Raw genomic sequence first — 109,727 nt, 5'->3', positions numbered from 1 at the left:
GCGCGGCCCGCGAGAGCCGGAAGGCGGCGGTCAGGTTGACGTTGAGCACCGCCTCCCATTCCTCATCCTTCATCCGCATGAAGAGGTTGTCGCGGGTGATGCCCGCGTTGTTGATCAGGATGTCGAGGCCGCCGAGCGCTGATTCGGCGGCCGGAAGCAGCGCTTCCACCGCCTCCTTGTCGGCGAGGTTGGCCTCGACCACCGCGACGCGCTCGCCGCCGAGTTCCGCCGCCAGCTCGTCGAGCACCGCGCGGCGGGTGCCGGACAGCGCGACATGGGCGCCCTGCGCGTGCAGCGCCCGGGCGATCGCCCCGCCGAGTCCGCCGGTCGCGCCGGTGACGAGGGCCTTGCGGCCGGTGAGGTCGAACATGGTGTCGGCTCTTCTGGTCGTCGTGGAAATTCGGAGTGCCTCATAAAACGCCCGGTCACCGATCGTCTGCCCGTGGGCACGACGGCAAGGGGCGTTTCGTGAGAGACGCTCAGGCGTAGGCGGCGACGTCGTCGGGCGTGCCGACCGCGCTCGCGGTCGCGCTCGGCGCAATCCGCTTGACGAGGCCGGTCAGCACCTTGCCGGCGCCGAGTTCGAAGAAGCGGTCGACGCCCGCCTCGGCCATGGCGGCGACGCTCTCGCTCCAGCGCACGGTGCCGGTGACCTGGGTGATCAGCGCGTTGCGGATCGCGTCCGGCTCGGTGAGCGGGCCGGCGGTGACGTTGGCATAGACCGGAACGGCGGGGGCGTGCATCGGCACCTCGGCCAGCGCCCGGCGCATCGCTTCGGCGGCGGGCGCCATCAGCGCGCAATGGAACGGGGCGGAGACGTTGAGGAGCACCGCGCGGCGCACGCCGCGGCTCTGTGCCAGCGCCATCGCCCGTTCCACCGCCTCCCGGTGGCCGGAGAGCACGACCTGCCCCCCACCGTTGTCGTTGGCGACATCGCAGACCAGACCCTCCGCCGCCTCGCCGGCGATGTCGCGGGCGGTGGCGAGATCGGGCCCGATCAGCGCGGCCATGGCGCCGATGCCCGGCGCGACGGCCCGCTGCATCGCCTCGCCGCGAATCCGCAGCAGGCGGGCGGTATCGGAAATCGAGAAGGTGCCGGCCGCTGCGAGCGCCGAATATTCACCGAGGGAATGGCCGGCGACGAAGGCCGCATCGCGCGCGAGATCCAGGCCGCGCTCGGCTTCCAGCGTGCGCAAAACGGCGAGGCTCGCTGCCATCAGCGCCGGCTGGGCGTTGGCCGTCAGCGTCAGCTCGTCGGACGGGCCCTCGAACATCAGGCGTGAGAGGTTCTGGCCGAGCGCCGCATCGACCTCCTCGAACACTTGCCGGGCTGCCGGAAACGCTTCGCTCAGCGCCTTGCCCATGCCGACGGCCTGGCTGCCCTGACCCGGAAAAATGAACGCTCGCGTCATGTCGTCCCGTCGCCTCGGCGCCGGAACGGATGCACCGGCGGGTCGGTGTCCCGTCCGATGTCACGCGGTACCGTCGCCGTCACGAGAGGGACTGGCGGTACCCGGATCGTCGGGAACTCCGTTTAAGGTGCGGCGCAGTCGCATCACGTGCGGCGAGTGTCAACAATGCGCTGCACAAGATCAGAGCAGCGGAAAAGCCAAGCTCGATAACGGAATCAGGTGCCCGATCACGGTCGAGCTTGGCCTGCGCCCTCGAACATTATCGATGTCACGATCAGAACCAGGTGCATTTCCGCGCATTGATCGAGAGGCCCTCGCGTGGATGGGCCCTGCGAGACACACCCCATGTTCCGCACGATGTATCCCCAGGAGGCGGTCGGGCACGCCCATGCTCTGATCGGTGCCTACGAGACCGCCCATGCCGGGCTGGCCCGGATCTCGCACGAGTTCCGCCGCGACTTGTGCCTGGCCCTGGACAGACTCGGTCCCAGCGCGGCGCCCTATCTGCGGGTCGTCCGCAGTGATCTCGAAGATCGCACCTCGGCGGCGCGTGCGACGTGGCCGCTCTGGATCGACCGGCTCACCGATCCGATGATCGATCGCCGTCTGATCGCATCCCGTGCGCTGCTCGATGCCGTCGAGAGCGAGGCCGACGCCCGTGGGATGATTCTCTGACGATTCTGTTCCGAAGCCACGATCACCGGCTTCGTACAAACGGCGTTCCCGGCGCCGTGACTAGGCGGCGACGAGCAGGTTGGGCCGGCGCGATCGCTCGGCCAGATCGGCACGCGCCCGGTCCAGCGCCTCGGCGACGCCGAGGGCGGCGCGTGCGATCTCCGCGTCGGAATGCTCGGCGGTGACGTGCATCCGCAGACGGCTGGCCTCGCCTGACGCGGTGAGATCGACCAGCAGGCCGAGTTCGATCAGGCGCGGCGCGGCAAGGCGGGCGAGTTCGCCGGAGCCGATCGCGACGGAGACGCTGGTGCAGGGCTCGCCGCAGACGGTCAGCGCCCGCTCCCGCAGCGCCGTGCGCAGGTTCAGCACGTTGCGCATCAGCCGGGCGCGGCGTTCACACCCGTCGGCCGCGTCGATGAGGGTGAAGGCCTTGAGCAGCACCGCGATCTGAATCGGCGAGAGCGCCTGCGCGTCGGCCTCGGCGGCCCGCAGACAGGCCGTGACCGCGCGGGTGCGGGCGGCGACGAAGCCGCCGTTCGAGGCGAAGCTCTTCGTGAAGCTGCCGGTGACCAAGTCGGCCTTGCCCAGCATGTCCTGAAGGCCGAGATGGCCGCGTCCGTCCTCGCCGAGACAGCCCAGATCCTGGGTGACGTCCACGAGGAGGGTTGCGCCGTACTCGTCACAGAGCGTGCGAAGGGCGGCGAGGTCCGGCGTTCCGGAATCGAGCGGCGACAGGCTCTCGGTCACGACGAGGATGCCGTTCTCGGCGTCGCGCGCCCGGATGGCCCGGAGCCGGGCGCGGCAATGCTCGGCATCGAGATGGCGGAACGGGTGGAGGTGTGCGGTGGCCGCCTCGGCACTCTCCCGGAGGCCGCTCCGGATGGCGGCATCGATCACCACGTGGTCGGTCGATCGCACGAGGCCGCGGATCACGGTGCGGGCCGCGGCACGACCGGTCGCGCAGAGCAGGGCCTCCTCCATCTGAAGGAAGTCGGCGATCCGGCGCTCCAACGCCACCGAGAGACCGGGATCGCCGGCCTCGGCTGCGGCACAGACGCTGCGCACGCCGAAGCGGCGGAGGGTGTCGGCGGCGGTGGCCACGATCTCCGGGTGGGTCGAGAGGCCGAGGCAATCCTGCGAGGCGAAGTCGAGCCCGCGGAGGGGGCGGTCGCCGAACGAGGCGGCCTTCGGCAGAAGGTGGACGCCGTCCGTGCGATCCCGGTCCGTCGCGTCGGTCTGTTCACGATGTCTCATGCCATCCCGTCCGATGCCGCGCCAATCTCGAGATCCGACTTTCGGTGGTGGCGGCTTGCCATCGGGTTAAACGGCAACGGTCCAGAGAAAATGCATCGGCGCGTATTTAACGAAATGCTTCTTTCGCCCGTTCGAACTGATCGCCAATTTCGCGCTTCAGTGTCGAGATGATGGGCGCGCCGGCCCGGCTAAACTTATCGAAACGTGAATCGAGGCTGCCGGAAATCTTTCGCAAACCATTTTGGCGCGGCCGGGATGGGCTGCTGCCTCCCGGCAATGATGAATGCAGCTGCCCTTTGAACGGTTTGGGGGCGCCGCCTTGTCCAGGCGGCGCCCCCGAGCGTCGTGCACAACCGGGTTCCGCGTCGGATCAGATCACCGGAAGCCCCGCCATGCTCGCGCCGATCCTGTAGCCGTCGCCGAAGAGGGCTTCGTGCGCGAAGTAGTAGACACCGAGGAACAGCATCAGCGCGCTGGCATAATAGACCGGCGCCAGAACCACGTCCCGGCGGGTGGCGGGGACCCGGACGTCGTCGGCGGCGATGGCGATCAGGACCGCGATGATGCCGGAGTGGCCGATGGCGTCGACCTTGCCGAATTCGAAGATGGCCGAGATGAAGACCGCCGTCAGGATGATCGCCGAGGCGCGGCGCACCAGGGGCGTCCAGATCAGAGCGAAGGCCAGCGTGAACTCGATGATGCCGGCGGCCTGCATGAAGAGTTCCGGCGAGGCGCCCATCGTCATGGCCGGCTTGGCGGCGATCAGCGGATCGGTCCAGTGCGGGTAGGCCCACTTCTCGACCGAGGCCCACATCAGGGTGATCGCGGCGGCGATGCGCACCACGTCGATCGGGCGCTGGCCGAACAGGTCGCGATCGAGGGCGGTCAGAGCGAGGAAGGCGGCCACGCCGAGGAACACCGGATAATCGGCGAGATGGAAGACGCCGTAGTTCCAGACAGCGAAGCCGAACAAGAACACGATGCCGGCGGCGGTAAAGGGAAGGGTGCGCTTCCAGAGCAGACCGGCGGCCATGGCGAGCTGGAGCCACGGGATCCAGGTGGCATCGGTCTTCAATTCCGGCGTCAGGATGATGCCGCCGAGGTTCCAGAGCGAGACCAGGAAGAAGCCGACCACCGCCCGCACGATGAGGCCGCTATGGACCCGAGCAGACGCGGTGACGCGGTCCAGCGCGTTGAGGAGCGCGGTGCCGAGCGGCGTGCCCTCCATCAGACAGCCGAACATCAGGCAGACGAGCGCCAATCCGGTGAGAAGCTCGAAGTCGGCGCAGAGGACCTGTTCGAGGCCGCGGGGCTGCCCGGCGACGTCGAAGGCACAAAACCATTTGACGTGGGCGCTGGCCGCCCCGGTCCCGAAAATTAGAAAGCCTGCTGCGCCTGCAAGCATGAGAGGAGAGCGCACCCAGAAGCTGGACACGTGAGACATGGAGCCGCCGAAACGGGAGGGAAGTTCGTTGTGCAGGAGAAACTTAGCGCAATCCAATGGGCCTCGCTAAGGCTTTGTTTACCCACTTGAACGATTGGTTAACGGGGATTGTGTAACAAAGGTTATGCAACTTCGGGGCGTTCGACACGCCCGGTCGATGCGTCGTCTTCCCAGGGTGATCGGCGAAGCTGTGGAGAACGGGGGTAGCGGGGATGCCCAGCAGCGCGGCGGGCGCGTTAACGCTTCGGAAGGCCGTGTTGATGACGGCTGGACCGGCGTCGCGCGGGTCGCTCGATCGGGACAATGAATGATTGCACTGCTCAGCCTCGTCAGCCTGACCTGCGGCCTCGCTCTCGCCGGACAGGCGCCGCGCTTTCCCGGCTGGACGGCCCGCATGGAGATGGCCGGCGGTCTCTCGCTCGTGACGGGTCTCGCCACGGTGGGGGCCGGACTGAAGGCCTACTGCATCTGAGCCGCATGTTTTGAGTCCGGCCCGCGAACGGACCGGATCACAGGATCACACGTGCGGGCTCAGTCGCGCCGCCGCAGAAGGCTCGCGAAGAACCCATCGAGGCCACCCGCCCGCCCGATGCCGCCCACGACGTGAGAGGGCAGGGTGCGCAGGTCGCCCGAGGCGTCGATCAGCTCGGCATGACCGGACAACCGGTCGGGCGTGATCGCGATCCGCTCGAAATCCGGATTCCGAGCTAGGAACGCCGCGACTTGCGCGCTGCCTTCCTCGGGCTCCAGGGAGCAGGTGCAATAGACCAAGCGCCCGCCGGGCCGCGTCAGCCGCGCGGCCTTGTCGAGCAGGCGCCGCTGTAGGCCGGCCAAGCGGACCACGTCCGCCTCGCTCTTCGTCCAGACGACATCGGGATGGCGACGGATCGTGCCGGTCGCCGAGCAGGGCGCATCGAGCAGCACCGCGTCGAAGGGCGCGTCCTCCGGCAACGCGAGGGCATCGGCGGTGACCACTTCGGCGGAGAGGCCGAGGCGTTCGAGGTTCCGCCCGAGGCGTTCCAGCCGCACGGCCGAACGGTCCACCGCGGTGACCGCGGCGCCGGCGGCGGCCATCTGGGCCGTCTTGCCGCCGGGCGCCGCGCAGAGATCGACGACGCGCTCGCCCGGGACAGGCGCGAGCAGCCGCACCGGCAGGGCGGCGGCGGCATCCTGCACCCACCATGCGCCCTCCGCGTAGCCGGGAAGTTCGGCCACCGCCTGCCGCACCTCCGCGAGCCGCACCGATCCGAGATCGAGCCGGATGCCCCCGAGCCGTTCGGCCCAGATCTCGGGATCGTGGGGAATCGTGAGATCGACGGCCGCGCCTTCGAGATGTGCGACGGCTATGCGGCGCGCCGCCTCCTCACCGTAGGCGGCCTGCCAGCGCCGGGCGAGCCAGTCCGGGGTGTTGTGGGCGAGCGGATCGCTCTCCTGCTCCCGGATCGCGTCACGCTCGCGCGCGATCCGGCGCAGAACGGCGTTGACGAGGGGCACGAGGTGCTGGAGCTGCGGATCGGCTTTGGCGAGGCGCACCGAGAGATCGACGGCGGCGTGGTCGGCGACCGCCAGATCGAGGATCTGCGCCGCGCCCGTCACCAGCAGGGCGAGGAGGTGGGGCCGGTCTTCCGGCAAGCCGTCCCGCAGGCGGGCGGCGAGCGCCGCCTTGATGAAGCCGAGGCGGCGGAAGCTCGCCGTGGCGATCGCCCGAGCCAGCGCGGCTTCTCCCGCATCCAACCCCGCGCCGCGGGCGGCCTGGGCGAGCGCGTCCTCGAGCGCCAGGCCGCGGGCGGGCCCGAGCAGGGTCGCCACCGCTTCCCGCGCAGCATGGCGTGCCGCAAGGCCGGGGACCGACGGGTCGAAGGGGGGCGGCGGGCGGCGGTTGGGGGTCGGTGCCACGCGTAAAGGGCCGTTCTGGGCTAAAAGGGATCGGCGGGGTCTCGCCCCGGAGCCGACGCAGTCACATCTGTCGGCGAGGGATGCAAGTTATGAAGGAGATCGGCATGATGCAGGCGGATGCCAAGGAGAAGGACGCAGACTCGCGCGCCCTTTCCCCGGCGGCTCAGCGCGCGCTGGCGGAAGCGGCCGAGCGGCGGGCGGCGATCGACGCCCGCGCGGCCAAGATCGCCGAGCGGCCCGAAACGCTCGGACGCGGCGGCCTGGAGCCTGTCCGCTATGAGGACTGGGAGGTGAAGGGCCTCGCCAGCGACTTCTGACCGGACGCTGACGCTGACCACTCGCCCGGACCCCTCGAAGGGCGTCCGGCGTCGGCCGCCGGAGCGAATCAGCCGAATTGCTCGCGTAGAATGCGCTCTTCCAGGCTGTGGCCGGGGTCGTGCAGCAGCACGAGATCGGTGGCGTGGTCGAGCCAGGTCTCCACCGTGCAGACGCGACGGAACTCGGTATGGTCGGCCACCGCCGCGACGGGGCGGTGTTCGGCGTCGATCACGTCGATGCGGATGCGCGCGTGGTTCGGCAGCAACGCGCCGCGCCAGCGCCGCGGCCGGAAGGCCGAGATCGGCGTCAGCGCCAGGAGATGCGCGTTGAGCGGCAGGATCGGCCCGCCGACCGAGAGGTTGTAGGCGGTCGAGCCGGCGGGCGTCGCGGCGAGGATGCCGTCGGCGATGAGTTCCGGCAGGCGGACATGGTCGTCCACCGAGACCCGCAGCTTCGCGGTCTGATGGGTCTGCCGCAGCATGTAGACTTCGTTGATCGCCCGCGCCGTGTGGCTGTTCCCCTCGGTGTCGGTGGCGATCATCGTCATCGGATGGATCGTCGAACGCTTGGTCGCCTCCAGCCGTTCGAGCAGGCCTTCTTCCCGGAACTCGTTCATCAGGAAGCCGACCGTGCCGCGGTTCATGCCGTAGATCGGCTTGGGCGCGTCCATGAAGCGGTGCAGCACCTGAAGCATCAGGCCGTCGCCGCCGAGCGCGACGACGACATCCGCCTCCTCGGGCGAGACATGGTCGTAGCGGCGCATCAGCAGGTCCGCCGCCTCCCGCGCATCGGCCGTGGGGCTCGCCACGAAGGCAATCCGTGAAAAGCGACGCGGCATCCGTGCTGTCAGCCCTGTTGACGGGAAGAGGCCGAGCCGGTCTCACTCGGGGTTCGCGCCGACCACCCGCGAACGGGCGCCGGCCTGCCGAGGGAGAGCCATAGCATGGAGCGACCGCTCCTCGTCTACACGACCTTTCCCGATGCCCCGACCGCGCTCGAAATCGGGGAGGCTCTCGTGCGCGCCCGGCTCGCGGCCTGCGTGAACGTGATTCCGGGGATGCAGTCGGTCTATGCCTGGAAAGGCGTGGTCGAGCGCGGCACCGAGGTCGTCGCGATCCTCAAGACCCGGGAGGGTCTGGCCGACGCGCTGGCGGCGGAGCTGAAGCGGCGTCACCCTTACGAAACCCCGATCATCCTGCATCTGCCGGTCTCGGGGGCCGACCCGGACACCGCGGCCTGGATCGCATCGGAAACCGGCCTCGGCTGATTGAGCCGGCATGACCCGACATGCGAAGGGCGCGGACCCCGTCACCGGAGCCGCGCCCTCGAAACGTCGTTTGAACGCTTCAGGCGCCGACGAGGGGTGAGAACGAGCGCTGCTGGTGAGCGATGCTCGCCTCGTAGCGCTCGGCTTGCAGCCTCGTCAGGCCCGCGACCAGGGCCATCGACCCGCGATAGACGGTGTAGGTGCCGTCCTGGGTCGGTTTCACGCGAATGAGCTCGGACACGGGACCTCTCCCTGCCAGGGGTCAAACTTTGAACGCGTTACGATGAGGGCAGGTTAATCGGTTGTTCATGTCTTGCAAGCGGCTTTGAGCTTCGCATCACGCAATATTTTTGCTGCATTGCAAGACGAGCCAGCTTGTTTCGCAGTGCGGCTGTAATCACGGAAGATAAAATTCACTTTTCTGCGAATACCTTCGCAGACTTGGCTGCACATGCGGGCATCGGCAGCGTCCATTGTGCGTGTGGCGTGAGACGCGGTGCGTCTTCGATGGATGCCCGGTTGTGGTGCAACGAAAAGGCACGCTGCGGGTGGACGTTTGTCGCGGTGCAAATGTTGCATCAACACTTTGCTTGTATCGTCCGTTTCAAGAAGCCTTATGCCACGGGCCCCCATGCCGGATTCCCAGCCCCCGTTTGCCGATTTCCCCTTCGACCTGACGGCCGACGAGACCGCGGCACAGGTCGAAGCGGCGCTTGTCGCGCGGCGAGAGGAACGGACATCCACGAACTGGATCGCGCTGATCCGGCTTTTCGACGGCACCGAGATCCCCTGCAACGTCAAGGATATCTCCAAATCCGGTGCCAAACTCGGCGTGCCCGCGACCTATGAATTGCCGTCCGCCTTCATGATCAGAATCATCGGCCGGGACTTCGTGCTGCGGGTCAATCTCGCTTGGCGGCGGGGCAATTATGCGGGCGTCCGCATCGAACGCATCGCCAAGCTGCCGGTCGTCGAAGAGAAGAAGGCACCGGCCGATGGGCCGGCCTCGAAGCCGACCCCGAACTACAGCTCCATCGGCACGCGCCGCAGCCGCATCTCGCCCGACTGAGACGATGGAGCCGCGGGCGGGCGATGGGGTCGCGCTTCCGCAGACCTTGAAGGACTCGCCATGGCGGTGACCGTCCGTTTCAAGCGTCTCGGCTTGTTTGTTCGGCAGCGCACTTGCAAGGCGTCGCCGTGAACCGATAACCCAGCGTGCCGGGGGCTTTTCGAGCTTCGGCAACCTCTCGGGTGTGAGCCGCGGGGCCGCAGGAGCCGTTTCTGCCGACGACCGGCACCTCGAATCCCGCGCGAAACCATCCTGCGCGAAACATGGGAGCCGCGCTTGGCCACCATCATCCCCGTCTCGCCCTTCGATTACGTCGTGTTCGGCGCAACCGGCGACCTGACGCAGCGCAAGCTCCTGCCGGCCCTCTACCAGCGCTATCGCGACGCCCAGATCCCCGAAACGAGCCGCATCATCGGCGCGTCGCGCAGCCACATGAGCGTGGAGGAGTTCCGGGAGCACGCCCGCGATGCCCTGAAGAGCTTCGTGCCGCCGGCCGAGATCGACGACGCGCGCCTCGCCGGCTTCCTCGATCACCTGTTCTACGTCGCGATCGATGCCCTGGGCGACGAGGGCTGGGACGACCTCAAGCGCCTGCTCGACGAGCGCCCCGACCGGATCCGGCCCTACTATCTCGCCACCTCGCCCGATCTCTACGGCGCGATCTGCCGCAACCTCGACCGCTACGGGCTGATCGGTGAGAACAGCCGCGTCGTGCTCGAAAAGCCGATCGGCAAGGACCTGAAATCGGCCCGCGCCATCAACGATGCCGTCGGCGCGGTGTTTCCCGAGAGCCAGATCTTCCGCATCGACCACTATCTCGGCAAGGAGACGGTGCAGAACCTGCTGGCCCTGCGCTTTGCCAACACGATCTTCGAGCGGCTTTGGAACGCCGACGTGATCGACCACGTGCAGATCACGGTGGGCGAGACGGTCGGCGTCGAGGGGCGCGGCGGCTACTACGACACCTCCGGCGCCCTGCGCGACATGGTGCAGAACCATATCCTCCAGCTCCTCTGCCTCACGGCGATGGAGAGCCCGATCTCGCTCGACGCGAACTCCGTGCGCGACGAGAAGCTGAAGGTGCTGCGCGCCCTCAAACCCATCACCGCCGCCGACGTGCAGAGCGTGACCGTGCGGGGGCAGTACGTGGCCGGGGCGGTCAGCGGCCGGCCGGTTGAGAGCTATCACACCGACCTCGGCAGCAATGCCGCGAGCCGCACCGAGACCTTCGTCGCCCTCAAGCTCGAAGTACGCAGCGGGCGCTGGGCGGGGGTGCCGTTCTACGTGCGCACCGGCAAGCGCCTGCCGAAGAAGCTGTCGGAGATCGTGGTGCAGTTCCGCGCCTCGCCGTTCTCGATCTTCCCGAACGACGCCTTCGGGCGCGAGCCGAACCGCCTCGTCATCCGGCTCCAGCCGGAGGAGGGGATGAAGCTCGAAGTGATGACCAAGGATCCGGGGCCCGGCGGCATGCGCCTGCGCCCGACCAATCTCGACATCTCGTTCGAGGAGACGTTCAAGCAGCGCTATCCCGACGCCTACGAGCGGCTTCTGATGGACGTGGTGCGCGGCAACGCCACCCTGTTCATGCGCCGTGACGAGGTGGAGGTGGCCTGGGCCTGGGCCGACACCCTGCTCAAGGCCTGGGCCGACCGCCCGGACCCGCCGCGCCCCTACGCCGCCGGAAGCTGGGGACCGACCGCCTCGATCGCCCTGATCGAGCGCGACGGCCGCACGTGGCATGAAGAAATCGGCTGACGCCTCACTGGCATGAGGAAATCGGCTGACACCTCATTCGCATGACACGTTCGGCTAACGCCTCGGGGCACGAGGACATCGGCCGAAGTCGGTCACGCCTCCAGCGGCGGCTCGGTCGGCCGGTCGATGATGCGGCGGCCGAACAGGCTCGCCACCAGCTCGACGAGTGCCCGGGCGCTGCGCCCGCGCTCGTCGAGGAAGGGGTTCAGCTCCACCACGTCGAGGGAGCCGACCAGCCCTGAATCGCACAGCATCTCCATGATGAGATGCGCCTCGCGGAACGTTGCCCCGCCCGGCACCGTCGTGCCGACGCCCGGCGCGATGGCGGGGTCGAGGAAATCCACGTCGAAGCTGACATGCAGGTGGCCGTTCGCGGCCGCGACCCGGTCGAGAATGCGGCGCAGCGGCGCGACCACGCCGAATTCGTCGATGGTCCGCATATCGATGACGTTCACCTGCCGCTGCGTGACGATGGCCCGCTCGCCTGCATCGATCGAGCGCAGGCCGAACAAGTGGATGCGCCGCGGATCGAGCAGCGGGCGTTCGCCACCGTCGAACAGGTCGTCGAAACCGGGCTCGCCGCAGAGGGCGGCCAGCGGCATGCCGTGGACGTTGCCGGAGGGCGATGTCTCTAGGGTGTTGAAGTCGGCATGGGCGTCGAGCCACAGCACGAAGACCGGCCGCCCGGTGCGGCCGCAATGGCGCAGCGCCCCGTCGATCGAGCCGAGCGACAGGCTGTGGTCGCCGCCCGCCACGAGCGGCATGCTTCCGCCGTCCAGGGCCGTTTCCACTGCCCGCGAGATCTCGGTCATCCAAGCCCGGATCGCCGGGAGATCGCGCTGGCCCGGCGTGCAGTCGGGGGCGAGATCACCCTGGTCGCGGACCGTGAAGCCCAGATCCCGAAGCACCCGCAGCAATCCGGCGGTGCGCAGGGCCGCCGGCCCCATCACGGCTCCGGGCTCGCTCGTTCCGATCTCGATCGGTGCGCCGATGAGGTCGATCGTGGTCGGTGCGGGCATCGAGGTTTCCGTTTGAGAAGGGCGGGTCGGACTCTTCGCCGGCCGGGCGTGACGGCACGGCTGCGCCACGACCTATTGTCTTACGAGCGGGGAAAGGATGCCAAGGACGGGCCAATCCTCTGAAAGCCGATCCTCCATCATGACGATGACAACCGGACGATCACGGTCCGGCGTAGAGCTGACCGATCTGCGGACAGGCGAGCAATCGCACTGGCGTCCTCCGCTCGACCCAGCTTCCCGGTCTCAACTCGACCGTCGTCTCGCTCCCGACCGGCCAACTTGCAGATGAGTGCGACCAGCCGAACGGCGCCCGCGTAGGCTTCCAGCGCCTGCGGCGGATCTTTTCGCCGCGCGGAGTACCAGCGTTCGGGGTGACGCGCCGCATCGCCATCGCCCAACGGGATCGCGACGTGCCCGCCGGGCCGATCCTCAAAGGGCCGCGATTCTGTCGCCCTCAGTCCGGGCCACGCCGGTCATCTCGCCGATCGCCTGGAGCGTGTCCCGCTCGGCCTCCCGTGCGACCTCGGCGAGGCGCTCGGGCGTCGGCATCGGCAGGCGCACCAGCACCAGGGTGCCGATTCCTTCCTCGGAGCGGATGCGCAGCGATCCGCCATGCAACTCCGCGGTGGAGCGGGCGATGGCGAGGCCGAGCCCGGAGCCCTTGTAGCTGCGGGTCAGGTTGGTCTCGACCTGCTCGAACGGCCGGCCGAGCTTGGAGATCGCCGTCTTCGGGATGCCGATTCCGGTATCGCCGATGAACAGGTGGACGAAGCCATTGCAGGAGCGGCCGCGCAGGGCGACGCGGCCCCGCTCCGGTGTGAACTTCACCGCGTTCTGGATGATGTTGAGCAGGATCTGCTGGAGCGCCCGCTCGTCGGCCAGCACGTGCAGGGTGCCGGCCAGTTCGAGATCGATGGTGACGGATTTGCTCGCCGCCTCCTTGGCCACCAACGTCAATGCGGAGGTCAGGGCCGTGCCGAGGTCAATGTCGCGGCGCACGAGCTTCACCCGCTTCGCCTCGATGCGCGACATGTGAAGGATGTCGTCGATGACCGAGAGAAGGTAGGTGCCGCTCTGCTGGATGTCGCGGCAATAATCGGCGTAGCGGGGTGAGCCGAGCGATCCGTAGACCTCGCTCTCCATCAGCTCGGCAAAGCCCATGATGGCGTTGAGCGGCGTGCGCAGCTCGTGGCTCATATTGGCCAGGAACTCGGACTTGGCCTGATTGGCGATCTCGGCGCGGGCCTTCTGGTCGAGATGACGCTCGGCGAGGTCGGCGAGCTGCTGCGTCTGGGTTTCCAGGGTGCGACGGGACCGCTTGAGATCCTTGACCGTCTCGATCAGCTCGCGTTCCGACGTGACGAGCTGCTCCTGGTGGCGCTTGAGGCTGGTGATGTCCGTGCCGACCGAAACGTAACCGCCGTCCTTGGTCCGCCGCTCGCTGACCTGGAGCCAGCGTCCGTCCGTCAGCTCCACCTCGAAGGTCCGCGACGGGCCGCGTTCCGAACCGGGAATGCCACGGCGCACCGGGGGGAGGGCGCCCCGTCCCATGATCTCGTCGTAGCGGCGGCCGGGCACCGCATCCTCGCTGGCCAGGGCGTGCAGGTCGCGGAATTTCGAGTTGCACAGCACCAGCCGGTTGCTGGCGTCCCAGAGCACGAAGGCTTCGGAGACCGCCTCCACCGCGTCGCGCAGGCGCATATCGGCGGTGGCGGTGAACTCGGCGAGACGGCGTTGTTCGGTCACGTCCATGGCGATGCCGACGAGATGGCGGCTGCCGTCGACCGCATCCTCGACGATCTCCGCGCGGGTGCGCAGCCAGATCCATTCGCCGGACGCGTCACGGATGCGGAACTCGTGATCGACGGTCGCGTGGCTCGCGGCGAGGTGGCGGGCGAGGCTGTAGAGGTCGCCGTCCTCGGCGTGCAGCAGCGCGTTCACGTCGCCGAAGGAGAGGAGATCCTTTTCCGGCGTGTAGCCGAGCAGGGCGTACATCGAGTCCGACCAGAAGATCGTGCCGCGCGCGATGTCCCAGTCCCAGAGGCCGCAGCGGCCGCGGCCGAGCGCCGTGTCAAGGCGCTGCTTGACGAGATCGCAGACCTCGTCCGCCGCCTGCGCCCGCTGCGTCTGCAGGATGTAGGCGGTGGCCATACCCGCCAGCACCAGGGCGATGGCCGAGAGGGAGACCGCGTGGTGGCCGAACATCCGCCACCAATTGTCGGCCAGCGGCTCGAACCTCTGGACGACTGCGACTTCGCCCATCCCGTCGGACAGGCGGCGTGCCGCAACGACCGCCTGACCGCCGGCCTGGAGGTTCACCGTCATCGCCCCGGCGCTCTCGCCGAGGATGGCGATGGGCTCACCGTCGGCGAGATACCCGGCGAAGGTTTCGGCCGGGGCGGGCGCGGGATAGGCGGCGCGAATCCGGCCGCCGGGGCCGATCACCAGAACTTCGCGGCCGGCCGGCAGAAGATGGACCGGTAGCACGCGCTCGAGCCGCGTCTCGGAGGCCGACGACGCGTTCGAGAGGGCGAGGGCGGCGAGGCGTGCGAAGGCCTCCACCTCGCGGGTGGCCACGCGCATCGCCTCGTCGTGGCGCCCGCGCATCTGCAGGGCCGCCACGCCCAGCAGCGTGAGCATGAAGACGACGAGCAGAGCCGGAAGCGCGTAGCGAAGCCACGTCTCCGCCCGGATGAGGCGGGCCTGGGCAGTGCCGGTCGTACGTTGGATCCCGAGGATCGTGTCCGCGCGTGCGCGCGCGGACAGGGACGCGGACACCGCCCCCGACATATCGACACCTCTGCACTGTTTGGAAACGGCGCCTTGGCCTGAGCCGCGTCGGCTGCTTCGAATCGTATTCACAATGGACATCGCGGGCCGGCGTTTGTCCACGCCGTTTTTGGGGTGGAGAATTGACACCGCGCGGCCGCTGACGGCCGCAGGGTGCTGAAACGCGTTCCTCAACAGACCCTTAACTAGCCGGCCAAGCTTCGCGTCCCGATATCGGTCACATCACGAGAAAGTCCGGGCGTGGCCGCGATGCGACGCAGGGCCGTCTCGGCCGCGGCCCGGCGCACCGGTTCGAGGCGCCGCCAGGGGCCGAAGGCGGTCATCAGGCGCGCGGCGACCTGCGGGTTGGTGCCGTCGAGCGCCAGAACGGTCTCGGCCACGAGGGCGTAGCCGGCCCCGTCCGCGCGGTTGAACTGAGTCGGGTTGGCGAGGCTGAAGCTGCCGACGAGGGAGCGCACCCGATTCGGGTTCGTATTGGCGAAGGCCGGGTGGCCCTGAAGGCGGCGGATGCGCGCCACCGTCCCGTCCTCGGGGATCATCGCCTGGATCGCGAACCACTTGTCGAGCACCAGCGGCTCGTTCGCGTAGCGCTCGGCGAAGGCGGACAAAGCCGCCTCTCGCGCCTCGCCCGGCAAGAGGGCGAGGGCGGCAAGCCCGGCGAGACGGTCGGTCATGTTGGTCGCCTGCGCGATCTGCGCCTGCGCCAGAGCCGAGCCGGCCTCCGGGTCGGCGGCAGCGATCAGGTCGAGTGCGGCGTTGCGCAGGGCCCGCCGTCCGGCTGCGGCCGCGTCGGGCGAGAACGGAGTACCCTCCGGCTCCGCCAGAGCCTCGCGGAGGCTCAGGAGCCGCTCCCGCAGGCCCGTGCCGAGGCGGCGGCGCAGATCGCGGCGCGCGGCAAAGATCGCGTCCGGATCGATCTCGGTTCCGATCTCGTCGGCGAGGTCGCCCTCGCTCGGCAGGGCCAGAACTTGTGCGGCGAAGGCTGGATCGCGCAGGGCCTCCGCATCGAGGAACGCGCCGAGCGCGACGACGAAATCGTCGGCGCCCGCATTCCCGGCCGTCTCGCCGCGCACCTGCGCCGTCATGAGCCCGAGGGCGATGCGCTGGGCCGCCTCCCAGCGATTGAAGCTGTCAGGGTCGTGGCGCAGCAGGGTCAGGCGCGCGGCGTCGTCGAGGGGGCTCTCGACGCGGACCGGCGCGGAGAACGCGCGAAACAGCGACGGCACGGGTTCCACGGCGACATTCTCGAAGGTGACGGCATCCTCGGCGGTCTCGAGCACGAACACGCCGTCCTCGACCCGCTCTGCGTGGGGGCTGTCGAGGGGGCCATCCGGGCCGACGAGGCCGAGGCCGATTGGGATGACGAGGGGCGGCGCATCCGCCCCGGCGCCGGGGCGCGTCTGGCGGAAGGCGAGGCGGTAGGTCCGAGCCGCGGGGTCGTAGCTGCTGGAGACGGCGACCCGCGGCGTGCCCGGCCGTTCGTACCATTCGGCGAAGCGCGAGAGGTCGCGGCCGGTCACGGCCTCGAACGCCTTCAAAAAGTCCTCGACGGTGGCGGCCGTGCCGTCGTTGTCGGCGAAATAGCGGTCCATGCCGGCGCGGAACGCGGTCTCGCCGATCAGCGTGCGCAGCATCCGGACGATTTCGGCGCCCTTCTCGTAGACGGTCGCCGTGTAGAAGTTGTTGATCTCGGCATATTGCTTAGGCCGCACAGGGTGGGCCAGCGGCCCGGCATCCTCGGGAAACTGGCGGGCGCGCAGGTTGCGCACCTCGGCGATCCGGTGCACGGCGCGCGAGCGCATGTCGGAGGAGAATTCCTGGTCGCGGAAGACGGTCAGGCCCTCCTTGAGGCAGAGCTGGAACCAGTCGCGGCAGGTGACGCGGTTGCCCGACCAGTTGTGGAAGTATTCGTGGGCGATGATGGCTTCGATCGCCGCGTAATCGCCGTCGGTCGCGGTCTCGGGGCTGGCGAGAACGTATTTGTCGTTGAAGATGTTGAGGCCCTTGTTCTCCATCGCCCCCATGTTGAAGTCGGAGACGGCCACGACGTTGAATAGGTCGAGGTCGTAGGCACGGCCGAACGCCGTCTCGTCCCAGGCCATGGAACGTTCCACCGCGTCCAGCGCGTAGGCGGCCCGGTCCGCTTTTCCCGGCTCGACATAGACCGCGATCTCGACCGCGCGGCCCTCCATGGTGGTGAAGGGCTTGGCCACCCGGTCGAGCCGGCCGCCCACCAGGGCGAACAGGTAGGCGGGCTTGGGCAGCGGGTCGTGCCAGACCGCGTAATGCCGGTCCGTCCCCGGCACCGTGCCGGCCTCGACCGGATTGCCGTTGCCGAGCAGCACCGGTGCGGCCTCCCGCTCCGCCTCGATGCGGGTGGTGTAGACCGACAGCACGTCCGGCCGGTCGAGGAAGTAGGTGATCCGCCGGAAGCCGTCGGCCTCGCACTGGGTGCAGTAGACGCCGTTGGAGCGGTAGAGACCCATCAGCCGGGTGTTGGCGGTGGGGTCGAGCCGGGTCTCGATCCGCAGGGTGAACGGACGCTGCGGCGGCCTGTGCAGCGTCAGGCCTGAGGCATCGGCCCGGACGGCGTCCGACGCCGGCGCCTGCCCGTCGAGTTCGAGCGCCAGCAGCGTGAGGTCGTCGCCATCGAGAACAAGAGGCGCGCCCGCACGGCCCGCCGGGTTCGGGCGCAGCGCCAGGGTTGCGGTCACGCGGGTGTCGTGCGGGTCGAGGCGCACGTCGAGCTCGACCCGATCGATGAGGTGGTCGCTCGGGCGGTAGTCTTCGAGGCGAACGGTCGGGGGCGTCTCGGTGCGCATCGGTTTGGGCTCGCCGTCGGGAAAAGCGTCCCGTCTTCTAGAGGCGATCCCTGCCGAGCGGAATCCGTTGCCGATCGATCAGGCCGTGGAGACAGCTTGTTTCGCCTGATGCCGAAGGGCGAGCCGGTAGGTCAGGTCGCTCTGCGCCAGGCTGCCCGCGATGAAGCGGTCGAACGCGGCGACCCAGTGGGGGGTGAGGTGGATGTAGGCGTTGCGCGGCCCCGAGCGGACGAGGAAATTCCGCTCCTGCGCAACGGCCAGAATGTTGCGCACATGGCTCAGGGAGACGGCGAAGCGCGGCGCGAGATGGACGAGATCCGATCCGCGGATGCGGCTCTCCGGGCCGCTGCCGCCCATCTCCGAGAGGGTCAGCAGGATGATCAGCGCGCTCGTGCTACTGAGAAAGACGATGATCTCGAGGTTGCTCCACATCATGGCGATGATCGCGTCGAAGGCTACGACGGCGGATCGGGCGTGGGCCGCCTGGAAGTCCAAGTCGCGCCGCCGCGCCGGTTCGAAACCCGGATCGGGGTAGAGAATGTCGAGCGGTGCGTAGTGGGCGGCCTTCCACTCGCGATCCCAGGCCAGGAGGCGCTCGGTCGGAAACAGGAGGCGCACGCGGCTGTCCCCCGGTTGCTGCCGGAGTTCGAGATAGTTGGTCTGCACGAGGCGCGCGACGAAGCTGTCGATCAGCCTCGGACTGGCGAAGCCGAAACGGGCAACCGTCTCCTTGAGCAGGCTCAGCGTCGGCCAGGTCGCCCGGTCCGCCGGATCGTAATTGGCATGCTGACAGACGATGATGGCGAGGGTGGTCACCCGCCCCGCATCGGCGCCGAACTGGGCGGGAAACACGCCGGATTCGTAGACCTTGGCATATTCCGAGATGAAGACGCGGCGCGCTGCGGCAAAGTCGGGATGGGCCAGGATCTGCTCGGGGGTCGCGTGTTCGACCTCACCGACGCCCCGGATGACCGAGCCGGCAATCATGCGCCGTCTCCCGGTCGCGGCATGCCCGGCTCGACCATCATCGCAGGCAGAGACGAGGCGAATCTTGGCTGTTGCCATTTCGGGAAACAAAAGCTCTTGAATGCTATAATATGCAGCGACGCCAAGTCAGTTGCGAAGGAATGCCTTCTATTTTTCAATGCCATGTCACTATAATTTAACGGAAAGCTTGCGAGACGCGATAGTGATCGTAATTGGATCAAGCAGTTGCCACAAGAGAAGCTTTTTTCAAATGGATGTTATTCACCGGCAGTCCGGTCGAATCCGGCGGGCGCCGCCGGTCGAACGGCCGTTTCGCCGCCGCTAGCCGACAGGTCGCGCGAGAGACTGGTCGGTCGCACCGTTGACGGGTATGCGCACCGGGCCAGATAGGCGGCCATCCCTGTCATCATCCGGTGTGGCCATGGAATACTTGCACACGATGGTTCGCGTGGCGGACCTCGACCGCGCGCTCGCCTTCTACGTCGATGCCTTCGGGCTCAAGGAGGTCCGGCGCGTCGAGAACGAGAAGGGCCGCTTCACCCTCGTCTTCCTCGCCGCTCCGGGGGATGTCGAGCGGGCCGAGGCGACGAAATCGCCGCTGATCGAGCTGACCTACAATTGGGATCCGGAGACCTATTCCGGCGGGCGCAACTTCGGGCACCTCGCCTATCAGGTCGACGACATCTACGCCTTCTGCCAGCGGCTGAAGGATGCGGGCGTGACCATCAACCGGCCGCCGCGCGACGGGTACATGGCCTTCGTGCGCTCGCCCGACGGCATTTCTATCGAGATCCTGCAGAAGGGCGGGGCGAAGCCGCCGCAGGAGCCGTGGGCCTCCATGGAGAACACCGGAACCTGGTAGGTCCGGCGGGTGGGCGCCCGGGCGCGATGCCCCGGCGCCCGTCCGGTCAGAGCTCGAGCTTGGGCGTGATGCCGAGTTCGGCGAGCTTGGCGCAGACCGCATCGACCGGCCGCTTGAGCCGCAGGCTGATGACGGAGAGGGGTATGCCCTCGCGGGCCATGCTGCGCAGGCTCTGGACGGCGTCGAGGCTCCAGTTGGTATCGACCGACATGGCTTCCTCCTGTTTCTCAGGCGGCAAGTTCCTCAGGCGGCAAGGCGATCCGGGGAGACATCCTGCGGATCGCTTCGCTCGAATGAGGTGGATCGCCGAGGCAGACGCGGCAAGCTCACGCCGAACATCTGTGCATGCTCGCAAGTTGGGCGGCCCGAAGCGTCGGCCGGCCCTGGAGCGCCCCGCGGAGCGGAACGCGTAGGCTCGAACGCTCGACGGCGAGGAGGATGTTGCATCCCCCCACCACGGCGCCCGTCCCGTCGCGCAATGCCGTCGGGTAAGGCAGGAACGCCATCCGGCTCCCGTCCGGCCGTTCGAGGCCGATCTGGACGCCGCGCACTGGGCGCGCGCCTTTGAGGGTGAGCGCCATCGGCGACAGGTCGTGCGGCAGCGGCGCCCCGTCCGCCTCGAACAGCCGCCAAGCCCCGCACCAGCGCGCCTTGCCGATCACGGGGCGGAACCCCCAAAGCTGTGCGGCGGCTTCGTTGTAGTAGGTCAGCCAGCCGTTGGAATCGGTGGTATATAGGGGCGCGTCGATCTGCCGGAACAGATCGGCCCGCGACGGCTCGTAGTTCCAGTCCGAATCGGGCGCGTCGAAATCGTAGGCGAAATCGTCCGTGTTCATCAGGCTCCCCACGACGTCCGGGCATTCGAAATGCCCGCTGCCAGCACTTCGTGCCCCCCTCTGTCATGGGTTCCTGGGGACCTCCCGGCGCCTCGGCCGGTTTGGAAGGTCCTTCGGAGCGGTGCCGAAGCGCCACCCTCCAGATCGTCCAACCCTTGCGGGATTGTGCCTCGAAGCTTCCGGGGGCGGTCGCTCCTCGACGCCATGAACGGCATGTTGGGCCGAACTGGGCTCTCTCGCCGGGTCTGATACGGACGAGGGGTAGAATGCACGTCTCGCCGCATGAGGCAAGCACTTCGACGACATTTCATGAGCCGAACGGCTGATTACGATCGTTCGAACTTATTGCAATGCAAAAAAGGACTAGGTTTCGTGGGTGATGATGCAGGTTCCGTTTTCGGCGACGCAGCGAATACCACATTTGTTGTGTGTCATGTCCGTCATGTCGGAATCGTCTGCCCGATGCCCGTGTCCGATCGAAGACTCACAAAGCGTGTTTCGGCGGGTTCCGCATTGATCCGCCGCAAGGATCGGATGCACAGCCCTCACCAGCCTTCTCGGATACAACCTGTCGCAAGGGAGGTATCTGCGAAGAAGCCTTCTCTGTCCCATCGGTCCGCAGCCGCCGTGCCCGCCCCCGGTTCAGATCGCGTTCAAGGCCGGCGGAAGGTCGTTCGATGACCGGAATGCGCAACGGCGAGGGCGTGCCGGCGTCCCTGCGCTTCCTTGAGGAGGGCGGGCAGACGGGCCGGGAGATCCTCGCGTATCCCTGGTCGGACACACCGCTCGGTCCGCTGGAGGATTGGCCGGTCTCTCTCCGCACGACGCTGGCGACGATGCTGGCCTGCCCGGCCGCGATGTTCCTCGCCTGGGGACCCGAGGGGATTTCCTTCTTCAACGATGCCTACCGGCCGGTCTTCGGCGACCGCTTGCCCCGGGCCCTCGGTGCGCGCTTTCGCGAGATCTGGGCCGACCTGTGGGAGGATATCGGCCCGCTGGTCGATGCCGCCCTGCGCGGCGAAAGCGTGGCCCAGCGCAACCTGCCGCTCCTCATGGACCGCTATGGGGTGCCCGAGGAGAGCTGGTGGAGCTTCACCTATTCACCGGTGCGCGACGATGCGGGCCGCATCAACGGCATGATCTGCGTCACGGCGGAAACGACCGCCGAGGTGCTGGCCGAGCGCGCGCGCCGCCGCAGCGACGAGCGCCTGGAGATGGCACTCTCGGCCGGAGGCAGCATCGGCATCTGGGATTGGGACGTCGCGGCCGATCGCGTCACCGCCGATCCGCGCTTTGCCGCGCTCTATGGCGTCGATCCGGAGATGGCGGCGGCCGGGGCACCCATCGCCGCATTCTTTTCCGGGGTGCACCCCGACGACCTGCCAAGCCTGAAAGCGAGCATCGGGGCGGTGTTCGGCACGGGCGGGCAGTTCGATGCGGAGTACCGCCTCGTTCAGGGCGATGGCAGCATCCGCTGGGTTGCCGCGCAGGGTCGCTGCACCCTCGGCGAGGATGGGACGCCGCGCCACTTCCCCGGCGTCAGCTTCGACATCACCGAGCGCAAGCGCATCGAGCAGGCGCTCCGCGACAGCCAGGACCGTTTCCGCGGGATCATCAACTCGGTCGATCAGATGATCTGGTCGACGCGGCCCGACGGCTACCACGACTTCTATAACGAGCGCTGGTACGCGTTCACCGGCGTCCCCGCCGGCACGACCGACGGCGAGGCCTGGAACGGGATGTTCCATCCCGATGACCGTGAGCGGGCCTGGGCGGCATGGCAGCACGCCCTCGCCACGGGTGAAAACTACCAGATCGAGTATCGCCTGCGGCACCGCTCCGGCCTCTACCGCTGGGTGCTCGGCCGGGCACAGCCGGTGCGCGATGCGGAGGGGCGGATCGTGCGCTGGTTCGGCACCTGCACCGATATCCACGACCGCAAGCTCGCCGAAGAACGCCAAGCCTTCCTGCTCAGCCTCAACGACCGGCTGCGGGAGGCGGACGAGCCGCAGGCGGTGACGCTGGCCGCGGCCGCGACGCTCGGCGCCCATATCGGCGTGGCGCGGGCCGGCTACGGCGAGATCGACGAGACCGGCGAGATCGTGCGGGTCGAGCGCGACTGGACCCGCGACCCGTCGGTGCCGAGCCTCGCAGGCGCGTCGCGCATCCTCGACGGGTTCGGCCCGGCGGTGATCGCGGAATTGCGGGCCGGGCTCACCCTCGTGGTGGAGGATTGCTACGCCGACCCGCGGGCTGGGCACGATTACGCGGCGACGTGGGATTCGATCGGCTGCCGCTCTCTCGTCGTCGTGCCGCTGATCCGCGAGGGGCGGTTGCGGGCGATCCTCTACCTGCACGAGCCGAAGCCGCGGGTCTGGCGTGCCGAGGAGATCGGGCTGGTCGAGGATGTCGCCCAGCGCGTCGGCCATGCCGCCGAGCGCGCCCGCGCGGAGCAGGCCGAGCGCGCCAACGCCCGCGAACTGCGTCTGATCGCCGATTCGCTGCCAGTCCTCATCGCCCTGTTCGATGCGGACGGCGTGTGCCGCTTCGCCAATGCCGCCAGCGCCGACTGGTTCGGCGTCGCCCCGGCGGAGTCGGTGGGGCAGACGCTCGCCGCGCTGATCGGGCCGGCGGATTTCGCCGAGGCGCGGCCACGCTTCGAGAGCGCCCGTGCCGGCCGCGACGTACGCGCCGAGCGGGCCTGGCCGCGCCGGGACGGCAGCCCGCGTATCGCCGACATCCGCTACCTGCCGCGACCGATGCCGGACGGCTCGACCGACGGGGCCTACCTGTTCGTCACCGACATCTCGGATGCCAAGCGCATCGAGGCGATGCTGGAGCGCGAGGTGGGCGAGCGCACGCGCGAGCGCGACCGCCTCTGGCAGACCACCAATGACCTAATGGGGACGGCCGGCCTCGACGGCCATCTCCGCAGCGTCAATCCGGCCTGGGGGCGCCTGCTCGGCTGGAGCGAGCAGGAGCTGCTCGAACGCCCGTTCCTTGATTTCATCGACCCCGAGGACCATGCCGGTACCGGCGCCGTGCTGGCCCGGCTCGCCGGGAGCGACCAGATCACCGATTTCGTCGATCGCATCCTCAGCAAGGACGGGCGCCGCCGCACGGTCATGTGGACCGCGGTGCCCGAGAGCGGCTGCTTCCACATCGTCGGCCGCGACATCACCGACCAGCGCCTCGCCGAGGAGCAATTGCGGCAGGCGCAGAAGATGGAGGCGGTCGGCCAGTTGACCGGCGGCATCGCCCACGACTTCAACAACCTCCTGACGGGCATCATCGGTTCGCTCGACCTGATGCAGACCCGCATCGCCCAGGGCCGCATCGACACCCTGGAGCGCTATGCCGGGGCGGCCCTCACCTCGGCACACCGTGCCGCGTCGCTGACCCATCGCCTGCTCGCCTTCGCCCGGCGCCAGCCGCTCGAACAGAAGCCCGTCGATGTGAATGTGCTGCTGGCCGGCATGGAGGAGATGCTGCGGCGCGCGCTCCCCGAGCAGGTCCATCTCGATATCGTCGCGACGGAGGGCGTTTGGCCCACCCTCTGCGATCCGCACCAGCTCGAGAACGCGGTGCTCAACCTCGCCATCAACGCGCGCGACGCCATGCCGGAGGGCGGCCGGCTCTTGGTCGAGACCAGCAATGCTCATCTTGGGCCCGCCGATCTCCGCCTGCATTCGGGCGCCCGCGAAGGTGCCTATGTCTGCATCCGCGTCACCGATACGGGCCACGGCATGCCGCCGGAGGTCGCGGCCCGGGCCTTCGAGCCGTTCTTCACGACGAAGCCCCTCGGCATGGGGACCGGTCTCGGCCTGTCGATGATCTACGGTTTCGCCCGTCAGTCGGAGGGACATGCCCGGATCGTATCCGAGCCCGGCCGGGGGACGGCGGTGACGATCTGCCTGCCCCGCTACCGTGGTGCGCTGTCGTCCGAGCGCGCGTCGGCCTTGCCGCCTGAGCCGGCGCGTTCGGAGCGGAACGAGACGGTCCTCGTGGTCGAAGACGAGCTGGTGGTGCGCGACCTCGTCGTGGAAGTGCTGCGCGAGCTCGGCTACCGCGCGATCGAGGCACCGGACGGGCCGTCCGGCCTGGAGATCGTGCGATCCTCCGCCCGGATCGATCTTCTCGTCACCGATGTCGGCCTGCCCGGCCTCAACGGGCGCCAACTCGCAGACCACGCCCGCACCCTGCGGCCCGAACTGAGGGTGCTGTTCATGACGGGGTACGCTGAGAACGCGACGTTCGGTGGGGGCCCGCTCGATCCGGACATGCAGATGATCACCAAGCCGTTTCCGGTCGAACGGCTCGCCGCGCGCATCCGCGAGATGATGGAGCTTTCGTGAAACTTGGTCTCACCGTGGCTTGTAACGAAGGCTTTTCCGGACGACAGGACGCATCGACTTGTGGAAGGCCCGGAACGGCCCAACACCGCGCACGTTGACCGGCGCGAAGAGAACGTCGTTTCCAGGCTGCGATAAGCGAACAGACGAGCGGTATGGGTGCTGACACGCCACAGGGCGGACTTTCGGGGAATCATGGGGCGGACACCCCGTTCGACCTCGGCGACGGCTTTCGCCGGTTCGCCGACCACGTACCGCTGATGATGTGGCGCACGGATGAGAGCGGGCGTTCGACCTATCACAACGAGTGCTGGCTCCAGTTCACCGGCCGCCCGCTCGCCGAGGAGATCGCCGACGGCTGGCGCGGCGGCGTGCACCCGGACGATTTCAAGCGGCACGCCGAGATCGTCGAGAAGGCCGTCGAGTCGCGCCTTCCCTTCACCGTGGAGTTCCGGCTGCGCCGTCACGACGGGGCCTATCGTTGGCTTCTCGATACCGGCCGTCCGCTCGAGGAGAACGGCGTCTTCCACGGCTATCTCGGCTCGTGCTTCGACATCACCGACCGGAAGAATGCCGAGGAGCATGCCGAGCACGCCTTGGTCGAAAAGGAGACGCTGCTCGCAGAAATCTATCACCGGGTGCGCAACAACCTTCAGGTGATGGTGAGCCTGATCGGCCTCTACGGCCGCGCCGCGCCCGAGGCCTGCCGTGGCAGCTTCGATGCCCTGGGTCAGCGGGTGCGGGCGATCGCCCTGGTGCAGCAGCATCTGCACGAGGCGCCGCACATCGCCTCGATCGATCTGCGCGACTATCTGCACCGGCTCGCGTCCGGGCTCGGACAGTTGCGCCGGGCCGGGCGGATCGGCGTGACGGTCGAGGGGGACGGGACGAGCCTGGTCGAGCCGCGCACCGCCAACGCGCTCGGCATGATCGTAGCCGAGGTCGTCGCGGAATGTCTCGATGCCACGACGGAGACGGTGACCTGCGGCATCTCCATCCGCATCGATGCCCCGGCCGGCGCGCCGGTGCGCCTCTCGGTGATCTCCGGGGCCGGCGAGGCTGCGGCCGCGGGACGTGAGGGGGTGCCGAAGCTCGGCCCCCGTCTCATCGCGGCCTACGCGGCGCAGGCCGAGATCGCGGTTTGCGGCACCGCGACCGAGGCTGATCCGCTCCATCTGCAGTTGCCCGAGGTTCGCGCCGACGTGGCTCCGACGATCTCGCCTTCCTTAAGCTGATACAATCGGCGCAGGCGGGTGCCTCGCGGCCTCGGCCTGCGATCGCTATATCGGGTTCGATTCCCAGACACGCCTGAACGCGAGTGCCATGCTTCCCGACCTCGACACCATCATCGAGAACTTCGAGATCCTCGACGATCCGATGGATCGCTACGAGTATGTCATCGAACTCGGTAAGCTGATGCCGAAAATGCCCGAAGCGGCGAAGGTCGAGGACAACCGCGTCTCCGGCTGCGAAAGCCAGGTGTGGATCGACGTGTCGCTGAAGAAGGACGCGGGCCACCCAGCGCTGAAGCTCGAAGGGGACAGCGATTCCCATATCGTGAAGGGCTTCGTGGCGCTGATGGTGGCGCTCTACGAGGGGAAGACGCCGGACGAGGCGATCAAGGCCGACGGCTTCGACTTGCTCAAGCGTCTCGATTTCGGCTCGCACATCACGTCGAAGCGCTCGAACGGCGTGCGCGCGATGGTGGACCGCATCCGGAAGGATGCGGGCCGCCTTCAGACGCTGAACTGACCCGCCGCGAGACCTGACGACGGCGGGCGGAAGGGTCTCAGGACGAGGCCGGCGGCTGGTCCGTCTTGAGGCGCCAAGCGCGGGTGCGGGCCCGCTCCGGCCCGGTCGCTTCGCGTGCGAGGCCGTAATGCTCGGCGAGTCGTCCGAGAGCGATCCGGGCCACCACCTTGGCGGAACGGGCCGGCCAGCGCCGCTCCGCCTCGATCCGCTCGAGGCCTTTGAGAAAGCCGCACAGGTCGATCAGAAGCCCCGACAGATCCGAGCCCACCGCCGCCAGCGCGAGGTCTACCCGCTGGCGCGCGGCGATGACCCGGTCGGACCCTGAACTCGGATCGCGCGGGCCGCCGCCATCGACGCGTGGGGCGGTCCAGTCGGTCGAGAGTTGCGGCATCATCTGCGCCGAGGCGAGGTCGTGGCGTAGCCGCTCCCCCGCCGCGAAGGCGGCGGCATCGATCAGCGGCTCGCCGTCGCGCCCGCGCCGCCGCGCCATCCAGGTTAGCGGGCTCTCCGCCGTATCCCGCACACGTTCCCCATCGCCCGTGCCTTCCCGGACCACGGCGAGATGCTGCATCCGGAAGCTGTCCGGTCCGCCGATTTCCGCCCGCCGCAAGCGGGCGCGCCCGGCCGCCCCGATAACCAGTCGGTTGCGCCGCCCGTCGTCACGCGACGCGAGTTCCGCCGCCACCAGCGCTTCGCCGGCCCGTACCGGGAAACGCCCGGCACCCAGCGACACCCCGCGTCCGCCGCTGCGCACGATCAGCGTTTCCGGCGCACTCGGATCGGGGAAGGCGTAGGCGCCTTCGGGCGCCAGCGCCGCCAGCAGGCGTTCAGCCTCGCGTCCGAGACCACCCGCTTTGTTCATGTTTTGTCCTTTTGACATCGTACCACCCGAACCGGAACCGCTACGGGAGGCTAAGGGAAAATCGTCCTAATACAAGTCTTGACAGACTTTGATGCCGCCTCTGGTTGCACCGTCACGCTGCCGGTTTCCGGCGGTTTCAGGCCTGAGACGGCTTCGTCGGCGGCTTCTTGAGGATCTCGGCGATCTCGTCCTCGGACTTGCCGCGCACCGCGTATCCCATCTGCTCGAAGCGATCGATCAGACGGTCACTGTCGCAGGCAGAGCGGGCCGCCCACTCTGCGAGCGCTTCATTGGTCTTGGCAAGTTGTTCGGAGGGGCTGTCGTCGCTCATGTGGGGGCAATGCAGCAGAAGTTGTGCCGTTCCACGACTTTGTTGTTGATAACCCGATTCGTCAATCTCCGCCCACATGAGCCGCCGCTGCGCCGGCCCTGAACAGGGCGGCGCAGCGGGCTTCGCGTGAGGGCCGGGCCGGGAGAAACCTCAGGCGGCCGCGTCGTAGCCGGGGCGCACCTGGCCGAGGCCGATCGCCTTGGCAAGGTCGGAGCGGGCCTTGGCATAGTTCGGCGCCACCATCGGGTAGTCGGGCGAGAGGCCCCACTTGGCGCGATACTGCTCGGGGGAGAGGTTGTATTTGGCGCGCAGGTGCCGCTTCAGCGACTTGAAGGTCCGCCCGTCTTCCAGGCAGACGAGATAGTCCGGCTGGATCGACTTCTTGATCGGCACGGCCGGCTGAAGAGCCTCCTGGGCCACGGGCTGCGGCGCGGCGGCCCGGCCCGTTCCGACCTGGATCAGGGCGCCGTGGATGTTGCCGATCAGACCCGCAAGTTCGGCGGCCGGCACCGGATTGTTGCTCACATAGGCGGCGACGATGTCGGCCGTGAGAGCGACGTAATCGACCGGCGTCTCGGTTTCGTTCATGTTCGTGGTTGTCCCTTGGCGGTGCATCGCGCGCAATCGATCCGGCCCATCATCCTGTGCGAAGACGGAAACGGACAGGTACCTATCGGCCTGTGCAATGGTGCCGCTTGATTTCGGTTTGGCGTGACGCCCCCGCAGTCACGGGTTCTACCTAGAACATCCAAATTAGACCTGCAAGACGGGGCCGGTATGCACAACTGAACGGATTCCTCGCGATCTGGGACGTGCGCAATTTGTCGTGAATGCTCGACATCGCTTCCGGGGCGGTGGCCCGCCCGCCCTCATCGCTCTCGCGTCGCGGCGAGGGTGCGACGAAGGGGCGGCTCGTTTGCCAGCCTTGCGGCCACGGCCGTCGCACGGCACACCGCCTGATATCGGACGCGTCTATCCAAGCGTTGCCAGCCAAGCGTTTCCACCGGAGTCCGGCGATGACCTTCGAGCCACCCCCCTTCGCCCTACCGCCCGAGGCGCCCGTTGCCGAGACGCGCCCGCACGCCTTCGAGCTTTTCGGACGGCGCGTCGAAGACCCGTTCGCTTGGCTAAAGGCCGAGAACTGGCGCGCGGTGCTGAAGGACCCGTCGGCCCTGGCCCCCGATATCCGTGCCTATCTCGAGGCCGAGAATGCCTATGCCGAGGCGGCGCTGAGCGGCTCCGCCGACCTGCGCAAAACCCTGGTCGCCGAGATGCGCGGGCGCATCCGCGAGGACGATGCCTCGGTGCCCGAGCCCGACGGACCCTTTGCCTATTACTCCCGCCACCGCGAGGGCGGGCAGCATCCACTGATCTGCCGCCGTCCGCGCACCGTCCACCGCATCGCCGAGGAGCCGGAGGACGGCGAGATCGGCGAGATCGGCGAGCAGATCCTGCTCGATGGCGACCGGGAAGGGGAGGGCCTCGCCTTCTTCGAGATCGCGGGTGCTGCCCATTCCGACGACCACCGCCTGCTCGCCTGGGGCGTCGACACCAAGGGCTCGGAACTCCACTCCATCCGCGTGCGCGATCTCGACACCGGCGAGGACCGCCCGGAGCAGGTCGAATCGACCGCGGGCGAGGCCGTCTGGAACGCGGCCGGTACCGCCTTCTTCTACGTGGCGCTGGACGAGAACCACCGTCCGGCCCGCGTCATGCGCCACCGCCTCGGCACCGATCAGGCGCAGGACACGACCGTCTACGAGGAGCCCGATCCGGGCTTCTTCGTGAATATCGGCCGCACCCAATCGGGCACCTACCTCACCGTCACCGCGAGCGACCACGAAACGGCGGAAGTCCACCTGCTCGACCGGGCGGACGACGAGGGCGCGCTGGCCTGCGTCGCGCCCCGCGAGGAGCGGCTGATCTACTCGGTCGAGAACTGGGGCTCGTATCTCGTCATCCTGACGAATGCCGACGGGGCGGTGGACTTCAAGATCGTCACCTGCCCCCTCGACGCGACGGCGCGGGAGAACTGGCAGGACGCGGTGCCCTATCGGCCCGGCGTGATGATCCGGCACCTGCACGTGCTCGGCAACCACCTCGTGCGGCTCGAACTGGAGAACGCCCTGCCGCGCATCGTCGTGCGCGACATGAAGGGCGAGGAGCACACCGTCTCCTTCGCCGAGGAAGCCTATTCGCTCGGGCTTCTGCCGGGCTACGAGTTCGAGACGGCGCGCATCCGCTTCAGCTACTCGTCGATGACGACGCCGGCCGAGACCTACGACTACGATTGCGTCACCCGCGCCCGCATCCTGCGCAAGCGCCAGAGCGTGCCGAGCGGCCACGAGCCCGCCGACTACGTTACCCGGCGTCTGTTCGCGACCGCGCCCGACGGCGAGAGCGTGCCGATCTCGCTGCTGCACCGCCGCGGGCTCAGCCTCGACGGCTCGGCGCCGCTGCTGCTCTACGGCTACGGCTCCTACGGTACGCTGATGCCGGCGGGTTTCCGCACCAACTTGCTCAGCCTCGTCGATCGCGGCTTCGTCTACGCCATCGCCCATGTCCGCGGCGGCACCGAGAAGGGGTGGAACTGGTATCTCGAAGGCAAGCGCGAGAAGAAGCCCAACACCTTCACCGATTTCGTCGCCTGCGGCCGGGCGCTGATCGAGGCGGGCTACACCACGCAGGGGCGGATCGTCGCCCATGGCGGCAGCGCGGGCGGCATGCTGATGGGGGCGGCCGCCAACCTCGCGCCGGAGCTGTTCGCCGGCATCGTCGCCGACGTGCCCTTCGTCGATGTCCTCAACACCATGCTCGACGCGGACCTGCCGCTGACGCCGCCGGAATGGCCCGAATGGGGCAACCCGGCCGAGAGCGAAGAGGCCTTCAAGACGATCCTGGCCTACTCGCCCTACGACAACGTCGCCGCCAAGGCCTATCCCGCGATCTTCGCGCTCGGCGGCCTCACCGACCCGCGCGTGACCTATTGGGAGCCCGCCAAATGGGTGGCGCGGCTGCGCGCCACCATGACCGGCGGTGGCCCGGTCCTCATGAAGATCAACATGGAGGCCGGGCATGGCGGCGCCGCCGGGCGGTTCGACCGCCTGGAAGAGGTCGGCCTGATCTACGCCTTCGCGCTTATGGCGGCGGCACGCGCGGCTAAGCGGGTCTGATTTTGATCGGCGCCGGCCGCGACATGCTGCGCGGCCGGCACTTCGACAAAGCTTCGCGAAGCGGGCAGAACAAAGCCCCCACCTTCGCTATGCTGGTTCGACGAAAAATAAGTTCAAAATAATAATCAAGCACGACGCCCAGGGAGAAACACGATGAAGCATCTCGCGATCGCCGCCGCGATTCTGTTCGCATGGCCGCTCGCCGCTGGGGCCGAGGTGCCAGCGCCGGCCGCGCCCGACACCGTCAAGACCAGCCCTGAGGCTGCCAACCCCGCCCCGGATGCTGCCCCGAAGGCGCCGCAGACGGCGCAGGAGCGCCAGGAGGCGAATGCCGCCAAGCTCGCCGGGCTCGTCCGCTTCGTCGGCGAATCCTGCAAGGAGGCGCAGCCCGATTACGAGCGGTTCAAGGCAGTGGTCTCCGCCATGGGCGTCGATCTCGACGCGATCTCGAAGGGCGAGTTGCTCATGCGCAGCATGGGCTACACCGAAGCCTACCGGAAGAACGTCGATGAGAGCTGCCGCAAGGCGGAGGAGATGTTCGGCGAGAAGGGCAAGGCAATCCCCGGCCTCGTCCTGCGCAAAGCCTCGTAACGAAGGTTCGTCCTTAAGCGCCCGTTCACTGCGCTGGGCGAGAGTGCCGGCACGAGTGGCGTTCGGCGCCCGGCCTCCGAAGGCCGGCCGCCGGTGAGGGCGGGCGTTTCGGGCGATGGGGGGACGGGCCGGTCAGGCAAAGCGGCGTCCGGGCAGGGCTCTCCTGCGCGCCGGCTTCGCCGTCGGCCTCTGCGCCGCGGCCTCGGCGGCGGAGGCGGCCCGACTCGTCTCGGCCAAGGGCGCGCAGCCGCCGGAGGGCTTCGGCCGCATCGTCCTGACCTTCGACGAGCCGGTCTCCGTCAAGGCTCGGCTGTCGGGCGCGATCCTCGTGCTCAATTTTGGCGGCGCGGTGGGGCCCGGCCCCGAGCGGATCGCGGCGGGGATGCCGGACTACGTCACCGTGGTGCGGCGCGACCCCGACGGCTCGGCCCTGCGCCTCGCCCTGCAGCGGCCCTACCGCGTCAACGTGCAGGATGCCGGCGAGCAGGTCTTCATCGATCTCCTGCCGGAAAGCTGGAACGGCTTCCTGCCGCCGCTTCCCACCGAGGTCGTCGCCGACCTCGCCCGCCGGGCCGCCGCCGCCGAGGCCAGCCTGAAGGCGCGCAACCCGGCCCCGGTGCCGCGTCCGCTCACCCTCGAACTCGCCCGCACCGATGCCCGCACCCGGCTCTCCCTGCGCCTGCCGGCGGGCTCCGAGGCCGCCTTCGCCCCGGACGGCACCGGCACGCTGCTGACGCTGCCGGGGGCGTGGCGCATCGACGACCACGCCCTCCGCGGCCGGCTCGACCCGAATCTCGGCCGTGTCACGGTCGAGACGGAATCCGGCGAGGCCCGGATCGTCGCGAGCCCGGCCGAGGGCGTGATGCTCGCCACCTTGCGCGACGAAGATGTCGTGGCGATCGATTTCGTCACCAAGCCGAAGACACCCGAGACTGCGACGTCATCCGCTTCGCCTGCCGGAGCCTCGGCCGAAGTTGCGAAGGAGGCGCCGAAAGAGGCCGCGCGTCCTGCTACATCGAGCGCCGACGCATCGCCGCGGGCCGCCGCGCCGCCCGTGCTGTCGCGCAAGGCGGGCTCGGGCCTCGTCTTCCCCTTCGCCAAGCGTGTGCCGGCGGCGTTGTTCGAGCGCGGCGGCATCGTCACCCTCGTCTTCGCCACGACCGAGCCGGTTGCCGTGCCGCCGCCCGGTGCCACCGGCCTCGTCGCCCTCGCGCCGCCGCTGCGGAGCGGCGGCTTCACCATCCTTCGCTTCACCGCGCCCGCGGGACGGCTCGTCGATCTTTTGCCCGTCACCGAGCCCGCCGGATGGGAGCTGGCGACCGGCGAGGGTCTCGCCCCGAGCGAGAGCCTGACCGCGCAGCGCGCCCCGACGGCCCAGGGCCGGCTCGGCGTCACCGTGCGGCTACCTCAGGCCGGCCCGGCCGGCTGGCTCGATCTCGACGGCGAGCGCATTGCCGTCGTCACCACCGACGGCAGCCGCCCTGCCGGCGTGGTCAAGGCGCAGCGCTTCGTCGAGTTCGAGCTGATTCCGAGCCGGCTCGGCCTCGCCGTTCTCGCCAACGCCGACGACCTCATCGTGCGGCCGGACCTCGACGGCGTGACGATCGGCCGTGAGGGCGCGAGAGAGGGGGCAAGGGAAGGCCGCGATGGCGGGCTCTCCGTGTCGGGCATCTCCCGCCCCGCCGATCCGCCCGTGGGGGCGGTCACGGAGCTGGCGGTCGATCGCGACGCCTGGGAGAAAGCGCAGCGCGGCGACGTGCGCGCGACGCTGCGGGAGGGACTCGCCGCCGCTGTCGAGGCCCATCGCCGTGACCGAGGCGGCGCCCGTCTCGGTCTCGCCCGGGCGATGATGGCCAACGACCTCGACGTGGAGGCGCTCGGTGCGCTGAGCGCCGCCGCTGCCGAGGATGTGGTGATCGACGGTGACCGGCAGACGGCGCTGATGCGCGGCATCCTGCTCGCCCGGATCGGGCGGGCCGAAGAGGCGCGTAAACTCCTCTCCGACGAGCGGCTCGCCACCAATCCGGAAGCCCGGCTCTGGCGCGGCTACGCCGATGCCCTGGTCGGCCGGTGGAACGAGGCGGCTGTTGCGCTGCGTGCCGGCGAATCGGTCTTGGAGCGCTACCCCGAACCCCTCGCATCGCTGTTCCACGCCGCCGCCGCCGAGGCCGCGGTCGAGACCGGCGACTGGGAAGCGGTCACGCGCGAATCGATCGCCGCCACCCGTGCTGCCACCGATTACACCCGCGATCGGCTGACCTTGCTGCGGGCGAAGATGGACGAGGCGACCGGCCGCGGCGCGGCGGCGCTGGCGGCCTACGAAACGCTGCGGAACCAAGCGCCTTGGCCGCTGGCGGCGGAAGCGACCCTGCGCGCGGCCGCCCTCGGCCACACCCTGGGTAAGACGCCCCTGCCCGAAGCAATCGATCAGTTGGAGGTTCTGGCCCTGACCTGGCACGGCGGCCCGACCGAGATCGGGACGCTCGGTGCGCTCGGCGGCCTCTACGAGGAGGCCGGGCGCTGGCGCAAGATCTTCACCACCGCCCGCCGCGCCAACGCGCTCAGCCCCGAGGCGCCGATCGCGCGCGCGCTGCACGAGCGGGCCCTGGCGGTGTTCGAGGATCTGTTCCTGGGCGCGCGTGGCGAGCGGCTCGGCGGTGTCGAGGCGCTGGCGCTGTATTTCGACTTCAAGGATTTCGCGCCCGCCGGCCGGCGCGCCGACGAGATCGTGCGGCGCCTCGCCGACCGCCTCGTGGCCCTCGATCTGCTCGAGTCCGCGGACGAGTTGCTGCAGTACCAGATCGATCACCGGCTGGAGGGTGCGGCCCGCTCCTCGGTCTCGGCGCGGCTTGCCACGATCCGGCTGATGGAGGGCAAGCCGCTCCAGGCGCTCCAGACGCTCGACGCGACGCACCTGCCCGAACTGCCCGAGGATGTGCGCCGCGCCCGCGCGATGCTGCGCGCCCGCGCCCTGTCGGATCTCTCCCGCACCGATCTCGCTCTGGAGACCGTCGAGGGCGAGACCGGCGCCGACGCCGAGCGGCTGCGAGCGGACATCCTGTGGGCAGCCCGGCGCTGGCGCGAGGCGGGCGAGGCGCACGAGATGATCCTCGGGCCGGCATGGCGCTCCGGAAAGCCCCTCGACGACACGGCGCGGGCCGACGTGATCCGCGCCGGCATCGCCTACGGACTCGCGGGCGAATCCCTCGGGCTCGAACGGCTGAAGGCAAAGTTCGCGGGGCCGATGGCCGAGAGCGCGGATGCCCGCACCTTCGCCATGCTGACGCGGCCGGATGCGCCCCGCTCCGCTGCTTTCCGCGATGCGGCGCTGCGGGCGACCAAGGCGGAGACGCTTGCCGCCTTCCTCTCGGAGTACCGCAAGCGCTACCCCGACAGCGCCGTGCCGGAACCCGGCAGCGCCGCGACGGGCAACCGCGCCGAGGCGCCGTCCCCGCCGCCGGGCTAAGGGTCAGACGCGACCGCGGCCGCGCTGCGCATCGATGCTCCACGGGCCGGGGCCGGCGAAGGCGATGTAGAGGAAGACGAAGCAGAAGAGGATCGCCGCGTCACCGCCGTTCAGGGCTGGGAAGAAGCTCTTGGGCGCGTGGGCGATGAAGTAGGCGAAGGCCATCTGGCCGGAGAGGATGAAGGCCACCGGCCGGCTGAACAGCCCGACCACCAGCAGTGCGCCGCCGACGAGTTCGAGCAGGCCGGCGATGCCCGGCAGCGATAGCAGCGGCGGGTTCATCGAGCTGGCCGGAAAGCCGAGGATCTTCTGCGTCCCGTGGGCCATGAAGATCAGCGCCGAGACGATTCGCAGGATGCTCAGCATCCGCGGGGCCCAGTGCGTGGTGGTGGTCGTCAGATCCATGCGTCGGCGTCCTCGTTACGCGGCCGCCACAACCTCGAATCGTATCGTGACGGGCCTCAGCTTCCGTAGCTCTGAATCAGGGAGCCCGCCACCAGCGTCCAACCGTCGACCAGGACGAAGAAGATCAGCTTGAACGGCAGCGCGACCGTGGCCGGCGGCAGCATCATCATGCCCATCGCCATCAGCACCGAGGCGACCACGAGGTCGATGATGAGGAAGGGGATGAACAAGAGAAAGCCGATCTCGAAGGCGCGCCGCAGCTCGGAGATCATGAAGGCGGGGGTGACGATCTCCAGGCCGATCGCCTCCGGACCCGCCGGGGCCGGCTGGCGCGCCATGTCGAGGAACAGCTTGAGGTCCTTCTCGCGCACGTTGCGCAACATGAAGGTCTTGAACGGCGCCGAGGCCCGCTCGAACGCCTGGGACTGACTGATCTGGCCCGCCATCAGCGGCTCGACGCCGGTCCGGTAGGCCTCCCGCGCTGTCGGCGCCATCACGAAGGCGGTCAGGAACAGGGCCAGGCTCACCATCACCGTGTTGGGCGGCGCGGTCTGCGTGCCGAGCGCCGAGCGCAGGATCGACAGCACCACGACAATCCGGGTGAACGAGGTCGCCATCACCAGCACGGACGGCGCGAGCGCCAGGACCGTGATCAGCGCGACGAGCTGCAGCGCCCGTTCCGTGGTGCCGCCCGCACCGAGATCGAGGGTGACGCTCTGCGCCCACGCCGCGCCCGCGCCAGCCGCCAGCAGCAGCGCGGCCAGGAGAAACGTCAGGGGGAGGGATCGCGGCACGGGCCGGCTGGGGGAGGGGGTCATTGCGGGCCGCACCCTGCGGCGTGACGCCGACGCGCACAAGCGACGCGACGACACGCTGCCGGTGGGATCACAGGTCGCCGACGACGCCCGCCTCGTCCTGGGCCTGAAGCACCGCCGGGCGGGGCATCGAGATGATGTTGTAGCCCGAATCGACGAAGTGGATCTCGCCGGTCACGCCGCCCGAAAGATCGGAAAGCAGGTAGAGCGCGGAGTTGCCGACATCGTCCAGCGTCACCGTGCGCCGGAGCGGGGCGTGCGCCTTCTGGTGATTGTACATCAGCCGCGCATCGGCGATGCCGGCGCCGGCCAGGGTGCGCATCGGGCCGGCCGAGAGGGCGTTGACGCGGATACCGTCGGGGCCGAGGTCGCTGGCGAGATAGCGGACGGACGCTTCGAGCGCGGCCTTGGCCACGCCCATCACGTTGTAGTTCGGCATCACGCGGGTCGAGCCGGCATAGGTCAGCGTCAGCAGCGCGCCGCCCCGCGGCATCCGGGCGGCGGCGCGTTGGGCGATCTCGGTGAAGGAGAAGCAGGAGATCGTCATGGTCCGCGAGAAGTTCGCGCGGGTCGTGACGTCGACGTAGCGGCCCTTGAGCTGCGCTTTGTCGGAAAAGCCGATGGCATGGACGATGAAGTCGATCCCGTCGGGGAAGCGCTCGTCGAGGGTGGCGAAGGCGGCATCGACGGTCGCGAGATCCTCGACGTCGCAGGGCAGCACGATATCGGAGCCGACCGAGGCCGCGAGCGGGGTGACGCGGCGCCCGAGCGCCTCGCCCTGATAGGTGAAGGCGAGTTCGGCGCCGTGTCGGTGCAGGGTCTTGGCGATGCCCCACGCGATCGAATGATCGTTGGCGACCCCCATGATGAGGCCGCGCTTGCCCGCCATCAAACCCGTCATTCTCAAATCCGTACGCGTATCGGCCCGGCGCCGCAGCGCCCTCATCCCGGCTTAGCCCGCCGGGCGAGCGCCTGTCCACGCGCGGGGCCGCCTTGCACCCTGGGCGATGGGAAATGGCATGAGGAAGCCGGCATGAAAAAGCCCCGGAGCGGATGCGACGGGGCTGGACGGGGGCTCAGATGGGGCGGGCAGCCGGCGCTCAGAAGTAGCCGCGGGTGCCGGTCTGCGCGTCCTCGATCAAGGTCTGCTTGGCGCGCACCGCCACGCCGGCCGCAATGGCCAAGCTGGAGACGGTGAACAGAGCGAGGAGGACGATCATGGTGTTACCTGCCTATCGAAGCAGGAACGCGAAGACAACTGGTCGGTTCCCCCAATTCATCAGCCTATAGCCAGGCTTATGCTTGGTCCGTCTTCTCGCAGATGCGAGAAAATCTACGCTGCACGGCAAGGCGCCGCGCAGCGGTTCCGTCCCTTATGCGTCGGGGTGCTTGAGCACGAGCGTCGCGTTGGTGCCGCCGAAACCGAAGGAGTTCGACATCACGTGGCCGAGCTGCGCCCCGTCCCGGCGCTGACGCAGGATCGGCATGTCGGCGAAGGCGGGATCGAGTTCTTCGATATGCGCGCTCTCGCAGATGAAACCGTTGTTCATCATCAGCAGCGCGTAGATCGCTTCCTGCACCCCAGTCGCACCGAGCGAATGCCCGGTCAGCGACTTGGTGGCCGAGATCGGCGGGCAGGCGTCGCCGGCGCCGAACACCGTGCGGATCGCTTCGATCTCCTTGTCGTCGCCGACCGGCGTCGAGGTGGCGTGCGGGTTGATGTAGTCAATCTTGACGCCCTTCAGGTCTTCCATGGCCTGGCGCATGCACCGCACCGCACCCTCGCCGGAGGGGGCGACCATGTCGTGCCCATCGGAGGTGGCGCCGTAGCCTGCGACCTCGCCGTAGATCCGCGCGCCGCGGGCCTTGGCGTGCTCGTACTCCTCCAGCACCAGCACACCGGCGCCGCCGGCGATGACGAAGCCGTCGCGGTTCACGTCATATGCGCGGGAGGCGCGGGCAGGGGTCTCGTTATAGCGCGAGGACATTGCGCCCATGGCGTCGAACAGGACGGAGAGCGTCCAATCCAACTCCTCGCAACCGCCCGCGAAGATGATGTCCTGCCGGCCGCCGCGAATGATCTCGGCGGCATTGCCGATGCAGTGATTCGAGGTCGCGCAGGCCGAGGAGATCGAATAGTTCACGCCGCGGATCTTGAACCAGGTCGCCAGCGTGGCCGACGCGGTCGAAGACATCGCTTTGGGCACCGCGAACGGGCCGACGCGCTTCGGCCCCTTCTCGCGGGCGATGGCGGCGGATTCGACGATGGTCCGGGTCGAGGGACCGCCCGAGCCCATGATGATGCCGGTGCGGTCGTTGGAGATCTCCCGCTCTTCGAGGCCGGCATCGCGGATCGCCTGATCCATGGCGATATGGTTCCAGGCGGTGCCGCCGCCGTGGAAGCGCATGGCGCGGCGATCGACGACGCCCTCGGGATCGATCGTCGGGGCACCCGCCACCTGGCTGCGGAAGCCATGCGCGGCCTGCGCCTCGGAGCGGGCGATCCCGGAACGGGCCTCGCGCAGGGAGTCCAGGACCTCCCCGGTATTGTTGCCGATGGACGAGACGATGCCCATCCCGCTGATGACGACACGCCGCATGATGGCTCGTGCTGCTGACGCCGCGGCTGGTGCGGCGTTTCCTCGGGGGGTCAGTTAGGATGATGCGCGGCCAATCTCAACCGCGCTTCGCGCACTCGGCGGCGAACCGGAGGGCGGTTCGGCGCGAAAAACCCTCAGAACCGAGCGCGTTGAGCCGGTCTCAGGCCCGGAAGAGCGCCACGCGCAGGTCGTTCGCCTCGTAGATGCGCCGGCCATCGGCCTCGAGCCACCCGTCGGCGATCCCGAGCACGAGCTTGCCCTGACGCACGCGCTTGATGTCGATGCCGTAGACGACCTGCTTGACGGTCGGCAGCACCTGATCGGTGAACTTCACCTCGCCAACGCCGAGCGCCCGGCCGCGACCCAGTGCGCCGAGCCAGCCAAGATGGAAGCCGACGAGCTGCCACAGGGCGTCGAGCCCGAGGCAGCCGGGCATCACCGGATCGTCCTTGAAGTGGCAGGGGAAGAACCAGAGGTCTGGCCGGATGTCGAACTCGGCCAGCACGTGGCCCTTGCCGTGGGCGCCGCCCTCGGTCCCGATCGAGGTGATCCGGTCGAACATCAGCATCGGCGGAAGCGGAAGCTGAGCGTTGCCCGCTCCGAACAGCTCACCGCGCCCGCAGGCCAGGAGATCCTCGTAGGAGAAGCTCGAAGCGCGCTGCGGAGAAGCACCGTCGGATTGCTGGTCGAGAGAGGCCATGGATGACGTACGGGTCCTCGGTGACGGACGGGTCCGATGCGAGCGAACGGACGAGGCGTGATGGAATGGGCGCCTCGTTAGCACAGCCTCCGCGCGCCCACAAAGCGGCGCCTGCGCAGTACCTATGCTCGGTCGACGCTCGGCGAATCGACCAGAGCCATGCACCATCCACGTATCAACCCGGTGTCGACATCGGCATGGGTTGCCGCAGGGCTCCATGATCCGTATAATTTCTACGCTATACTCATTCTAAATAACTGGGAATCGTTCCCGACGATGTCCGACTTGATGCCTCTCCAGGCCGTGCTGAACGCACGGTCCGCCTCGCCGGGCGACGCTAGCGGCCGTCGGGGCTGTCCCCTCTCCGACCTGCGCGATCGCTTGCGCCGGGCCGGCCTGCGCCCGACCCGTCAGCGCCTCTCGCTGGGCTGGCTCCTGTTCGGCCGCGGCGACCGCCACCTGACGGCGGAAATGCTCTACGACGAGGCGATGCGCGCCAAGGTGCCGGTCTCGCTGGCGACCGTCTACAACACGCTGCATCAGTTCACTGAGGCGGGCCTGCTGCGCCAGCTCGCGCTCGATGGCTCGAAGGCCTATTTCGACACGAACCCGACCGAGCATCACCACTTCTTCTTCGAGGAAGAAGGCGAGGTTCTCGATATGCCGGAATGCGGCATCTCGGTCGATTCGCTGCCCGACGCGCCCGAGGGCATGGAGATTGCCGGCGTCGAAGTGATCGTGCGCCTGCGCCGCCGCAAGGTGTCCGGACGCGCCTGATCCGGCGCCGCCCGACTTCGAGACGAAAAAAGGCCCGGATGTCCGGGCCTTTTTCATGTCGATTCGCGGCGCGGCGGCTCGGCCTACTCCACCCGCTCGTCGGGGTAGACGCCCCATAACCGGCTCTGGCGGATGTAGCCGTCGACGTCGCCGCGCTTGTCCGGAAGCGGCACCACGAGGCGGCACCATGAGCCGGTGCATCCCTTCACGCTGCCGATGACGCCGGGCTGCAGCCGCGCCTGCTCGGCCGATTGCTCGTCGGCACGGGCGGTCAGCGGAACCGTCGCCTTGGCGGAATCGGCCCGTTCGCCCGACGGGGGAATCACCACGGCGGTCCGGCGGCCCGAGAGCAGCGAGTGCAAGACCCAACCCTCCGTCCCTTCCGAATCGCGGATGCGCCGCCAGGTCTCGAACTCGGCGACGATCTCGACCGGCAGGCCCTCGCGCTGGAAGACCCACAGGGTTCTGTGATCCTTCGACGGCCCCTCGCGCAGGTTGACGCGGTTGGTCTTCAGGCTGGCGTAGCGCGGCAGGGGCAGCTTGGTCACGGGCCCCTTGCCGACCTCCGGCGCGGGAGCCGGCGCGGCCTCGGCCGTCAGAGGTATCAACAGGGCGAACAGGGCCGCGAGCAGCGCGAGGCGCGCGGGGTTCATCGGGGGAAGCTCAGGCGGGCGCATCGTGCCTCGTCTCCGATCCGTGTCTCCAAAGTCGTTCCGGCGGTGGCGTTTCGGCGCGTGCGGGGGCACAGGCCGGAAACGTCCATGGGCCGGCGCAGGATCGGCCGGCCCTCCGGCACTGATCCATCCGGGTCAGGGCCGCATTGTGTTCGCCGACCTCTCTGATAGAGAGGCCGAACGTCCTGCAGCGGACCGGGGAACCGGTCCGCCTTCCGCTCCATCTGGCCGCGCCATGGTTAAGGGAGCGTAAGCCGACCCCTCCCGGCATAGCGGGGTGGCGTCCGGCGCAGGCACAGGAATGCGGGCCGCCTCGTCGGGGAGGGAACATGTCGTCGTTGAAGCGCAAGCCGCTGGTGGTCGTCACGCGGCGTCTGCCGGACGCCGTCGAGACGCGCATGCGCGAATTGTTCGATACCCGCCTCAACCACGATGATGCGCCGCTCTCGCAGGAGGCGCTGTCGGCCGCGATTCGCGAAGCCGACGTGCTCGTGCCCACCGTGACCGACGAGATCGGGGCCGGATTGCTCGCGCAGGCGGGGCCGAACCTGCGGCTCATCGCCAATTTCGGCAACGGCGTCGATCATATCGACGTCGCCGGGGCGCTGGAGCGCGGTATCACGGTCACCAACACGCCCGGCGTGCTGACCGAGGACACCGCCGACATGACCATGGCGCTGATCCTGGCGGTCGCCCGCCGGCTCGCCGAAGGTGCGCGCATCATCCCCGACGACGATTGGACCACGGGATGGTCGCCGACCTGGATGCTCGGCCGCCGCATCACGGGGAAGCGCCTCGGCATCGTCGGCATGGGCCGCATCGGCCAGGCGCTCGCCCGCCGCGCCAAGGCATTCGGCCTGTCGATCCACTACCACAACCGCCGCCGGGTGCCCTCGCATATCGAGGAATCGCTCGATGCGACCTACTGGGAATCCCTCGACCAGATGCTGGCCCGGGTCGATATCGTATCGGTCAACTGCCCGCACACGCCCGCGACCTATCACCTGCTCTCGGCCCGCCGCCTGAAGCTGCTCAAGCCCGAGGCGATCGTCGTCAACACCGCCCGCGGCGAGGTGATCGACGAGAACGCGCTGGCGCGGCTGATCGAGGGGGGCGAGATCTCGGCCGCCGGCCTCGACGTGTTCGAGCAGGAGCCGGCGGTGAGCCCGCGCCTCGTGCGGCTCGCCCGCACCGGCAAGGTCGTGCTGCTGCCGCATATGGGTTCGGCGACGCATGAGAGCCGCACCGACATGGGCGAGAAGGTCATCATCAACATCAAGACCTTCATGGACGGCCACCGTCCGCCGGACCGGATCCTTCCGAGCATGCTCTGAGGGCAGGCCTGAACTCGGTCGCTGCGGCGATGGAGGCCTGCTTCGGCTCCGCCCCGCAGCGATGGGGCGGAGAACGCGTAACGCCATCGCGAGCTGTCGGGCGCATCCGTTCAGAAGCTCGGTGAGGCCGATTGTGCCTAGCCTCGAAGACCGCGGGCAATTCGTCTGACGGCCGAGCCGAAGGCTCTCCTCAGCCCAGCATCGACGGCACGCGATCCGTGCGGATGGCCGCCTTGGCCCGAGCCGAGTCGACATCCATCTGCGCGATCAGCGCCTCGGCGCTCGAAAACTTCTCCTCGCCGCGCAGATAGGCCAGCAACTCGACGGCGACCTCCTGCCCGTAGAGATCGCCCTTGAAGTCGAACAGGTGCACCTCGAGGAGTGGCGCGCCGTCGTCGAAGGTCGGTCGGCGGCCGTAGCTCGCCACGCCGTCGTGCAGGCTGCCGTCGGCCAAGCGCACCCGCACCGCGTAGATGCCGTGGGCGAGCCCGCAGGATTCGAGGGCGAGGTTGGCGGTGGGGTAACCCAGGGTGCGTCCGCGCTTGTCGCCGTGGCGCACCTGGGCCAGCACGAACCAGCGATAGCCGAGAAGGTCGTTGGCCCGCGCCACGTCGCCGGATGCGAGGGCAGCGCGGATCGCGCTCGACGAGATCGGCGCATCGCCGGGATCGGCCGAGACCGCGGGGACGATGCGGCAGGACAGGCCGGCCTCGGCGCAGAGTTCGGCGAGCGTCCCCGGCGAACCCTCACGTCCGCGGCCGAAATGGAAATCGTGGCCGATCACCACGCCGGACAGGCCGAGCCCGTCACGCAGCCAGCCCTCCACGAAATCCCGGGCGCTGGTGCCGGCAAGCCGTTCATCGAACCGGCGCACGATCAGGCCGTCGAGACCGAGGCGCGCGAACACGATCTCCTTGGCGCTGGGGCCGGTGAGACGGAACATCGGCTGATCGGGTGCGAAGAAGGCCCGCGGATGCGGCTCGAAGGTCAGCACGGCGGCGGGGTGTGACCCGGCCTCTGCGCGCACCGCCTCGATCAGCGTGCGGTGGCCGCGATGGACGCCATCGAAGTTCCCGAGCGCGGCGACGGCACCCGCCAGCGCCGGAGGCACCGGGTCGTCCTCGCGGCAGACCGTGAAGGGTCTCGAAGAGGGGCGGAGGCCGGTCCCGGCGGGCGGCACGGCGTTCTCATCGCCTGAGGGCATCGGCTCCTGCGATCGAATGTCTGCGAGTCTCAAGGGATTGTCGGCAGGGAGCATCGACGGGAAGCGTCGGCGCGGCCGGGCTCGTCCGCCTCGTCCCCGCGCGGCGGGAGAGCGGCGGGAGACTTGGCGAAATCAGTCTCTCGGGTCAAGCGAGGGAGAAGGGCGCGGGATTAACTGCTTCGCAATCCGCGCCACCTATTGTCTGGGAACGGAAGGCAGCTCCGCTCGCACGCGTCGATGCGACGTAGATCGCTCGAGAGAGCCGCGCCGCCAGTATCGATCAGGGACAAACGGAGCAATCGTCATATGGCCCTCGACCTCAGCATGCCTATCCTGGTGGTCGACGACTACCAGACCATGGTGCGTATCATCCGCAACCTCCTCAAGCAGCTTGGCTTCGAGGACGTGGATGATGCCTCCGACGGCACCGCCGCACTGGCGCGCCTGAAGGGCCGCAAGTATGGCCTCGTCATCTCGGATTGGAACATGGAGCCGATGACCGGCTACGAGCTTCTGCGCCATGTCCGCGCCGACGAGGGCCTGCGCACGACGCCGTTCATCATGGTCACCGCCGAGTCGAAGACCGAGAACGTCATCGCCGCCAAGAAGGCCGGCGTGAACAACTACATCGTCAAGCCCTTCAACGCCGCCACCCTCAAGTCGAAGATCGAGGCGGTCTGCGGCGCCTGATCGCACGATCCGCCGGTGGACCGTCGCGCTGAACCGAGGCGTGCCGAGCGAAAGCGAGCGGACTGAAACGGTCACGAGAGCCGATCCCGGCCGTCATGCCGTCGGGGTCGGAGCAGGAGGAGCGGCCGTCCCTGCGGGTGGCCGTCAACGGATCGAACACGAGAACGTCGCGAGAGATCGCCCATGAAAATGATGGCAACGGCACGCGACGGCCGGTCGCAGAATTCCCACCCGTCGGCGATGGTGAAGGAACTTCTCGACATCGCGGACTACATCGCCAGTCTGCGGGACGCGATCGCGATCCTGCGGGCCAACGAGCTGACGCGTGACCGTCTGCCGATGGTCCACGAGGAGCTGAGCGAGGTGGTGGCGGCCACGGCCGGCGCGACCAATTCGATCATGAGTACCGCAGAAGCCGTGCTCGCCCTGCGCGATGGACCGGGCTACCGGGACGCAGTCGAGGCCAAGATCTACGACATCTTCGAGGCTTGCACCTTCCAGGACATCACCGGCCAGCGCATCGCCAAGGTGGCGGAGGCGATGAGCCAGCTCGAAGGACGGCTCGCCCGCTTCACCGCCGCGGTGAAAGCCCGCGACGCGGCCGGCATCGACGAGACCGAAGCTGACCGGCGCAAGCGCAACGAGTCGCTCCTGCTCAACGGGCCGCAGATGGGCGGTCCCGCGACCGCGCAGGATGCCATCGACGCCCTGTTCGCCTGACCCACGGGACAGGCGGACGCTGGATCGACGCGGCCTCGGACGGGGCTGAGATCCGACGGCTGTTACGGCCAAGCTGCCTTGTTCCGAACATCGCCGTTGCGAAAAGCCGTCAAGGTCATCCCTGAAAAAGGGTGCGGGATCCGAGCTGGGGATTCCGCAGGGGCTGGACCATGGCGAACTCCGATCTGCTGCCCGATCGCGCATCCGGCGATGCCCTCGACCGCGCCCGCGCGCAGGGGCAGATGCACCATTCCATCGCGACGACGCTTCTTGTGATCGCGGCCGCCCGCGCCGAACGCGCGGCGCCTCCGGTCCATGCGGCGCGCCAGCGTCTGGCGAAAATCTACGGAGCCTCCCGGCTGCGCAAGCGGATGGAGCGCGACGCCGCGCGGGGCTGAACCCCTTCCACCGACGACGCGCCCGCTGCCGGGTTCACCCGGCTCTGCGCAGAAAATCCCGGAACGGGCGACGCTGCGGCGGCGGGCTCGGCGGTGGATCGGGGGAGGGCGGTGGCGGCGGCGCCGCCTCGGGCGAGGCCGAGAGCACCTCCGAACGCACGGCACGCGGGGCGGCGAACACCCCGCCTTGCGCCAGCGGCACGTCGAGATCGATCAGGTCGGGCACCTCCGTCTCGGCCTCAACGCCGGTCGCGACGAGCCGGATTCCGGCCCGCGCCAGGGAGGTCACCAGATCCTCCAGGGCGATATCCGGCCGCGCCTCCCGGTCGAGCGGTCGCAGCAGCAGCGCGGCCGCGACCTTGACCTGCGTGATGCCGCGCTCGGCCAGAGCGGTCGGGTCGAACCGCAGGTCGATCGGGCGATCCATCACGAAGCCGATCCGCCCGCGTAACCCCGCCAGCAGGGCGGCCTGCTCCGCATCGAGGCTGCGCCAGCTCGATTGCGGCAGGGCGATCACGACACGGCCCGCGAGTTCCGGCCCCTCGCTGACGAGGCGGCCGAGGGAGCGCAGGAAGCCCGGCTCGAACAGCGAATGCGGCGTCAGGCTGTAGCTGACCGAGGCTGGGCTGCCACGGCCCTGGAGATGGCGCGCGATCGTCGCGACGCGCTGGAGCATGCGCCGGTCGAGCGCCGTGGTGCGGCCGTGCCGCTCCAGGACGGGCAGGAACGTCTCCGGCGCGTAGACCGCGTCGCCGACCTTGAGCCGCGCCAGCGCTTCGTAGGCGACGACCTTGCGCTGCGGCAGGGTGACGACCGGCTGCAGGAACACTTCCAGTCCCTCGCCGTCGAAGGCCTCGATCAGCAATGCCGCGTCGGCGTCGGTGGCGAAATGATCGGAGGGTCGGGCCGCCGGCAGGGTTGTGCGGGGCACGAGCCGCATCGGCGGGGCCGCCGGTTCCGTCTCGGGGGGAGGGGGCGCGGCCGGCACCGGGCGCGGCCGGACCGGCTCCGGCGCCGCCTGCGGAACCGGCTTCGGCTGGGGAGTCTGCGCCTGGACCCTCAGACGGGCGATGTCGCCGTCCTGCGACGCCACCACCGCGGCGAGCTCCCGGACGATGCCGCTGAGGATGCCGATCTCGGCAGTCACCTCCTCGATCCCGGCATCGAACCGTGCGTCGAGCGCCTTGTCCGCTTCATCCGGCGGTCGCGCCGACGGGTCCGCCGTCGCCGAATCCTGCATCCGCGACTGGATCAGGGCGGCCGTGACGGCTTCCAGCTTCACGAGGCGCTGGGACAGGACGCCGATCTCCTTCGAGACGACCTCCTGTGCGACGGCGAAGGTGGAAAGCCGCCGCCACAGCAGCGCTCCGCCCACGATCGCGAGGCCGGACACGGCGGCGACGGCGGCGAGCGGGAGGATGAGCGCCAGCGGAACGAGGACCAGGACGCCGATGAGGCCGAGGATCCAGGGGGTGCCGCGCGGGCGGATCGTTCGGGCTTTCGGCGTTTTCACCGTCGATCGACGCGTTTCTGTCTGGCGGCCGCGGCCGGGCTTCTCATTCACGCTGCGACGCGAGCGCCCGCAGAACGTGTGGGTGAAACGCGCCGGATCGCGTGCGAGGACGCATCCGGATCGTCGTAACCCTAATGTCGCCGACGCCGCTCGCCGCCGCAAGGCGGCATCATAGGTTTCTCCCGTTCATTCGGCCCGAACGCGCCGTGTGCTTGCCGCGCGCGATCCCGAAGCCACATCTGCGGGGGCGCGTCGGCAGCCGGCGGGCAGCCAGGAGACGATGGCGATGGACCAGAGCCCGATCGAACTGACGATGCGCGTGGACGGAATGACCTGCGAGGGATGCGCCGAGGCGGTGCGCCGCACGATCTGTCGCCTCGACCCGCAGGCGGATGTCTCGGTCGATGTCGGCCTGGGCCGGGTCTCCGCGACGACCGTCGCGCAGAGTCTCGACGTGGCTCAAGCGCTGACCCAGGCCGGTTACACCGCCACCGCGATGACTGGTTGAAACCATCCGGCCTCACGCGCCGGCCGGAGGCGGATCACCGGTCCGAAACCACCTGTCCCATGAGAAAACTTAACGGTCGGGTTAAAAAAAATCCGAGACGCTTTTCGTCGTCGTTTCGCTCACACTGCCACGATCGGTTTATCGTGGCCGTTCCGTTCGCTACCACGGAAGCATAGGGACGGACCGGGCGACGGCTCGGCACGCCGCGAGCCCGCGTGAACAAGAAACGACGGTGAGAGAAATGCCCTCAGATATCGAGATCGCCCGCGCGGCGACCCTGAAGCCGATCGCCCAGGTCGCCGAAAAGCTCGGCATCCCGGACGAGGCGCTTCACAACTACGGCAAGCACATCGCCAAGATCGACCACGACTTCATCGCCTCGCTCGAGGGTAAGCCCGAGGGCAAGCTGGTGCTCGTCACCGCGATCTCGCCGACGCCCGCGGGCGAGGGCAAGACCACCACGACCGTGGGGCTCGGCGACGCGCTCAACCGCATCGGCAAGCGGGCGGTGATGTGCCTGCGCGAGCCCTCGCTCGGCCCCTGCTTCGGCATGAAGGGCGGCGCGGCCGGCGGCGGCAAGGCGCAGGTCGTGCCGATGGAGCAGATCAACCTGCACTTCACCGGCGATTTCCATGCCATCACCTCGGCGCACTCGCTCGCCGCGGCGCTGATCGACAACCACATCTACTGGGCCAACGAGCTCAATATCGACGTGCGCCGCATCCACTGGCGCCGCGTGGTCGACATGAACGACCGGGCGCTGCGCGCGATCAACCAGTCGCTCGGCGGCGTCGCCAACGGCTTTCCGCGCGAGGACGGGTTCGACATCACCGTCGCCTCCGAGGTGATGGCGGTGTTCTGCCTCGCCAAGAATCTGGCCGACCTCGAAGAGCGGCTCGGCCGCATCGTCATCGCCGAGACCCGCGACCGCAAGCCGGTGACGCTGGCCGACGTGAAGGCGACCGGCGCGATGACCGTTCTCCTCAAGGACGCGCTTCAGCCGAACCTCGTGCAGACGCTGGAGGGCAACCCGGCCCTGATCCATGGTGGCCCGTTCGCCAACATCGCCCACGGCTGCAACTCGGTGATCGCCACCCGCACCGGCCTGCGGCTGGCCGACTACACCGTCACCGAGGCCGGCTTCGGCGCGGATCTCGGCGCGGAGAAGTTCATCGACATCAAGTGCCGCCAGACCGGCCTCAAGCCCTCGGCGGTGGTGATCGTCGCCACGATCCGCGCCCTCAAAATGCATGGCGGCGTCAACAAGAAGGATCTCCAGGCTGAGAACCTCGACGCGCTGGAGAAGGGTTTCGCCAATCTCGAGCGCCACGTGAACAACGTGCGGAGCTTCGGCCTGCCGGTGGTGGTGGGCGTGAACCACTTCTTCCAGGACACCGACGCCGAGCATGCCCGGTTGAAGGAACTCTGCCGCGACCGTCTTCAGGTCGAGGCGATCACCTGCAAGCACTGGGCGGAGGGCGGCGCGGGCGCCGAGGCGCTGGCGCAGGCCGTGGTGAAGCTCGCCGAGGGCGAGCAGAAGCCGCTGACTTTCGCCTACGAGACCGAGACGAAGATCACCGACAAGATCAAGGCGATCGCGACCAAGCTCTACGGTGCGGCCGACATCCAGATCGAGTCGAAGGCCGCCACCAAGCTCGCCGGCTTCGAGAAGGACGGCTACGGCAAATTGCCGGTCTGCATGGCCAAGACGCAGTACTCGTTCTCGACCGACCCGACCCTGATGGGCGCGCCCTCGGGCCACCTCGTCTCGGTGCGCGACGTGCGCCTCTCGGCGGGCGCCGGCTTCGTCGTGGTGATCTGCGGTGAGATCATGACCATGCCGGGCCTGCCCAAGGTGCCGGCGGCGGACAGCATCCGCCTCGACGCCAACGGTCAGATCGACGGGCTGTTCTAGCCGCCGCTCTCAGCCCTCCCCCCTACCCAAGTCTGGCTTGCCCGACTTGGGCGGATCGTTGCGGATCTCGGGCAGGCCCGAGGTCCGTCGGGGGAGGGTTCTTGTTTTATGCGCTACGCCGCCAGCCCGCGCTTCTTCAGCAACGGCTCGATGCTCGGCAGCCGGCCCCGGAACGCCGTATAGGCCTCGCGCGCGTCGCGCAGGTTGCCCGCGCCGTAGATCATGCGGCGCAGCCGCTGCGCCGTCTCCGGATGGAAGATGTCGCCCGTCTCGCGGAAGGCATCGAAGGCGTCGGCATCAAGCACCTCCGACCAGAGATAACTGTAATAGCCGGCCGCATAGCCGTCGCCGGAGAAGATGTGCGCGAAGTGCGGCGCCCGGTGCCGCGCCGCGATCTCCGCCGGCATGGCGATGCGGCGCAGGGCGTCCGCCTCGAACGCGACGACGTCGAGCCCGTCCTCTCCGGCCGCGGAGAGATGCAGCGTCATGTCGACGATGGCCGAGGCCGCATATTCGATCGTCGCGAAGCCCTGGTTGAAATTGGCCGCCGCGAGCAGGCGTTCGAGCAGCGCGTCCGGCATCGGCTCGCCGGTGGTCACATGGCGGGCATGGGCGCGCAGCACCTCCGGCTGCTGCAGCCAGTGCTCGTAAAGCTGCGAGGGCAGTTCGACGAAGTCGCGCGAGACCGCGGTGCCGGATAGCAGCGGATAGGTGACGTCGGACAGAAGCCCGTGCAGGGCGTGGCCGAATTCGTGGAACAGCGTGCGGGCGTCGTCGAAGGAGAGCAGCGTCGGCTCGCCCCGCGGGGCGCGGGCGAAGTTCATCACGTTGACGATGATCGGACGGATGTCGCCGTTCAGCCGCTCCTGAGACCGGAAGGCGCTCATCCAGGCACCGGAGCGCTTCGAGGGGCGGGCGAAGTAGTCGCCGAGGAACAGGCCGACCTCGGAGCCGTCGGCGTCGCGCACGAGCCAGGTGCGCACGTCCGGGTGATAGCGCGGCACGTCGCGCAACTCCTCGAAGGCGAGCCCGAACAGCCTCGACGCGGTGTCGAAGGCTGCCCGGATCATGCCTTCCAGCGGCAGGTACGGCTTGATCTCGGACTCGTCGAGGTCGTGCTCGGCCCGCCGCAGCTTTTCGGAATAGTGCCGCCAGTCATGCGCTTCGAGAGCGAAGTCGTGCCCCTCCGCCCGAACCAGGGCCTGGAGCCCTTCGCGTTCCGCCGCCGCGCGCTGGAGCGCCGGCTTCCAGACGTTGCGCAGAAGCTCCATCGCCGCGTCGGGGGAACCCGCCATAGTGTCGTCGAGCTTGAGATGGGCGAAGCTGTCGAAGCCGAGCAGCCGGGCCCGTTCGGCGCGCAGGCGCACGATCTCGGCGATGATGGCGCGGTTGTCGGTCTCGCCGCCATTCTCGCCGCGGCGGGTCCAGGCCGCGTAGGCCAGCGCCCGTAGATCGCGGCGGGTGGAGAAGACGAGGAAGGGCTCGATCAGCGAGCGCGAGAGGGTGATGGCATGGCTCTGCCCGCCGCCGCGCTCCTTGGCCGCCTCCGCGGCGGCATCGCGCAGGAACGGCGGCAGGCCGGCGAGATCCGCCTCGCCGTTCAGCGGCAGGACGAAGTCGCGCTCGTCGGCGAGCACGTTCTGAGAGAACTGCGTCCCGAGTTCGGCCAGCCGGACCGCGATCTCGGCGATGCGGGTCTTGGCCTCCGGGGCGAGGCCGGCGCCGGCCCGGCGGAACCGGCTGCGGTAGCGGTCGAGCACGCGGCGCTCCTCCGCGCCCAACTCTTCCGCATCGGCATCGATGGCCGAGAGCCGGGCCCAGAGCTCCGGATTCAGGGTGATGGCGCTCGAATGCCGCGCGAGCTGCGGCGCGACCGCCCGCTCGATCGCCTGAAGCTCGGGGCTGGTGTTGCTGCCGGTCAGGTTGAAGAACACGTTGGCCACGCGGTCGAGCGCGGCGCCCGCGCGCTCCATCGCCGCGACCGTGTTGGCAAAGGTCGGCGCCGCCTCGTTCCCGGCAATCGCCGCGATCTCGGCCTCATGCGCCTTCAGGGCGTGCGCGAAGGCCGGCACGTAATGCTCGGGCCGGATCGCCTCGAAATCCGGCAGACCGAACGGCGTCGCCCAGTCCGGTGCGTCGAACGGGTTGGCTTGCACGCCGCCACGGCCGGGCTCCGTACCCTCGGGGAGGTCGCGTGCGGTGTCGGCGGTCATGGGCAAAACCTTCGGGGCGCGTCGGACAGTGAAGCGTCGAGCATAGGTTTGTGGGCCGAGCGGCGCAAAGCGACAGCTGCCCGCGCCCGGTTCTTTCACGTTTTCGCCGGGCGTGGCCGCCGCGTCCTTGCCGGGAACGGCTGCGCGGCGGATGAGGGGGCGACGGTGCGCGGCCGGGCGAGCGGGACACACACGGCATGAAGCCTTCCACCCTCGCTTCCCTTCTCGCTTGCCTCCTCGCCGCCGGGCTCGCCCTTCCGCCGGACCCGGCATGGTCCGATCCGGCCAAGCCGCCGCCCGCGACGGTGCCGCTGCCGCCGCCTCAGCCGCCGGCGCGCCCGGATGACCTCGTGCCGCCCGCGCCTCAGGTGACGCCGCTGCCGCCGGCGCGCCCGCCGGAACTGGCTACCGGCCCGGACAAGGGCGCCGTGGCCAAGCCTGACGAGCCGCCCAAGGAGACGAAGAACCCGAACGACACCAAGGACGCACCCGCTGCCCTGCCGGAGGCGCCGCTGCCGCCCGCTCGGCCGCCGGAGCTGTCGGGCGAGTCGGCGCTCGCCCTCAAGGTTTCGGCGCCCGACGACACCGCATGCCTGCGCCGGCTGGAGCGGCTCGGCGCGCGCTTCGAGGCGGCGTCGCCGCTCGGCAACGGCCAATGCAGCGCGCCGCATCCTCTCATCGTCACAGCACTTGCCGACGGCGTCGCGCTGGAGCCGGCGGCCACCCTGAACTGCCGGGCCGCGGAGGCGCTGGCGCGCTGGACGACGGAGGTGCAGGTCGCGGCGCAAAAGGAGTTCGGCGAGAGCCTGAAGAGCCTTGCGCTCGGCGGCACCTATGTCTGCCGCGGGCAGAACCACGACACCGACGCCAAGCTCAGCGAGCACAGCTTCGCCAACGCCATCGACGTGATGGCCTACGGTTTCAGCAAGCGCGCGAGCCTCAAGGTGACGGCGGCGCCCGACGGCACATCGGAGGCGGCGTTCCTGGCCTCGGCGCGCACGAGCGCCTGCACCTTTTTCCGCACGGTGCTGGGGCCGGGCAGCGACGCCGCGCACGGCAACCACCTGCATCTCGACCTGCGCGAGCGCAATGCCGGACACCGCCTCTGCCAGTAGGCGGCTTTCCGGGACCGGACGCTTGACGAAGCGCCATTCGCCGCGGGAACGGTAGCGCTTGGCCAAAGCTTCCTCTTCGTCGTGAGTCGAGGAGCGCGAGCGGGCTATGGAACGGGCGTGGATGCGAGGAGCGCTGGCGGCGCTCAGTGTATGGTCGGCAGCCGCGCAGGCCGCCGAGTCCGGGGCGCCCGACTTGACCCGCGAGGCCATCGAGAACGCGGCGTTCCGAGAGTCGCCGGAAGAGGCCAAGCCCGACAAGGCATCCAAGCCGGGAAAGAAATCCAAAAAGGAGGCTGAGGCCAAGAAGGAAGCCGAAGCGAAGAAGGACGCGGAGAAGAAGCCCGACCCTCTGCTGGTGAAGGTGCAGGTGCTGCTCGATCGGGCCCGGTTCTCCCCCGGCGCCATCGATGGGCGCGACGGCGAGAATCTGCGCGGCGCGCTCAAAGCCTTCGCCGCGGCGCAAGGGCTACCCGAGGGCGACCGCCTCACCCGCGAGGTCTTCGACCGGCTTCAGGCCACCGGCAAGGAACCGGTCGTGACCCAGTACACGATCACGGAGGAGGACGTGAAAGGCCCCTTCGTCGAGAAGATGCCGGCCAAGATGGAGGAGCAGGCCGAGGTCGGGCCGATGCGCTACACCAACGCCCGCGAGATGCTGGCCGAGCGCTTCCACATGCAGCGTGACCTGTTCTCCGCCCTCAACCCGAACGTGCCCCTCGACAAGGCCGGCGGCACGCTGGTCGTCGCGGCCGTGCCGCCGCTCGGCGAGGGCAAGGTCGAGGGTGCGCCGGTCGCTCCAAAAGTCACCCGCATCGAGGTCGACAAGCGCACGAAGCGGGTGCGCGCCTTTGCGGAGGACGGCAAGCTGACGGCGGATTATCCGGCCTCGATCGGCAGTTCGGAGAAGCCGGCGCCGGACGGGTCGGCGAAGGTGAAGGCCGTCGCCTTCGACCCCTGGTACACCTACAACCCGAAGTACCAGTTCAAGGGTGTGAAGGCGACGAAGAAGTTCTCGATCCATCCGGGGCCGAACAGCCCGGTCGGCGTCGTCTGGATCGACCTGTCGATTCCCTCCTACGGCATTCACGGCACACCGGAGCCGGAGAAGGTCGGCAAGACCGAGTCGCACGGCTGCATCCGCCTCACGAACTGGGACGCGCGCGACCTCGCGAGTCATACGAAGAAGGGCGCGAAGGTCGAGTTCCTGGACAAGTAGCCTCGATCAGCCGGCCGTCCGTCCCTCGGGCGGACGTAGCCTGGCGCCGATCGCAAGCAGCAGCGCATCGCCGAGGAAGGCGAGCGCCGCGGTCGCAAGCGCGCCCTGGAGCATCGCCGCGATGTTCTGGTTCTGGAGCCCGGCGACGATCGGCGTGCCCAGCGTCGAGGCCCCTGCAAGCGCTCCGACGGCGGTGACGGAGACGGCGAGGATCAGGGCGGTGCGCAACGTATCCACGAGGCCCGCGGCGGCCAGCGGCAATTCGATGTGGATGAGGATCTGGGCCGGCGCCAGGCCGATGGCCTGGGCCGATTCGCGGGCTTCGGCGGTCACGGCGTCGAGCGCGCCGACGGTGCCGCGCAGCGTCGGCATGATGCCGTAGGCGGTCAGCGCCAGCAGGGTCGGCGGCCCGCCGAAGCCGAGCACCGGCAGAGCCAGGGCCACGACGACCACCGGCGGCACCGCCTGGGCGAAGGCGGCGAGCGTGTCGATGCTGCCCCGAAACCCCGCGAAGCGCGCCCGCGTGGCGATCAGGCCGAGCCCGATTCCCAGTGCGGCGACCAGAGCGAGTCCGGTCGCGGCCAGGGTGAGGTGGTTCAGCGCCAGTTCCGCGATGTGGCGGACGGTCAGGGGCCGGCCGTTTGCGCCGATCAGGCCGGCAAAGGCCGGATGGCTCGCGGCGGCCAGCGCCAAGCCGAGTGCGAGCGGTCCGAGGGCCTCAGAGACGCGATTCATCGCGGCCACCGTCTGCGCAGGGCCGCTTCCAGCCTGCCGAGCGCCCCCTCGGCGGCGAGCGAGAGCGCGATGATCGGCAGGGCGCCGAGCAGGATCAGGTCCGGCGCGAACTGCGCCATCCCGTCGAAGACGAGCGTACCGAGCCCGCCCGCCCCGACGAGTGCGCCAAGGGTCGCGAGACCGAGCGCCTGGACCGTGGCGACCCGCAGGCCGCCGATGAGGGCCGGGGCACCGAGCGGCAGGCGTAGGGTCGTCAGGATCTGGCCCGACGTGAGCCCGAGGGCCCGCGCCGCGGCGATGTTGTCGGGGCCGGTGGCGCGGCGTGCCGCCTGAAGGCCGCGCCAGAGCGGCAGGAGCAGGTAGGCCGCGACGCCGATCAGGGCCGGCCCGATGCCGAGCGCGGAGATCCCGTAGCCGCGCAGTGCCGGGGCTGCTGTGAGCAACGCGGAGAGACCGGCGACGAGGCCGCCGAGCAGGGCGACCGCCGGCACGACCTGCAAGCCGCTGACCGTGAGGTCGACCGCTCCGCGCCCACGACGCCACAGTGCGAGCCCACCCGTGACGCCTGCGGCCAGCACCAGGGCGCCGAGGGCGAGGACGAGGTGATCGCGGATGGCGCCGCCGAGGGCATCGGACCGGGCGCGCGCCTCGACGACGAGCGAGAGCGCATCGAGGCGCCCGGCACGCCACAGGCCCCCGATCAGCGCCAGGACGGCGGCCGCCGCGATGAAGCCGCCGCTGGGCAGGCGGGCGCGCCGCGCGGCGAAGGCCAGGGCACAGGCCAGCACGACCACCCCGGTCCAGGCGCCGGTGGCGAGGCGCGCCCGCGTCGCGAACGGCTGGCCGGCGGTCAGGTCCGCGGCGCCGGCGCCGAGCCCCGCTAGCAGGAGAGCGAGAGCGCCGAGGCAGGCGAGCCCGGCGAAACCGGCAGCCATCCGTCCCCGGCCCGCCGCGAGCAGGCCGAGTCCCCCGGCGGCCAGGGCGGCGATGGGCCAGAGTCCGGTACCGAGCGCCTCCGAAGCGGCGATGGGTGCGCCCGTCACCAGCCGGTTCGGTGCGAGGTGCAGCAGGGGCAGCCCAGCGAACACCGCCGGGAGCAGAGCCGCCGCGGCGAGGCCGGCGAGGAGGCGTGCCGTCACGGGCGGCTTGCTGCTTCAGCCAGCCATGCCTTGGCCACCGCCTCGGCAGTGCGCCCCTCCACGGTGATGGCCGCGTTGAGCCGCCGCAGCGTGTCGGCGTCGAGGCGCGCGAAGATCGGGTCGAGGGCCTCGCGGATCCGCGGGTGGCGTTCCAGCGTCGCGGCACGGATCACGGGGGCGGGTTCGTAGACGATCTGCGCCCCCTTGGGATCGCTCATCACAGCGAGGTCGAGGGCGGCCAGCGCCCCATCGGTGCCGTAGACCATACCGGCATTGATTCCGCTGATGCCTTCCGCCGCAGCACGGGCGGTCACCGCCGTGTCGCCGCCGGGCAGGCTGACGATGCGCGAGAGCGGCAGGGAGAAACCGTAGGCGGATTCGAAGGAGGGCAGGGCGGCGGGACTTTCCACGAACTCCGTCGAGGCGGCGAGGCGGATCACACCATCCCGCACCGCGCCGGCGAAATCCGCCATGGTGGCGAGCCTCCGCTCACGGGCGATACGGCCCTGCACCGCGATCAGCCACGTGTTGTTGGCCGGCGCCCGACCGAGCCAGACCAGGCCATGCGCGGCGTCGAGCCGCAGGGCGAGGCCGTAAGCTGCCGCGCCGGTCTTCCAGGCGGGATCGGTCTCGGTGCCCGAGAAGAAGGCCACGTTGCCGGTATATTCGGGATACAGGTCGATCTCTCCGGCGAGCAGGGCCGAGCGGACGATCAGGGTCGGCCCGAGGCCGAGGCGGCGCTCCACGCGCAAGCCAAGATCCTCAAGGACGAGAGAAATCAGGTTTCCAAGCAGCGCGCCTTCGGTATCGCTCTTCGAGCCAATCACGATCGGACGCCCCGGTTCGGCACGGGCGCGGATCGGAAGCATTGCGGCGGCGGCCGCGGCGAGGAGGCCCCGCCGACTCATAGTTGAGCGGGCTTCGCCTCGTGCCGGGGCTGTCGCCATGTTGCGACAATCAGCGTGAAATGTTTTGCGGAATAACATTGGGCCGATCAGCATAGCACGGGCGGGGCTTTGCGGCGCTTGACACGCCCAGCTTTACGGGCGACGGCTCGCGGTGCCGGGCAGCGTTTTCCGGGTCGCTCATCCGCTCTCGAAGCGTATCGGAGGGGTCTCCTCCGGAACAATCCAGGCGCGACTGACAGACTCGAGACGGCGTTCCGGATCGGGAACGAATCGATAGGGAAGACGACCCGGCGTGAGTGTGGATTCGAACGAGGATCGTCTGTCCGGCGCGCGGGTGCTGGTTGTCGAGGACGAAGCGGCCATCTCGATGCTTCTCGAGGATATGCTGCTCGATTTCGGCTGCGAGATCGTCGGGCCGGCGGCCCGGCTTGCGACCGCCCTGGAGATGGCCCGCAGCGAGAGCTTCACGGTCGCCATCCTCGACGTGAACGTGGCGGGTGAGCCGATCTACCCGGTGGCCGAGGCCATCGCCGAGCGCAACCTGCCCATCGTGTTCTCGACCGGTTATGGCGGCGCGGGCATCCGCGAGCCGTTCCGCGACCGGCTTGTGGTGCAGAAGCCGTTCAGCCAAGCCGACCTCAAGCGCACCCTCGCCGCGGCTATCGCCGCCGCCGCCGAGGGCTGACGCGGCCCGTCCGGCTCTGGGCCGGACGCTCATAAGCCTTCGATCTCGAACGCGTTGGGCAGATGGCGCGGCCAGCGGCGCGGCGCCACGAAGACGGCATCCGCCCGCAGGGTCGCGTCGGCGGCAAGCGGGTGACGCGCGAGCCAAGCCCGCGCGGCCCGCGACAGGCGTGCCCGCTTGCGCGCGTCGATGGCGGTCGCGGCGGCGTCGAGCGTCGCGCGGGCCTTGACCTCGACGAAGGCGATGGTGCGCCCGCGCCGGACGATCAGGTCGATCTCCCCGCCCGCGGCCGCGAAGCGCCGGGCGAGCGGCCGATAACCCTTCAGCATCAGCGCCAGCAGCGCCAACCCTTCGGCCGACAAGCCGCGTCCGTGGGTGGCGCGGCGCCGCGCCTGCGGATCAGCCGGAGGTCTCATCGTCCGCCCGGCGGGCGAGCACCAGGGCGCGGGCATAGACGACGCGCTTGGGCTGGCCGGTCTCGTCGGCGACGAGTGCCGCCGCATCCTTGATCGAGTGCCGGGCGAGCGCCGCCTCGATCCGGGCGTCGAGCCCGGTATCGGCTTCGCGCGGGGCGGCGTCCTCGGGTGCCGTGCCGATGACCACGACGACCTCGCCCTTCGGCGGACCCTCCTGGGCGAAGGCTTCGGCCAGCGCACCGAGGCTGTCGCGGCGGATCGTCTCAAACAGCTTGGTCAATTCGCGGGCCACCGCCGCGGGCCGCTCCGGCCCGAGGGTGGCGGCGGCATCGGCCAGCATTTCGGGCAAGCGATGGGGGGATTCGAACACCACCAGCGTGCCGGGGATCGTGGCCAACGCCTCCAGACGGTTGCGCCGGGCACCCGATTTCTGCGGCAGGAACCCTTCGAAGAAGAACCGGTCGGTCGGCAGGCCGGCGGCGACGATGGCGGTCATCACCGCGGACGGGCCAGGAATAGGCGTCACCGGGATGCCGGCGGCAATGGCCGCCTGAACCAGCTTGAAGCCGGGATCCGAGACCAGCGGCGTGCCGGCATCGGAGACCAGCGCCAGGGTCTCGCCGGCCTTCAACCGCATCACCATCCGCTCACGCACCGCCTCGTTGGAATGCTCGTGGTAGGAGAGCAGCGGCGTCGTAATCCCGTAGTGCATCAGCAGGGTTCGGGTGACGCGGGTGTCCTCGGCCAGCACGGCATCCGCGGCGGCAAGCGTCGCCAGGGCGCGGAACGAGACGTCGCGCAGGTTACCGATCGGGGTTGCCACCACGTAGAGTCCCGGCGCCAGGGACTCGGCCTCGGCGGCGAGGCCGAAGGCCGTGAAGGTGGCGGGGCTGCGGGGGGGCCCTTCGGGGCGCTTGTCGAGTCGCTGTGTCATCGCCGCGACAATGCCACGCCCGCGCGCCTTTGAAGACCGGGGAAAGGCAGGGCCTCACATTTACTTTTCGCAAGCCCCTCCGCATCGTGATCGCGAATTGGGCTCGGACAGGGGGTCGCGATGGCGCGACGCGGCGGACGGTGGACGGCCCGCGCGGGTGCCGCGCTTCTCGGCCTCGGGCTCACGATCGGGCTCGCGGGCTGCCTCGGCGTTCCGGATGCGCCGCGGCCGGCGGCCCGGGCGGTGCCCGAGGGCGAGCCCAGCGCCACCGTGACCGCCGGCAACGTCATCGGCGCGGGCACGGTGAAAGTCGCGCTGATCGTCCCGCTGAGCGGGCAGGGGGCGGCGGTCGGCGCCGCCCTGCGCAACGCCGCCGAACTCGCCTACGACGATTTCCAGAAGCCGAACCTCCAGATCCTCGTAAAGGACGACCGCGGCACGCCGGAGGGCGCACGCGAGGCGACGCAGGCGGCCTTCGCCGAGGGGGCCGAAATGGTGCTCGGCCCGCTCTTTGCCGCCAATGTGCAGGCGGCCGGGGGTGTCGCCCGCGGGGCGGGCAAGCCGGTCATCGCCTTCTCGACCGACGCGGCGGTGGCCGCGCGCGGCGTCTATCTCATCAGCTTCCTGCCGCAATCGGAGGTGGACCGGATCGTCGATGAGGCGAGCGCGGGCGGTCGCCGCTCCTTCGCCGCGCTGATCCCCGAGACGGTCTACGGCAATGCCGTCGAGGCGCAGTTTCGTGAGGCGGTGGCCCGGCGCGGCGCCCGGCTCGTCGGTATCGAGCGCTACCCGGCCGGCAATCCCGGCCCGGCGGTCGACCGGTTGCGCGGCGTGATCGCGGGCGCCGGCGCCCAGGCCGACGCGCTGTTCGTGCCCGACACCGCCGAAGGCCTGATGGCCGTCGCGCCCGCGCTGATCAAGATCGGGTTCTCGCCCGCGCGGGTTCGTCCTCTCGGGCTCGCCCTGTGGAACGACCCGCGGGTGCTGTCGCAGGCGGCTTTCCAGGGCGGCCGCTTCGCCGCGCCCGACGCCGCCGGCTTTGCCAGTTTCGCCCAGCGCTATCAGACCCGCTTCGGGACGATGCCGCCGCGCACCGCCTCGCTCGGCTACGATGCGGTCTCGCTTATAGCCGCACTGGTGCGCCAATACGGCTCGCAGCGCTTCGCCGACGCGACGCTGACCAACCCGGCGGGCTTCTCCGGCCTCGACGGCACCTTCCGCTTCCTGCCTGACGGGGTCAGCGAGCGGACCTTGGCGGTCTACGAGATCCGCAACAACGCGGCGAACCTGGTGAGCCCGGCCCCGAAGGTGCTCGCACCGTCGGGGATTTGACGGATCAGCCCGCCAACTCCGCCACCACAGCGTTGAGCACCGGAGCGCCGCGGGCGGTCGCGGCGATGCGGCCATCGGGGCGCCGCGCGACGAGGCCGTCTCTCACCAGCGCGTCGAGGCGGCCGGCATGGAGCGGGCGCCCTTTCAGGGTCGCGTAACGGGCGGGGTCGATGCCTTCAGTCAGCCGCAGCCCCATCATCAGGAACTCGTCGCCCTGATCCTCGGCGGACAGCGTCTCCGTCTCGACGATGCCGTGGCCGTCGCGCTCGACGCGGGCGAGCCAGTCTTCGGGCGCCTTCTCGGTGAGCGTGCCGGTTCGGCCCTGCGGCAGGACGAGGCGACCATGGGCGCCGGGGCCGATGCCGGCATATTCGCCGTAGCGCCAATAGAGCAGGTTATGGCGCGACTGCGCGCCGGGTCGGGCGTGGTTCGAGATCTCGTAGGCCGGCAGGCCCGCAAGCCCGCAGATCTCCTGCGTCACGTCGTAGAGCGCGCGTGAGGCGTCGTCGTCGGGCGGCACGAGGCGGCCGGCCTGGGCGAGGCCGAAGAAGGGCGTGCCGGGCTCGATGGTGAGCTGATAGAGCGAGAGATGCTCGGCGGCATAATCGATCGCCCGCCGCAGCTCGGCGGCCCAGGCCTCCGGTGTCTGCTCCGGTCGGGCGTAGATCAGGTCGAAGGAGAAGCGCTCGAAATGCGCCGATGCGGTGCGCACGGCGTCGAGCGCTTCCGCCACGCTGTGCAGACGCCCGAGCCGCTTGAGGTCGCCGTCATCGAGCGCCTGCACGCCGAGCGAAACACGGTTGACCCCGGCGGTGCGATAGCCGCGAAAGCGGGTCGCCTCGACGCTGGTGGGGTTGGCCTCCAGCGTCACCTCCGCATCCGGCGCCACGCTCCAGGCTGCGGCGACGGCATCGAGCAGGCCCGCCACAGTGTCCGGCGCCATCAGCGAGGGCGTACCGCCGCCAAGGAAGATGCTGGTGACCGTCCGCCCCGGTGCGAGTGCTGCGGCGTGGGCGATCTCTCGCCGAAAGGCGGCGAGAAAGCGCGGCTGGTCCACGCCCGCATGGCGGACATGGCTGTTGAAGTCGCAATAGGGGCACTTCGCGGCGCAGAACGGCCAGTGCAGGTAGATGCCGAATCCCGCGTCACGGGTCGGATGGTCGGGCGGTGTCGCGGGGGGCATCGGCCTGTCTTGTGTCATCGAGCCGCTTGAACCGCGCACTCGTCCAACCCGCCGCCCTCATCCTGAGGTGCGGAGCGGAAGCGAAGCCTCGAAGGATCCTCCAGGGTCGCGCGGGAACTGAAGATCCTTCGAGGCCCGCTGACGCGGGCACCTCAGGATGAGGACTGCGGATGGGATGTCAGCATTCGATCGGAGCGCCTTCCATCCTTCACGCGTGATGTAAGCACGCCCAACGCCGCGCGAAAGCTCAACCCGGCCGACGCAGGCACGCCTTCGCAAGCTCAACGAAGGCCCGCGCCCGGTGCGAGAGCGCGTTGCCGCTCTGCCAATCGACGCCGTGCTTCTCCTCCGAGGAGATCTCGCCGAAGGTGCGGTCCATGCCCTCGGGGCGGAACATCGGATCGTAGCCGAAGCCGAGGCTGCCACGCGGCTGCACCAAGTCACCGAAGACGCGGCCTTCGAACAGCTCGGTATGGCCATCGGGCCATGCCAGAACCAGGGCAGAGACGAAGTGGGCGCGCCGGTCCGTGGCGCCACGTTTGTCGAGTTCGGCAGCGATCCGGGCCATCGCCCCCGAAAAATCCTTGTCCGGTCCGGCCCAGCGGGCGGAAAATAGGCCCGGCGCGCCATCGAGCGCATCGACGCAGAGGCCGGAATCGTCCGCAAAAGCCGGCAGGCCGGAGGCCTTCGCGGCGGCGTGCGCCTTGATCGCCGCGTTCTCCGAGAACATCGTGCCGGTCTCGTCGGGCTCGGCCAGGCCGAGCTCGCCGGCCGAGACCGCCTCGACGCCGAACGGGGCCAGCAGCTCGCGCATCTCCACGAGCTTGCCGGCATTGTGGGTCGCGATGACGACCTTGCCCGAGAGGATGCGATGCGCGCTCACGCGATGGCCTTCCGCTGCAGCTCGACGAGCCCTGCCACGCCGCCCTTGGCGAGTCGCAGCAGTTCGAGGAATTGTTCGTCCGTGAACGGCTCCATCTCGGCGGTGCCTTGCACCTCGACGATGCCGCCCTTGCCGGTGACGACGAAGTTCGCGTCCGTCTCGGCCGCCGAATCCTCGGCGTAGTCGAGGTCGAGCACCGGCTGGCCCTTGTAGATGCCGCAGGAGACGGCCGCGACATGGTCCTTCAGGGGATCGACGGAGATGATCGAGCGGGCGCGCATCCAGGCGAAGCAATCATGCAGGGCCACCCAGGCCCCGGTGATCGAGGCGGTGCGGGTGCCCCCATCGGCCTGGATCACGTCGCAATCGACGGTGATCTGGCGCTCGCCCAAGGCCGGCAGGTTGGTGACGGCGCGCAGGGAGCGGCCGATCAGCCGCTGAATCTCCTGCGTGCGGCCCGACGGCTTGCCGGAATTGACCTCGCGGCGGGTGCGCTCGTGGGTGGCGCGGGGCAGCATCGCGTATTCGGCGGTGACCCAGCCCTTGCCGGAGCCGCGCAGCCACGGCGGGCCGCGCTCTTCCAGCGAGGCGGTGCAGAGCACGCGGGTGTTGCCGAAGGTGACGAGGCAGGAGCCTTCCGCGTAGCGGGCGACAGCCCGCTCCAGCGTAACGTCGCGCATCGCGTCCGCCGCGCGCTTCGAGGGCCGCATGCTTGGTAAGCTCCCGTGTCGAAAATCGAAGCCCGGGCTCTTAGGCGCTGCCAGCCCCCGCGGCAACCGCCGCAACGTGTGCGGCTTTCCGCGAAAGACCCGCCTCCGGCACGAAAAAGGCCGCCGTCTCGCGACAGCGGCCCTTCAGATAAGCTGCTAGCCGATCACCAGCGGCGGTGGTTCCAGTGACGGCGGTGATGGTGATGGCGCGGGCCGCCGAAGCGGTGATGGCGGTGCCAATGGCCACGGTGACGCATGTGGCCGCGGTAGTGACGGCGATGGCCGCGGTACTGCGCCTGCTCGATCATGTCACCGGCCGGCGCGGTCGCCTCGGTTTGGATCGGGAGCGGGGCAGCCTGCGCAGCGCGGGGCGCCGAAGCGAGGCTCAAGCCGGTGACCGCGATCGCCAGGGCGGCGACCTTGACCATGGTCTTTCGTGCGCCAGTCAGCACTATCGGAAGCTCCATCTTTACTCGAGTTACGGGGCGGCGGATCGCGGCTCGAAACGCTGCCCTGCTTATCAAACGACTCGGGGCCGCAGAATGATCCCTATGATTCCTCGGCTGAAGCCCGCAGGGTGCCGTTCGCCGGGTCGGCACGGCTCGGACATCGTCTGTAACCTCACCGCACGACAGGATTGATCGGCGGCGCCCAAGCGCTCACAATCGTTTGTCAGGATCCTGCATTCGTCAGGTGCTCATCTCCTTGATCGAGGCCGTTCAGCCCATCGTGAATCCGCAACCCCAAGCGCTCGCTGCCCTCAACGAGCGCTCCCGAGAGATCTTCCGGCAGATCGTTGAGAGCTACGTCACCACCGGCGAGCCGGTGGGGTCGCGCAATCTCGCGCGCATCCTGCCGATGAGCCTGTCCCCGGCCTCGATCCGCAACGTGATGGCGGATCTGGAGCATTCCGGGCTGATCTTCGCGCCCCACACCTCGTCCGGGCGCCTGCCGACGGAGCTGGGCCTGCGCTTCTTCGTCGATGCGATGATGGAGATCGGTGATGTCGATCTCGCCGAGAAGGCGCGCATCGAGGCGCAGATGCAGGCGGCAGCCTCGCGCCACACCTTCGATTCGGCCCTGGCCGAAGCGTCCTCGCTGCTCTCGGGCATTTCCCGCGGGGCGGGCGTGGTGCTGACCACCAAGGTCGATGCCGGACTCAAGCATGTCGAGTTCGTGCGGCTCGATCCCGAGCGCGCGCTTGTGGTCCTGGTCTCGATCGACGGTACGGTGGAGAACCGGCTTGTCGATTTGCCGCCGGGCCTGCCGGCAGGGGCGCTGCAGGAGGCCTCGAACTTCCTCAACGCCCGCTTGCGCGGCCGAACCCTCGATACCCTGCGCGCCGATATCGAGAACGGCCGCAAGGAGATGAAGCGGGAACTCGACGCCCTGACCGAGCGGCTGGTCGATGCCGGGCTCGCCACCACGGTCGGCCCATCCGAGGCGCGCCAGCTCATCGTGCGGGGACAGGCCAACCTTCTGGACGACTTGCGCGCGGCCGAAGACTTGGAGCGCATCCGCCTGCTGTTCAACGACCTCGAGACGCAGAAGGACGTGATCGAACTTCTGGCGCGGGCCGAGCAGGGCGACGGCGTGCGCATCTTCATCGGCTCGGAGAACAAGCTTTTCTCGCTCTCCGGTTCCTCGATGATCGCCGCCCCCTTCCGCGACAGCGCGCAGAAGATCGTCGGCGTCGTCGGCGTGATCGGCCCGACGCGGCTCAACTATTCCCGCATCGTGCCGATGGTGGACTACACCGCCCGCGTGGTCTCGGGGTTGCTCGACCGGTCACGGTAGGGCGTCGCTTCGGCCGGTCCGGAGTATTGCCCCAGTCTTGGCGCAGGGGGGATTCGAAAGCAGGAAGCGGGATGCGCGGCCTCCGGATGGGGCCGTAGGCACGGGCTCGGACTTGCCGGAGCCTGCTCATGCCAACCGTCGTCAACCGCACCATGTCGCCGTTCGAATGGGCGATGCTGCTCGGACTGTCCGTGCTCTGGGGCGGATCGTTCTTCTTCGCGGGTGTAGCCCTATCTGCGCTGCCGCCCCTGACGCTCGTCGTCCTGCGTGTCGGATTGGCTGCGCTGATCCTCAATGCCGCCCTGCCTCTGGCCGGTCTCCGCCTCCCCCGTGGCCGGAACGTCTGGGTTGCCTTTTTCGGGATGGGGCTCCTCAACAACGTCGTGCCCTTCTGTCTCATCGTCTGGGGGCAGACGCAGATCGCCTCGGGGCTCGCGGCCATCCTCAACGCTACGACACCGCTCTTCACCGTCGTCGTCGCCCACCTGCTGACGGCCGACGAGCGGATGACCGGGAACAGGCTGGCGGGGGCGCTGACCGGCCTCCTGGGTGTGGCCGTCATGATCGGCACGGCGGCGTTCGCCGACAACGGGAACCCTCTCCTGGCGCAGATCGCGGTGCTCGGCGCTGCCCTGTCCTACGCCCTGGCCGGCGTCTTCGGACGGCGCTTCCAGCGCATGGGCGTCCCGCCGCTCGCCACGGCGACCGGCCAGGTGACGGCGTCCACGCTCCTGCTTCTGCCCGTTGCGCTGCTCACGGACCGGCCGTGGACGCTGCCGATGCCGGGCGCACCGGTCTGGGGTGCGGTGCTCGGGATCGCGGCGCTCTCCACCGCGCTCGCCTACCTGCTCTACTTTCGCCTGCTGGCGACGGCTGGGGCGACCAATCTCCTGCTCGTCACCTTCCTGATCCCGGTGACGGCCATCCTCCTCGGCACGGGGGTGCTGGGCGAGTCCCTGGAGGTTCGTCACATCGTCGGCATGGCCCTCATTGGGGTCGGTCTCGCGGCCATCGACGGACGGCTTCTCAGGCGCGTGAGGAGGCGGCGCATTGAAGAGCCCGGATTCTATCAGGGCCGGGATATCTGAGCGGGCGGAGACGAACCCGAGGCGCTCCAGCGCCGGTGGCGGGGCATCCGACGGGGTGCGCGAAACGAGATCGCAGCGTGGCCGTCTGCCCGCCCTGCCTCTCTCGCACCGGCCATCGAACGGGCCGATGCGGGGAGGGGGTCAGCCGTGATGGGCGGCCGGGGCGGGTGCATCCTCGGCCTCGTCGCGCGGGCCCACGAAGCGGCCGAGCCCGCGGCCGATCAACCCGCCGAGGCTGTCCATCAGCAGGAACACCGCGGGGACGAAGACCAGCGAAAGCAGGGTCGAGACGATGAGTCCGGCGATCACCGCGACCGCCATCGGCGCGCGGAACTCACCGCCGATGCCGAGCGCCATCGCTGAGGGGACCATGCCGGCGGCCATGGCGATGGTGGTCATCACGATCGGCCGCGCGCGCTTGCGGCCGGCATCGACGATGGCGGTGACTCGATCGACGCCGCGGGCCATCTCCTCGACGGCGAAATCTACGAGCATGATCGCGTTCTTCGTCACCAGCCCCATCAGCATCAGCAGGCCGATGACCACCGGCATGGAGATCGGCATGTGGCAGATCAGCAGCCCGAGGATGGCGCCGCCGATGGAGAGCGGCAGCGAGAACAGAATGGTGAGCGGCTGGAGGAACGAGCCGAACAGCAGCACCAGCACCGCGTAGACCATCATGATGCCGGCACCCATCGCCATGAGGAAGCCGGAGAAAACCTCCTGCATGATCTCAGCGTCACCGGTCTGGCGGATGGTCACGCCCGGCGGCAGGCTTTTCGCCGTCGGGGTCGCCAGCGCCTGCTCGATCAGCGAACCGAGCGCGTCCGAGCCCTCCATGTTGGCCTCCACCGCCACGCGCACCGCGCGGTCGTAGCGCTCGATCGCGCCGGGGCCCTGGTCGAGTTCGATGTCGGCCACGGCGGCGAGCGGCACCGCCGTGCCGTTCTTGGCCGGCACCTTCAGGTTCTCGAGCCGCGCGATCGCGCCGCGGGCGCTCTCGGGCAGCTGCACCCGGATCGGCACTTGGCGGTCCGCCGCGTTGAACTTGGCGAGGTTGATGCCGATGTCGCCGATGGTGCCGACGCGCACCGTTTCCGCGATCACGTCGGTCGCGACGCCGAGATCGGCCGCCGCGCCGGGCTTCGGGCGGATGCGCACCTCGGTGCGGTTGAGCGGCGCCGTGGACATCACCGAGACGAGGTGCGGGATCGCCGCCATGTCGCGCTGGAGCCGCGCGGCGACCTCCGTCACCACATCGACGTCGGGGCCGCTGACGACGAGGGCGAGGTCGCGCTGGCCGCTGTCACGCAGGGTCCAGGAGCGGATGTCGGGCTCCTGCGCCAGAAGCCCGGCGATCTCGGACTCGATGGTCCATTGGCGCTTCACGCGCTCGCTCTTCGGGCTCAGGTTCACGATCAGCGTGGCGAGCCGCGTCTCCTTCTTGCCGCCGGCCTGACGACCGCCATCGACGAAGACCGAGGTGACCTCCGGCAGGGCGCGGATGCGCTCGACCACGCGGTCGGCCACCGCGATGGTGTCGGGGAGCCGTGCGCCCGGCGCCAGCTCGATCATGAACAGGGTGCGGGCGTTGTCCTGCTTCGGGATGAAGCCTGAGGGCAGGAGCTTGGTCGAGACGATGGAGCCGGCAAACAGCGCCAGCCCCACCATCAGGGTGATCCACTTGTGGCGCACCGACCAGCCGACGAGGCGGGTATAGGCGCGCATCACCGGGCCTTCGCGCTCCTCGGCATGGCCGTGATCGCGCAGGAAGTAGGCCGCGAGCAGCGGCGTGATCAGGCGCGCCACCAGCAGCGACATGAACACCGAGACGGCGATGGTGAGGCCGAACTGGATGAAGTAGCGCCCGGCGATGCCGCCCATGAAGGAGACGGGGGCGAAGACCGCGATCAGCGTCGCCGTAATGGCGATGACGGCGAGCCCGATCTCGTCGGCGCCCTCGATCGAGGCGCGGTAGGGCGATTTGCCCATCCGCATGTGGCGCACGACGTTCTCGATCTCGACGATGGCGTCGTCGACGAGGATGCCGGTAACCAGCGTGATCGCGAGCAGGCTGATGCCGTTGAGGGTGAAGCCCAGCGCGTCCATCGCCCAGAAGGTCGGCAAGACCGAGAGCGGCAGGGCGACGGCGGCGATCAGCGTGGCGCGCCAATCCCGCAGGAACAGGAACACCACGATGACGGCGAGCGCCGCACCTTCCATCAGGGTGTGCATCGCCGAGGCGTAGCTGCCCCGCGTCGCCGCAACCGAGGAATCGATCTCCTGGAACTGGATATCGGGGTAGCCCTGGGCGAACTCCGCGATCTTCTTCTCGACGCCCGCCGCAACCTCGGCATCGCTCGCGCCCGAGCCACGGGAGACCGAGAAGGCAACGACGGATTCGCCGTTGAAGCGGGCGAAGGTGCGCGGCTCCTCGATCGAATCCTCGACCGTGGCGAGGTCGTCGAGGCGGACCTTGCGCCCGCCCGGCAGGACGATGGAGGTCGCCTTCAGGTCGCGGATCGTGCGCGAGGCCGCCAATGTCCGGATCGACTGCTCGCGTCCGCCGACCTCGCCGCGCCCGCCGGCCAGGTCGGCGGAGGTGACGCGGACCTGCTTGTTGACGTCCGCCGCGGTGATGCCGAGCGCGAGCAGCCGGTCGGGTAGGGGAGTGATGCGGATCTCACGGGCGACGCCGCCGACGCGCTCGACGCCGCCGACGCCCTTCACGCCCTGCAGCGTGCGGGCAACCTTATCCTCGACGAACCATGACAGGTCGGCCGGCGTCATCGCGGGTGATGTCACGCCGTAGATGAGGATCGGCAGGCCGGTGATCTCGACGCGCTGGATCACCGGCTCATCGATAGTGCGCGGCAGGTTGATGCGGATTTTCGAGACCGCATCCTTCACGTCGTTGACGGCCCGGTCGGTGTTCACCTCCAGCCGAAACTCGACCGTGGTGACGGAAGCCCCTTCCGTGATCGCCGATGTGATGTGCTTGACGCCGCGCACGCCCGCGATCGAATCCTCGACCCATTTCGTGACCTGGGTCTGCAACTCGGACGGGGCGGCGCCGCCCTGCGTAATTGTCACCGAGACGATCGGCACGTCCACGTTCGGCATGCGGGTGACCGCGAGCCCCCGGAAGCTGACGAGGCCAAGCACCACCAGCACGAGGAACAGGACGAGGGGCGCGATCGGATTGCGGATCGCCCAGGCGGAGATGTTCAGGCGCATCGGGGCAAACCGTCAGAAGGAATGTCGAGGGGCCGAGGCGGAAACGCCTCAGCGCGAGCCGGCGTCGGCGGTAGCCTGCGGCGAGGGGGCGGCCGAGACCGCGGCCGGTGTCTGGCCCTGCCGCGCGAGCGAAACCGGGCGGACGCGGTCGCCGTCGCGCAGGAAGCTGCCGGCGCGGGCCACGACCCGCTCGCCTTCCGCGAGGCCGGAGCGGATCTCGATGTCGTCGTCGTCGGACAGGCCGGTGCGGACTTCGCGGGACTCGACCTTGTCCTCCGCGACGACGAGCACGGAGCTTCGTTTTCCGCCGCCGTAGAGGACGGAGGCCTGGGGCACCGTGACGCCGCGCGTGCGGGCGAGTTCGACGGCGCCGCGGGCGAAGGTGCCGATGCGCAGGCGCGGATCGGGATCGAGGCGGACGCGGACCTTGCCGAGCCGGCTCGCCTTGTCGACCTCTGGGTAGACCGCGCGGACGCTGCCCGTGACGCGCTCGCCCTCGCCGATCTCGATGAAGGCGGGAGCGCCCTCGCGCAGCAGCGGCAGCTTGGTCTCGATGACCTCCGCCTCCAGCTCGATCTCGCCGCGGGCGATCAGCCGGAACAGCGGTTCTGCGGAGGACGACGTCGCCATGCCGACCCGCGCCGTGCGGCGGCTGACGATGCCGGCTTCCGGCGCGCGGATCTCGGTGCGGGCGAGGCGCAGTTCGAGTTCGTCGCGCACGGCCTTGGCCTGCGCCAACTCGGCCTTCGCCATCGCCAGACCGTTGCGGGCGAAGGCGAGCTTGCCCTCTGCCTGCCGCAGAGCGGCGGTGCGGTTTTCCATCACGGCCGCGGTGGTGATGCCGGTCTGAATCAGTTGCTTGGCGCGATCATGGGCCAGCCGCGCTTCGAGTTCGGCGGCCTCCGCCTGCCCGATGTTGCTCTGCGCCTGGAGAACGGCGGCGCTCACCTTGTCGATCAGCGCGTTCTGCTGGGTGAGCTGACGGTCGATCAGGTCGCGGTTGAGGCGGGCCAGCACCTGCCCCTTCTCGACGCGCATGCCCTCCTCGGTCAGAAGCTCGACGAGACGGTAGCCGTCGATCTCGGGCGTCACGAGGATCTCGTCGCGCGGCACCAGGGTACCGGTCACGACCACGCTCTCGACGATCTCGCGCCGCTCGGCCTCGACCACGCTGACGGTGGCCGCCGGGGCGGTCTTCGCCGGGGGCGGGGCGGTCTCGGCCCATGCGGGACCGAAGCCCAGGACAGTGAGCACCAGGGCCGGAACGGCCAGGGTCCGGGCGCGGATCATCGGCCGGCTTCCTTGTCGGCGGGGGGGAGGGCCAGCGCGCCCGAAAGACCCGCCTCGATCAGCGACTGGAGCTGAGCGACGGCGGGACGGGCGTCGTAGCCGGGACTGAGCGCCCGGCTGACGATCATGCCCTTCATCAGTGGCGCGATTGCGTCGAACAGGGCCGCAGGATCGCAGTCAGGCGAGGTCTTGAGCGCGTCGAACATCTCGGTCAGCCAGACCCGGCCTTCCTCGTCGCCGCGCTCAACAAGGTCGGCGATGGCGGGGTTGCGGGTGGCTTCCACCCACAGATCGAGACGCAGCACCGCGGCCTCGCGGCTGATTTCGAGAAAGAAGCGGGCGAGCACGCCCATCAGCACGGCACGCTTGTCGCCGGCTCGCTCCATCGCCTCGACGAGGACGGCACCGCGTTCGCGATCGCGCTCGGCCAGACCGAGGACGACGGCCTCCTTGGAATCGAAGTAGCGGTAGATGTTGCCCGGGCTCATCGAAGCCTCGCGGGCGAGATCCTGCATCGTGGTGCGGTGGAAACCGTTGCGGACGAAGCAGGATTCGGCTGCGTCGAGGATATGCTCGCGCCGGGCCGCCTGTCCGCTCCGGGCGTCGATGACGGCGCCGGCCGCTGCACTCATGATGTGGTTCCTACGGTGTCCGTCGCGGCGGTGCGGCCCGGCTCGCTGAGGAGCCGCACGGCGGCGCAGGAGCGCGGCTGAATGTCGAGCTCGGCGCAGAGGCGGGCCTGCCAACCATCCGGCCCGGCGCCGGTCCAGCCGAGCAGCGCGAACCAGCCGAACGCCACGACGGCGCAGACGAGCAGGTTCGCCGGCGTGCAGACCGCCTTGAACAACCGCACCGGGCTGAAGCCCTCCTGCGCGGTGGTGAGATCTGCACCGAGCCCGACGGCGTGAGGGAAGGACGCCCGATCACCGACAATCATGCCCATGGCCCAACTCCGACGCTGCCTCGATCTTGATAGTGAACGTTCATTCTCATGTCAATGAACGTTCATTCTCACTGTTGGGCCGACCGTGCATCGCTCCGCAAGTGAGGCGCCGGCGCCACGCCGAGGGACCGTCATCGTCGCGTTAACGAACCGGTTACCACGCAGGAATAGCGCAGCAGGCAAGACCGCTGCGGCTCTTGGCGCGGTCGGCACTGCTTTCGCGGCAGACCGCAAGGACCGCGAAAGAAGAGCCAAGAACGATCTTCAGTAAAACGCCCGCCACAAGCCAATCACGAACGCGTCGTTCGAGACCCTCATCATGTCCCCCGCAGATCTCGCTCCCCTCGCGTGGAATGCCGCGCGTGAACACCTCGACCTGTTTGGAGGCCTGGGGCTCTGCCTGGGCTTTGCCGGTGGAATGATGCCGCGGCGAAGTTTGATCCTCTTCACCTCGGCGGCCTGCTCGGCCTGCTTTGCGCTGCATTTCCTGCGGCTCGGCGCGCAGACCGGCACGGCGATGTGCCTCGTCTCGGTGATGCAGAGCGTGGTGGCGGCCCGCTGGATCGGTCCTGAGTCGCGCGCAGCCTGGGTCGCCCCGTTGTTCCTGGCAAGCAGCCTCGTCGCGCTGGGTCTCACCCTCGCGACCTGGAACGGATGGCCGTCGGCCTGCGCCGGGCTCGGATCGCTGCTGGCGACGACGGCACGGCTTCAGGGGAATTCCCAGGCGATGCGCCGCTTCTTCCTCGGCGCGTCGTCGTGCTGGGCGATCCACAACATGCTGGTCGGCTCGGTCTTCGGCCTGACCTGCGATCTGCTTACGCTCACCGCGCTTGTGATCGCACTGGCGCGCGGCGGCGCGGAGAAACCGGTACCTGTCGCCAACCCGGTGGCACCGCTGCAGGGCGCGGCCTAACCGGACGGAGGAGCCTGACGGCTCCTCCGCTGCCTTTTTACTGCTGGAAGAACTTCAGATCGAGCGCCGCAAGCGCGAGCAGGGGCGGCGGCATGACAACGCCGGCCACCCGCATGAAGCGAGCGGCCTCGCGGCAGGCGGCGAGGTCGTTGGCGCCGGCCGCCGCCTCGATCTTCTCGATGGTCGCCGGATCGGGCTTCGGCGCCGGAGCGGGCGGGGCCGGGGGCGGCGGGTTCTTGGCCAGGGCATTCGCCTTGGCGTTCGGGTTGTCCGCCGGGTTGCCGGTCGCGGCCTCGGGCTTGGAATTATTGGTCGCGGCGCCCGGCGCGGGTCCGTTGCCGGTCTCGCTGACAGCGCCGCTGAGGCCTGACGTCTTCTGGGGCTCGCCGCCATCCGCCGGCTTGCCGCCCTCGGTCTTGCCGGAGGGATTCGAGACGGCGGTGGCCTGCTGCGGCGGCGTCGCCGCGGCCTTGTTGGCCGGCTCCGGCTGCTTCACGAACGCCACCAGTTCCTGGCAGAGATTGGCCGGCTTGCCGGAAGTCTGCAGCGTGGCCGGCGCGCTCGAGCTCGCATCCTGAGCCAGGGCGTTGCCGGCGAGAAGCGCACAGGCCGCAAGGCCGCCGGCGAGGTGCCGGATGATCGGCGAAGGCTTCATCGGGCTCACTCCCTCGTCTTCGTTTCTAGGTTTCTTGAATTCGTTCAGGAGCGCTTCGGGTGCGACGCTTCACCCTCGGCCTTGCCGTGGGGTTCGCCGTTGTACTCGTCCGGCTTCGGATCGCCGTTCCAGCGGGGACCGACGAGATTGGTGCCAGGCTCCGACACCCGCGCCCCGGAGGTCGCGAACGCCTGATAGGCGAACTTCTGGTTGCTCGTGAGCGCGAACATCGCCAGCACCCCGAGGGCGATGGCGGCGATCACGGCGGCGAGGAAGGCTTTCATGGTCGTGTCTTCCCTGGAGGCCGGGGCCTCGGTCAGCGCAGGTGGTCTTGCCCTTGGCTGGAGACCGGCCTGCGCCGCCGGTCTCCCGCTCTCATCATTCCGCGGGGGCGGGATGGCCCTTGAGCTGCGGGCCGCTGGCGGTGCGCGCCTGCTCCTGCTCGACCCAGAGGTCGTGGTGAGCCCGCGCCCAGGCGAGATCGACCTTGCCGCTGCCCATGGCGTCGTAGGCGCCCTCCATGCCCAGCGTGCCGATGTAGATGTGGGCGAGGATGCCGGCGATGAAGATGATGCCGATCACCGAGTGGATCACCTGCATCACCTGCATCCCGTTGATGTCGGTGAGCGCGAACGGAAACAGCATCATCAGGCCGGTGGCGCCCATGGCCGCGCCGAATCCGGCGACCATCCAGAACACGCCCTTCTGGCCGGCATTGAAGCGGGCGGCATGGGGGTGACCCTTACCGATGAAGCCGCCGCCGGCCTTGATCCAGGCCCAATCAACCTTGTTCGGGATGTTGTCCCGGATCCAGAGGACGAACATGAATGCCACGCCGAGCATGAACGGCCATGCGAGGTAGACGTGGCTGTACTTCGCCCATTGCGCGATCGCGCCGAACGCCTCCGGGCCGATCAGCGGCATCAGCAGCCGCTTGCCGAAGATGTAGTTCAGGCCCGACAGCGACAGGATGATGAAGCACACCGCCGTCATCCAGTGCGTGAAGCGCTCGAAGGCGTTGAAGCGCAGGATCTTCTTTCCCGATTCCTGGCTGTGCTCCATTATGATCCGGCCGCGGAACAGGAAGAACGCGCCGAGCGCAGCGAGCATGCCGAGGATGGTCAGCGCGCCGATCCACGGCAGCCAACGCTCACGGAAGTTCTGATACTCGCGGCCCTGCGGCTGGATCAGGTTGGCTGACTTGCCGTCGGGGATCGAGACGCGGCCGCGGATCTTGGATTCCTGCTTGAACAGGAATTCCTCGTTGACCGAATCCGCGGTGGGCCGGGCGCCCATCGGGTTCTGGCCGTCGGCCTGGATCGGGTTCTGCGCCTGCGCCGGGCTGAGGGCGCCGGGCACCGCGAAAAGCATCACCGCCAGGAGGAGGGTGCTGAGGAAGGTCGTTGCCCGCCGCATCGGCGTTCCTTTCGAAGTCTCGTCACAGCTCGCGGGCGCGGGCCGCAAAGCCCGCGCTCGACACCGGATCAGATTGCGACGGTCTCGCGGTAGGCCGTCTTCCAGCCCCAGGCGCCCGAGCCGTAGCCGCGCTTGATCACCCGCTGCTTGTAGATCTCGGCGATCATCTCGCCGTCGCCTGCGAGCAGCGCCTTGGTCGAGCACATCTCGGCGCAGAGCGGCAGCTTGCCTTCCGCGAGACGGTTCGAGCCGTACTTCTCGTACTCGGCGGTCGAGAAGTCGGGCTCGGGGCCGCCCGAGCAGTAGGTGCACTTGTCCATCTTGCCGCGCGAACCGAAGTTCCCGACCCGCGGATACTGCGGCGCGCCGAAGGGGCAGGCGTAGAAGCAGTAGCCGCAGCCGATGCAGATGTCCTTGGAGTGCAGCACCACGGCATCGGCCGTGGTGTAGAAGCAGTTCACGGGGCACACCGCCGCGCAGGGCGCGTCGGTGCAGTGCATGCAGGCCATCGAGACCGAGCGCTCGCCGGGCTTGCCGTCGTTGAGGGTGACGACGCGGCGGCGATTGATGCCCCAGGGCACCTCGTGCTCGTTCTTGCAGGCCGTGACGCAGGCGTTGCACTCAATGCAGCGATCCGCGTCGCAGAGGAACTTCATCCGGGCCATGGTTCGGGGTGCTCCTCTTACGCCGCTGCGATCTGGCACAGGGTGCACTTCGTTTCCTGCATGCCCGTCACAGGATCGAAGCCGTAGGTCGTCACAGTGTTCACGCTCTCGCCGAGCACCACCGGGTCGGTGCCCTTCGGGTAGAAGTCGCGCATGTCCTTGCCCTGGTACCAACCGGAGAAGTGGAAGGGCATGAACGCCACGCCCTTGCCGACGCGGTCGGTCACCAGCGCCTTGACCTTGGTCTTGGCGCCGTTCTCAGGGCCGCTCACCCAGACCCACTGACCGTCCTTGATGCCGCGCGCAGCGGCATCGCCGGTGTTGATCTCGACGAACATGTCCTGCTGCAGCTCGGCGAGCCACGGGTTCGAACGGGTCTCCTCGCCGCCGCCCTCGTATTCCACGAGGCGACCGGAGGTGAGGATGATCGGGAAGTCCTTGGCGACGCCGCGATCGACCACCGACTTCTGCACCGAGAAGCCGATATTCGGCATGCGCAACTGCCGCTCGTCGGGGCGGGTCGGGTACTTCGCCACGAGTTCGGGACGGGGCGAGTAGACCGGCTCGCGGTGCACCGGCACCGGGTCGGGCAAATTCCAGGCATTGGCCCGGGCCTTGCCGTTGCCGAAGGGCGAGACGCCGTGATCGAGGCAGACGCGCTGGATGCCGCCCGAGAGGTCGGTCGCCCAGCTCACCGTGTCGGGTTTCTCACCGCCGATCTTGAGGATCGTGGCGAGTTCGTCCGGCGTCAGATCCTTGTCCCAGCCGAGCTTCTTGAACACCCCGAAGGTGAATTCGGGGTAGCCGTCGGTCAGGTCCGAGCCCTTCGAGAAGGAGTTCTCGGCAAGCAGGGTCTGGCCGTTGCGCTCGGTGCCGAACCGCGCGCGGAAGCCGCCGCCGCCATCCTTCACGTGCAGGCTGGTGTTGTAGAGGATCGCCGAGCCCGGATGGCGCAGCTCCGGCTTGCCCCAGCACGGCCAGGGCAGGCCGTAATAGTCGCCGCCGACCTCCGGATCGTCCTTGGGCGCGCGCAGCGTCACAAGGTCGAACTTGTGCTGGTTGCGCATATGCGCCTTCAGCCGCTCCGGCGACTGGCCGCAATAGCCGGTCGACCAGCCGCCGCGGTTGATCTCCCGCAGGATGTCTTCCGCTTCGGGGGCGCCGTCGACGATCTTGATGTTCTTGCAGAGCTTGTCGGCAAAACCGAGCTTCTGCGCGAGGCGGTAGAGGACTTCGTAGTCGCTCTTCGACTCGAAGGCCGGCTTCACGATCTGCTCGCCCCACTGGATCGAGCGGTTCGAGGCCGTGCGCGAGCCGTCCATCTCCAGCGAGGTGCAGATCGGCAGGAGGTAGGTGTTGTCCTGCCGGGCATCGAGCGCTGCGAAGGTGGTCGGGTGCGGGTCGGCGACGACCAGCAGCTCGAGCTTGTTCATGCCGTCGATGGCTTCGGGCATGCGGGTCACGGTGTTGCCGCCGTGGCCGAACACCATGAACGCCTTGATCGGGCTGCGCTGGTCGATCTGCTCCGGCGGCAGGTTCACGGCATCGAACCACCGGGTCGAGGTGATGCCGGGTGCCTCCATGTTTTCCTTGCGGGTACGCGCCTTGCGGCCGCCCTTCGCCGGAACCTCATCGAAGCGCGATTGCAGCCAGTCGTACTCCACGTCCCAGACGCGGGCCCAATGGCGCCAGCCGCCCTCGACGAGGCCGTAATAGAGCGGCAGCGACGTCACATCGAGACCGAGATCGGTCGCGCCCTGCACGTTGGTGTGGCCGCGGAAGATGTTGGCGCCGGTGCCCGGCTTGCCGACATTGCCGGTGGCCAGGCACAGGATGCAGAGCGCGCGCACGTTGGCGGTGCCGACCGTGTGCTGGGTCGCGCCCATGCACCAGATCAGCGTCGCCGGCTTCTCCTTGGCGAACTTCTCCGCCACGCGCTTGAGCTGCTCGCCCGGCACGCCGGAGACGCGCTCGACTTCGTCGGGCGTCCACTTGGCGACTTCCTTGCGCACGTCGTCCATCGCGTAGACGCGCTGGGCGATGAACTCCTTGTCCTCCCAGCCATTCTGGAAGATGTGCCAGAGGATGCCCCAGACCACCGGAATGTCGGTGCCGGAGCGGATGCGCACGTATTCGGTGGCGTGCGCCGCAGTGCGGGTGAAGCGCGGATCGATGACGATCATGTTCGCACGGTTGATCTCCTTGCCCGACAGCACGTGCTGCATGGAGATCGGGTGCGCCTCGGCGGGGTTGCCGCCGAGGATGATCATCGTCTTGGCGTTGCGGATGTCGTTATAGGAATTCGTCTGGGCGCCGTAGCCCCAGGTGTTGGCCACGCCCGCCACCGTGGTCGAGTGGCAGATGCGCGCCTGATGGTCGATCGAGTTCGTGCCCCAGAGGGCCGCGAACTTGCGCATGAGGTAGGAGGCTTCGTTGGTGAACTTGGCCGAACCCAGCCAGTAGACCGAGTCGGCGCCGTTCTTCTCGCGGATCTGGACCAGCTTGTCGCCGATCTCCTCGTAGGCCTGATCCCACGAGATCCGCTTCCACTGCCCGCCTTCGAGCTTCATCGGGTACTTGAGGCGGCGGTCGGACGAGACGAGCTCGCGGATCGCCGCGCCCTTGGCGCAGTGCGTGCCGCGGTTGATCGGGCTGGCATAGGACGGCTCCTGGCCGACCCAGACGCCGTTCACGACTTCGGCCGTCACCGTACAGCCCACCGAGCAGTGGGTGCAGACGTTCTTCTTGATGACCGTGTCCGGCCCGACGGCGGAGGAGCCGGCGGCCTGCGCCTTGCGCACCGAGCCGAGCTGGATCGTGCCGGCCGCGGCGAGCGCGCCGGCGGTCAGCCCGGACTTGCGGAGGAAGGCGCGGCGGTCGAGCACGCCCGCGGCGAGGCCGGCGGCGACGGCCTGGTGCTTGGTGCGAGCAGCGTCGCCGCTCTTGCGCTTGATCAGCATGGCAGCCTCACTTCGGACCGGTGGAAGCCGGATCAGTGTTCTTCTTCAACGTCTCGTAGCCGTTGGTCCGGTAGAACGCCTTCACGTGGTCGCTCTCCCGGTAACGGGCCTTGGTCTCGTCGTTGCCCGGATCGTAGGCCTGGGCCTCGGTCGCCCCCATCGGCGAGGCGACGGCGGCCGCGGCGGCCACCGTGCTGCCGCCGAGCGCCCGAAAGAACTGGCGACGACCGAGCGTCTTCGGATCCTGTCGCATCACCCTCGTCTCCTCCGGCGGCTGCCTGCTGTAGGGCAACGCGCCTCGATTTCATTTGTCACGACGGAGCAGCCCTTCAGCCTTCCATGGCGAAAGCTTCCGCCTCGATCTCGATAAAGGCGCGGCCGAGCCCCCCGACCGCGCGGTAGAACCGGCCCGCCTTCGCCTTTTCCAGGTCCGCGAAGAAACGGTCCGCCCAGGGTTCGATGTGCCGGGCGAAGAAGTGCGCCTGCATGCCGGGCTCCGCCTCGAACCGCCCCGCCGCGAGCCCGGCCATCACCTCCAGAAGGATCGCGAGATGATCCTCCGGCTCGCTCATCGACTCGTCCCGCTCGATGCCGAGCGCAGCGAAGTCCTCGCGCACGCGGGCGAGCGGACGCTCGTTGAGAAAACCGGTGAGGTAGTAGGAGGCGTAAGGCAGAAGCTCGCCGCGACCGACGCCGATGAACAGCGCGAAGAACTCGCGCTCGACAGCCTCCGTATCGGTCTCGGCCGCCGCACGGCGCAGGGCCGCGACCTGCCGGCCCAGAACCCCGTCGCCCTCCTTCACGGCGGCGAGCGCCGCGAGCAGCGACGAACCCGGTGCCCGGCCGAGCAGCGCAGCCAAGAGATCGTATTGCTGCGCGCGCAGGAGGTCGATCTCGTCCGGAACGCCGACGACTCCAGACACCTCATCTCCCGGAAGTGCCATCACCGACGCGACCGAACTCATCGTTTCCCTCGGGCCTGCCTGGAGGACCGCTTGTTTGGATCGATAATAAAAAGCGTTTGGCTTTGCCGCAATCGAAATGCGCATGAATTACGAGGGCATCGCCCCACCATGGCGCCGCAGGCGAGGCCGGGGGAGGGGGGATTGTACGACCTCAGGGGACTCGACGGCGGCAACCGCGACCGGAGCGTGCAGGTCCGGCATCGGGAGCGGAACGCCGTCGGTTTCAGGGTCGGTCTCGGATGCCGGGGGCGCCGCATCGGCGATCTGCGCAGCTTCCTCCAATGACGCCGTCGGAGCGTCCTGCGGCTCGGTGTCCGGTTCCTCCTCCGCCGCGACGGGGACACCGTCGATGATCCGCTTCAGCATCGCCTTCACGTCGTCGGTCGGCAGGAGCGGGCCCATGCCCGGCACCCCGCCGGGCGTGTTCCAGTCATAGGCGTATTCCCGCGCCTCGCTGACGAAGTCGCGGATCGCCGGGTCGAGCGACCACATCCGCCGCAGGGCCGCGTTGCGCAGGGCCGTGGGCACGCCGGACTGGAGGAAGGCGGTGAGGTCGGTCTCCGGCGTCAGGGCGTCGAGCGAGGGAAGCCGCGCCAGAAGATCGTCCGTCCCCGCCTCCGGTTCGTCGCCGGTCAGGGCGACAGGCTGCGGCGGAGGTGATCCCTCGCCGGTATGCGCCTCCGCGTCGAGAGCGGCCTTCGCCTCGATCTCATCCGTGACGGCGGGCGCAACGGTTCGCTCGGTGGCGCGCACGGCCTCCTTGCGGCGGGCCCATCGGGAGAGGAAGCTGCCGCTCATTCCGGCTTCCCCTGTGTACCGGGCGCGCGGCGCGCCAGGGCCTCGGGATCGGCGCGGTCGCGCTTCCGCTTCTCGAACTTGCGTTCGATGTGGAAGGCCTCGAAGAAGGCGAGCAGCTTGGCCTGCACCTCGGGCGGCATCGGCACCGCCTCGACGATCTCGCCGATACCCTCGGCCATCGATTCGCCCTCGTAGGGGTCGGCGGTCACGCTCGCCACCGTGTAGGTGTCCTCCGCTGTGGCGTGGAGCGTGACCCAGAGCGAGGGGCGGCCGGAGACAAGGTTGTCGCGGTAATGCGCCGTCTCGCCGATGTGCAGCGTGACCTCGTGGGCACCCGCGTAGAAGGTCGCCTCCTCCTCGGTCTCGGAGAGTTGGGTCCAGGGTGCGGTCTCCGGCGCTGCCGGAAGTGCCTCGATCGGCAGCCAGGCGTGGCTCGCCCACGGCCCTTTCAGGCGGCGGCGCGCCACGATGATGCCGACCTCGAAGCGGTCTTCCGGGATCTGTTCCGGCGTCATGTCCGACCTCACGCGGCGGCCCGGTCGGAGGCCAGCGGCAATCCGACGACGAGGTTCTGTGGCTTGAGCTGCACGGTCTTGTCCGGCGACATGGCGAGCAGGAGATAGACCGGCCGCTCGCCGACCCGCGGATCGACGCGGGCCGGATCGGTGAAGGTGAGGCTGAACACCGCGATCACCCGCTCGCGTGCGGCGTCGTCCAGCGCCTCGCCGCGCCAGAGCGCGTTGCCGATCCGCGTGCCCTCCGCGTCGAGCCCGACGAACCAGCGCCAGTCGGGATCCTCCAGCCGATCGAGGGGCTTCACCGTCACCTCGGCGTTGAGGAGGTGGCGCACGAAGGCCTCGATCGCCCGCGCCAGTCCCTCCCGGCTTCGGCCGCTGGAGCCGAGGTTCAGCGCCATGGTGAAGGCGTCCGACCGGCTCCAATAGGTCCAGGCGTTCTCCTCGTTGAGCACGTCGAGTTCGCTTGCCGCCTCCTTGCCGAGCATCGTGACCAGCGGCGAGAGCGGCGCGCCGCCCTCCCGCGCTTCAATGACCTCGGCATCGGCGAGCAGCACCGCGCCCTCGTGCAGGCTGGCGCGCTGGGAGCGGAAGAACAACTCGGCGGCACGCAGCACGAACGGGTCTTCGCAGCCGTCGAGCGCATTGCGCAGGATGAGATGCACGAGTTGGGTCAGGAACAGCCCCGGCACGCCCTGCAACCCGCCGCGCACGAGCGCGAGATAGGCCGCCTCGACCGAGCGGGCCGTGAGCAGCCGCTCGCGGAAGACCAGCATCACCTCCCAGTTCTCCCGCGCATCAGCGTCCGCGATTTTTTGGAGTTCGCCGCTCGAGATCGGCCGGCGCGGATCGCTCAGAAGGCTGGCGTGCAGCGCGCGTTCGGCCGCGCAGGCCTCCTCCGGCGGCACCAGTTCGGGGCGCGCGAGATAGGCGAGGATCAGCTCGTCGGTGACGGCGAGGCCGCCCCCTTCCGTGCGCTGCGTCAGGTGATGGCCGCTCGATACCCAGAACTCGGTCATGCTCTCTCGGCCCCCGCGGAGGCGTCGCTCAAAAGTCCCACGAGGTCGGCCTGTTCGTCGGGCCCGTCCTCGTCGGTCTCGACGAAGTGGAAGGCCCGTCCGTGCATTGGGTCCGCGCCCGGTGCGCGCTGGTGCAGGGTGCGGAATTCCTCCGCGATTTCCCCGTCCTGCGTGCTTCGGTGCATGGCAACGACGCTGCCGACCGGCAGATTGCACAGCGAGGCCGCGACCTCGATCTCCTCGCGCGCAGCGGCGCGGGCCGCCTCGCGATCCGGTGCGCCGAAGCGCTCGTGGATGTGACGGGCGAGATCCTCGATCGCCGTCTCGTGCTCGGCCTCGCTCGCCTCGCTGACGACCACGAGGGTCGAGAAGCCGAGCGAGCGCACGCCGACGAAACCGGAGCGGAACGCCGCCCGCTCCTTGCCCGCAAGCGCCGAGAGGTCGGCATCGAAGAACAGGAACGAGCCCGTCACCGCCCATTCGCCGGCCTCGGCGGCCCGCGCGAAGACGAAGGTGTCGGAGGGATCGAGCCGCAGGGTCCGCGGCAGTTTGCCCGCACTCACAGCCGCACCGTGCCGGTGACCGGGTCGCGCCAGGAGGGGGAGATCAGGGCCGGCCGCAGCGGAAGCGTCTCACTGCGGCCGTCGGCGTGGACGAGCCGGGCATCGCCGCTCGGGTCGATCGTCGCGCGCACCCCCGGCGGCAGCGCGAGGCGGGTGAGATAGCGGCCCGTCGAGCGCGCGGCGCCGTCCTCGTCCCAGATCTCGAACGCCTTGGTGAGATGCCGGGCGAAGCTCTCGACCAGGGCTTCGCGCAGGTCGTTCGGGAACCCCTCTTCTTCCAGGGAGGTCGAGTCGGGTGTGAGGCCGGGATCGCCCGCATCCCGCTTCGAGGCAAGCAGCATCGCCGAGAAGACGAGCCAGTCCGGCGTCTCGGTCTCGTCGCAGCCCTCGGGCCAGTGCAGCGCGCCGCCGCCGAGACGGGCACCGTTGAAGCTCAGCGTATCGGGCCAGTGGAACGTCACCGGGATTTCCGGCGGCCCGAAGGCGCCGACCGCGTCGGCGAGCGCCTGCATCCCGATAAAGACGGCACGCCGCGCCGTGGCCAGCGGCTCTGTCGGCGCCAGCACCACCGCGAAGGCGATGACGTCGTCGCGCTCCTCCATGAGGAGGGTGGCGGCATCCGCCTCGCCGCTTTCCGCCATCCGGCAGGCCAGCCCGGCCGCGGAGCCCGCCGCGACGAGACCGGTGAAGGCCGGCGGCAGGACGAGCGGCGCGAGGCGCAAACCCGGCGATCCGATATCGAGGGGGAGGGTCATAGGCGGTCTCGGGCGGGGCACGGTCCCGGGAAGAGGACCTGCGCCCGCATGTCCGTTCGTCGTTTTAGAATGATACGATTATAAGGAAGGCAGGCTTCCGCGCGAAGGCCCTCGCGCTCCCAATCGTCTCAGGTTTAATCGTGTCCGATCGTCTCGTGTTCGCCTGTTCCTGCGAGAAGACGATGCCGCTCGATGTCGCGGCCCTGGAAAAGGGTTGCGGTACCCGCGTGCGCACCGCCGACCAGCTATGCGGTCGGGAACTCGACCGTTACCGCGAGGCTCTCGCGACGGGCTCGCCCGTCACGGTCTCCTGCACGCTCCAGGCGCCGCTCTTCGAGGAGATCGCCGCCGAGATGGAGGCGGAGGAGCGGGTCACCTTCGCCAAGCTCCGCGAGACCGCCGGATGGTCGTCTCAGGCCGAACGGGCCGGTCCGAAGATGGCGGCGCTGCTGGCTGCAGCCGCGGAGGCGGTCCCCGTCGCCGGCACGGTGCCGCTGGAGAGCCGCGGCGTTACCCTAATCTACGGGCGCGACGAAATCGCCATCGAGGCCGGGCGGCGCTTGGCCGAGCATCTCGACGTCACCGTGCTGCTCAGCCGGCCGGGCGAGGTCGCGCCGCTCCATCGCAACGAGTTCCCGGTGATCCGCGGCACGGTGCGCGGCGCGACGGGCCATCTCGGCGCGTTCGACCTGCGCATCGACGACTACGCCCTGCCGGCGCCGTCCTCGCGCACCCATCTCGTGTTCGGTTCGGGGCGCGACGGGGCGGTGTCGACCTGCGACCTGATCCTCGATCTGACCGGCGGCACGCCGCTTTTTCCCGCGCACGAACTCCGCAGCGGCTACCTGCGTGCCGACCCGCGCGACCCGGCGGCGGTCGAGCGCGCGGTGATGGCGGCGTCCCACCTCGTCGGCGAATTCGACAAGACGCGCTTCATCGATTTCCGCGGCGAACTCTGCGCCCATTCCCGCTCGCGCATCACCGGCTGCACCCGCTGCCTCGACGTCTGCCCGACCGGGGCCATCGCGCCGGCCGGCGATACGGTGGCGATCGACCCCTATGTCTGCGCCGGCTGCGGTAGTTGCGCCGCCGTCTGCCCCACGGGGGCGGCCAACTACGCCCTGCCGCCGGGCGATGCGCTGATGCGTCGCCTGCGCAGCCTGATGCGCGCCTACCGGGCGGCCGGCGGTGCGGATGCGGTGGTGCTGTTCCACGATGGCGACCATGGCGAGCCGCTGATCGACGCGCTCGGCCGCTACGGCGAGGGCCTCCCGGCCCACGTCCTGCCGGTGCGGGTCAACGAGGTGACGCAGTTCGGTCCCGAGGTTCTGGCCGCCCTGTTCGCCTACGGTGCCACCGGGGCGCGGGTGCTCGTGCGTGAGCGCCCGAAGCATGACCTCGACAATCTGCACCGCACCGTCGCGCTGGGCCGAACGCTCGCCGATGCCCTCGGCTACGGCACCGGCACGGAGGCGCCGACCGTCGCCCTGATCGAGACCGACGACCCCGATGCGCTCGGCGCGGTGCTCCGCTCGGACGTTCCCGGCCGGGCGACCACGGCGCCGGCCGGCTTCGTGCCCGTCGGCGGCAAGCGCGAGATGCTGCGCCTCGCCTTCCGCGAGATGCATGCCGCGGCCCCGACGCCGGTGGCCGCGGTGCCGCTGGCGGCCGGGGCGCCGTTCGGCGGGCTCGAGTTTCGCACGGAGGACTGCACGCTCTGCCTCTCCTGCGTCGGCGCCTGCCCGACCCACGCGCTGTCGGACAGCACCGACCGGCCGCTCTTGGCCTTCGAAGAGAGCCTGTGCGTGCAGTGCGGCCTATGCGCGGCCACCTGCCCGGAGGACGTGATCAGCCTGAAGCCGCAGATCGACTTCGAGGCTTGGGCCGAGCCCCGCCGGATCGTGAAGGAGGAGGAGCCGTTCTGCTGCATCACCTGTGCCAAGCCGTTCGGCACCCGCGCCACCATCGAGCGGGTGATCGGCAAGCTGCGCGAGCGGCACTGGATGTTCTCAGGGGAGGCTGGCGAGCAGCGCATCCGCTCGCTGATGATGTGCGACGATTGCCGCGTCGAGGCGGCGCTGACCCAGGGTTTCGACCCGCACGCGGTGCCGCCGGCCAAGACGCGCACCACCGAGGACTACCTGCGCGAGCGCGAGGCCGCCGGCCGGCTGCCGGGATGAGCATAAAAAACGACCCGCCATCGCATCGAGGGCAGGTCGGATAGGGGGTCTTTTGTCGCAGGAGAACAATCGGTCAAACCCTGGAGTGCTGGCTGGTTCCGCGGTTCGCGCGTCAGGGGCGGGGAAACGGCGGGAAATGTAACCGGCGATCGCGGGGTTCGCGGCCCCGATCGCCGTGCTATAGCGCGCCGCCCATTCGTCAGCCCCGAGCCCCGATGCCACCGATCGTCTCGATCGCGAACCTGTCGAAGGTCTACGCCTCGGGGCTTCACGCCCTGCGCGACGTCAACCTCGACATCGCCAAAGGCGAGATCTTCGCGCTGCTGGGGCCGAACGGCGCCGGCAAATCCACCCTCATCAACATCGTCTGCGGCATCGTCACGCCGAGCACGGGCGAGATCCGTGTCGGCGGCCACGACATCCTCAGCGAATACCGCGCCGCGCGCCGGATGATCGGGCTGGTGCCGCAGGAACTCACCACCGACGCCTTCGAGAAGGTGTGGGACACGGTGAGCTTCAGCCGCGGCCTGTTCGGTCTCCCTAAGAATCCCGCCCATATCGAGCGGGTGCTCAAGGACCTCTCCCTCTACGACAAGCGCGAGAGCCGCATCATGCAGCTCTCCGGCGGCATGAAGCGCCGGGTCCTCATCGCCAAGGCGCTCGCGCACGAGCCGCAGGTGCTGTTCCTCGACGAACCGACGGCGGGCGTCGACGTGGAGCTGCGCCAGGATATGTGGCGCCTCGTGCGCCGCCTGCGCGAGCAGGGCGTCACGGTGATCCTCACCACCCACTACATCGAAGAGGCCGAGGAGATGGCCGACCGGGTGGGCGTGATCCGCAAGGGCGAGATCATCCTTGTCGAGGACAAGGTCGAGCTGATGCGCAAGCTCGGCAAGAAGCAGCTCATCCTGCATCTGCGCGCGCCGGTCACGACCCTGCCCGAGAACCTCGCCCGCCACGATCTTCACCTCGGCGAGGACGGGCGCAGCCTCGTCTACACCTACGACACGCGGCGTGAGCGCACCGGCATCACCGGCCTGCTCCGCGAGCTGGCGGATGCCGGCATCGCCTTCACCGATCTCGATACCAGCCAGAGTTCGCTCGAAGACATCTTCGTCGATCTCGTCCGCGAGCGCGCATGATGGGCGTATCCATGCTGAACGTCCCGGCGGTCCTCGCCATCTACCGCTTTGAGATGGCCCGGTTCTGGCGCACGGCCTTGCAGAGCATCGTCGCGCCGGTGATCTCCACCTCGCTCTATTTCGTGGTGTTCGGTGCCGCCATCGGCTCGCGGATGCAGACGGTCGATGGGGTTCCCTACGGCGCGTTCATCGTGCCGGGGCTCATCATGCTCTCGCTGCTGACGCAGAGCGTCTCGAACGCGGCCTTCGGCATCTATTTCCCGCGCTTCGCCGGCACGATCTACGAACTGCTCTCGGCGCCGATCTCGCCGTTCGAGGTGGTGCTCGGCTATGTCGGCGCGGCGGCGACGAAGTCGATCATCATCGGCCTCATCATCCTCGCCACGGCCTCGCTGTTCGTGCCGCTGCACATCGAGCACCCGTTCTGGATGGTGTTCTTCCTGCTGCTCACGGCGCTGACCTTCAGCCTGTTCGGCTTCGTGATCGGGCTGTGGGCGGACGGGTTCGAGAAGCTGCAACTGGTGCCGCTCCTCATCGTGACGCCGCTGACATTCCTCGGCGGCAGCTTCTACTCCATCGACATGCTGCCCCCGTTCTGGCGCGCGGTGACCCTGTTCAATCCGGTCGTCTACCTCGTCAGCGGCTTCCGCTGGGCCTTCTTCGGCAAGGGCGACGTGGCGGTCGGGGTCAGCATCGCCGCGACGCTGGCGTTCCTCGCCCTCTGCCTCGGGCTCGTGACCTACATCTTCCGCACGGGGTACCGGCTGAAGAGCTGAATTCGGACAGGGGCGCCGATCCGCTCAGAGCGGGCGCACGGCGTCGAGCGTCAACGTCCGGGCTGCCGCCCCGCATCCGAGGACGCGGAGCGAAACGCTCTTGCCCACGTTCAGCAGGGTTTCGAGTGAGTGCTTGACCGCACCGTTGGTGGCGGCGTCGAGATTGCGATAGCCGTCCTCGACGTTGATGAAGCTCCGCTGGCCGGATCTCTCCTCGAGGACGACCGACTCGAGATAGAGCCCGTCGCGGCCGAACGCCCGCTTCACGACCCGGCCCGCCAGCTTGGCCGGAAGGCAGCCTTCATCGGTCGACAGGTTGCTCAAGCCGACGACCTTGCCCGCTTCATAGGTGAGTTTCGGCCGCGCCAGGGCGGTGCCGCCGAACACCAGTAGCAGGATCGCCAGGACGATGAGCGCGCTGGCAAGCGCATCCGCTACCACCGAGCGAAGAACGCCGTCCGTGGCTGTCTGCGATGTCCGACCCGGCATGACCCATTCCCGAAGAATGGCCGCAGCTTAGGGGCGGATCGGGCTCCGGGCGCAGTCCGTCAAACGATCTACCACCAATAGGCCGTTCGGACTGGCTTGGGAGCCGGCGGGACAGGCTCTGCCCCGTGAGGCGCGCTGCTACGGACGCTGCTCCAGGAATTCCAGTACGCCCTTGCGGTGCAGCCGGTCGCCGACCGCCGTCGAGTGGTCGCGGTTCGGCAGATCGAGGGCGCGGGCGTTCGGCAGCAGCTTCGCCAGTTCCGGGCCCGAGCCTGCCACCGTGTCGAGCGTGCCGACCGAGACCAGGGTCGGGGTCTCGATCGCCGCGAGTTCGGCCCGCGACAGCGTCTGGCGCGAGGCGCGGATGCAGGCGGCCAGCGCCCGCAGGTCGCTCTTGGTCTGCTCGGCGAAGGTGCGGAAGGAGGCGGCCGTCGGGTTCGGTGCGGGCGCGCCGGCGGGCGCTTCCAGTGCCTCGGCGATGCCCTGCGGCAGGCCGCGCCCGTCCACGAGGTTGAAGCCGAGGCCGCCGATCAGCAGCGAGCGGACCTCCGCCGGATAGTCGAGCGCCATATGCGCGGCGATGCGTGCGCCCATGGAATAGCCCATCACGTCCGCTCGCTCGATGCCGAGATGGCGGAGCAGCCGCACCGCGTCGCCGGCCATCTGGTCGGAGGTGTAGGATGCGGGATCGTAGAGCTTCTCGCTCTGCCCGTGGCCGCGGTTGTCGTGGGCGATGACCCGGTAGCCGGCCTCGGTCAGCGTGCGGACCCAGAGCGTATTGACCCAGTTCACCGCGTGGTTCGAGGCGAAGCCGTGGATCAGAAGGATCGGATCGCCGCTGCCGCCGGAGGCACCTTCCTTGGGCGGCACGTCGATATAGGCGATCTGCACGCCGTCGGAGTCGAAGCTCTGCATCCCGATGTCTTCGGGTGCCGCGGCGCCGTTGTCAAAGGCGGCGATGGTGCTTCGTGCGACAACGGGCGGCGTTTGGCGCGTCGCGCCCGATGGCGCCCGACTTGCCGCGGCTGCGCCGGGCTGGCATCACCCCGGCACGATGACGGACACCTCGCCCTACGGCACCTACGCCCCCACCGGCCTCGTTGCGCGGATCGCGGAGCGCACCCAGAAGCTCCCCGAGCATTCCTGGCGTGCGCGGCGGATGGCGATGTTCCTGCGCCGCCTCGCCATCTCGATGATGCGCGGCCGGCCGCTCGACGTCGAGCGCTACGGCGCGCGGATGCGGCTGCATCCCTACAACAACAACTGCGAGAAGAAGGTGCTCTTCACCCCGCAGTTCTTCGATCCGCAGGAGCGGGCCTTCCTCAAGGAGCGCCTGCGTGACGATGCCGTGTTCCTCGATATCGGCGCCAATATCGGCGCCTACGCCCTGTTCGTGGCGGGCTTCACCGGCCGGCGCGCGCGCATCCTCGCGGTGGAGCCGCAGCCCGACGTGTTCGACCGGCTGACCTTCAACATCGGCCAGAACCCGTTCGGCACGGTGAAAGCCATCGCCTGCGCGGTGGCCGACAAGTCGGGCGAGCTGACCCTGTTCATCGATCCGCGCAACCGTGGCGAATCGAGCGTGAAGATCGTCGGCACCCACAAGAACGCGACGGTGCGCGTGCCGGCGGTGACGCTGGTGGAGCTGTGCCGTTCGGAAGGGATCGAGCGCATCGACGCGATCAAGCTCGACGTCGAGGGCGCCGAGGATCTGATCCTGGAGCCGTTCCTGCGCGATGCGCCGGCCTCCCTGCTCCCGTCGGTGCTCGTTATCGAGAACGGCGCCGACCAATGGCAGATCGACCTGCCGAACCTGCTGAACAAGTTTGGCTACCGCCAGATCGCCCGCACGCGGCTCAACCTGATGTTCGAGCGGGTTGAACCGTCGCGCCCGGCGTGAGGATCGGGACGGGCGTGTCGATGGCGACGCCCTCCGGCCCGACCGCGCAGGTATAGGCGTAGGCTTCAACGCCCACTTCCAGCGCCATGCGAAGCGCGCGGTCGAAGGTCGGGTCGATGTCGCGGGCGACGTCGAAGGCGTCTGCCTGCATCTGGATCACCACGATCAGCATCGCCCTTCCGCCCGCAGTGACGACGCCGGCCAACTCCTCCATGTGGCGGGCCGAGCGGGCGGCCTTGCAATCGGGAAATTCCGCGAGGCCTGCCTGGCGCATGAGGTGGCAGTTCTTCACCTCGACATGGCAGGGCGGCAGGCCGCCGCCGCTTGCCAGGAAATCGACCCGGCTCGCCTTTCCGTAGGCGACTTCCGGCCGGAGCGTCTCGTAGCCGATCAGCGGCGCGAGCTTATTCTCGCGAAACGCCTCGGCGACGAGGGCATTGGGCCGGGCCGTGTTGATGCCGACCCATTGCGGGCCGCCGGGCAGCTCCGCCTCTACCAACTCCCACGAGTACCCGAGCTTTCGCGACGGGTTGGTCGAGGGCGAGAGCAGTACCTGAAACCCTTCGGCGTTGAGCCCCAGCATCGCGCCTGGGTTGGCGCAATGCGCCGTCACCATCGTGCCGTCGGCCAGCGTCACATCGGCGAGGAAGCGCTTATAGCGCCGCACGAGGCGCCCTTCGATCAGGGGAGTGGGGAAACGCATCGCGGGCCGGGGCGGAACGAGGGGCTTTCGCTTTCGCGCATCCGCGCCCTAGCTTCCACCCCGATCATCGCCCCCGAGGCCGCATGCCCCAGAGTTCAGACGTCACCGCCGCCATCCTCGTCATCGGCGACGAGATCCTTTCGGGCCGCACCAAGGACAAGAACATCGGCACCATCGCCGAGGTGCTGACCGAGATCGGCGTGGACCTGCGCGAGGTGCGCATCGTGCCGGATGTGAAAGACGAGATCGTCGCCGCGGTGAACGCGCTGCGGGCGCGCTACACCTACGTCTTCACCTCCGGCGGCATCGGCCCGACCCACGACGACATCACCGCCGACAGCGTGGCGGAGGCCTTCGGCGTCGGCATCGACGTCGATCCGCGGGCTCGCGCCATGCTGCTGGAGCGGCACCGCCCGGAGGATCTCAACGCGGCGCGCCTGCGCATGGCCCGCATCCCCGACGGGGCCGACCTGATCGCCAACCCCGTGTCGAAGGCCCCGGGCTTCCGGCTCGGCAACGTCTTCGTCATGGCCGGTGTGCCGCAGATCATGGCGGCGATGCTCGATGAGATTCGCCCGACGCTGACGGGCAACGCGCCGGTGATCTCCGAGACGATCGAGGCGGGTGCGATCCCCGAGGGCAACTTTGCCGGCGGCCTCTCCGACATCGCCGCCGCGCATGGCGATGTCTCGATCGGCTCCTATCCGTCGATGACGCCGGAGGGGTTTCGCAACCGCATCGTCGTGCGCGGCCGGGACGCGAACGCGGTGGCGGCCGCGCGGGCGGCCGTGGAGGCCTTGCTGGCCGGGCTCCAGCCTTAGGCAGTCCGCTTCCAGCCCCGGCCCCGATCTCATGAAATAAATCTCTGCCGGCTGGGAGCGCGCAAGCGCTGCCATACGTTGGGCTGCGACGAGACGACCGCCGAGGGCCGCATGTCCCAGGAATCCCGTACGCACGGAGACCCGGACGACCAGGGTGAAGCGAAGACCCACGGCGCCCATACCCGCGAGAAGGACAATGCCCAGGTCGAGAAGGCCCACCGCCCGGACGCGCTGATCCTGCACGAGATCATCCGGCGGGAAGGCGAGGAGGAGATGCGCCGCACCTGGCTGGCCCTCTCGCTCTCGGGGTTCGCCGCCGGGTTGACCATGGGCTTCTCGCTGATCGTGCCCGGCGTGCTCAAGGGGCATCTGCCGCACGCGCCCTGGGCCGAACTCGTCACCAGCGCGGGCTATTCGATCGGCTTCCTCATCGTCGTGCTCGGGCGCCAGCAACTCTTCACAGAGAACACGGTCACGCCGATCCTCCCGCTCCTCACCGAGAGGACCTTCGGCGCGTTGCTGCGGGTCGTGCGGCTCTGGGGCATCGTGCTTGTCGCCAACATCCTGGCAACGATCGCCATCGCCTCGGTGCTGGCCCACACCGATGCGTTCAAACCGGAGGTGCGGGAGGCTTTTGCCGAGATCAGCCGCCACACCATCGAGGACCCGTTCTGGACCACGGTGATCAAGGCGGTCTTCGCAGGCTGGCTGATCGCCCTGATGGTGTGGATTCTGCCGGCCTCGGGCTCGGCGGCGCCCTTCATCATCATCCTGATGACGTGGCTGGTCTCGATGTGCGGGCTCGCCCACATCGTCGCCGGCTCAGTCGATGCCTATTACCTCGTCGCCATCGGCGAGATCGATTTTTCGAAGTACCTTACCGGGTTCTTCGTTCCGACGCTGCTCGGCAACATCGTCGGCGGCGTGACGTTGGTGTCGGTGCTCAATTTCGGGCAGGTGGCGCCCGAGATCGAGGATCACAATCGCGTCGGCGCCTGAGCGGGCAGGGGCGCCGCCGGTTGAAGCCCCCAGTCCGCGGCGGATCGATCAGGCTGCGGGCGGCTCCGGCTCGCTGGCGAAATGCTTCGAGAGCTTCAGCCCCTGCGCCTGATAGTTCGAGCCGGCGCCCGCGCCGTAGAGGGTCGCGGGCCGCTCCAGCATGCGCTCGTAGACGAGGCGGCCGACGATCTGGCCGTCTTCCAGGAGGAACGGTACGTCGCGCGAGCGCACTTCGAGCACCGCGCGGGCGCCGGCGCCGCCCGCTTCGCTGAGGCCAAACCCCGGATCGAAGAAGCCGGCATAGTGGACGCGGAACTCGCCGACGAGGGGATCGAACGGCACCATCTCGGCTGCGTAGTCAGCCGGCACCCGCACCGCCTCCTTCGAAGCCAGGATGTAGAACTGACCGGGATCGAGGATCAGCGTGCGGCTGCCGTCCGCCGGCAGCGGCTCCCAGAAGTCGCGGGTGCGGTGACCGCGCGGCCGGTCCACGTCGATCAGACCGGTATGGCGCTTGGCCCGGTAGCCGATCAGCCCGTCGAAGCCCGCGAGATCGACCGAGACCGGCACGCCGCCCTGAAGCGAGGGGGTTGCGGCATCGATCAGCGGGTCGCTGGCGTGGAGCGCGGCAAGCTCCGTCTCCCGTAGCCGCGGGTCGCCCTGGCGGAAGCGGATCTGCGACAGGCGCGAGCCGGTCCGCACCCGCACCGGGAAGGTTCGCGGTGAGATCTCGGCGTAGAGCTTGCCGGCATAGCCTGCCTCGATCTGGTCGAAGGCGCTGGCGCGGTCGGTGATGACGCGGGTGAACACGTCGATGCGACCGGTCGAGCTTTTGGGGTTGGCGCTGGCGCTGAGATCGGGGGGAGCGCCAGGGTTTCCTGCAATTCGGCGATGTAGACGCAGCCCGTCTCCAGGACGGCGCCCTGCGTCAGGTCGATCTCGTGCAGCGCGAAGGCCTCGACGCAGGTCGCGACCGAACGCCCGCTGCCGGGCAGGAAGCTCGTGCGCACCCGGTAGGCGCGGCGGCCGAGCCGCAGGTCGAGGCTGGCGGGCTGGATCTGGTCGGCGGCGTAGGCGGTCGCGGGGCGGATCGCCCCGGCTTGCGTCAGCGCCGTGATGGCCTGCGCCGGCAGGATACCGGATGCTGCCGGCACGTCTCCGCTCATCGTCCCGTCCCCTCGCCTTTGCGTTTGGCCTCGGCCTCCGCGCGCTCCGCCGCCTCGATGGCAACGACCATCCGTGCCAGCGCGAGCCGGGCGCAGGCGCCCATCGCCACGAGACCGGCGAGCGCGCTCGCGAGCAGCGGAAACAAATCGGGCCGCAGATATGACACGCCCGCCACCACAAGCGCACCGATCCCCATCGCCTTGCCAAGCGCCAGCATCGGTGAGGGCAGGCCGCGGATCTCAGTCTCCACGCCCGTCCGCTGCCGGACGGCCCGGGCCGCGATCCGCGCGGCGGTATCGAGGCCGAGCGCCATCACGAGCGCGAGCGCCGGCCACCGGTTCTGAGCCGGGTCCCACCACGCGAAGGCGAGGGCGACAGCGAGCATCAGGACGGAGCCGAGAGCCGGCCCCGCCGCCAGGGGCGGTCGATCGGGCCGCGTAGCCATCAAGGCTCCCTCGAATTCTCCCCGGTGCGAAGCGTTCGGCACGTGGTCTCCGGCCTCCGCTCACCGTAGGATACCGTGATTGACGAGGTTTCTGGCGCCACGTACCACGGCGCGTCGCGAATGTCGCGATGCGGCCTGCGTGCCGTCCACGGAGATGCTTTCACGCGATGTACAAGGCCGAGACGCGCGGCATCATGGTGACGGTGGAGCCCCGTTTCGTCGAGGAGGAGTCCTCGCCGGGCGAGAGCCGCTACTTCTTTGCCTACACGGTCGAGATCGTGAACAACGGCAGCGAACAGGTGCAGCTTCGCTCGCGCCACTGGCGGATCATCGACGGACGCGGCGCCTGCCAGGAGGTGCGTGGCGCGGGCGTCGTCGGCAAGCAGCCGGTTCTCGAGCCGGGCGAGTCGTTCAGCTACACCAGCGGCTGCCCGCTCACCACGCCGGACGGCCTGATGGCGGGCAGCTACACGATGTCCACGATTGGCGGCGAGAGCTTCGAGGCGGAGATTCCGGCCTTCTCGCTGGACTCGCCTCATCTGCGCCGCGTCGTCCATTGACGGCGCCGGCCGGCGGCACCCGCCTCACGCCGCTGGAGCTTCTGGAGCGGCTCGTCGCGTTCGACACCGAGAGTTCGAAGTCGAACCTCGCGCTGATCGACTTCGTGGCCGAGTATCTCGACAGCTGGGGCGTGCCCCATCTCCGGGTGCCGAACGCGGAGGGTGAAAAGGCTGCCCTGTTCGCCACCCTCGGGCCGGTGACGGATGGCGGCGTCGTGCTCTCGGGCCATACCGACGTCGTGCCGGTAACGGGTCAGGCCTGGACCTCCGATCCCTTCCGCCTGCGCGTTGCCGACGGCCGCGCCTATGGCCGTGGCGCCGTCGACATGAAGGGATTCGACGCCCTGGCGCTCGCCATGGTGCCGGCGGCGCTGGAGGCCGGGCTGACACGGCCGATCCACATCCTGCTTTCCTACGACGAGGAGACTACCTGCCTCGGCGTCGCCGACACCATCGCCCGCTTCGGCGCCGACCTGCCGCGGCCGGGCGCCGTGATCGTCGGTGAGCCGACGGAGATGCAGGTGGCCGACGCGCACAAGAGCGTCGTGACTTACAACACCACGGTGCACGGCCACGCGGCGCATTCGGCCAAGCCCGGTCTCGGCGCCAACGCGGTGATGGCGGCGGCCGACCTCATCGCCGAACTCAACCGCATCGCCGACGCGATGGTCGCCCGCGGCGACGCCTCCGGCCGGTTCGACCCGCCGAACACCACCGTCCATGTCGGCGTGATCGAGGGCGGCACCGCCCGCAACATCCTGCCGAAGCTCTGCACCTTCCTGTGGGAGTTCCGCGGCCTGCCCGACCTCGACATGGCCGAGATCCCCGCTCTCTTCGCTGCCGCCTGCGAGCGTGTGACCCGCGAACGCCTCAACCGCTACGGCGAGTTCGGGCATATCGCGACGGTCGAGGAGGTCTCCGTGCCGGGGCTCGCGCCCGATCCGGGCTCGGAGGCCGAGCGGCTGGCCCTGCGGCTCGCCGGCCGCAACGCGACGATCACCGTGCCGTACGCGACCGAGGCCGGACGCTTCCAGCGGGCCGGCATCCCGACCGTGGTGTGCGGGCCGGGCTCGATCGATCAGGCGCATCAGCCCGACGAGTTCGTCACCCTCGATGAACTCGCCCGCGGCGAGGCCTTCATGCGCCGGCTGGTCGCGGCCTGCGCCGGCTGAGACACGTGCCATGATCGTCCGTCCCCGCCCCGGCCTGCTGACGATCCTGTTCGCCATGCGCGGCTCGATCCTGCCGAAGGTTGCGCCCCAGGTCATCGTGATCGCCGCGCTTTCCTTCCTCGTGGTGGCGATCGAGCAGCGCCACGCGGCCTGGTTCCCGGTCACGGCCGGCATCGGCCCCTTCACCCTGGTCGGGCTCGCGCTCTCGATCTTCCTGAGCTTCCGCAACGGCGCCTGCTACGATCGCTGGTGGGAGGCGCGGCGGGCCTGGGGCAGCCTGATCGTCGAGTTGCGCGGCCTCGCGCGGCTTCTGCCGGCACTGCTGCCGGAACCTGAGCACGAGGCCCTGCGCCACCGCTGCCTGCGCCGGGGCGCCGGCTTCGCCCATGCCCTGCATGCCCGCCTGCGCGGGCTCGACGAGACCGAGGCGCTCGCCCCCTGGCTGCCCTCAGAGGAAGTTCTGACCCTCGGGCAGAGGCCGAGCGGGGCCGACGCGGCGCTGACGGGGCTGACGCGGGATCTCGCGGGCGCGGCGAAGGCCGGCGCGCTGAGCGACGTGCTGTTCGTAAGCCTGGAGCACAAGATCGCCAGCCTCTCCGCGATCCAGGCCACCTGCGAGCGCATTCACGGCACGCCGCTGCCCTTCGCCTACACGCTGCTGCTTTACCGGACGGCCTGGCTCTACTGCCTGCTGCTGCCGTTCGGGCTTGCCGGCTCGCTCGGCTGGTCCACCCCGATCATCGCCGCGCTCGTCGCCTACGCGTTCTTCGGCCTCGACGCGCTCGGCGACGAGCTGGAAGAGCCGTTCGGCACCGACGCCAACGACCTGCCCCTCGACACCCTGTTGCACACAGCCGATGCGGCGATCCTCGATGCGCTCGGCGAGACCGGCCGTGAGGCACCGAAGGCCGACCGGTTCATGCTGCGATAGCCGCGCATCCCTGAAGCGCGGCCAAGGTCGCGGCGAGGACGAGCTTGGCCCAACTAGGGTTTCGCGTCGTCGTCGATGCCCGTTCCGGCGGCTCAGCGCCTGTGACGCGTCGGGGTCGTGGCCCGGCCGGTGAGGCGGCGGCTGATGAAGGCGATGACCCTCGGCAGGACGAGGGCGGTGAGAAGCTTGCGGATCATGGTTGTCTCCAAGATTGCGGCGGTCAGCGCGACGGACGCGCGAGCCAGCCCAGCGCGAAGGCGGCCGCGGCGATGCCGAGCAGCGTCGAGGTGCGGTTGGCATCGGCGTGGCGGACGGCGCGGCGACCGTAATCCCGGCCGCGGCGGCGGGCCTCGCCGGCATAACGGCGCCCATCCTGAATCAGGTCGTCGGCCCGTTCACGTGCGGAATGGGCGAGGTGTTCGCCGTCGCGGGCGAGATCTTCGATGCGGTCGCGGGCGCTGCCATAGGCGTATTGCGCTCCGCCGGCCACTTGGTTCGCGGCACCGCGCACTTGGCGGACCGGGTCGCCCGTGACGCCGCCGAGGGCGGTCTGAGCACGGCCCTTGATGCGACGGGACGCGCCGCGGAATTGATCGCGGTTCATGGCTCTCTCCGAATGACGAGTAGGAAGGGCAAAGGGATAGCGACGGGGCCGGCCGGGCCGGCCCCGCGCAGGGATCAGTGCTTGCCGGTGACCTTGTCGGCGAGGTTCTTGGCACCGTCCTTGACGTCGCCGACCGTCTTCTGGGCCTCGCCTTTCAGCTCCTGAGCCTTGCCCTCGGCCACGAGCTTGTCGTTGCCGGTGACGTTGCCGATGCCCTGCTTGACGTTGCCGGCCGCCTCGTTGGCCAGGCCCTTGATCTTGTCGGTCGTGCTGCTCATCGGATGCTCTCCTTTTAGGTGGTCAGGTTCACCGGCAGCGCCGGTCGTGGAGGCTCCCGCTTAGGGCGGCGGGAGCCGAGGGAAGGGTGATCAGGCGCGGCGGGCGTCGTAGGTGCCGACGAGCGTCGCGGGCTTCGGAGCGCCGAGGCGTCCGCCGAAGAAGGCGGCGAGGGCGCCGAGGATCAGCGCCAGGGCCGCGTAGAACGCGCCCTGGGTGGCGGCCGACTTGGCGGCCACGGCGGCGGCTTCGGCCTTCTGCTTGGCCGTGGCGACGGCCTGCTCGTACTGCTTCTCGTAGCCGTCGATCTGCGCCTTGGCCTGGTCGGGCGCGATGCCCTGCGCCTTGGCGAGCGCGTCGGCGGCGCGGCTCTTCGCCTGCTCCTTCTGGGCCGGGTCGCCCGACAGGACGGCACGGACGGCTGCGACGGCCGCATCACGGGCGGCCTGCGGGTCCTGGCCGGCGGACTGCTCGCGAACCGTCCGCTCGATTCCGTCGAGCGGGTTGGCAATCTTCGACAGCGAGGGGGCTGCGGCCTGGGCCGCGGTCTGCACCGTCCCGCCGACGATGTTGCCGGCGCCGCCGAGCGCGCCCGAAACCGTGCCGAGCGTGCCGCCGACGAGGCCGCTCGCGGCCGAGGTGATGAGGTGCAGAACCACCAGCGTGGTTACTGCCCAGGCGACGAGGCCGTGCAGGGCGGCCACGCCGGGCAGCGGCTTGCCGGAGAGGCGACCGGCGATGACACCGCCGGCCAGCGAGGCGACGATGCCCGAGACCACGAACCACAGCCCCGCACCGAGCGAGAAGGTCGAGGCGTCCGGATTGTCGGCGGCGTTGGTGCCGACGGAGGCCAAGCCGACGCCCACCCCGACGAGGTTCAGGACGACCTGGGTTACGAGGGCGGTCACGGCGCCGGCGAAGATGGCGCCCCAGGACACCTCGTTGAGCAGTACGGCCCGCGTGTCGCCGGCAGCGACGGGGGATAGGCTTGTAGTCGTGGTCACGCAATTACTCCGGTGGTCAGAGAAGTCGAAAAGAAGGGAGGTGTCAGAGCCGGCTGACGAGAAGGCCCAGGCCGAAGCCGACCGCGGCGGCAATGAGAAGCGAGGTGCCCGGCGCCTCGGAGACGTACCCGCCGACATCGCGGGATCCCTCGCGCAGGGTGCGGCGGCTCCGGTCGTAGGCGTCCTCGGCATAGTCGGAGACCTCGTCTGCGGCGTGCCGGACGGCGTCCTTGGCCTGGCCGTAAAGGTTCTCGGCGGTGCCTTGCGCTTCGCGGAAGCGGCCCTCGACGGAATCGTTCTTCGAGCCGGTCAGGTCGCCGACCGCGCCCTGAACCTTGCCGCCGAACTCCTTGGCGGCGCCCGTGATCCTGTCCGTATCGACCATGTCATTCTCCTCGTGTTCTTGAAGGGCCGGCACATCGATGTGCCGGATGACCTTCGGGTCATTTGCTGCGCGGTGCGGCCTTCGACGGCTGCACTTGGCGTTTCTGAGCCTTGCCCTCGGCCTCGACGCGGGCATCACCCGTCAGCTTGCCGATGGCCTCTTTCACCGAACCCTTGGCTTCGGTGGTGGACGTCGATTTCGCGCGGTCGGTCATCAGCACCTCGCGAGTGACTGGGAAAAACCCGGCTGGCTTGAGATGTCCGCTCGCGCGCGCCAATCAATAGTATCAAAATACCAGTAGAGCGGTTTTTATGTACCGGAGGGGTGGAGGGGAAATCCGTTCTCGCGTCCCCAGATCACGGCCTCCGCCCGTTTGTGGACGCCGAGCTTGCGGTAGAGCGCGGCACCGTGATTCCGGACGGTGTTGCGGGACAGGTTGAGCCGCTTGGCGATGGCGTCGTCATCAAGACCGGTGCAGATCAGGTTCAGGATCTGGCGCTCGCGCACGGTGAGGATTGGGCTGGCTCCGACGCCGTCGTGGCCGCCGGGCTGGCGCAGGTTGGCCAGCTTCTCGATGAGCCCGCGGCTGAACCACGAGGTGTCGGCCATCACCGCCTCGATGGCGTCGAACAGCTCGCGCTCGCCGCGCTTGCGCTCGGTGATGTCCTGCAGGACGAGCAGAGCGAAGGTTTCCTCGCCGATCTCGACGCGCTCGGCGGAGGCGAGGCAGTCGAGTTCCGACCCGTCCTGGTGGCGCAGGCAGACCTCCTGCCCAGGGACGAAGCCGGTGCGGCCGACCGCCTCCTCGAACCGCTCGCGGGTTGCATCGGCCACCCACAGCCCGGTCTCGGAGGGCGAGCGCCCGACCACGCTGTCTTCGCCGTAGCCGAAGACGCGGGTGAACGCGTCGTTGATGCTGGTCACCGTGAAGCCGTCCAGCCGCGCCAGCAGCGTCGGCACCGGGGTCAACCGGAACGCCGTGGCGAAGCGCTCCTCGCTCTGCCGGAGCGCGGTCTCGGCCTTCCGGCGCAGTTCAAGGTCGGCGAAGGTGAACAGCATGCAGGGCTCTTCGCCCATCTCGATGGGCTGGCCCGCGACGATGACGAAACGCGAACCGCCATCCGGCAGGTTGAGGCAGGCTTCCATCTGCGGAATGGTGCCGCCCTCGTTCAGGCGCGACACGGCGAGGTCGCGGTTGCGGGCGCCGGCCAGCACATCGACCTCGTAGACGCTGCGGCCGATGACGGCATCACGGACATAGCCCGTCATCTCCAGGAAGCCCGCGTTCACCTTGACGTGGCGTAGGTCGGACAGCCGGGTGATGATGGCGGGCGCCGGGTTTGCGTTGAAGGTCTTCTCGAAGCGCTCCTCGGCCTCGAACTGGTCCGACACGTCCTTGAGGATGAGGGCGAGGCAACTCGGCTTGCTGTTGCGGTCGGTGGCCACCAAACTGCGGAGCGAATGGACGAAGTAGACGTCCGGGCGGTCGGGCTGCCGCACCTCGACGACGACATCATGGAAACGCTCGCCTGCGACCACCCGCTCGATCGGATAATGCTCGGGCGCGCGATTGTTGCGGTAGCGCAGGGTAAAGCGCTCGCGGTAGGCATCGACGGTCGCGCCGAGTCCGTCGAGGGTCTCGACGCCGTGCATGGCAAGCGCGGCCTCATTGGCGTAGGCGATGGTCTGGTCGGGCTCGACCAGGATCACGCCCTCGCTCAGGCCGGCGATGATCTGCCGAAGCTCATGCCTGTCGACATCCGCCGTCACGCCCGCGTCGCTCCCTCTCGCGCCAAGCTGCCAAGCCGACAGCCGTGCTCAAACGAATTGCGCGCAAAGCGGTTCCGGACCGGATTTAGTAATTCGGGATCATGCCGCTGATATCAGGGGACCGGACGTCTCGCTCAGTCCGACGACTGGCGTCGTGACTGTGAAGCCGTCAGCACCGGCGACGAAGCGTACGTGCGAGGGCAGTTCGCGTGTGCTGACCGTGTGCCGCGGCCACGGCCGATCTCGGCAGCATCGTCACCGGTTTGACGGGGCGACACGACGATGGGCGGGGCCATCATCGTTCATTGCGAGATCAGGCGAGCATGCCTTCGCACCACCCCGCGTATCCGCGAGGCGGTGGTTAGGATCGCGCCGCATAGCCGAAGCTTCTGCACCACTGGATAGGCCAAAAGTCGGTCAGGAAGCTGACTTCAACGCTCGCCGGAGCTCAGTGATCTCAACGGCTTACGAGTTTGCAAAGCAGGTGGCGGAGACGGAGGGATTAGACGACTGGGATCCGTTAACCCATTCTAGCGTCAGCAAGTCCAGGGAATTGCGCGGCTTTCCGGGTCGTATTACGGTTCAAAACCGGATCATATCCCCCTCCAAGGACGCCCCCGCCCGTGCCCCGCAAGCCCGACCCCGAGATGGCGTATCTCACGGTACACGACGGCCTGTACCGCGTCTCCATGGGCGTGCCGAAGGCACTGCGCCAGCAGCTGGGCAGCCGCCTCGTGAAGTCCACCGGCACGAAGTCGAAGGGGCAGGCGAAGCTGGTCCGCGACCGCGTCGTGCCCGAGTTCAAGAAGCGGATCGAGGACGCCTGGAAGGCCCGAGGCGGCAAGCGCGGATCCCTCCTCGCCGAGGCCCTGGAGACCCGCAAGCTCCTGGAGACGGCGGACGACAACCTCGCCGACTTCATGATTCAAGGCGCCCTGGAGCGGAGCGACGAGATCCTCAATGAGGGAGCGACCTGGGTCAACGAGCACACTCCTGACGGAATCGTCCCGGTCCGGCGGCCGACCCCGGAGGCGGTGAAGTCCGTCACCGAGTTCCGGCGCGTGCTCGCCGGGGACACCCCGATCGCGTTCCATCATCAGGCCTTCGTCGACGGCCTGAAGATCAAGGCGCGGAGCAAGCTCGACGAACCCCGCGCCCTGTCGATCCTGCTCGACTGGCTGGAGGCCAACGACATCGAGCCGTTCATCGAGAACATCAACCGCCGCAATGCAATCCGGTTCATGGACTGGATGGATGCCGACACGAACCTGTCATGGGCAAGCAAGGCCAAGTATTTCGGGAGGATCAAGTTCTACTGGGCGTGGCTTGCCCGACGCGAATACGCGAAGGAGAACCCGTTCCTCGACCTCAACCTCGACAAGCCGGATACGGAGCGCGCCGACGACGAGCGGCCCTACACCGATGGCGAGGTCCAGAAGCTTCTCATGGGCAGCCCCATGGAAGGGGACCGGATGCGCGACGTGATGATGATCGCCGCTCTGACCGGCGCCCGCCTCGACGCCGTGATCGACCTGAAGGTCGGCGGCCTGTTCGACGGCTACTTCACCTTCAAGGCGCAGAAGAAGGAGCGGGACAGTCGCCACGTCCCGGTCCACCCCGACCTCGACGAGATCATCGCGCGCCGGATCGAGGGCAAGGCGCCCAAGGACGACCTGTTCCCGGAGTGGCCCGGTCCGCCGTCGACTTCGGTGAAGCCGCGCTCGTCTTACTTCTCGAAGCGCTACACCAAGTACACCTCTGATATTGGGGTGCGAGACGAGGAACAGGGTCGCCGCCGTAGCAAGATCAACTTCCATTCGTGGAGACGCTGGTTCATCACGAAGCTGGAGCGCGCTCGCGTCGGCGAGCCCCTGATCGCCGCGATCGTCGGCCACAAGCGCCCCGGCATGACGCTCGGCCTCTACTCGGGCGGCCCGGAGTTCCTGGAGGCCCAGGAGGCGATCGCGCTCGTGAAGCTGCCCCCGCTCGACGGCTCGCCCGTGATCGAGGAGCGGTCCCTCATGCCCCGCCGGAGGACGTCATGAAACCCAGGGCCCATCGTTCGAATCCCCAACCCTCCGCCCAACCCTAGGGACCTGCAGCGCCGCGCGCCGGGTCCCAGATTGAGGACCCGTAAAAATGGCCCGTAGGAATACTTTCTTTACCGCGGACACACATTTCTCTCATGAGGGCATCCTGCGGATGTGCAAGCGCCCGTTCGCGTCGGTGCGCGACATGAACCGCACCCTCGTCGAGCTCTGGAACGCCCGCGTCGGCAAGGACGACGTCGTCTGGCATCTGGGCGACTTCGCGCTGGGGGCGACCCCGGCCGAGGCGGCCTCGATCTTCGCGGCGCTGAACGGAAGGCTCATGCTGGTCAAGGGCAACCACGACGGGCCCGACACGCTCGCGCTGCCGTGGGCAGGGCCGGTCGAGCACATCGTCGAGACCTCGATCGACGGGATGCGGCTTGTATTGTGCCACTACCCGATGAGGGCGTGGAGGGGCAGCTTCGGCCGGACGGTCCAGCTCTTCGGTCACACGCACGACCTGCTTTCGCCGTCCAGCCTAAGCTGCGACGTCGGCGTGGACTCGTGGGCCTACGCCCCTGTCACCATCGCCGAGATCCGCTCGAAGCTCGCCGGGGTCACGGAGGAGCCCGAGGAGCGCCGGATGGCCCGCCTGCGAAAGATCGAGGCGGGCCCGGTCGACGACGAGGCCTAGCGGTGGATGAGGCTGCGCATGCGGCCAATGTTCTCCTCGGCGAAGCGGGAGCGCCAGCCGGTCGGCTCGGGGGCGGGCTCCGGCTCGGGCGAGGCTGGCCGGACGTGAGCGAACTTCTCGACGAAGGCATCCACGTCGAAATCGGACCCGTCATCGTACGGGGCAGCCTCCGCCGTGGCTTCCGTCCCGGATTCGAGCGGGGGCTCCCCGGCCGCGTCGGGTTCGTCCTCGGCCGGCGGGGCGCCGGCGCCGCCCTCGGCGAATAGGGCGTCGAGCTCGTCGGCGTGCCGGCGCAGGCGGGCGGCCCCGTCCCGGGCGATCGACGGGAGCGCGTCGACGACCCAGCCCGGCACCGGCTTCGCGCCGTCGGCGAGCATCCACTGAGCGACCCGGGCCCGCCCGAGGGAGCGCCCCGTCGCGGCCGAGAGCGCGTCGGCGAGCGGCGTCTGCCAGCTCCCGCCGTAGACCCGCTCGCCGACCGCCTGCACCAGGGCGACGCGCCGGGCGCGCTCCTCGCCGTCAGTGAACTCGCGCGTTCCCATGGATCCCCCTCCTTATGTGCGAACCCCGGGGCGGGTGGCCCTGGGTGAACGGATCGTATCACTGAACCTACCGAGTGAACCAGGGCGTTCACTCGCCGTCGATCAGCCCCAGGGCGGTGAGGATTGGCCTCCGCACCTGCTCCCGGCCCTTCGCGAGACCCTGGAAGAAGGCGCGGTCGTGGATCGCGAGGGCCCAGTGGATGTCCTGAGGCCGCAACGTCCGCGGCACGTGGAACAGCACCCCGTCGTCCTCGTCCCGGACCTCGTAGCGGCTGTAGTCGTTCCAATCGAATTCCAGCGTCCGGTCGGCGTCCAGCGGTCCGACCGCCTCGACCGCCCTGGCGAAGGTGACGCGGAGGTGGGCCAGGTCGACCTGTTGCCGGGCCGAGACGATCTCGGCGCTCGTGCCGCCGCGTCGCTTGATCTCCAGCACGCGCTGCTCGGCCCGCTGGAGCCAGCCGCGGGCCTGCTCCTCGGCGGTCAGCTCCAGGTAGGTCGGCTCGGGGGTCGTCTCGACGGGCACGTGGCCGCCGAGCAGGTCGTGCAGCTCGTCGTCGCGGAGGGCGGTCAGGGTGCACCAGGCGAGGATGCCGGCGTGGGACAGGCCGGGGGCCGGGGTGCAGAACAGCATGTGAGCGATCCTTTCAGGGTGGGTCCTCTCGCGAGGGGGCGTGCCGGCCCTCGTCGGGACCGCTCGAATCCGTGGAGCGGTCCGGAGAAGGGCCGGGGCGCTGGGCCCCGGCTGTCGTCCTCAGGCGGCCTGAGCGCGCCAGGTCGCGAGCTCGGCGTCGATCGCGGCGGCGACGGCCTTGCGAAGCGCCGGGCGGGACTCGACGTCGTCGGCCCAGCTGGAGCCCTCGGCGTAGGCGTCGATCGCCTCCTCGCCGTTCCAGCCCGAGAGGTCCGAGCCGCCGTCGACGCTCTCGCCGACCGCCTTCAGGATGTCGGCCGCGATCTCGACGGCCTCCTCCTCGTCGACCGTGCAGCGCAGCTCCTGGGCGCCCACGGTGATCGAGCCCCAGGATTTCGGCGTGCCCTCGTTGAGGACGAGGTTGTAGAGGGTCTCGGTGGCCGGCAGGGCCTGCCAGACCTCCGCGGCGTCCTTGTCGCTCGGGTCGCCCCAGCTCACCGCGTCGGCGATCGCGGCGGCCTCGGTGGTGCCGACGCCGAAGATGGCGGTGGGGGCCTTGGCGGGGACGGCGATGAAGAAGTTCGACATGTTCCTGTTCCCTGTGCTGGCCCGGAGGGGAGCGGGCTTGTTCACTGTGGCCCATCGTCGAGCCGCCTCTGCCGAGGCGGCTGGAGGAGAGGCCGGGGCGGGTGCCCCGGCGGTCGGCTCAGAAGGAGAGGTCGAGGGGCGCGTCGTGGAGGGGGAGCAGGCTCTCAGGGAGCGGGAGATCGTGGATCTCGGCGTCGGCCATCTGCCGCATCAGCGCGTCCCACCCCTCGGGGGAGGGGCCGAGGTCGGCGGGCTCCTCGGGGAAGAAGGCCGCGAGGTCGAGGCCGAAGGAGAGGTCGAGGTCCTGGGCGGGGGCGGTGGTCTGGGGCTGGGTCATCGGGGGGCTCCTTGAGGGGGGACCTTCTGTCCCTTTGGTGAACAATATCGTTCACTGAGCCGGCGTCGTCAATAGGAGGTGAACGTATTCGTTCACTTTTCTTCGTTGGGCTTCATCCGCGGCGCGGCGACGCCGATCGCGAACATGTTCCGCACGCTGTCCGGGATCGCGGCGCTGCGCTCGATGCGGCGGGGAGTGCCCATGACGTACGTCGCTGCGGTCGGCGCCGTGGACCAGCGCTGCCGTTGGATCGCGCGGGCCTCTCGGTCCATCAGCGGATCGGCGTAGACGCCCCGCGAGGGGATCGGCTCCATGCTGAGGATGTCGAGCATGTCCCCGGCGGGCTCGATCTCCCCGTCGAGCACGGCCTGCAGATCCTCCGGCGTGCAGCCGAGGCGCTGCGCCCAGTAGTGGATGCCGCCGGCCTCAGGGAGCGCCTCGATCATCAGGAGGCGTAGCTCCTCGGCCGTCGGCTCGTAGTCCTGGCCGCATCGCTGCGCCTCTTCGTGAAACTCCATGATGCGGCGGCGGGCGGGGTCGACGACGGGCGGTTCGAAATCGGTCATGTCTGTTCTCCTAGGTGAGGGGGTGAGTCAGCGGGGGTCGAGGTCGGGATCGCCCATGCCGTCGACGCCGAACGCGTCGGCGAGGAAGCTCAGCGCGACGTAGGCAGGGGCCCAAACGGCCGCCCACATCAGGGGCGCGTCGTGCGGCCACAGCGCCGGCGCGCCGATGGCCTGCAAGACGACGGCGGCGATGAAGATCGCGCTGTTCACCCTGAGGACGACGAGGCCCGCGATCAGGCGGATGCACTGGCGCCAGGCCGGGTCGGCCTTGGCATTGGCGACGGCGGTGGCGAGGAGGAGGCGGAGCATCAGGCGGTCCTTTCGGCGTCGGAGGCGGCGAGGCCCGCGTCGGCGCGGACCCAGGTGAGAGCATCGAGCGGGGTGATCCCCGTCCGGCGGGCGAGCTCGATCGCGATGGCGAGGTCCTCGACACCGAGGCGGCCGAGCAGGCGGGGCTCGCCCGGCAGCGGGTGGACACCGATCGAGCGGTCCTCAGGCGAGGACCGAGGAGCCACCGGCGCCGGCAACCGCACGCTGGCGCGGGGCCGGGTCAGACTCAGGCGGCGCAGGTGCGTGAAAACCGCCGACTCGCTCGTGCCCCACTTCGTGGCGGGGGCCCGAGGGCTCGGGTTCGCCGCGTGATCGGCCCGGATCCCGTCGTCCGATGGGACCAGGCGCTTCGGATTCGTCTGTCCTGGCGCAGGCATGGATGGCTCCTCGGGGGGCGGCTCTGAGGCCGGGGGGTCGGGCATCGTTGGGAAGACGGCGAGAACGGCCGCGCGCTCGAATCCCGAGAGCACGGTGGCGACTTCGCCGGTGGCTCCGGCAGGCGGGGGCGGCCGTAGACGGGCTGCTCCGGTACGAGGGCGAGAGCGGCCGCGCAGACGGCGTAGACCGCCTCGGCATGGACGCGGCGGGCCTCGATGCGAGCCGCCGCGGCCGCGTCGCCCTGGCGGGCGAGGCGAGCGTCCTTCGTGGCGAGGCCTCGCATCTCCGGGGAGATCCCGGGCGTGTCGAGGATCCCGCGGGCAGCGAAGGCGGCCCGGATGGAGTTGGCGCCCATTCCGGCCGCGACCTCGGCTGCTTTCATCTCGCCAAGCGCGTAAGCGGCCTCGATCGCGGCGGACTCCTGCGCGGCCGTGGAGGCTCGCTTTCGGGGTGAGGGCAGTCCCTCCCAGCCAAGGCGGATGCGCCCGATCCGATTGAGCTGGGATCGCTCACTCGTGTTCAGCGTCCACCAGCGCGCGCTGACAGCTTCGGCCCCGTGCGAGGCCCAGAGCCGGGCAACAGCCTCAGGCTCCGGGGTCCGGTGGACCTGGCGATCGACGTCGCTCACGGGCGGGGCTCCGTCGGCTCGTACGCGCGGGGGAGTGCCCGGAGCCCGAGAGCCGACAGGACGCGGGGCGAAACCTCGCGGCGGCCGAGCAGGAGCTTGGCGACGTAGGACTGCGTCATGCCGTGCCGGGCGGCCCAAGCGGACTGCCCGCCGGCGAGGTCGACAGCGGCCGCGAGGCAGCGGCCGACGTCCTCATCGTGGAGAGGGCGGCGGGCCATCAGCGGGCGTCCCGCAGCTGCTCGCGGCCGAGCTCGTCCGTGGGGATCCCGTACGCCCGGCACGCTCTCGTGAGCGTGCCGGCTTCGATGCCGAACGCTCGGGCGATTTGCTTGAGGGGGATGTCGCTGTGCGAGAGCGCCATCCGCAGTGCGGCCTCGCCCGGCGCCTTCCCGTTCACCAGTTCTCTCAGGCCGAGCCGCCGGCAGCGGTACCGGACGGCGTTCTCGCCGACGTCGTAGCGCCGGGAGATCGCCGCGTAGCCCTCACCCGCGGCGACGTGCTGCCGCAGCACCGCCGCCGGCACCTTGAATTCCTCCCTGCACACCCTTGGCATCTACCCCTCCTGCAAACCACTGAGCTGACGAGCTATCTAGTCAGCCAGTGTCATAACGGTATCCGATTCGGTGCTGAATGTAAGCGGGGGTTCTAATGTTGTGGTCAAGCGGACGTGAATCGGGGAGTCCCGATCGGGACTGCCAACCGACCGTGCGGGTGGTCCTGCCGGCGGGCTCGACGGTCCGGCTCGTCGACGTGTGGTCCGGGACGCGGACGAGCCTTCACGCCCGGCTCGTGACGGTGCGGCCGTTCGCGAGCCAGCAGCACTTCCTCAACCCGGAGCGCACGCGCTGGAAAGCCGGGTTCGACTTGCCGATCGGCGAAGTCGTCACGACGTGCCGCGTCCGCGAGCCAACCGCGGGCCAGCTCTTCCTCGTGACCGAGGACGGCTTGGAGCCGCTCACGTACGCGCAGGCGTGGGATCGAGTGGACCCGACGGGTGCGGAGGAGGGGCTGGCCGAAATGGAGCACGACGCCCGGGCCGCGAAGGCCGGCTTACCGCGTGAGCTCACCCGATTCGTCGGCGCTCACACCCTTCGGAACGGGGTCCACCCGATCGGGAATTCGCATTATTTTTCAGAGCGTTGCACCGCCCGGCAGGCGTTCTGGCGGCGGGCGACCCGGGCCGAGATCGAGGCCCTCGGCTCGGGGTGCGTACGTGCGCCTGTGGTGCCTTGCATGTGACGGAGGCAGGCTGTGGGCAGAGGGGACGGCGCGGTGCCGAGCCCCGCACAGGGACATCCAGCTATGAGCTTCCTCGCCCGAATCCTCGCCTCCATCGCCGCCGCCATGCGCGGCGCGTGGTCCTTCCTCTCCGACACCTTCGACGAGATCGTCGAGCCCGTCACGAAGCGCCTGCCGTGGGTGCGGAACCGGGCGCGCGCCGCCGGACGCGCCATCGACCGGGGCGTCTCCGCCGCCGCCGATGCGGCCGCCGTCACCGCCGAGGTTGCCCTCAAGGCCCCCGGCGTCGTGGGCCGCGAGATCGGCTCCGTCATCGCCTCCGCGCTCCCGTCACCGGCGGTGACCGGCCGGGCCCTGGCCGAGGGCGCCGTCGTCAGCGACGCGGAGATCGAGCGCTTGGTCGGGGCCGCGGGCGACGAAGACGGCTTCTTCGAGCGGCAGCGCCCCCCCGTCCATTTCGGCAACTTCATCCAGCACGCCATCGAGGCGTACCGCGACAACGGCGAGCGCGGTCTCGCCCGCCACGTGAAGACGGTGTCGGAGCCGGTCGCGGAGTGGATCCGTAGCCTCTCCCGCGCCGAGCTCTCCGCCGCCCTGACGGTCTCGCCGGACGTCCTGAAGCGCCACGCCGAGGCCACCCGGCAGGAAGAGCTCTCCCCGCTGATCCCGGCGATCCTGCCGGTCAAGCCGGCGCGCCTCGTCTCGGACGACGAGTTCGCCGCGATCGCTGCCCAGATGAAGCGGAACCGGCTTCACGATCGGGACGGTCTCGACGAGATGATGAAGCGGGGGCCGGGGGCCCGCCCGGAGCCGCGCTTCGACGCCGGCCAGCCGCCTGTCTACGGTCGCGGCTACCGCCCGCGGCCGCTGCACTGAGCGGCACGGATTCCTGAAACAAGAAGGGCCCGCCGGTCATCCCGGCGGGCCCTTTGCATTGCGCGGTCGCTCGGCTACGCGACGCCGCGGGTTTCCTTGAGCGCGGCGGTCAGGCGCTTCTCGGCCCGCAGGGCATCGCGGAGCAGATCCAACTCGCCCTGGGCCCCGGCGACTTCCGCCTCGGCTCGCGCGGCGCGGGCCTCGGCGGCGACCGCCCGGCGCGTGGCGGCGACTTGCCCAAGGCGCGCTTCCCGGAGCCGAGCGACGACCTCACCGACGGCGTTGGCTTCCCGGCGCTGCTCGTGCCGGATATCCGCCATGGCGCGCTGGACGCCCATGTGGGCGAATGATCCGACCATGCCGAGGCGGGAGCCGGCGTCGAGGCTGAGGTCGGTGGCGAGGCCCATGGGGTGTCTCCCGGTCTGGTGTGAGCCCAGGAGAATCGACCGGGAGTCCCGCGTCAACGGTGTTCCGGGCGGTTCGGTAAACGCTTTCCTGGCCTCTCGGGACCCCCGCGGGCCGACGTGCGCCCGACGTGCGCCTTCCAACATAAGAGAAAAATAAGAACGCTTAAGTGACTCTCCAGACTCAGCTATCGAGCTTTTTTCAGCCTCGAAAAGTTTGCGGGAAAATCGTTTCACCCGTTTTTCAGGTGTTCCGAACCATCCCTCCGGCAGCCCCGAGCACCGGTCCGGAAGGCTCCTGTGGATATCCCGTCGACCTGGCCCATCGTGCGCCCGAATGCCCGGCTGAGCAGTCTAGGCGAGAAGAGCTCTACCCCCGTTACTTCCGTATAATGAAACGCGTTTCTGGAAGATTAGCCGGGGGCGCACGTACGCCCCCGGGTGCGTACGTGCTCTTAGCTCACGTTGTAAGTGTAGGGGATCGAGAACTCCAATCCCCGCAGCTGCGCGTCCCGCGTGCTCGGCGACACGACGCGGAAAGGTGCGCCGCTCGCCCAGTTCAGCTTCGCGTTCGGGAACATGTAGAACGATCCGTTCTTCGACCCGGCGGCGAAAACGATCTCGCCGTCCGCGATAGCGTCGAGGTAGACAGCGAACCGGGCCTCGACGGCGGGGGCCACGTCGCAGAATGCGACCGCTCCCTCGAACCCGAACCGGAGCTGCCCGCCGTAGGCCATGCGCTGCCGGGGTAGATCTCGCAGCTTGCTAACTTAGTGGTACAGAGCCGTCCTTCGCCCGTTTGCAGCGTCCGGGGAAAGGGGTGGCGGTCCGCCTGTGCGGCGCCGCCTGGGCGCGGGTCGAGTGGGACGGTCAAGCGGATTCCTCCAGGTCGTGCGTGCTCTGCGACCGGGCTAGCGGTCGGACGC

At 69.1% G+C, this 109,727-nt stretch carries 111 protein-coding genes and 1 pseudogene (1 of these 112 only partly in view); 40 read left to right on the top strand and 72 right to left on the bottom strand.

The genetic code is table 11. From position 1 onward, the window contains the following. Window positions 1-370, bottom strand: the 5' end (the start) of a protein-coding gene (gene fabG / locus OVA30_RS23800; protein WP_012252330.1) for a 3-oxoacyl-[acyl-carrier-protein] reductase. 371 nt of this gene lie to the left of the window's left edge; the window shows 370 of its 741 coding nt (coding positions 1-370); it begins with the start codon at window positions 368-370; its stop codon lies beyond the left edge, outside the window. A gap of 109 nt (window positions 371-479) precedes the next feature. Further along, window positions 480-1,412, bottom strand: coding sequence for an ACP S-malonyltransferase (fabD, locus tag OVA30_RS23795; RefSeq protein ID WP_056153304.1), 933 nt, complete (start codon window positions 1,410-1,412; stop codon window positions 480-482). A gap of 345 nt (window positions 1,413-1,757) precedes the next feature. Here fabD and OVA30_RS23790 point away from each other — a divergent pair, with 345 nt between their 5' ends. After that, entirely contained in the window at window positions 1,758-2,087 is a 330-nt protein-coding gene (locus tag OVA30_RS23790; RefSeq protein ID WP_268177198.1) for a hypothetical protein, read from the top strand. Window positions 2,088-2,147: 60 nt separating this feature from the next. Here the strand turns inward: OVA30_RS23790 and OVA30_RS23785 are convergent, their stop codons facing one another. Both OVA30_RS23785 and OVA30_RS23780 read right to left on the bottom strand, forming a co-directional pair. Then, window positions 2,148-3,341, bottom strand: coding sequence for an aminotransferase class I/II-fold pyridoxal phosphate-dependent enzyme (locus tag OVA30_RS23785; RefSeq protein WP_268177197.1), 1,194 nt, complete (start codon window positions 3,339-3,341; stop codon window positions 2,148-2,150). A gap of 370 nt (window positions 3,342-3,711) precedes the next feature. Continuing rightward, entirely contained in the window at window positions 3,712-4,785 is a 1,074-nt protein-coding gene (locus OVA30_RS23780) for a hypothetical protein (protein ID WP_407069902.1), read from the bottom strand. Window positions 4,786-5,092: 307 nt separating this feature from the next. On the opposite strand from OVA30_RS23780, the gene OVA30_RS23775 reads away from it, so the two are divergent. After that, complete coding sequence (locus OVA30_RS23775; protein ID WP_003599969.1) at window positions 5,093-5,257, top strand: hypothetical protein; 165 nt, start codon at window positions 5,093-5,095, stop codon at window positions 5,255-5,257. 59 nt (window positions 5,258-5,316) lie between these two features. On the opposite strand, the gene OVA30_RS23770 is transcribed toward OVA30_RS23775, so the two are convergent. Further along, window positions 5,317-6,681 (bottom strand): RsmB/NOP family class I SAM-dependent RNA methyltransferase, encoded by a 1,365-nt coding sequence (locus OVA30_RS23770; protein ID WP_268177196.1) that lies wholly within the window; start codon window positions 6,679-6,681, stop codon window positions 5,317-5,319. Between the two features lie 89 nt (window positions 6,682-6,770). Here OVA30_RS23770 and OVA30_RS23765 point away from each other — a divergent pair, with 89 nt between their 5' ends. Continuing rightward, window positions 6,771-6,998 carry a DUF1674 domain-containing protein gene (locus OVA30_RS23765; protein ID WP_268177195.1) on the top strand — a complete coding sequence of 76 codons (228 nt, stop codon included), beginning with the start codon at window positions 6,771-6,773 and terminating at the stop codon, window positions 6,996-6,998. A gap of 68 nt (window positions 6,999-7,066) precedes the next feature. Here the strand turns inward: OVA30_RS23765 and OVA30_RS23760 are convergent, their stop codons facing one another. Continuing rightward, window positions 7,067-7,837 carry an NAD kinase gene (locus OVA30_RS23760; RefSeq protein WP_003604954.1) on the bottom strand — a complete coding sequence of 257 codons (771 nt, stop codon included), beginning with the start codon at window positions 7,835-7,837 and terminating at the stop codon, window positions 7,067-7,069. Window positions 7,838-7,942: 105 nt separating this feature from the next. On the opposite strand from OVA30_RS23760, the gene cutA reads away from it, so the two are divergent. Beyond that, the gene (cutA, locus tag OVA30_RS23755; RefSeq protein WP_268177194.1) at window positions 7,943-8,266 is read left to right on the top strand and encodes a divalent-cation tolerance protein CutA; all 324 of its coding nucleotides are present in this window, start codon (window positions 7,943-7,945) and stop codon (window positions 8,264-8,266) included. A gap of 79 nt (window positions 8,267-8,345) precedes the next feature. On the opposite strand, the gene OVA30_RS23750 is transcribed toward cutA, so the two are convergent. Then, window positions 8,346-8,507: a hypothetical protein gene (locus OVA30_RS23750; RefSeq protein WP_003604956.1), complete on the bottom strand. Its 162-nt coding sequence runs from the start codon at window positions 8,505-8,507 to the stop codon at window positions 8,346-8,348. 390 nt (window positions 8,508-8,897) lie between these two features. Here OVA30_RS23750 and OVA30_RS23745 point away from each other — a divergent pair, with 390 nt between their 5' ends. Both OVA30_RS23745 and zwf read left to right on the top strand, forming a co-directional pair. Next, window positions 8,898-9,335: a PilZ domain-containing protein gene (locus OVA30_RS23745; RefSeq protein WP_244413478.1), complete on the top strand. Its 438-nt coding sequence runs from the start codon at window positions 8,898-8,900 to the stop codon at window positions 9,333-9,335. 276 nt (window positions 9,336-9,611) lie between these two features. Beyond that, on the top strand, window positions 9,612-11,090 hold the full coding sequence (zwf, locus tag OVA30_RS23740; RefSeq protein ID WP_012605578.1) for a glucose-6-phosphate dehydrogenase: 1,479 nt from the start codon (window positions 9,612-9,614) through the stop codon (window positions 11,088-11,090). Between the two features lie 92 nt (window positions 11,091-11,182). On the opposite strand, the gene rocF is transcribed toward zwf, so the two are convergent. The 4 genes from rocF to OVA30_RS23720 form a co-directional block, all read right to left on the bottom strand. Further along, on the bottom strand, window positions 11,183-12,109 hold the full coding sequence (gene rocF, locus OVA30_RS23735) for an arginase (protein ID WP_268177193.1): 927 nt from the start codon (window positions 12,107-12,109) through the stop codon (window positions 11,183-11,185). Between the two features lie 429 nt (window positions 12,110-12,538). Beyond that, on the bottom strand, window positions 12,539-14,899 hold the full coding sequence (locus OVA30_RS23730) for a PAS domain-containing sensor histidine kinase (RefSeq protein ID WP_268177192.1): 2,361 nt from the start codon (window positions 14,897-14,899) through the stop codon (window positions 12,539-12,541). A gap of 185 nt (window positions 14,900-15,084) precedes the next feature. After that, window positions 15,085-17,721: an aminopeptidase N gene (gene pepN / locus OVA30_RS23725; protein WP_268177191.1), complete on the bottom strand. Its 2,637-nt coding sequence runs from the start codon at window positions 17,719-17,721 to the stop codon at window positions 15,085-15,087. A gap of 78 nt (window positions 17,722-17,799) precedes the next feature. After that, complete coding sequence (locus tag OVA30_RS23720) at window positions 17,800-18,708, bottom strand: hypothetical protein (RefSeq protein WP_268177190.1); 909 nt, start codon at window positions 18,706-18,708, stop codon at window positions 17,800-17,802. A gap of 421 nt (window positions 18,709-19,129) precedes the next feature. On the opposite strand from OVA30_RS23720, the gene OVA30_RS23715 reads away from it, so the two are divergent. Further along, on the top strand, window positions 19,130-19,570 hold the full coding sequence (locus tag OVA30_RS23715; RefSeq protein ID WP_003605558.1) for a VOC family protein: 441 nt from the start codon (window positions 19,130-19,132) through the stop codon (window positions 19,568-19,570). 46 nt (window positions 19,571-19,616) lie between these two features. Here OVA30_RS23715 and OVA30_RS23710 read toward each other — a convergent pair whose 3' ends face one another. Both OVA30_RS23710 and OVA30_RS23705 read right to left on the bottom strand, forming a co-directional pair. Further along, window positions 19,617-19,781 (bottom strand): hypothetical protein, encoded by a 165-nt coding sequence (locus OVA30_RS23710; RefSeq protein ID WP_003605560.1) that lies wholly within the window; start codon window positions 19,779-19,781, stop codon window positions 19,617-19,619. A 115-nt stretch (window positions 19,782-19,896) separates the two neighbouring features. Continuing rightward, complete coding sequence (locus OVA30_RS23705; RefSeq protein ID WP_003605562.1) at window positions 19,897-20,406, bottom strand: hypothetical protein; 510 nt, start codon at window positions 20,404-20,406, stop codon at window positions 19,897-19,899. 677 nt (window positions 20,407-21,083) lie between these two features. On the opposite strand from OVA30_RS23705, the gene OVA30_RS23700 reads away from it, so the two are divergent. The 3 genes from OVA30_RS23700 (at window position 21,084) to OVA30_RS23690 (ending at window position 26,510) form a co-directional block, all read left to right on the top strand. Then, window positions 21,084-24,761, top strand: coding sequence for a PAS domain S-box protein (locus OVA30_RS23700; protein ID WP_268177189.1), 3,678 nt, complete (start codon window positions 21,084-21,086; stop codon window positions 24,759-24,761). A gap of 152 nt (window positions 24,762-24,913) precedes the next feature. Beyond that, window positions 24,914-25,993 carry a sensor histidine kinase gene (locus OVA30_RS23695; protein WP_012752078.1) on the top strand — a complete coding sequence of 360 codons (1,080 nt, stop codon included), beginning with the start codon at window positions 24,914-24,916 and terminating at the stop codon, window positions 25,991-25,993. Window positions 25,994-26,081: 88 nt separating this feature from the next. Further along, window positions 26,082-26,510, top strand: coding sequence for a SufE family protein (locus OVA30_RS23690; protein ID WP_012252219.1), 429 nt, complete (start codon window positions 26,082-26,084; stop codon window positions 26,508-26,510). Window positions 26,511-26,547: 37 nt separating this feature from the next. Here the strand turns inward: OVA30_RS23690 and OVA30_RS23685 are convergent, their stop codons facing one another. The 3 genes from OVA30_RS23685 to OVA30_RS23675 form a co-directional block, all read right to left on the bottom strand. Further along, window positions 26,548-27,372 (bottom strand): DUF6456 domain-containing protein, encoded by an 825-nt coding sequence (locus OVA30_RS23685; RefSeq protein WP_268177188.1) that lies wholly within the window; start codon window positions 27,370-27,372, stop codon window positions 26,548-26,550. Between the two features lie 136 nt (window positions 27,373-27,508). Then, on the bottom strand, window positions 27,509-27,703 hold the full coding sequence (locus tag OVA30_RS23680; protein WP_003606491.1) for a hypothetical protein: 195 nt from the start codon (window positions 27,701-27,703) through the stop codon (window positions 27,509-27,511). A 150-nt stretch (window positions 27,704-27,853) separates the two neighbouring features. Next, complete coding sequence (locus OVA30_RS23675; protein WP_003606492.1) at window positions 27,854-28,291, bottom strand: MucR family transcriptional regulator; 438 nt, start codon at window positions 28,289-28,291, stop codon at window positions 27,854-27,856. Between the two features lie 428 nt (window positions 28,292-28,719). Between OVA30_RS23675 and OVA30_RS23670 the strand changes: the two genes are divergently transcribed. The 3 genes from OVA30_RS23670 (at window position 28,720) to OVA30_RS23660 (ending at window position 34,933) form a co-directional block, all read left to right on the top strand. Continuing rightward, window positions 28,720-30,876, top strand: coding sequence for a S9 family peptidase (locus tag OVA30_RS23670; RefSeq protein WP_268177187.1), 2,157 nt, complete (start codon window positions 28,720-28,722; stop codon window positions 30,874-30,876). A 153-nt stretch (window positions 30,877-31,029) separates the two neighbouring features. Further along, window positions 31,030-31,467, top strand: coding sequence for a hypothetical protein (locus OVA30_RS23665; RefSeq protein ID WP_268177186.1), 438 nt, complete (start codon window positions 31,030-31,032; stop codon window positions 31,465-31,467). Between the two features lie 115 nt (window positions 31,468-31,582). Then, a complete protein-coding gene (locus tag OVA30_RS23660) occupies window positions 31,583-34,933 on the top strand; it encodes a hypothetical protein (RefSeq protein ID WP_268177185.1) in 3,351 nt (1,116 codons plus the stop codon). 3 nt (window positions 34,934-34,936) lie between these two features. Here the strand turns inward: OVA30_RS23660 and OVA30_RS23655 are convergent, their stop codons facing one another. The 5 genes from OVA30_RS23655 to fabA all read right to left on the bottom strand — a co-directional run bounded on the left by OVA30_RS23655 (window position 34,937) and on the right by fabA (window position 39,453). Next, complete coding sequence (locus tag OVA30_RS23655) at window positions 34,937-35,338, bottom strand: DoxX family protein (RefSeq protein ID WP_003604000.1); 402 nt, start codon at window positions 35,336-35,338, stop codon at window positions 34,937-34,939. Between the two features lie 56 nt (window positions 35,339-35,394). Continuing rightward, complete coding sequence (gene fliP, locus OVA30_RS23650) at window positions 35,395-36,156, bottom strand: flagellar type III secretion system pore protein FliP (protein WP_268177184.1); 762 nt, start codon at window positions 36,154-36,156, stop codon at window positions 35,395-35,397. Window positions 36,157-36,223: 67 nt separating this feature from the next. Further along, window positions 36,224-37,054, bottom strand: coding sequence for an enoyl-ACP reductase FabI (fabI, locus tag OVA30_RS23645; RefSeq protein ID WP_012605564.1), 831 nt, complete (start codon window positions 37,052-37,054; stop codon window positions 36,224-36,226). Between the two features lie 472 nt (window positions 37,055-37,526). Continuing rightward, complete coding sequence (gene fabB, locus OVA30_RS23640) at window positions 37,527-38,753, bottom strand: beta-ketoacyl-ACP synthase I (protein ID WP_268177183.1); 1,227 nt, start codon at window positions 38,751-38,753, stop codon at window positions 37,527-37,529. Window positions 38,754-38,913: 160 nt separating this feature from the next. Further along, the gene (gene fabA, locus OVA30_RS23635) at window positions 38,914-39,453 is read right to left on the bottom strand and encodes a bifunctional 3-hydroxydecanoyl-ACP dehydratase/trans-2-decenoyl-ACP isomerase (protein ID WP_003604006.1); all 540 of its coding nucleotides are present in this window, start codon (window positions 39,451-39,453) and stop codon (window positions 38,914-38,916) included. 276 nt (window positions 39,454-39,729) lie between these two features. Here fabA and irrA point away from each other — a divergent pair, with 276 nt between their 5' ends. Then, on the top strand, window positions 39,730-40,230 hold the full coding sequence (gene irrA / locus OVA30_RS23630) for an iron response transcriptional regulator IrrA (RefSeq protein WP_003604007.1): 501 nt from the start codon (window positions 39,730-39,732) through the stop codon (window positions 40,228-40,230). 83 nt (window positions 40,231-40,313) lie between these two features. Here irrA and OVA30_RS23625 read toward each other — a convergent pair whose 3' ends face one another. After that, the gene (locus OVA30_RS23625) at window positions 40,314-40,907 is read right to left on the bottom strand and encodes an SH3 domain-containing protein (protein ID WP_003604008.1); all 594 of its coding nucleotides are present in this window, start codon (window positions 40,905-40,907) and stop codon (window positions 40,314-40,316) included. Window positions 40,908-41,233: 326 nt separating this feature from the next. Between OVA30_RS23625 and OVA30_RS23620 the strand changes: the two genes are divergently transcribed. After that, complete coding sequence (locus OVA30_RS23620; RefSeq protein WP_003604009.1) at window positions 41,234-42,238, top strand: 2-hydroxyacid dehydrogenase; 1,005 nt, start codon at window positions 41,234-41,236, stop codon at window positions 42,236-42,238. A 190-nt stretch (window positions 42,239-42,428) separates the two neighbouring features. On the opposite strand, the gene OVA30_RS23615 is transcribed toward OVA30_RS23620, so the two are convergent. Beyond that, complete coding sequence (locus OVA30_RS23615) at window positions 42,429-43,442, bottom strand: bifunctional riboflavin kinase/FAD synthetase (protein WP_012605561.1); 1,014 nt, start codon at window positions 43,440-43,442, stop codon at window positions 42,429-42,431. Window positions 43,443-43,748: 306 nt separating this feature from the next. Here OVA30_RS23615 and OVA30_RS23610 point away from each other — a divergent pair, with 306 nt between their 5' ends. The 3 genes from OVA30_RS23610 to OVA30_RS23600 all read left to right on the top strand — a co-directional run bounded on the left by OVA30_RS23610 (window position 43,749) and on the right by OVA30_RS23600 (window position 45,250). Further along, window positions 43,749-44,132, top strand: a complete 384-nt coding sequence (locus OVA30_RS23610) for a response regulator (RefSeq protein WP_003604011.1) — start codon at window positions 43,749-43,751, stop codon at window positions 44,130-44,132. 183 nt (window positions 44,133-44,315) lie between these two features. Beyond that, window positions 44,316-44,852, top strand: a complete 537-nt coding sequence (locus OVA30_RS23605; RefSeq protein WP_003604012.1) for a protein phosphatase CheZ — start codon at window positions 44,316-44,318, stop codon at window positions 44,850-44,852. 170 nt (window positions 44,853-45,022) lie between these two features. Next, entirely contained in the window at window positions 45,023-45,250 is a 228-nt protein-coding gene (locus OVA30_RS23600) for a hypothetical protein (RefSeq protein WP_003604013.1), read from the top strand. A 34-nt stretch (window positions 45,251-45,284) separates the two neighbouring features. Here the strand turns inward: OVA30_RS23600 and OVA30_RS23595 are convergent, their stop codons facing one another. Continuing rightward, complete coding sequence (locus tag OVA30_RS23595; RefSeq protein WP_268177182.1) at window positions 45,285-46,763, bottom strand: EAL domain-containing protein; 1,479 nt, start codon at window positions 46,761-46,763, stop codon at window positions 45,285-45,287. 286 nt (window positions 46,764-47,049) lie between these two features. On the opposite strand from OVA30_RS23595, the gene OVA30_RS23590 reads away from it, so the two are divergent. Together OVA30_RS23590 and OVA30_RS23585 are read left to right on the top strand one after the other, a co-directional pair. Beyond that, window positions 47,050-47,271 (top strand): heavy-metal-associated domain-containing protein, encoded by a 222-nt coding sequence (locus OVA30_RS23590; RefSeq protein ID WP_268177181.1) that lies wholly within the window; start codon window positions 47,050-47,052, stop codon window positions 47,269-47,271. Window positions 47,272-47,512: 241 nt separating this feature from the next. Next, window positions 47,513-49,186 (top strand): formate--tetrahydrofolate ligase, encoded by a 1,674-nt coding sequence (locus OVA30_RS23585; RefSeq protein WP_238506056.1) that lies wholly within the window; start codon window positions 47,513-47,515, stop codon window positions 49,184-49,186. A gap of 113 nt (window positions 49,187-49,299) precedes the next feature. Here OVA30_RS23585 and OVA30_RS23580 read toward each other — a convergent pair whose 3' ends face one another. Continuing rightward, complete coding sequence (locus OVA30_RS23580; protein ID WP_268177180.1) at window positions 49,300-51,399, bottom strand: M3 family metallopeptidase; 2,100 nt, start codon at window positions 51,397-51,399, stop codon at window positions 49,300-49,302. Window positions 51,400-51,596: 197 nt separating this feature from the next. On the opposite strand from OVA30_RS23580, the gene OVA30_RS23575 reads away from it, so the two are divergent. Both OVA30_RS23575 and OVA30_RS23570 read left to right on the top strand, forming a co-directional pair. Beyond that, window positions 51,597-52,514, top strand: a complete 918-nt coding sequence (locus tag OVA30_RS23575; protein ID WP_268177179.1) for an extensin-like domain-containing protein — start codon at window positions 51,597-51,599, stop codon at window positions 52,512-52,514. Window positions 52,515-52,620: 106 nt separating this feature from the next. Continuing rightward, a complete protein-coding gene (locus tag OVA30_RS23570) occupies window positions 52,621-53,730 on the top strand; it encodes a L,D-transpeptidase family protein (RefSeq protein ID WP_268177177.1) in 1,110 nt (369 codons plus the stop codon). A gap of 6 nt (window positions 53,731-53,736) precedes the next feature. Here OVA30_RS23570 and OVA30_RS23565 read toward each other — a convergent pair whose 3' ends face one another. The 3 genes from OVA30_RS23565 to OVA30_RS23555 are packed head-to-tail and all read right to left on the bottom strand — an operon-like array spanning window position 53,737 to window position 56,512. Next, window positions 53,737-54,465 (bottom strand): ABC transporter permease, encoded by a 729-nt coding sequence (locus OVA30_RS23565; RefSeq protein WP_268177176.1) that lies wholly within the window; start codon window positions 54,463-54,465, stop codon window positions 53,737-53,739. Continuing rightward, window positions 54,462-55,604 (bottom strand): ABC transporter permease subunit, encoded by a 1,143-nt coding sequence (locus OVA30_RS23560; protein WP_268177175.1) that lies wholly within the window; start codon window positions 55,602-55,604, stop codon window positions 54,462-54,464. Before OVA30_RS23560 ends, OVA30_RS23565 begins: the two co-directional genes overlap by 4 nt. After that, window positions 55,601-56,512: an ABC transporter substrate-binding protein gene (locus tag OVA30_RS23555; RefSeq protein WP_268177174.1), complete on the bottom strand. Its 912-nt coding sequence runs from the start codon at window positions 56,510-56,512 to the stop codon at window positions 55,601-55,603. The genes OVA30_RS23560 and OVA30_RS23555 overlap by 4 nt, the downstream gene beginning before the upstream one ends. A 292-nt stretch (window positions 56,513-56,804) precedes the next feature. Between OVA30_RS23555 and OVA30_RS23550 the strand changes: the two genes are divergently transcribed. Beyond that, window positions 56,805-57,197, top strand: a complete 393-nt coding sequence (locus tag OVA30_RS23550) for a response regulator (protein WP_012252201.1) — start codon at window positions 56,805-56,807, stop codon at window positions 57,195-57,197. Between the two features lie 29 nt (window positions 57,198-57,226). Here OVA30_RS23550 and OVA30_RS23545 read toward each other — a convergent pair whose 3' ends face one another. Next, window positions 57,227-57,613 carry a YraN family protein gene (locus OVA30_RS23545; RefSeq protein WP_268177172.1) on the bottom strand — a complete coding sequence of 129 codons (387 nt, stop codon included), beginning with the start codon at window positions 57,611-57,613 and terminating at the stop codon, window positions 57,227-57,229. Further along, window positions 57,597-58,547, bottom strand: coding sequence for a 16S rRNA (cytidine(1402)-2'-O)-methyltransferase (rsmI, locus tag OVA30_RS23540; RefSeq protein ID WP_056503521.1), 951 nt, complete (start codon window positions 58,545-58,547; stop codon window positions 57,597-57,599). The genes OVA30_RS23545 and rsmI overlap by 17 nt, the downstream gene beginning before the upstream one ends. A gap of 120 nt (window positions 58,548-58,667) precedes the next feature. Between rsmI and OVA30_RS23535 the strand changes: the two genes are divergently transcribed. Beyond that, window positions 58,668-59,879: a penicillin-binding protein activator gene (locus OVA30_RS23535; protein ID WP_268177169.1), complete on the top strand. Its 1,212-nt coding sequence runs from the start codon at window positions 58,668-58,670 to the stop codon at window positions 59,877-59,879. 4 nt (window positions 59,880-59,883) lie between these two features. Here the strand turns inward: OVA30_RS23535 and hemW are convergent, their stop codons facing one another. The 4 genes from hemW to OVA30_RS23515 all read right to left on the bottom strand — a co-directional run bounded on the left by hemW (window position 59,884) and on the right by OVA30_RS23515 (window position 63,083). After that, window positions 59,884-61,062 carry a radical SAM family heme chaperone HemW gene (hemW, locus tag OVA30_RS23530; RefSeq protein ID WP_268177167.1) on the bottom strand — a complete coding sequence of 393 codons (1,179 nt, stop codon included), beginning with the start codon at window positions 61,060-61,062 and terminating at the stop codon, window positions 59,884-59,886. A gap of 247 nt (window positions 61,063-61,309) precedes the next feature. Continuing rightward, window positions 61,310-61,945, bottom strand: coding sequence for an RdgB/HAM1 family non-canonical purine NTP pyrophosphatase (gene rdgB, locus OVA30_RS23525; protein WP_268177166.1), 636 nt, complete (start codon window positions 61,943-61,945; stop codon window positions 61,310-61,312). Next, a complete protein-coding gene (gene rph / locus OVA30_RS23520) occupies window positions 61,942-62,655 on the bottom strand; it encodes a ribonuclease PH (RefSeq protein ID WP_003604865.1) in 714 nt (237 codons plus the stop codon). Before rph ends, rdgB begins: the two co-directional genes overlap by 4 nt. 164 nt (window positions 62,656-62,819) lie before the next feature. Continuing rightward, window positions 62,820-63,083: a hypothetical protein gene (locus OVA30_RS23515; RefSeq protein ID WP_012779244.1), complete on the bottom strand. Its 264-nt coding sequence runs from the start codon at window positions 63,081-63,083 to the stop codon at window positions 62,820-62,822. Between the two features lie 265 nt (window positions 63,084-63,348). Between OVA30_RS23515 and hrcA the strand changes: the two genes are divergently transcribed. Both hrcA and OVA30_RS23505 read left to right on the top strand, forming a co-directional pair. Continuing rightward, window positions 63,349-64,452: a heat-inducible transcriptional repressor HrcA gene (gene hrcA, locus OVA30_RS23510; RefSeq protein WP_003604863.1), complete on the top strand. Its 1,104-nt coding sequence runs from the start codon at window positions 63,349-63,351 to the stop codon at window positions 64,450-64,452. Between the two features lie 128 nt (window positions 64,453-64,580). Then, window positions 64,581-65,540 carry a DMT family transporter gene (locus OVA30_RS23505; protein WP_268177165.1) on the top strand — a complete coding sequence of 320 codons (960 nt, stop codon included), beginning with the start codon at window positions 64,581-64,583 and terminating at the stop codon, window positions 65,538-65,540. Between the two features lie 141 nt (window positions 65,541-65,681). Here the strand turns inward: OVA30_RS23505 and OVA30_RS23500 are convergent, their stop codons facing one another. The 4 genes from OVA30_RS23500 to OVA30_RS23485 are packed head-to-tail and all read right to left on the bottom strand — an operon-like array spanning window position 65,682 to window position 71,010. Beyond that, window positions 65,682-68,777 (bottom strand): efflux RND transporter permease subunit, encoded by a 3,096-nt coding sequence (locus tag OVA30_RS23500; protein ID WP_056503535.1) that lies wholly within the window; start codon window positions 68,775-68,777, stop codon window positions 65,682-65,684. A gap of 48 nt (window positions 68,778-68,825) precedes the next feature. Then, entirely contained in the window at window positions 68,826-70,067 is a 1,242-nt protein-coding gene (locus tag OVA30_RS23495; protein ID WP_268177163.1) for an efflux RND transporter periplasmic adaptor subunit, read from the bottom strand. Then, entirely contained in the window at window positions 70,064-70,699 is a 636-nt protein-coding gene (locus OVA30_RS23490) for a TetR/AcrR family transcriptional regulator (protein WP_012779240.1), read from the bottom strand. The genes OVA30_RS23495 and OVA30_RS23490 overlap by 4 nt, the downstream gene beginning before the upstream one ends. After that, the gene (locus OVA30_RS23485; RefSeq protein WP_268177161.1) at window positions 70,696-71,010 is read right to left on the bottom strand and encodes a hypothetical protein; all 315 of its coding nucleotides are present in this window, start codon (window positions 71,008-71,010) and stop codon (window positions 70,696-70,698) included. The genes OVA30_RS23490 and OVA30_RS23485 overlap by 4 nt, the downstream gene beginning before the upstream one ends. Window positions 71,011-71,329: 319 nt before the next feature. Here OVA30_RS23485 and OVA30_RS23480 point away from each other — a divergent pair, with 319 nt between their 5' ends. Then, window positions 71,330-71,923 carry a YgjV family protein gene (locus OVA30_RS23480; protein WP_268177159.1) on the top strand — a complete coding sequence of 198 codons (594 nt, stop codon included), beginning with the start codon at window positions 71,330-71,332 and terminating at the stop codon, window positions 71,921-71,923. Window positions 71,924-71,960: 37 nt separating this feature from the next. Here the strand turns inward: OVA30_RS23480 and OVA30_RS23475 are convergent, their stop codons facing one another. From OVA30_RS23475 to OVA30_RS23420, 12 genes are all read right to left on the bottom strand, one after another. Further along, a complete protein-coding gene (locus OVA30_RS23475) occupies window positions 71,961-72,578 on the bottom strand; it encodes a hypothetical protein (protein ID WP_268177158.1) in 618 nt (205 codons plus the stop codon). A 44-nt stretch (window positions 72,579-72,622) separates the two neighbouring features. Next, complete coding sequence (locus OVA30_RS23470; protein ID WP_003605055.1) at window positions 72,623-72,862, bottom strand: hypothetical protein; 240 nt, start codon at window positions 72,860-72,862, stop codon at window positions 72,623-72,625. 94 nt (window positions 72,863-72,956) lie between these two features. After that, window positions 72,957-73,994, bottom strand: coding sequence for a formate dehydrogenase subunit gamma (locus OVA30_RS23465; RefSeq protein ID WP_268177156.1), 1,038 nt, complete (start codon window positions 73,992-73,994; stop codon window positions 72,957-72,959). Between the two features lie 68 nt (window positions 73,995-74,062). Next, window positions 74,063-74,659 (bottom strand): formate dehydrogenase FDH3 subunit beta, encoded by a 597-nt coding sequence (gene fdh3B, locus OVA30_RS23460; RefSeq protein WP_003605051.1) that lies wholly within the window; start codon window positions 74,657-74,659, stop codon window positions 74,063-74,065. 17 nt (window positions 74,660-74,676) lie between these two features. Beyond that, complete coding sequence (locus OVA30_RS23455; protein WP_012605537.1) at window positions 74,677-77,619, bottom strand: formate dehydrogenase subunit alpha; 2,943 nt, start codon at window positions 77,617-77,619, stop codon at window positions 74,677-74,679. 7 nt (window positions 77,620-77,626) lie between these two features. Next, the gene (locus tag OVA30_RS23450) at window positions 77,627-77,872 is read right to left on the bottom strand and encodes a formate dehydrogenase (protein WP_003601742.1); all 246 of its coding nucleotides are present in this window, start codon (window positions 77,870-77,872) and stop codon (window positions 77,627-77,629) included. A 76-nt stretch (window positions 77,873-77,948) separates the two neighbouring features. Next, window positions 77,949-78,584: a TorD/DmsD family molecular chaperone gene (locus OVA30_RS23445; protein WP_012252185.1), complete on the bottom strand. Its 636-nt coding sequence runs from the start codon at window positions 78,582-78,584 to the stop codon at window positions 77,949-77,951. An 87-nt stretch (window positions 78,585-78,671) separates the two neighbouring features. Next, window positions 78,672-79,382 carry a DUF3306 domain-containing protein gene (locus tag OVA30_RS23440; RefSeq protein WP_268177151.1) on the bottom strand — a complete coding sequence of 237 codons (711 nt, stop codon included), beginning with the start codon at window positions 79,380-79,382 and terminating at the stop codon, window positions 78,672-78,674. Then, on the bottom strand, window positions 79,379-79,897 hold the full coding sequence (locus OVA30_RS23435) for a DUF3305 domain-containing protein (protein ID WP_268177150.1): 519 nt from the start codon (window positions 79,895-79,897) through the stop codon (window positions 79,379-79,381). Before OVA30_RS23435 ends, OVA30_RS23440 begins: the two co-directional genes overlap by 4 nt. An 8-nt stretch (window positions 79,898-79,905) precedes the next feature. Further along, on the bottom strand, window positions 79,906-80,916 hold the full coding sequence (locus OVA30_RS23430) for a DUF6352 family protein (protein WP_268177148.1): 1,011 nt from the start codon (window positions 80,914-80,916) through the stop codon (window positions 79,906-79,908). After that, entirely contained in the window at window positions 80,913-81,479 is a 567-nt protein-coding gene (locus OVA30_RS23425) for a DUF6505 family protein (RefSeq protein WP_268177147.1), read from the bottom strand. Before OVA30_RS23425 ends, OVA30_RS23430 begins: the two co-directional genes overlap by 4 nt. Beyond that, entirely contained in the window at window positions 81,476-82,234 is a 759-nt protein-coding gene (locus OVA30_RS23420) for a biotin/lipoate--protein ligase family protein (RefSeq protein WP_268177145.1), read from the bottom strand. Before OVA30_RS23420 ends, OVA30_RS23425 begins: the two co-directional genes overlap by 4 nt. Before the next feature lie 182 nt (window positions 82,235-82,416). Between OVA30_RS23420 and OVA30_RS23415 the strand changes: the two genes are divergently transcribed. The 3 genes from OVA30_RS23415 (at window position 82,417) to OVA30_RS23405 (ending at window position 86,332) form a co-directional block, all read left to right on the top strand. After that, on the top strand, window positions 82,417-84,414 hold the full coding sequence (locus tag OVA30_RS23415) for a 4Fe-4S binding protein (protein WP_268177532.1): 1,998 nt from the start codon (window positions 82,417-82,419) through the stop codon (window positions 84,412-84,414). Between the two features lie 215 nt (window positions 84,415-84,629). After that, the gene (locus tag OVA30_RS23410) at window positions 84,630-85,556 is read left to right on the top strand and encodes an ABC transporter ATP-binding protein (protein ID WP_012605530.1); all 927 of its coding nucleotides are present in this window, start codon (window positions 84,630-84,632) and stop codon (window positions 85,554-85,556) included. After that, entirely contained in the window at window positions 85,553-86,332 is a 780-nt protein-coding gene (locus OVA30_RS23405; RefSeq protein ID WP_012252177.1) for an ABC transporter permease, read from the top strand. Before OVA30_RS23410 ends, OVA30_RS23405 begins: the two co-directional genes overlap by 4 nt. Before the next feature lie 24 nt (window positions 86,333-86,356). Here the strand turns inward: OVA30_RS23405 and OVA30_RS23400 are convergent, their stop codons facing one another. Both OVA30_RS23400 and OVA30_RS23395 read right to left on the bottom strand, forming a co-directional pair. Then, a complete protein-coding gene (locus tag OVA30_RS23400; protein ID WP_268177142.1) occupies window positions 86,357-86,821 on the bottom strand; it encodes a hypothetical protein in 465 nt (154 codons plus the stop codon). A gap of 138 nt (window positions 86,822-86,959) precedes the next feature. After that, the gene (locus OVA30_RS23395; RefSeq protein ID WP_268177141.1) at window positions 86,960-87,736 is read right to left on the bottom strand and encodes an alpha/beta fold hydrolase; all 777 of its coding nucleotides are present in this window, start codon (window positions 87,734-87,736) and stop codon (window positions 86,960-86,962) included. A gap of 43 nt (window positions 87,737-87,779) precedes the next feature. On the opposite strand from OVA30_RS23395, the gene OVA30_RS23390 reads away from it, so the two are divergent. Continuing rightward, window positions 87,780-88,721: an FkbM family methyltransferase gene (locus OVA30_RS23390; protein WP_442786126.1), complete on the top strand. Its 942-nt coding sequence runs from the start codon at window positions 87,780-87,782 to the stop codon at window positions 88,719-88,721. On the opposite strand, the gene sfsA is transcribed toward OVA30_RS23390, so the two are convergent. Beyond that, entirely contained in the window at window positions 88,678-89,424 is a 747-nt protein-coding gene (gene sfsA, locus OVA30_RS23385) for a DNA/RNA nuclease SfsA (RefSeq protein WP_268177139.1), read from the bottom strand. The genes OVA30_RS23390 and sfsA overlap by 44 nt on opposite strands. An 83-nt stretch (window positions 89,425-89,507) precedes the next feature. Between sfsA and OVA30_RS23380 the strand changes: the two genes are divergently transcribed. After that, window positions 89,508-90,245: a competence/damage-inducible protein A gene (locus tag OVA30_RS23380; protein ID WP_268177137.1), complete on the top strand. Its 738-nt coding sequence runs from the start codon at window positions 89,508-89,510 to the stop codon at window positions 90,243-90,245. Between the two features lie 111 nt (window positions 90,246-90,356). Continuing rightward, window positions 90,357-91,244: a formate/nitrite transporter family protein gene (locus OVA30_RS23375; protein WP_041358381.1), complete on the top strand. Its 888-nt coding sequence runs from the start codon at window positions 90,357-90,359 to the stop codon at window positions 91,242-91,244. A 48-nt stretch (window positions 91,245-91,292) separates the two neighbouring features. On the opposite strand, the pseudogene OVA30_RS23370 reads toward OVA30_RS23375, so the two are convergent. After that, a pseudogene (locus tag OVA30_RS23370) lies at window positions 91,293-92,410 on the bottom strand (2'-deoxycytidine 5'-triphosphate deaminase). Beyond that, the gene (locus tag OVA30_RS23365) at window positions 92,407-92,856 is read right to left on the bottom strand and encodes a hypothetical protein (protein ID WP_268177135.1); all 450 of its coding nucleotides are present in this window, start codon (window positions 92,854-92,856) and stop codon (window positions 92,407-92,409) included. Before OVA30_RS23365 ends, OVA30_RS23370 begins: the two are co-directional and overlap by 4 nt. A 167-nt stretch (window positions 92,857-93,023) precedes the next feature. On the opposite strand from OVA30_RS23365, the gene apaG reads away from it, so the two are divergent. From apaG to OVA30_RS23350, 3 genes are read left to right on the top strand one after another with little or no spacing between them, the layout of a single operon-like run. Continuing rightward, window positions 93,024-93,416, top strand: coding sequence for a Co2+/Mg2+ efflux protein ApaG (gene apaG / locus OVA30_RS23360; RefSeq protein WP_003601773.1), 393 nt, complete (start codon window positions 93,024-93,026; stop codon window positions 93,414-93,416). After that, window positions 93,413-94,588, top strand: coding sequence for an acetylornithine deacetylase (gene argE / locus OVA30_RS23355; protein WP_268177134.1), 1,176 nt, complete (start codon window positions 93,413-93,415; stop codon window positions 94,586-94,588). The genes apaG and argE overlap by 4 nt, the downstream gene beginning before the upstream one ends. 10 nt (window positions 94,589-94,598) lie before the next feature. After that, window positions 94,599-95,519 (top strand): bestrophin family protein, encoded by a 921-nt coding sequence (locus OVA30_RS23350; protein WP_253399107.1) that lies wholly within the window; start codon window positions 94,599-94,601, stop codon window positions 95,517-95,519. Window positions 95,520-95,739: 220 nt separating this feature from the next. Here the strand turns inward: OVA30_RS23350 and OVA30_RS23345 are convergent, their stop codons facing one another. The 6 genes from OVA30_RS23345 to OVA30_RS23320 all read right to left on the bottom strand — a co-directional run bounded on the left by OVA30_RS23345 (window position 95,740) and on the right by OVA30_RS23320 (window position 99,558). Next, the gene (locus OVA30_RS23345; protein ID WP_268177132.1) at window positions 95,740-96,123 is read right to left on the bottom strand and encodes a CsbD family protein; all 384 of its coding nucleotides are present in this window, start codon (window positions 96,121-96,123) and stop codon (window positions 95,740-95,742) included. Between the two features lie 74 nt (window positions 96,124-96,197). Beyond that, the gene (locus OVA30_RS23340) at window positions 96,198-96,401 is read right to left on the bottom strand and encodes a CsbD family protein (RefSeq protein WP_012605520.1); all 204 of its coding nucleotides are present in this window, start codon (window positions 96,399-96,401) and stop codon (window positions 96,198-96,200) included. A gap of 90 nt (window positions 96,402-96,491) precedes the next feature. Beyond that, window positions 96,492-97,403: a PhnA-like protein gene (locus OVA30_RS23335; RefSeq protein WP_268177131.1), complete on the bottom strand. Its 912-nt coding sequence runs from the start codon at window positions 97,401-97,403 to the stop codon at window positions 96,492-96,494. A gap of 43 nt (window positions 97,404-97,446) precedes the next feature. Further along, entirely contained in the window at window positions 97,447-97,788 is a 342-nt protein-coding gene (locus OVA30_RS23330) for a CsbD family protein (protein ID WP_012605518.1), read from the bottom strand. A gap of 58 nt (window positions 97,789-97,846) precedes the next feature. Beyond that, complete coding sequence (locus OVA30_RS23325) at window positions 97,847-98,002, bottom strand: CsbD family protein (protein WP_268177128.1); 156 nt, start codon at window positions 98,000-98,002, stop codon at window positions 97,847-97,849. Window positions 98,003-98,097: 95 nt separating this feature from the next. Next, window positions 98,098-99,558: a helix-turn-helix transcriptional regulator gene (locus tag OVA30_RS23320; protein WP_268177126.1), complete on the bottom strand. Its 1,461-nt coding sequence runs from the start codon at window positions 99,556-99,558 to the stop codon at window positions 98,098-98,100. A gap of 623 nt (window positions 99,559-100,181) precedes the next feature. On the opposite strand from OVA30_RS23320, the gene OVA30_RS23315 reads away from it, so the two are divergent. Then, window positions 100,182-101,603 carry a tyrosine-type recombinase/integrase gene (locus OVA30_RS23315; protein ID WP_268177125.1) on the top strand — a complete coding sequence of 474 codons (1,422 nt, stop codon included), beginning with the start codon at window positions 100,182-100,184 and terminating at the stop codon, window positions 101,601-101,603. A gap of 94 nt (window positions 101,604-101,697) precedes the next feature. Further along, window positions 101,698-102,282, top strand: coding sequence for a metallophosphoesterase family protein (locus OVA30_RS23310; RefSeq protein WP_268177123.1), 585 nt, complete (start codon window positions 101,698-101,700; stop codon window positions 102,280-102,282). On the opposite strand, the gene OVA30_RS23305 is transcribed toward OVA30_RS23310, so the two are convergent. The 9 genes from OVA30_RS23305 to OVA30_RS23265 all read right to left on the bottom strand — a co-directional run bounded on the left by OVA30_RS23305 (window position 102,279) and on the right by OVA30_RS23265 (window position 106,835). Then, a complete protein-coding gene (locus OVA30_RS23305; RefSeq protein ID WP_268177121.1) occupies window positions 102,279-102,824 on the bottom strand; it encodes a hypothetical protein in 546 nt (181 codons plus the stop codon). The two genes, OVA30_RS23310 and OVA30_RS23305, sit on opposite strands and share 4 nt — an antisense overlap. 88 nt (window positions 102,825-102,912) lie before the next feature. Next, entirely contained in the window at window positions 102,913-103,455 is a 543-nt protein-coding gene (locus OVA30_RS23300; RefSeq protein ID WP_268177119.1) for a hypothetical protein, read from the bottom strand. Window positions 103,456-103,575: 120 nt separating this feature from the next. Beyond that, window positions 103,576-104,043 (bottom strand): hypothetical protein, encoded by a 468-nt coding sequence (locus OVA30_RS23295; RefSeq protein WP_268177117.1) that lies wholly within the window; start codon window positions 104,041-104,043, stop codon window positions 103,576-103,578. Window positions 104,044-104,161: 118 nt separating this feature from the next. Continuing rightward, window positions 104,162-104,380: a hypothetical protein gene (locus OVA30_RS23290; RefSeq protein WP_268177116.1), complete on the bottom strand. Its 219-nt coding sequence runs from the start codon at window positions 104,378-104,380 to the stop codon at window positions 104,162-104,164. Between the two features lie 92 nt (window positions 104,381-104,472). Continuing rightward, complete coding sequence (locus tag OVA30_RS23285; protein ID WP_268177115.1) at window positions 104,473-104,946, bottom strand: hypothetical protein; 474 nt, start codon at window positions 104,944-104,946, stop codon at window positions 104,473-104,475. 27 nt (window positions 104,947-104,973) lie between these two features. Continuing rightward, window positions 104,974-105,255, bottom strand: a complete 282-nt coding sequence (locus OVA30_RS23280; protein WP_268177114.1) for a hypothetical protein — start codon at window positions 105,253-105,255, stop codon at window positions 104,974-104,976. Continuing rightward, window positions 105,255-105,653 (bottom strand): hypothetical protein, encoded by a 399-nt coding sequence (locus OVA30_RS23275; RefSeq protein ID WP_268177112.1) that lies wholly within the window; start codon window positions 105,651-105,653, stop codon window positions 105,255-105,257. Before OVA30_RS23275 ends, OVA30_RS23280 begins: the two co-directional genes overlap by 1 nt. Window positions 105,654-106,278: 625 nt before the next feature. Continuing rightward, window positions 106,279-106,500: a hypothetical protein gene (locus OVA30_RS23270; RefSeq protein WP_268177111.1), complete on the bottom strand. Its 222-nt coding sequence runs from the start codon at window positions 106,498-106,500 to the stop codon at window positions 106,279-106,281. Then, window positions 106,500-106,835 (bottom strand): hypothetical protein, encoded by a 336-nt coding sequence (locus OVA30_RS23265; RefSeq protein ID WP_268177110.1) that lies wholly within the window; start codon window positions 106,833-106,835, stop codon window positions 106,500-106,502. The genes OVA30_RS23270 and OVA30_RS23265 overlap by 1 nt, the downstream gene beginning before the upstream one ends. 152 nt (window positions 106,836-106,987) lie before the next feature. Between OVA30_RS23265 and OVA30_RS23260 the strand changes: the two genes are divergently transcribed. Together OVA30_RS23260 and OVA30_RS23255 are read left to right on the top strand one after the other, a co-directional pair. Beyond that, complete coding sequence (locus OVA30_RS23260; RefSeq protein ID WP_268177108.1) at window positions 106,988-107,521, top strand: hypothetical protein; 534 nt, start codon at window positions 106,988-106,990, stop codon at window positions 107,519-107,521. Between the two features lie 63 nt (window positions 107,522-107,584). Next, window positions 107,585-108,397: a hypothetical protein gene (locus tag OVA30_RS23255; RefSeq protein ID WP_268177107.1), complete on the top strand. Its 813-nt coding sequence runs from the start codon at window positions 107,585-107,587 to the stop codon at window positions 108,395-108,397. Between the two features lie 74 nt (window positions 108,398-108,471). Here the strand turns inward: OVA30_RS23255 and OVA30_RS23250 are convergent, their stop codons facing one another. Further along, entirely contained in the window at window positions 108,472-108,804 is a 333-nt protein-coding gene (locus OVA30_RS23250; protein ID WP_268177106.1) for a hypothetical protein, read from the bottom strand. Window positions 108,805-109,256: 452 nt separating this feature from the next. Then, window positions 109,257-109,538, bottom strand: a complete 282-nt coding sequence (locus OVA30_RS23245) for a hypothetical protein (protein WP_268177105.1) — start codon at window positions 109,536-109,538, stop codon at window positions 109,257-109,259. Between the last annotated feature and the right edge of the window lie 189 nt (window positions 109,539-109,727).

The sequence above is a fragment of the Methylorubrum sp. SL192 genome, assembly GCF_026672325.1.
GTDB classification, from domain to species: Bacteria; Pseudomonadota; Alphaproteobacteria; order Rhizobiales; family Beijerinckiaceae; genus Methylobacterium; species Methylobacterium extorquens.
This window is presented reverse-complemented; position numbering and strand designations above follow the sequence as displayed.

Coding starts and splice junctions, on each gene's coding strand:
- fabD (WP_056153304.1), bottom strand. CDS start 1,412: ATGACGCGAGCGTTCATTTTTCCGGGTCAGGGCAGCCAGGCCGTCGGC.
- OVA30_RS23790 (WP_268177198.1), top strand. CDS start 1,758: ATGTTCCGCACGATGTATCCCCAGGAGGCGGTCGGGCACGCCCATGCT.
- OVA30_RS23785 (WP_268177197.1), bottom strand. CDS start 3,341: ATGAGACATCGTGAACAGACCGACGCGACGGACCGGGATCGCACGGAC.
- OVA30_RS23780 (WP_407069902.1), bottom strand. CDS start 4,785: ATGTCTCACGTGTCCAGCTTCTGGGTGCGCTCTCCTCTCATGCTTGCA.
- OVA30_RS23775 (WP_003599969.1), top strand. CDS start 5,093: ATGATTGCACTGCTCAGCCTCGTCAGCCTGACCTGCGGCCTCGCTCTC.
- OVA30_RS23765 (WP_268177195.1), top strand. CDS start 6,771: ATGAAGGAGATCGGCATGATGCAGGCGGATGCCAAGGAGAAGGACGCA.
- OVA30_RS23760 (WP_003604954.1), bottom strand. CDS start 7,837: ATGCCGCGTCGCTTTTCACGGATTGCCTTCGTGGCGAGCCCCACGGCC.
- cutA (WP_268177194.1), top strand. CDS start 7,943: ATGGAGCGACCGCTCCTCGTCTACACGACCTTTCCCGATGCCCCGACC.
- OVA30_RS23745 (WP_244413478.1), top strand. CDS start 8,898: ATGCCGGATTCCCAGCCCCCGTTTGCCGATTTCCCCTTCGACCTGACG.
- rocF (WP_268177193.1), bottom strand. CDS start 12,109: ATGCCCGCACCGACCACGATCGACCTCATCGGCGCACCGATCGAGATC.
- OVA30_RS23730 (WP_268177192.1), bottom strand. CDS start 14,899: ATGTCGGGGGCGGTGTCCGCGTCCCTGTCCGCGCGCGCACGCGCGGAC.
- pepN (WP_268177191.1), bottom strand. CDS start 17,721: ATGCGCACCGAGACGCCCCCGACCGTTCGCCTCGAAGACTACCGCCCG.
- OVA30_RS23720 (WP_268177190.1), bottom strand. CDS start 18,708: ATGATTGCCGGCTCGGTCATCCGGGGCGTCGGTGAGGTCGAACACGCG.
- OVA30_RS23715 (WP_003605558.1), top strand. CDS start 19,130: ATGGAATACTTGCACACGATGGTTCGCGTGGCGGACCTCGACCGCGCG.
- OVA30_RS23710 (WP_003605560.1), bottom strand. CDS start 19,781: ATGTCGGTCGATACCAACTGGAGCCTCGACGCCGTCCAGAGCCTGCGC.
- OVA30_RS23705 (WP_003605562.1), bottom strand. CDS start 20,406: ATGAACACGGACGATTTCGCCTACGATTTCGACGCGCCCGATTCGGAC.
- OVA30_RS23700 (WP_268177189.1), top strand. CDS start 21,084: ATGACCGGAATGCGCAACGGCGAGGGCGTGCCGGCGTCCCTGCGCTTC.
- OVA30_RS23695 (WP_012752078.1), top strand. CDS start 24,914: ATGGGTGCTGACACGCCACAGGGCGGACTTTCGGGGAATCATGGGGCG.
- OVA30_RS23690 (WP_012252219.1), top strand. CDS start 26,082: ATGCTTCCCGACCTCGACACCATCATCGAGAACTTCGAGATCCTCGAC.
- OVA30_RS23685 (WP_268177188.1), bottom strand. CDS start 27,372: ATGAACAAAGCGGGTGGTCTCGGACGCGAGGCTGAACGCCTGCTGGCG.
- OVA30_RS23680 (WP_003606491.1), bottom strand. CDS start 27,703: ATGAGCGACGACAGCCCCTCCGAACAACTTGCCAAGACCAATGAAGCG.
- OVA30_RS23675 (WP_003606492.1), bottom strand. CDS start 28,291: ATGAACGAAACCGAGACGCCGGTCGATTACGTCGCTCTCACGGCCGAC.
- OVA30_RS23670 (WP_268177187.1), top strand. CDS start 28,720: ATGACCTTCGAGCCACCCCCCTTCGCCCTACCGCCCGAGGCGCCCGTT.
- OVA30_RS23665 (WP_268177186.1), top strand. CDS start 31,030: ATGAAGCATCTCGCGATCGCCGCCGCGATTCTGTTCGCATGGCCGCTC.
- OVA30_RS23660 (WP_268177185.1), top strand. CDS start 31,583: ATGGGGGGACGGGCCGGTCAGGCAAAGCGGCGTCCGGGCAGGGCTCTC.
- OVA30_RS23655 (WP_003604000.1), bottom strand. CDS start 35,338: ATGGATCTGACGACCACCACCACGCACTGGGCCCCGCGGATGCTGAGC.
- fliP (WP_268177184.1), bottom strand. CDS start 36,156: ATGACCCCCTCCCCCAGCCGGCCCGTGCCGCGATCCCTCCCCCTGACG.
- fabI (WP_012605564.1), bottom strand. CDS start 37,054: ATGACGGGTTTGATGGCGGGCAAGCGCGGCCTCATCATGGGGGTCGCC.
- fabB (WP_268177183.1), bottom strand. CDS start 38,753: ATGCGGCGTGTCGTCATCAGCGGGATGGGCATCGTCTCGTCCATCGGC.
- fabA (WP_003604006.1), bottom strand. CDS start 39,453: ATGGCCTCTCTCGACCAGCAATCCGACGGTGCTTCTCCGCAGCGCGCT.
- irrA (WP_003604007.1), top strand. CDS start 39,730: ATGTCCGACTTGATGCCTCTCCAGGCCGTGCTGAACGCACGGTCCGCC.
- OVA30_RS23625 (WP_003604008.1), bottom strand. CDS start 40,907: ATGCGCCCGCCTGAGCTTCCCCCGATGAACCCCGCGCGCCTCGCGCTG.
- OVA30_RS23620 (WP_003604009.1), top strand. CDS start 41,234: ATGTCGTCGTTGAAGCGCAAGCCGCTGGTGGTCGTCACGCGGCGTCTG.
- OVA30_RS23615 (WP_012605561.1), bottom strand. CDS start 43,442: ATGCCCTCAGGCGATGAGAACGCCGTGCCGCCCGCCGGGACCGGCCTC.
- OVA30_RS23610 (WP_003604011.1), top strand. CDS start 43,749: ATGGCCCTCGACCTCAGCATGCCTATCCTGGTGGTCGACGACTACCAG.
- OVA30_RS23605 (WP_003604012.1), top strand. CDS start 44,316: ATGAAAATGATGGCAACGGCACGCGACGGCCGGTCGCAGAATTCCCAC.
- OVA30_RS23600 (WP_003604013.1), top strand. CDS start 45,023: ATGGCGAACTCCGATCTGCTGCCCGATCGCGCATCCGGCGATGCCCTC.
- OVA30_RS23590 (WP_268177181.1), top strand. CDS start 47,050: ATGGACCAGAGCCCGATCGAACTGACGATGCGCGTGGACGGAATGACC.
- OVA30_RS23585 (WP_238506056.1), top strand. CDS start 47,513: ATGCCCTCAGATATCGAGATCGCCCGCGCGGCGACCCTGAAGCCGATC.
- OVA30_RS23580 (WP_268177180.1), bottom strand. CDS start 51,399: ATGACCGCCGACACCGCACGCGACCTCCCCGAGGGTACGGAGCCCGGC.
- OVA30_RS23575 (WP_268177179.1), top strand. CDS start 51,597: ATGAAGCCTTCCACCCTCGCTTCCCTTCTCGCTTGCCTCCTCGCCGCC.
- OVA30_RS23570 (WP_268177177.1), top strand. CDS start 52,621: ATGGAACGGGCGTGGATGCGAGGAGCGCTGGCGGCGCTCAGTGTATGG.
- OVA30_RS23565 (WP_268177176.1), bottom strand. CDS start 54,465: ATGAATCGCGTCTCTGAGGCCCTCGGACCGCTCGCACTCGGCTTGGCG.
- OVA30_RS23555 (WP_268177174.1), bottom strand. CDS start 56,512: ATGAGTCGGCGGGGCCTCCTCGCCGCGGCCGCCGCCGCAATGCTTCCG.
- OVA30_RS23545 (WP_268177172.1), bottom strand. CDS start 57,613: ATGAGACCTCCGGCTGATCCGCAGGCGCGGCGCCGCGCCACCCACGGA.
- rsmI (WP_056503521.1), bottom strand. CDS start 58,547: ATGACACAGCGACTCGACAAGCGCCCCGAAGGGCCCCCCCGCAGCCCC.
- OVA30_RS23535 (WP_268177169.1), top strand. CDS start 58,668: ATGGCGCGACGCGGCGGACGGTGGACGGCCCGCGCGGGTGCCGCGCTT.
- hemW (WP_268177167.1), bottom strand. CDS start 61,062: ATGCCCCCCGCGACACCGCCCGACCATCCGACCCGTGACGCGGGATTC.
- rph (WP_003604865.1), bottom strand. CDS start 62,655: ATGCGGCCCTCGAAGCGCGCGGCGGACGCGATGCGCGACGTTACGCTG.
- OVA30_RS23515 (WP_012779244.1), bottom strand. CDS start 63,083: ATGGTCAAGGTCGCCGCCCTGGCGATCGCGGTCACCGGCTTGAGCCTC.
- OVA30_RS23505 (WP_268177165.1), top strand. CDS start 64,581: ATGCCAACCGTCGTCAACCGCACCATGTCGCCGTTCGAATGGGCGATG.
- OVA30_RS23500 (WP_056503535.1), bottom strand. CDS start 68,777: ATGCGCCTGAACATCTCCGCCTGGGCGATCCGCAATCCGATCGCGCCC.
- OVA30_RS23495 (WP_268177163.1), bottom strand. CDS start 70,067: ATGATCCGCGCCCGGACCCTGGCCGTTCCGGCCCTGGTGCTCACTGTC.
- OVA30_RS23490 (WP_012779240.1), bottom strand. CDS start 70,699: ATGAGTGCAGCGGCCGGCGCCGTCATCGACGCCCGGAGCGGACAGGCG.
- OVA30_RS23485 (WP_268177161.1), bottom strand. CDS start 71,010: ATGGGCATGATTGTCGGTGATCGGGCGTCCTTCCCTCACGCCGTCGGG.
- OVA30_RS23480 (WP_268177159.1), top strand. CDS start 71,330: ATGTCCCCCGCAGATCTCGCTCCCCTCGCGTGGAATGCCGCGCGTGAA.
- OVA30_RS23475 (WP_268177158.1), bottom strand. CDS start 72,578: ATGAAGCCTTCGCCGATCATCCGGCACCTCGCCGGCGGCCTTGCGGCC.
- OVA30_RS23470 (WP_003605055.1), bottom strand. CDS start 72,862: ATGAAAGCCTTCCTCGCCGCCGTGATCGCCGCCATCGCCCTCGGGGTG.
- OVA30_RS23465 (WP_268177156.1), bottom strand. CDS start 73,994: ATGCGGCGGGCAACGACCTTCCTCAGCACCCTCCTCCTGGCGGTGATG.
- fdh3B (WP_003605051.1), bottom strand. CDS start 74,659: ATGGCCCGGATGAAGTTCCTCTGCGACGCGGATCGCTGCATTGAGTGC.
- OVA30_RS23455 (WP_012605537.1), bottom strand. CDS start 77,619: ATGCTGATCAAGCGCAAGAGCGGCGACGCTGCTCGCACCAAGCACCAG.
- OVA30_RS23450 (WP_003601742.1), bottom strand. CDS start 77,872: ATGCGACAGGATCCGAAGACGCTCGGTCGTCGCCAGTTCTTTCGGGCG.
- OVA30_RS23445 (WP_012252185.1), bottom strand. CDS start 78,584: ATGAGTTCGGTCGCGTCGGTGATGGCACTTCCGGGAGATGAGGTGTCT.
- OVA30_RS23440 (WP_268177151.1), bottom strand. CDS start 79,382: ATGAGCGGCAGCTTCCTCTCCCGATGGGCCCGCCGCAAGGAGGCCGTG.
- OVA30_RS23435 (WP_268177150.1), bottom strand. CDS start 79,897: ATGACGCCGGAACAGATCCCGGAAGACCGCTTCGAGGTCGGCATCATC.
- OVA30_RS23430 (WP_268177148.1), bottom strand. CDS start 80,916: ATGACCGAGTTCTGGGTATCGAGCGGCCATCACCTGACGCAGCGCACG.
- OVA30_RS23420 (WP_268177145.1), bottom strand. CDS start 82,234: ATGACCCTCCCCCTCGATATCGGATCGCCGGGTTTGCGCCTCGCGCCG.
- OVA30_RS23415 (WP_268177532.1), top strand. CDS start 82,417: ATGCCGCTCGATGTCGCGGCCCTGGAAAAGGGTTGCGGTACCCGCGTG.
- OVA30_RS23410 (WP_012605530.1), top strand. CDS start 84,630: ATGCCACCGATCGTCTCGATCGCGAACCTGTCGAAGGTCTACGCCTCG.
- OVA30_RS23405 (WP_012252177.1), top strand. CDS start 85,553: ATGATGGGCGTATCCATGCTGAACGTCCCGGCGGTCCTCGCCATCTAC.
- OVA30_RS23400 (WP_268177142.1), bottom strand. CDS start 86,821: ATGCCGGGTCGGACATCGCAGACAGCCACGGACGGCGTTCTTCGCTCG.
- OVA30_RS23395 (WP_268177141.1), bottom strand. CDS start 87,736: ATGCAGAGCTTCGACTCCGACGGCGTGCAGATCGCCTATATCGACGTG.
- OVA30_RS23390 (WP_442786126.1), top strand. CDS start 87,780: ATGGTGCTTCGTGCGACAACGGGCGGCGTTTGGCGCGTCGCGCCCGAT.
- sfsA (WP_268177139.1), bottom strand. CDS start 89,424: ATGCGTTTCCCCACTCCCCTGATCGAAGGGCGCCTCGTGCGGCGCTAT.
- OVA30_RS23380 (WP_268177137.1), top strand. CDS start 89,508: ATGCCCCAGAGTTCAGACGTCACCGCCGCCATCCTCGTCATCGGCGAC.
- OVA30_RS23375 (WP_041358381.1), top strand. CDS start 90,357: ATGTCCCAGGAATCCCGTACGCACGGAGACCCGGACGACCAGGGTGAA.
- OVA30_RS23365 (WP_268177135.1), bottom strand. CDS start 92,856: ATGGCTACGCGGCCCGATCGACCGCCCCTGGCGGCGGGGCCGGCTCTC.
- apaG (WP_003601773.1), top strand. CDS start 93,024: ATGTACAAGGCCGAGACGCGCGGCATCATGGTGACGGTGGAGCCCCGT.
- OVA30_RS23350 (WP_253399107.1), top strand. CDS start 94,599: ATGATCGTCCGTCCCCGCCCCGGCCTGCTGACGATCCTGTTCGCCATG.
- OVA30_RS23345 (WP_268177132.1), bottom strand. CDS start 96,123: ATGAACCGCGATCAATTCCGCGGCGCGTCCCGTCGCATCAAGGGCCGT.
- OVA30_RS23340 (WP_012605520.1), bottom strand. CDS start 96,401: ATGAGCAGCACGACCGACAAGATCAAGGGCCTGGCCAACGAGGCGGCC.
- OVA30_RS23330 (WP_012605518.1), bottom strand. CDS start 97,788: ATGGTCGATACGGACAGGATCACGGGCGCCGCCAAGGAGTTCGGCGGC.
- OVA30_RS23325 (WP_268177128.1), bottom strand. CDS start 98,002: ATGACCGACCGCGCGAAATCGACGTCCACCACCGAAGCCAAGGGTTCG.
- OVA30_RS23310 (WP_268177123.1), top strand. CDS start 101,698: ATGGCCCGTAGGAATACTTTCTTTACCGCGGACACACATTTCTCTCAT.
- OVA30_RS23305 (WP_268177121.1), bottom strand. CDS start 102,824: ATGGGAACGCGCGAGTTCACTGACGGCGAGGAGCGCGCCCGGCGCGTC.
- OVA30_RS23300 (WP_268177119.1), bottom strand. CDS start 103,455: ATGCTGTTCTGCACCCCGGCCCCCGGCCTGTCCCACGCCGGCATCCTC.
- OVA30_RS23295 (WP_268177117.1), bottom strand. CDS start 104,043: ATGTCGAACTTCTTCATCGCCGTCCCCGCCAAGGCCCCCACCGCCATC.
- OVA30_RS23290 (WP_268177116.1), bottom strand. CDS start 104,380: ATGACCCAGCCCCAGACCACCGCCCCCGCCCAGGACCTCGACCTCTCC.
- OVA30_RS23285 (WP_268177115.1), bottom strand. CDS start 104,946: ATGACCGATTTCGAACCGCCCGTCGTCGACCCCGCCCGCCGCCGCATC.
- OVA30_RS23280 (WP_268177114.1), bottom strand. CDS start 105,255: ATGCTCCGCCTCCTCCTCGCCACCGCCGTCGCCAATGCCAAGGCCGAC.
- OVA30_RS23275 (WP_268177112.1), bottom strand. CDS start 105,653: ATGCCTGCGCCAGGACAGACGAATCCGAAGCGCCTGGTCCCATCGGAC.
- OVA30_RS23270 (WP_268177111.1), bottom strand. CDS start 106,500: ATGGCCCGCCGCCCTCTCCACGATGAGGACGTCGGCCGCTGCCTCGCG.
- OVA30_RS23265 (WP_268177110.1), bottom strand. CDS start 106,835: ATGCCAAGGGTGTGCAGGGAGGAATTCAAGGTGCCGGCGGCGGTGCTG.
- OVA30_RS23255 (WP_268177107.1), top strand. CDS start 107,585: ATGAGCTTCCTCGCCCGAATCCTCGCCTCCATCGCCGCCGCCATGCGC.
- OVA30_RS23250 (WP_268177106.1), bottom strand. CDS start 108,804: ATGGGCCTCGCCACCGACCTCAGCCTCGACGCCGGCTCCCGCCTCGGC.
- OVA30_RS23245 (WP_268177105.1), bottom strand. CDS start 109,538: ATGGCCTACGGCGGGCAGCTCCGGTTCGGGTTCGAGGGAGCGGTCGCA.